Origin of the sequence: Roseibium hamelinense (genome assembly GCF_007830545.1) — a bacterium.
In the GTDB taxonomy this organism is placed as follows: Bacteria; Pseudomonadota; Alphaproteobacteria; order Rhizobiales; family Stappiaceae; genus Roseibium; species Roseibium hamelinense.
Genome location: NZ_VLLF01000003.1, coordinates 1 through 115343 on the forward strand (window position 1 = coordinate 1; position 115343 = coordinate 115343).

Below are 115343 nucleotides of genomic sequence, written 5' to 3' on the forward strand. Positions count from 1 at the left end.
CCTGACAGGTTTTGGCTGACATCAAAAAGCCGTCCCCGGGGCATGGGGACGGCTTTTCTGCCGGAGGTCTTAAGGGCGGGCCCCCGGCAGAAGGGGGAGATCCGGTTATGATGTAACCGGAGCGCGCCAGTCGTCGGAACCGGATGTGCCGGCTTTTTCGTGGGTCCACTCGGCTTTGCGGTAGCTGAAGAACCACTGGTCGAGATCGCCGCGGGAAGCGTTTTTGTCGTCGTTGACGTCCGGCAGCAGGTGCTTGCCTTCAACCAGAACCGCGTCGGTGTACTTGACGGTGAAGTAGTGCTCCTGCTGGCCTGCGGTCGAGGTGCGCCAGAAAGCGACTTCGATTTCCAGGTTTTCGCCGGTTGCCAGAGCCTGCCACAGCAGCGGGGAAGCCTTGTCGAGCGGCTTGATGAAAGAGCTCGGCTGGTGGCGGCGCGTGCCGATGGCGGTGCCGGAGTTCGGGTCACGCGGGACGATTGCGTTCATTTCAAAGTTGTAGACCAGGCACTCGTCTTCATGGCCTTCCTGCCAGGAGTTGCCGATGCTGTCCGCGGTTGTTGCGTCCTTGCTGATGTCGCCCTGTGTTGCGCCTGAGATTTTAGCGTATGCAACATTTGCCATTTTGCAGTCTCCTCTAAGATGTGTCGAGCGGTCTGCGCTCTGATGTCCGTCGTCTTCAGGTTTGAATTCCGTCAGCGGCGTTGCTGATGCCACCTACTTTGCACGGGGCGTGCCAGTTTTGGCATTGGTGATAAAAGACGCATGAAAACAATGGGATAGCCATCGTTCGAAGGGGGTGCGTCAGCAAGGCGCTGTGCAGAAACCTGCACAGTGCGCTGAAAGCCGCGCAAAACCCTGCGCAGTGGCCGTGTGACAGGGATCACAGTTTGACGAAACCGGTGCCCGGCCGGGAGCTGCGCAGGCCCGTCAGGGGCCGTCAGACCCCGGAGATCTCCCGTGTGCAGGCGCTTCACGCGGCGGATTTCGGATCCTTCCACCGGTTACGCGCAGCTTTTTGGCGGTTTGTTTCACGGTGGCTCCCCTCTCGGAGGCGGGCCTTCGCGGCAGCAAGGCCGAAGAGGGGGCGGTTGACTGGGAAGATGCTCAAAAGGGACGGGATGAACGCGCTCTTTTGCTTTCGCGGCTGCTGGCGCTGATTGATGAAAGACCGGGAAATACATCCGAAAGCGCACCTGGAAGAGTAACCCGAGCCTGCACCGGCGTACTCATACACTGGTCAGCATAATGATTGTCGGGCAATAGACTTGTGAAACGGACGCCAAGAGCAATTTTTCGAATAAATACTACACCCTCTGCAATGCAGGTATTGCGGCTCATAACTGAAATATATTCAGATATAACTCATTTCCGCGCCGAAACCTTGGTTTAATCACTCACTAGCAGACAGTCTATAGGAGTGAATAGATGGCATTTCAAAAACTAGGATCAACTCAAAACAACACTGCAAATAGGCCCGAGCCACAGATCGGGCAGCCAACCGTTTCCATTAGTGATATCAGTGCGGTTGCGGTGAACCGCAACCGCCGTTTGGTTCCGCCGCCGCCGCCGCGGCATTCTCCGCCGAGCGCTGCGGACATGCAGGCTAAGAAGGATGTTCATGCGAATACCGCTAAGGTCGAGTCAAAACTCAACCATTTTAGCAAGCCCGGAAACCAACCACAGATCGTAAGAGGCCGTTTTGGCAAGGACGATATGATCCTTGCAAGAACGGCAATGCAAGCCCTCGACGGGGTATTTGGCGACAGACTCCTAACAAACGGCAAATATGATGAGCGGAAAGTTGAATTGGCCGCAAATCTGATGTTTGGGAAACATGTTCTGACTGACAAAAAACAGATGAACCCTATGTCCTTTGCAACCGTATTATCGAAAACAGTTGCAAACAATAAGCCTCTCGACAAACCAGGTTTGGTCTCTCCCAAACACTTGAACTCATTCATCGATGCGCGGAGCGCAAATCAGCAGTTTTTCAAGCATGACAAAAACATGAAAGAGGCTTTCGGTCTTTTTCAGGGCATCGCAACAAATGACCGGCCCAAGATTATCGACCAAATGGACCGAAAGACAATCAATCTGTCCAAAATGCAGAAAGCGTCACTCAAGGACGGCGGCATGATGGCCGACAAAAATGCAGGAAAACTCGGGAGGAGCAAATGGGCCCTGACACCAAAGTACGTCAAAACTCAATTGGAAAAAATGAATAGTGACAGTCCAAACGCGTACTTTAAAAAGTCATTTTCATCCCATGACAATAACGGCGGATTCATATCGAAGACAACGGTCTCGATGAAGACACCTAGTTCATTTAGAACCGCGCCTTCAATCGCGAACAAAGTCTCCAAGCAAGCGCTCAATAATTATGACTCCAAACTGGGAGACCAGGTAAAGTCAATGCCTGTGAACTATCAAGCGATTGAGGTGAAGACGACAGTTGGGCAGAATCCGCCTAAGACCGTTGTTTACAATAACTATGGCGCGAATTTCAAAGGCAAGGATCCGCAATCAAGCGACGCGAAATGTGACAAAATCCTGGGTGAGTTGTTCCCGGTCCAGCCGCGCTCGAATATCCCGGTTTTGCTTGAGTCCAAGTCTATGGACGAGGATCAGTTCAACGATAGTCTTGGAAGCAATTCCAATGCGCCGAAAAAGCCGACAAAGAAACTCATCGATCTGCGCATCCTGATGCCTGCAAAAAGTGATGAAGTGGAGATGTACGGTGAACACTGCCAGAATATGGACAAAGCGGCGAAAAAGCGCGGCGATGTTAAGTTTCTGGGGGTGCATGGCATGGGTCATGGCACCAGTGTCGAGCATGCAGCTCAAAAGATCACAAAAAGTCTCGGCATCAGCAAGAAAACTCTGACTAGCAATGATCAGCTGACTGAAGTTCGCAAAGAAATGGACGAGAGCTTCAACACTATGCCGAGCAAAATCCGGGAAAAATACCAGCCTGTGTATGACGCATGGAAAGAGCTTTCGAAAGGCCTTGGAAACAAGAAGAACGTCATCCCGTTTGCAACCATGACTGCCATTTTGTCCGACGCTATCTCTGATCACTCGAAATCCGGGCACGAACTAAAATTTGCCTTTGGTTGCAAATCGGCAAAGGATCGGACAACTGCGGTTCTTCAAGGTGTCATGATGCTGCGCCCCGTCATTGAAGCCCGGCTTGAGCAAAATGGCTCTGCGGCTGTCGACGAATATGGAAACAATGTTAATGATCAAAGCAAAAAAGGCGGTGTAAACCCAAACTGCGTTTCTGAACTGTTTGATAAAAACGGCAAGGTGATTTTGAACAATATGTCACCTGACGAAGTCCAAGTCATGAAAGACAATTTCGACCTGACTTACCTTCAGATGGCGAATAAGAGAAACACAGGCATTGCTACAAACAACGCAGACTATAATCTGTATACTACCTTCGAAAAGGTTCCGTTTGTTGCTAAAACCCTCCAGGAAGCATACACGACCGGAACGGGCGGCTAAGCGTCTCGGCATTTCTTTATCGTGATTGTTGTTGGGCCGCGGTTTCCGCGGCCCTTTTTGCTTTTGTCGCCGGCCGGTCACACCGGATCCGCCAAGGGCATCCGGCGTGACAGCCGGTCCAATCAGCTGCCGGCTTTTGCCGTGTAGGGGTTGGACTGGTGAACCAAGGGCACGTTCTTGAAGGTGGAATCCTTCAACAGACAGGCGTTGATGTTGGTCGGTACGCCCACATTCCGGTCATTAGCGCCCTGCAGAAGCTCAAGATCGAAATTCTCGTCCAGCAATCTGCGCTCGAACGGGCTCAGGTTGCTGGCTGTGAAAAAGCCGTTGCGGTCAAACAGGCCGCTAAGCGGGTCCCGCGGGCCACCACCATCGGGATCTGGTGTGGTCAGCCGGTGCTGGATGATCGGCTCCAGCAGCATCATGCCCTGAAGCACGGATGTGGTGCGGTCCTTGGCCGACTTGCAGCCCAGGGCGAATTTGATGTCGACTGCGCCGTCCGTCTCCTGACGGATTACGTCTGTCAGTATCTTGGTATAGGTCGCAAATGGGATCACATGCCGTTCGTGGCCCAGCTCGCCGGCCAGCTCCTGCCATTTATTGAAAATCGGCAGGTAGTCGTCGGGAATCTTGTCCTCATGTTCGATCAGCTTGTTCTTCAGGGCCTCGATTTGTGGCTGCGGCGTGAGCTGCCAGGTGCCGAACCAGCTGCGCGGGTTGACGCGAGCCTTGTGGCTGTGCCCCTCGCCATGGATGCCGAGATAGGTGATCCCCCGTTCCGCGGCCGCTTGCCTCATGGCCGTTGTGTGCTCGGTGTAGATCGTTTCTTCGCTCCTGTGCGCCGAAAACAGCACCCGCAGGTCAATCAACACTTTTTCTGCTTCGGCCCGGTTGCACGCAGGCTCTTCGCTTTTTTGCTCCAGCACCGGACGGGCGCCGCGTGCCAACGGTTGCTCGGGGAACATCCGGTCGAGAATGGCCTTGCATTTTTCTGGCGGAACACTGGCGTCCTTGCCCGAGAAATTGCTGCCGAACGCAAAGACTGTCGAGGCCTTGCTGGCCTGCTCAGCGTTGCACCTGCGTGTAATGCCGACTTCGAAATAGTTCACGGGCAGGTTTTTGAGGGGCGCCGACCCCCCCAGTTTGCCGGAGGCAACCTTGTTGATGAGGGAGGCGGCGGTCATGATCGGTGAGGAAAGGGACACGTGTGTGTGTTGGCTCTGTCCGTTTGCACCGGCCGTTTCGATCCGGTTTGCGTAGAATTCGCCAGCAGGCTGGTTGAACCGCCCCTGCTCAAAGTCCTGCTCTGGCAAGGAGAGGGCGTGACCCAAGGTCCTGGGAGGCGGGTTCATCACTCCAAACTGGTGATCGACTGCCTGTTTGGATTTGGCGGGCAGGTGTGGAGTGATCGCAGTGAAGTGGTCGGTCTTGAAGATGAGGCTCCGGCAGGACGGCGGCATCTTTCGCCAGGTGCTGCTGTCCTGTTCCTTGGCATCAAACAGGTCCATCATCCGGGTCAGGTGATCGTGCCGCTGGAAGTAATGCTGGTCGATCCCCGTGTTGTTGACGAGCGGGGTTATGTCGCGAACGGGCGGGAGGGTCTTGTTCAGCCGGCCATTTTCCATTTGACCCCTTGGCTGAAACGCGCGCGCCGATACCGACTTGGACAGGGCGGTCGCAAGATCGACCGGGGACCGGCCGCTGCCATAGCGGATTTTGCCGAACACCAGCCGTGCGGCGATGCGCAGCTTGCCCTTGTCCAGCCGTCCCCGGTCATCGCACAGGCGGTCGCCGAAAATGTCCTGCAGGGTATTCAGGGCGTCGTTTGCGGCCTTCTCCTGAAGCCGTCCGGTCCGGCGCAGATAGGCACCGTCGCTGTAAAGAACGGTGCGGACCTGCTGGAGCTTTTGCATTTTTTCCGCTTGGATGGCAGCAGAGCTCGAAACGGGGGGGCGGCCGCTGAAACGGCCATTCGGCCGTTCGGCGTAAGGTTTTGTTCCGAAAGTTCTAGAGTTCTTAAATTCTCCTGCCTTTCTGTCGTCAGAACTTACTGAACTGCGAAGACTTCCGGAAACATTCCAAATCATAGACATAAGACATACTCCGTGGCTAGACATAGCCCGCGCCCCAGCCAAGTATTGGATGAAGAATGTCAGGTCATTTTTCAATTTATGAGGCTATAAAGGATAAGCGGATACTGGTTTTTTCCGTTCTGTGGCGCACGCCGAAACGGCCCGAACGCGCCATTCCAGTGTGAAGCGGGCACGTTGTGCGGGTAGAAAAAATTTTTGCCATCCGGTCAAAAATGAAACGGAATCATCCCTGTTCAGGTTCACCTGCGTCTAGTCCGGGGAGGTGCCGGCGTCCGGCGCAGCCGCCTTCACAGCTTCGCGGCGCTCGGCTTCCTTGGCAAAGGCGACGTAATACTTGTAGATGTTTCCGACATAGCGCACCGGTTCGCGGCTGATGCGCCGGGCGACGGTCCATTCCACATTGCCGAACCATTTGTCCGGGTCGTAGCCGCTTTTTGCGGCCTCCTTGCGCAGCCGGTCGAACCGGCTGGGCCCGGCATTATAGGCGGCAAGCGCAAAGAAGGTCTGGTTGGCCGGGTCGGACTTCAGGTCGTCAAAATAGGTGTCGGCGAGATACCGCAGATATTTGACGCCGGCCTCGACGTTTTTGTCCGGGTCGCTCTCCACGCCCTTGATGCCGATGGGCTGACCGGCTGCGGTGGACGGTTTGATCTGCATCAGCCCGACCGCGCCGGCGCTGCTGCGCGCGTCGATCTTGTACTGGCTTTCCTGATAGGCTTGAGCGGCCACCAGCAGCCAGTCGATGTCGTATTTGAGGCCGTATTTTTGAAACAGCCCGCTGAGCTTGTCGTATTGCGCCTGGCGGTCGCCACTTTCAAGTTTTTTCAGATAGTCCGCATCGGTCAGGTAGCGCTTCAAGATGATGTTGCCGAGCAGTGTGCCCTTTTCGACCGTCTTGGCAAAAGCGCTGACCTCCTTCAAAAGGTCCGGAGCGTCCTTGCGCACCGCAAACGCGATCTGGCCGTCCGTGCGGATCGGGGCGTCTTCATGCATTTTGAGCCCGTCAAGGATCTGCATCCAGAAAGCGCCCTTGTGCTGGTCGACGATAATGGTGCCGAGCGCACCGGCCTGGACCATGTCCATAAGGTCCTCGTCCTGCAGCACTTCACCGACATCGATGATGTTGACCGGAGCCTTGCCGTCCGCCTCCAGTTTTTCATTCAGCGCCAAAAGGCTGTCATAATAGGAAGACGATGGCCGCACATGAACGTCCATGCCCGACAGGGCGGCGGCAGAGGCAATGTCCTGCGCATCCGCGGCGGTCATCGGAACTTCCTTGACGTTGTTGTAAATCGGCACCGAAAACGCAACCAGGTCCTGGCGTTCCGGCGTGATCGTCAGATTGCCGAGCGCCATGTCGCCGCGGCCCTCGGCCAGGTCGGTAAACAGGTTCTCGCGCGGTGTGGGGATCATCACCAGCTGGTCGTCCAGCGCCTTTTTGCCGTGGTGCTTGTCCAGATGCTTGGCGAACGCGTCCATCATGTCGACCGTCGTGCCCCGCTGGACACCATTGTCGATGAAATAAAACGTCTTGGAAAACGGCACGAGAACCCTCAGGTAACCGCGCTCCAGGATGGCATCGAGATCGCCGTTGAACGGCTCGCGCAGTTTGTCTTCCAGGGCGTCTGCCAGGCCGGTCTTTATGGCAAGGGCCGAGCCGGCCGAAACGATCGAAACCGCTGCAAAGGTTACGACAGCAAAGCCGAGCAATCGGGCTGCAGACGCCAGCTGCGTGAGTGCCGCCGCGCTTTGGCGGGCCTTGGAAAATTTCGGAGCGCTGGGCATCGTCTCTCCCCCCAGGAGCGGTGCGGGCCGGGAATGCGGCCCTGCCACCTGACCATTAGGAAAACAAACCAGCCTTGCATGACGCTTTCAAGGCGCCAGCGCGCACACGGGTGCATTTGTGATCGCCGGTGGTGTCCGCCGCGCCGGGTTTGCCCGTCCTAGCGCGTGAAGGTCAGGTCGACCGTTCCGACCGGAAAACCGCCTTTCACCACCTTTGCGGTGTTTTTCACCGTGCGCCGGTCGATCTGGGTCAAGGTGTCGTTGAAACGCAAGAGGATTGAGCCGTTTTCCAGCGGTACTTCCGCAACATAGGAGAACTTGAGCGAGCCATCGTCCATGGTGCGCACGATCGCCGGACCGAGCACGTCGGCGCGCTGGCCGATATAGCGGTCTTCGGCGACCTTCTGGAAAAACCAGGTCTTGGTGTCGCGTTCGCCGTCATCATAAACAAAGTCTTCGCGCAGCCGGAGCGTGAAGGTCTTCGGGTTCCAGGTGCCGGTCAGATAGACCGTGAAGGGCCGGTTGACGCCGGCGATTTTGCTTTCAAACACACCCTTTCCGACGGTCTTTCCCTTAAAAAACTCTTCGAGCACCAACGCCTTGGCAACGGCGGTAGACGGCAGGGCGAAGGTTGCCGCGGCAACGCCGGCGAAAAAGGCGAGGGACAGGGCGGGACGGCAAAGGTGGGAGAACTTCATGACGGCAAACCTCTCAATTCCGTTCAAGTCGGCTTGCTGGCTTACGCTCCGGCGCTCAAGGCGGATTTGAAACATGGGATGAAACGGCCAAACCGGCCCACTGTCGGATGGCCTGCCCATTGGCGCAGTTCGCTGGGCGGGGAGGGGAACAAGCACCGTCTCCGGCTGCCCCGGCAGATCATGCCGGGGCACCTTGGATGGCGTTGCTGCATCGGGTTTTCACCAGGTGAAAACCGGCGGTTCCGTAAACTACTCTGAGGCGCTGCCGCGTTTCAGGACCACCTTGGGCGTCGGGAACCCGCCGTCAAACTCGTCCACCACGCTGGTGTTCGGGTCGTCGCTCCACTCGATTTTTGCATCGAGATTGGAGGCCAGTTCCTTGAGCTCCTTGTCAAACTCGCCATGGTCGAGCCACAGTTCAACGGTGCCGTTTTCGGCCAGTGTGCGGGTGATCTCGTTGACATTGTGACGGGTCAGGGGCGCGCCTTGCATGGTGTAGCGGTCGACTGTCTTTTTCTTGAACGGAAATGGCGGGTCGGTGTGCCAGGCTTCCAGTTGCACCAGATTGGGGATCTCCTTGTCCGGATACTGGGAATCGAATTTCTGAGCGTTGAGGTTGACCGCGCCCTTGAAACCGGAAACGACCCCACTTGCTTCGTGAAATCCCTCACCGCCGATATCGACATGGAACCGGTCGCTTTTTTCAAGGCCGAGGTCCTCGCGTGAGGCGAACTGGCTGCGTTTGCGGGTCGCAGGCGCGCCGAGTATTTCCTTGGCCGCATCTGCGATCTCCCCGGGTGAAATCACATCGCTGTCGGTCACCTCCTGTTCGGTGTCTGCCTCCGGTTCATATTTTGTGGATGTGCCGTCTTCGTTCTGGGCCAGGCCATACAAGTCGTCTCCGAACTGGTTCTGGTTGAGCTTGTTGACGTCCGCATAAAGGGAACTCAAATCATCGAAACCCGTGTTTTGGGAAAAGCTTGGCTTCGCCACGGGTGTTTGCATGAGCGATGCATGGCCGCCGGCACGCTGCGCGGCGACCGCAAATGCTGAAAGAAGCGTGCCAAGGGTCGTGTTGAGTCTCATCAATCTGGTCCTTTTGTTGTTGTGTTTTTTGGGAGAATGCCCAGACCCGAAAAATTTCAGCTCACCTTTCAAAGTGGCGTTTTGTTCGGTGTTCGCAGGGTGTAGTCGGCCAGGCGCACGGGATTAAATATTTTTCACTTATCAACCTATCGGCGAGTTGGGGTGGCCGCTGCCCAAACGGGCGGTTGCGGTAAAACCGGGAGCGGAGGCGCGTAGCTGCCTGCGATAGGGGGGCGCTGATCTTAGGTCAGCGGAAATCCGGCTCAAGCGCCACAGGTTCGGGTGGACAAGCCAACCGCACGCGCTCTGCGCCGGCGGCGTTCCAGAACATGGTGGCCGATTGCAGCGCGGGCGCTGCAGGCACTGATTTCGTTTGGGCCGGGTCCGCGCGCCTCCCGCGACATCCGGTTTCATCCGGACTGCCGGCTTGTCTGCGTTCCGGCGGCAGGTCAGGATCGGTTTCTTATGCGATTTTGACGAAGTGCTCCGACAGGCGGATCCTTAATGATGATGTTCCGGGTGCTGGTGGTGGCGTTCGGATTTTGCTTCGGCAACTGTAGCCTTCAGGGTAGGCTTGGAGGCTGCAGTCTGCCGCCGGCCGGCCGTTTCAAAAGGGCGGCCGCGGTGAAGACGGCAGCGTAGGCGGAGCCGTAAATGATCAGGCCCGCCGCGATCAGCACCGGCGGCTCTGCGGTCTTGAGAACGGACGAGGCGCCCAGTACCAAGGCATAGGTCCAGCTTGCGCCGGACAGGGCCACACAATTCGCGATCACGGCTGTCTTGGCCCAGGACAGATCCTGCAGGGCAGAGCCCCTGGCCTCAGCGATCACCGGTTTGACCAGCCATGCCATCAGCACGGCGTCCACGGTCAGCACCGTCACCACAACAAGCTTTGTGACAAGCTTTGGCGAGGCGGCGGACGGATCGAACCCGGTGCGGATCTGCACCAGCGCCAGGCCTGACACCCACAGCAGGGCGAGCGCCAGAACGATCCGCCCATGCGCCCGGTCGATGAGTTCCAGAACGGTGCGGGAGATCCCCTCGCGCAATATCCGCGGCGCCGACAGCGCCAGCTGAATGACGCTGCCAAGGCCGAGAACGATCGCGATCAGGTGCGCAAGGCGCACCGTGTCGACATAGACCACCATCCACGACAGATTCGCGGCTGCCGAGACCATGTCGGGCGGCAGGAATTCAATCCCGCCGCGCAGTTCGTTTTCCATGGAACCCTCCTGAAGAACGGGCGCTCCCGTGATCAGACAACCGCATCCAGCGACACCGTCTGGTCATTGAAGGCGATCTGCTCGTAGTCGTAGAGGATGTCGTGGCCGTCATTGCCCCAGACCACGACGCCTTCGCCGTCTTCGGTCGGGCCCCAGCCATAGTCGGTGCTCGTCCCGTCGATGGCGAAGGTGTCCACCCCGTCGGTCCCGGTCAGGTACTGCGTGACGGAGGCAATGTCGTTGGTGACGCCATCGGTTCCGTTGATTGGGACGGATCCGTCATTGAAGAGGATTTCCTCGAACCCGTAGAGGATATCGAACGTGTCCCCCTGCCAAACGACGGTGCCCGCGCCGTCTTCGGTCGGACCGAAGCCGTACTCGTTCATGTTGGCGTCGATCTGGAACCGGTCATTGTCGGTCGTCCCGGTCAGAAACTGCGAGACCTCCTTGATGTCCTGATAAAGACCATCCTCGTTGATCAGCTCGACCGTGCGGTCGTTGAACTGGATGTCCTTGAAATCGTACAGGATGTCGAACCCGTCCTTGTCCCAGATGACGACGCCCGCGCCGTCTTCCGTTGGGCCCCAGCCGTAGTCCTTGGAGGTGCCGTCCACGACGAAGGACTTCACGCCCTCGCCGTCGAGCAGGTACTGCGTTTGGCCGGCATCGTCGTAGACAAGGTTTTCATTGCCTGTGTCCGGATCAGTGGGGTCGGGATCGGTTGGGTCTGGATCAGTGGGGGCCGGGTCGACAGGGTCTGTCGGGTCCGGATCTGTTGGGTCTGGATCTGCCGGGTCAACCGGGTCCACCGGATCGGGCAGGTCAATCGGGTCTGTGCCGTCCGACTTCAGCACGACATTGTCGACAAGGCCGCCCAGCAAGGCATTGGTGCCTTCGGTTGCTTCAAGCGACAGCGTGTCCTGCCCGCCGGTTCCAACCACCTTGAACTCGTAGATCATGGCGTCGGTGCCGTTGGGCTTGATGATGTCGACCACCTCGCCGTTCCACATCACCTTCAGGCCGATGTTCCAGAAGTTGCCCGGCGCCATGTTCTCGGTGTCATAGGTGAAGGACAGGTCATAGGTCTGCCCGCGCACGGTGGGCACGTCCTGTGAAACGGTACCGCTGGAGCCATCCAGGCCCAGAGCGGTCTGGCCGTGGGTGGCGTTGGCGTCAATGTTCTTGTCGCCGTGTACCTCAAAGAGGCCGTTGCTGCTGGTCCAGCCGTCCATGCTGGCGAGCGAGGTTTGCCCGTCCACCGGATCGGTGATCTCGAAACTGCCGTTCACCAGCAAGTTCGCCGGGTCTTCGACCAGCGGGATGTTTGACGGCATAACGTTGATGTTCGCGGCAATCGAGGGAACGCCGTCCGCGTCCCAGATGAACATCATCCAGCTCCCCGACGACAGGCCTTCGGCCGTGGACGGGGCATAGACGACAAGGGTGTTGCTCCCCCCGACGGTTCCGAAATCCGCTTCCACGAAGCCCGTGCCCATGTTGAACGCGTGGGTGGATGCCCCGTTCTTGACCAGGGTCACGCGGGCCACGTCCGATGCGTCGTCGACCTGCACGGCATAGGCGTTGCCAGCATGAACTTCATCCGGGGCCTTAAGGATTTCCGGGCGCTCGCTCAGCGCGCCGTTTTCATCGAACAGGTAGCCGGGCTTGTAGATCTGCGCATCCAGGTAGTCGATCTCTGCCATCCCGGCCGCGCCCCCACCGGCCGACAGGATCGTGCCGTCGTTGAGCAGCACCGCTGTGGAGTGATACAGCCGCGAGCTGTCCTCGTCGACGAGGGTGGTGAGTGTGTTGTCTTCCGGGTTCCAGATGACCGCCGTGTGTTCCGCGGCCGCCTCCGTGTTGCCGCGCGCCGAGCCGCCATTGATCAGCACCGTGCCGTCGGGCAGGGTGGTCATGTTGGACCAGTTGCGCTCGCCGACCAGATTGCCGACATGCTCAAAACTGGCATCGTCGCCGGAGATGTCCATCACCCACAGGCCCGTGCCGGTGTCCTGGATCAGGATCTTGCCGGGAGCGAACTGGACGGCCGGATTGTCCCATCCCGCATTAAACGGCAGGACGCCGATTTCGGTGACCGATCCGGTTCCGCCATTTGCGTCCGGGTTCATGGACATGACTTCGATCTTGCCGTTGCCGCCCTTGCCGATCGCAAAATACACAATGTTGCCGTCGGTATCGAGGAACGCCCGCGGGTAGTGGCTGGATCTGCCCAGGTTCGGGTCGGTGGCGCCGCTCAGTTCCGTCCAGCCTTCGTCCGGCGTATAAACTTCAGGCGTTGCCTGGTGGCGGCCGTTTTCATCACTGCCGCCAAGCATGAGCATCCGGCCATCGTCCAGCGACACCATGGTCGGATACCAGCGGGCATTGACCATCTCGCCTTCCGGAGCCGGGGAAAGTTCACCGGTCTTCATGTTCAGGATGTTAACATCGGACACGCCGCGGTTCGTCCCGCCGTTCGGGCGGTTGTCGCCACCGGCAATCAGGACATAATCCGTGCCTGGGATGATCATCGCCGCGGAACAGAAGATATCCGTGCCGGTGGTGTTGTTCAGGGTTTCATGCGTGCCGGTGACCGGGTCGTAAATGTCGTAGATGAACTGGCCGCCCTGCATGCCGGTTTCATCCGTGCCGAAGGTCAAAACCCGCCCGTCGTCCATAACAACGGAGTGGATTCCGATAATCGGCCATGCTTGGAGGTCACCCCATTCGCCCGTAAATGTTGTCGCCATTTAGTATACTCTGAACTCGTTCAAGGACGTAAAATGTCCCATAATGATACTATTGCCTATCGGTCCAATGTGATTTGCAACAAGGGTGCCAATCCGTAAGGGCGGCGGTGTCTGCACCCCCCTGTTCCGTATCCTCCGCCGGCTTTAAACCGCTGGGCTCTGTTGCCAGCAGGCAAAGCCACATCTGAGTACCGGTCCTATCTTGACGGGTGGGCAGGCTGAGAGCGTGCGCGGGCTCAGGAAGGGGCGTTGCCCGTTGCGCGCAGGTGGACGTGCGGCCTCTCCCCGCTTGGCCGCCCTGTTTCCGGACAGGCAGCCAGCCCCGTCGCAGCTTCTCATGAAGCGCGGTCGTCACGTGTGGATTGCGCCTTAAACAACCCGTTTTGGGCACGTTTTCGCAAAGGTTTGCGCGGGCGCGTATCTATAAAGACTGACCGGCTGCGCTGCGGCCGCCGGTTTTGTCCGGACCGGGACAGACAGTGGCCCGTCCTGCCGGATCGCGCGGCTGGACCGCCGGCTTGTCCGCGTCCCGGCGGCAGGTCAGGATCGGTTTCTTATGCGATTTTGACGAAGTACTCCGACAGGCGGATCTTCAATGATGATGCTCCGGGTGCTCGTGATGGCGTTCGGACTTGGCTTCGGCAACCGAGATTTTCGGGTCGAAGCTGTTCGGGTCGGCCATCATCCAGTAGGTCGTGTAGCCGGGGATGTCGTGGCTGTCGGCCAAAAGCTCACCCGGTTTCAGCCACGTGAAAGCGGCACTGGCCGGCATGACCTGGCGTCCGCCCTCATGCAGGAAGAAGTGTTCCGGCCGGAACTGGTTGGGGTGGTCAAGGCCCGAGGCCGCTGTAAAGTCCGACAGGGATTTCAGGGTGTTGCGGTGAAAGTTATAGACCCGCTCGGCCTTGTCTGGCACCACCAGAGCTTCTTGCCGTTTCGGATCCTGGGTCGCGACCCCGGTCGGGCATTTGTTGGTGTGGCAGCTTTGCGACTGGATGCAGCCGACGGCGAACATGAAGCCGCGGGCCGAGTTGATCCAGTCCGCGCCGATGCACAAGGCAGAGGCCAGATCGAACGCGCTGATCAGCTTGCCGCTGGCGCCGATCTTAATGTCTTTCTTCAAATTGGTGCCGATCAGCACATTGTTGACGAAGGCAAGGCCCTGCCGCAGTGGCGTGCCCAGCCGGTTGGAAAACTCGATCGGCGCCGCTCCGGTGCCGCCTTCCGCGCCATCGACCACGATAAAATCGGGTTTGATGCCGGTTTCCAGCATCGCCTTGACGATGGCCATGAACTCCCAGCGGTGGCCGACGCACAGCTTGAAGCCGGCCGGTTTGCCACCGGACAATTCGCGCAGCTGCTTGACGAAGTGCAAGAGTTCCACCGGGGTTGAAAACGCCGAATGGGCGGCCGGCGAAACGCATTCCTGACCCGGTGTGATGCCGCGCGCCTCAGCGATTTCTTCCGTGACCTTCGGTCCGGGCAAGACCCCGCCATGGCCCGGTTTTGCGCCCTGGCTGAGTTTTATCTCGACCATTTTCACTTGCGGCGACTGGGCCTGTGCCGCGAATTTTTCCGGATCGAACTTGCCGTCCTTGGTGCGGCAGCCGAAATAGCCGCTCCCCAGCTCCCAGATCAGGTCGCCGCCACCCTCGCGGTGGTAGCGCGAGATGCTGCCTTCGCCGGTGTCATGGGCAAAGTTGCCGCGCTTTGCACCGGTGTTCAGAGCGAGAATTGCATTGCCGCTGAGCGAGCCGAAACTCATCGCCGAAATGTTGAACAGGGAGGCTGAGTAGGGCTGTTTGCAGTCCGGTCCGCCAATCGTGACCCGCATGTCGTTTGGATGCGGCGTATGCGGCACCATGGAATGGTTTACCCAGGCGTAGCTGTCGGCATAGACGTCGCGCTCCGTGCCGAAGGGCAGATTGTCTTCAATGTCCTTGGCCCGGTCGTAGACCATGGACCGCTGCTCACGCGAAAACGGCCGGCCGTCCTGGTTGCTCTCGAAGAAATACTGCCGCATTTCCGGCCGGATCGATTCGAACAGGAAGCGGAAATGGCCGGTCACCGGATAATTGCGCAAGACCGCGTGGCGGGTCTGCTGCATATCCAGAAGACCGACAATCGTCAGGGCGCCGGTGATCAGCAGCGGCCAGAAGAAGTGGATGCTGACTGCCAGCATGAGAATGAAGAACAGGGCGGTGAGCGCGCAAACGGCGAAAAAGACGAAATATCTGGGCTTGAAAGGCAAGGCGGGCTTCCTTTTTCAAGATCAAAGGGGCTGGCAGACCGAACTGTGTCAGGCGGGCGCCGCGATGGAAAGCGAAAACACGCATCCCAGGCCCGGATCAGCGCACAAAGCGCACCGGATGGTTTCTGCAAGGCTGTGCCCGCCACCCGGCCTTGCTATATTTTCCGGTAGAGCAGATGGTTCATGGTCGGAATTTCCAATGATTTCTTCTGGCCGGCAAATTCGAAGCCGTTCTGGCCCATCATCTCGCCGAAATACGCCTCGTCATAGCCAAGCTCCAGCCAGCCCTTTTGCGCAATCATGAAAATCGATGTGCCGTCGCAGCGCAGCCCCCAGGGCACATAGAAGTTGCCGTGGATCGGTTCGGCGGCCAGGAACACATGCCCTCCCGGCTTCAACAGCTTGTGGCAGCAGTCGAGCAGTTTTTGCGGATAAAGGCAGTGATGGAATGACTTGAAAAACAAAATGACATCAAACGGTTCGACGCCGTCAAGGGTGTCGAGCGTGTCTTCGAAGGCGCAGGCCTGAAACGTAATCAGGTCTTCAATCGCCAGCCGGGGCGCCCAATGGTTGATCAGGTCGCCGCAGCCCGGATCGATATCCGTTGCCGTAACATGATATCCGGCACGGGCGAGGGTCAGGCTGGTGTTTGCCCAGCCGCACCCCATGTCCAGCACCCGTGCGCCGGGGGGCGCCGGAATGTGTTTCAGGACGCCGCCGACCCCGATCAGGTTTTCGCCGATCTGGGTGTTGGAGCCGCTGTCAAAGGGAAACGGCCTGTCGAAATCGCGTGACCCGGCGGCTTCGGGTTCGAACTCCAGGCTGTAAGGCTGACCGTACACGGTTTCGTAAAGATCCATCACAGCGCCGCGATACATGTTGGACGCGGGGTCCATGTCCCAGAACGGCTCGAAGGGGGCCTGATAGAAGGTGCGCCGCATTTCGCCGATGCGTTCTTCCACAGGCAGTTTTGCGGTTTCTTCTGCCCAAGTGCGAACCTCTTCTGCCGTGGTGATCACGTTGGTGTAATGAGGCCCGAGGACAAAATTGGATGGCATGAGAAACTCCGGCGGCGGGAGGGGCGACAGTGCCTGCCGCAGCGTTCATGGTCAAGACGGGAGAGCATGTGCGCTGCCTTGATCGTTCTGTTCTCCTGCGCCATGGCACCGCCGTGCCATGATCGGGAAAACCCAGCGCAGCCTGTTGATTTAAGGGGAAGTATTGAAAATGCCGACTGCCGACTGCCTGCAAACCACGTTCGAGATCCGCACCTCCGGCCCGGGGCTTTACATGTTCACCGGCGAGGTTGCGCGCTGGCTGCGGGCAGGCGGTGCGCAGTCCGGTCTTCTGACCCTATTTGTGCGCCACACGTCCTGCTCGCTGCTGATTCAGGAAAACGCCGATCCCGACGTGCAAAAGGACCTGAAAGCCTATTTCGAACGGCTGGTGCCGCCGGCTGATCACCCGTCCATGTCCTATCTGGTGCACACGCTGGAGGGCCCGGACGACATGCCGGCCCACATCAAGGCCGCGCTCTTGCCGGTGTCTCTGCAAATCCCGGTTTCGAACAGCCAGATGCGGCTTGGCACCTGGCAGGGGATCTATCTGTTCGAGCATCGCACCCGACCGCATGCCCGCGAGGTTGCCGCGCTGTTTATGGGCGGGTGAGGGGAACGCAGGGGCAGGCCGCAAAAACACGCTATGCCGGACGGGCACGCTATGCCGGGGGGGCGCTTTTTCGAGTGCCGCCTAGAACCATCTGCTCAAGTGCCGTTTCAGCCAGACGGGCCGCCGCTGTCTGCCGATCAAGATGTTGTAGAGAAGTTCAAGATCGCGGTAGAGCTCCTTGCGTCCGGTGACGGAGCGAAGCTGAACGACGAAGGATTCGGCCTGTTCCCACTGGTGAATGAGGCCATTTTCATACCAGCGCTTGAAAATGCTGAAGTTCAGCGCCCCGGTGTGGACGCCAATGGCCAGCAGTTCCAGGTGATTGAGTGTCCTGCGGATTTGCTCTGACTGATTGCTCGCATGCTGGTGTGCCTCCGCATACTGGGCGATGTTGCCGGCCTTTGCGCAGGTGTTGAATGCCGCCTGCGCGTCCAGCAGCTCCTTGTCGGATTCAGCTGTGATAATCGTCTGGATGGTGAAGGTTTTCGTGGAGGCTGCACGGCTGACCGCAATGCCGATGAGCGTCACGATGATGGCCACAACGGCAACGGCGGTGCTGATCACAATGGCTTCAATGGTTGTGCTGATCGGCAGGACGCCGAACACGCTCTCACCTTTGATCACAGACATCAACCGCTCCCGAAACGCATTAGGCCATCCTTGTCAGGATGGCCTATATACAATTCTGGGTATCTGTATTCAATTTATATCGCGTTTTCACGCAAACGGGCGTATCCCCAGACCGCCCCAGCCTTCTTTCTTGATCATGTCAAGGTCTCCTGAAAATCGACACCGGCCTCATTATACCAGACCGCTTGAGTATGCCGGGTTGCCCGGGCCACAAGGCCAACCCGTTGGGCGTGTCAGGCCGCCGGACGACACAGTAGCCCGGCTCTGCTTGGCCCTGGTTAAGGCTATGCGGCGCCCGAGCTGCTTTCAAGACGGAATTTTACCGGGCTGCGGTCCAGCCAGCAGTCCGCGCAAAATGTGTCTTCACTTGCTTTCACCGGCAACTACAGCAGCGTCACACGCGCGCGGCTGCAAACGTCCTGCAAAAAGAACCCGTGTCTCTCTTTTTGGAAAGGTGTGTCATGCCCGCTTTGAATTTCGTGCCCCAGGGCGGTTGGGGACTGTTGAAGACCGGTGAGGAAAACGGCCTGTTCACCGATGGAATGACCACGTGTGCTCCGTTGATCATCTACAACAGCGACCCGACAACCCGCGTTGCGCTGATGCATTGCGATGCAGCCAGGGTGCGCCTGCCCAGCGTGTCGCAGGTGCTCAACTGGGTGTGTCAGGGCATTGCCACAAACTCCTACACTGTCCTTGGACTGAGCAAGGATCTCTACTGGCTGTTGACCTATGCCGGCGGGTACCGGGGATCTCTGGGCGGGTTTGTGTCCTTGCCGTCGGCGGGGTGGGTCGGCGCACGGATCAATGAGGGCGCGTTTCAGCTTGTCCCGCAGGAAAACAACACGGATTATACCGAAAACAACCCGGTCACGAAGGACGGTGAGACCGGCGGCATCTCCTGGTACAGCGATGATTTTCCGGGGATCAGCAACGTGCTCCAGACGGCGTTTGATCAGGAGCTCTTAAAGCAAGGGTTGATCGAACAGGGGCTCGATCGGCAAACCTATGCGGATGTGGTCAGCGATCAGGATTTGTCGGACCTTTCCAAGATCAGCACGGCCGTCACCACCACCGGAGACCAGTTCTATTCCGTGCGCGATGTTTTGGAAAATATCCAGCGGGACGAGCTGGATTTTGGGTGATGGCGAAATTATTAGGAAAATATTCTTGACAGCGTGACGGTGATTTGCTAGGGTTTGGTCATGGTCGAAGAAGTGCGGCTGGCGCCGGGGTGTTTGCCCTTAGGGCCCAGTGACGCGCCCCGGCCCTTCATGACACAGCAGACGGACAGTACACGCAGCCGGCGCCGCGTGGATCCGCATGTGTATGCGCGGCCTGTGCAGGGCGTTCCGAACTTGGATGTGACGGAACGTCCGGAGCACTCAGTTGTGTTCCCAGACCGCTTTCTGGCGGTTTTCTGGCCGTTTTCTGGCGGTCTCCAGGCCGCTTTCGGGGCAGGCGCGGTTTTGCTGCCTTTGGCCCTGCTGTTGGATAAAGCCTGCCGGAGCGGGCGGTGGTGATGTGCAGACCGGCCCTGGCCGGTCTTTTTTGTTTTCAGGCAAGAGGCTGCTGTGGACACTGAAAAATCGTCAGACGGGACGTCGTTCCTGAAGCCGAAAGCGCCGGGGCGCTTTTCCGGCAAGTGCCTTGCAGACGCGGTGAAGGCCGAGCGGGCCGAAGTAAAGGCCCGCAAGCGGGACGAAGGCCGCCTGAAAGCAGCGGCAAAGGCGGAAGCGGGACGGCCGCCGCCCGCCCCTGTCCGGGGCGGGGAGGAATGTCCCCCGTCCCGTGTGCAGATGGTGTCGCGTCTCTACCGGGCTTTCAGCGGCCAGATGGACCAGATGGAAGCGCGGCTGAAAAGCTTGGCTCTGGACCAGGCGGAGCTTGGCGACATCGACAAGACCGTGAAGGCGCTTGCCAGCCTGGCCCGCACGCTTGCCATGCTGATGGAGCTCGACCGCGAGGCGGCGGACAAGGAGGCCGACCAGAGTGACGACGATGACGCCGAAGCGCTCCGCCGAGACCTTGCGCAGCGCCTTGTTCGCCTGCGCGGACAAGGGCCAGCTTGAGGCACTGCTGGCAGCGCTTTCGGCGCGCGAAATCAGTTTTTTGCTGCATGAATGGCCGCTGTTTGCCCATGACCATCAGCTGCCTCCGGACGGTGCATGGACCCTGTGGATGCTGATGGGCGGGCGCGGGGCGGGCAAGACGCGGGCCGGCGCCGAGTGGGTGCGGGCTTGCGCAACGGCGGCGGATGGCAGCGCTTCGAAGGCGGGCCGCATCGCGCTGATCGGTGAGACCTATGCGGATGTCCGCGAGGTCATGGTCGAGGGCGTGTCGGGCCTGCTTGCGATCCATCCCAAGGCGCAGCGGCCCAGCTGGTCGCCCACGCGGCGGCGGCTGGAATGGCCCAATGGCGCGGTGGCGCAGGGGTTTTCCTCCGAAGATCCGGAGGCCCTGCGCGGTCCGCAATTCGATCTTGCCTGGTGCGATGAACTGGCGAAATGGCGATATGCCGAGGAGACATTTGACATGCTGCAATTCGGACTGCGCCTTGGGCAAAAGCCCCGGCAACTGGTCACGACCACCCCTCGGCCCGTGCCGCTGATCAAGCGGCTTTTGGGTCAGCCCGGCACGGCGGTGACCCACGCCCCGACAAGGGCGAATGCCTACAATCTGGCACCCGGCTTTCTGGAGCGCATTGTTGCCCGCTATGCCGGAACCCGGCTCGGACGGCAGGAGCTGGACGGCGAATTGATCGAGGACCGGCCGGATGCGCTGTGGTCCCGCGAGGGGCTGGAGGCCTGCCGGGTCGATGGAGCGCCGGAGGCCCTGCGCCGCATCGTGATTGCGGTCGATCCACCGGCAAGCTCCGGTGCGAAGTCGGACGCGTGCGGCATCATCGCCGCCGGGCTCGGCGCGGACGGAAAGGCCTACATTCTGGCCGACCGCAGCCGCAGGCGGGCCAAACCGGCCGACTGGGCGGCGGTTGCGACCGGGTTGTGGCACGGGCTTTCAGCCGATTGCCTGATCGCCGAAGTGAACCAGGGCGGCGAGATGGTGGCCGATGTGATCGCCGGTGCCGACCCGTCCGTGCCGGTCAAGATGGTGCGGGCGACACGCGGCAAGTTCTCCCGCGCCGAACCGGTCGCCATGCTGTACGATCAGGGCCGGATCCACCATGCCGGCCGTTTTCCCGAACTGGAGGACGAGATGGCGGATTTCGGGCCCAAGGGCCTCACCAACGGCCGCTCACCCGACCGGCTGGACGCGCTGGTGTGGGCGGTGTCGGACCTGATGCTGGGGCCACGGGCAGAGCCGCGTGTGCGCGGACTGTAAGGCGGATCGAGGCGGCAGATGTGAAGGCGGTGGCGGGAGACCCAGCCGTGGCTGCTCGGCCACAGGTTGTCACAGCCGCGCCCGGTTGCAGGCGGCGGCTTGACTCAATTTCTCAAGAAAACCAGAAAACTCGCGAGGTTTCATGCGGTTAGGAAAAGCCTTTGATGCAGTGTTTGCGCGCCGTGACTCTGCGGCAGAAGAGCACAAAGCCTCGCGTGTGGGGCCGCTTCTGGCGCTTCACGGCAAGGCGCAACCGGTGTGGAGCCCGCGCAATTATACTGCGCTGGCCCGCGAGGGCTTTGCCAAGAACCCGGTTGTCTACCGCGCCGTGCGCATGGTGTCGGAGGCAGCGGCCAGCGTGCAGCTGACACTGTTCGACGGAGCGCAGGAACTTGCCACCCATCCGCTTTTGGAGCTGATCGCCCTGCCCAATCCGGAAGAAACCCAGGCCGACTTTCTGGAGCGGCTTTACGGTCATCTGTTGACGTCCGGAAACGCCTATCTGGAACAGGTCAGCCTGAATGGGGAGCCGCGCGAATTGCATGCGCTCCGGCCGGACCGGGTCAAGGTGGTGCCGGGACCAGAGGGCTGGCCGGAAGCCTTCGACTACACGGTTGGCGGGCGGTCGATACGTCTTTCGGCGCTGCCGGAGGAGGGGGGCGGAAACGGCCCTGCACAAATGCGGCATCTGAAGCTGTTTCATCCGCTGAACGACCACTACGGCTTTGCCCCGATCGAAGCTGCGCAAATGAGCCTCGACATTCACAACGCTGCGGGCAGCTGGAACAAGGCGCTGCTCGACAATGCCGCCCGGCCGTCCGGCGCGCTGATCTACGGGGCGGGCGATGCGGTCAATCTGTCGGGCGACCAGTTCGACCGGCTGAAGGACGAGTTGGAGGCCGGGTATCAAGGCGCGCGCAATGCCGGCCGGCCGCTGTTGCTGGAAGGCGGGCTCGACTGGAAGCCAATGGGCCTGACGCCGAAGGACATGGATTTCATCGAGGCCAAGAACCAGGCCGCGCGCGAGATCGCGCTGGCCTTTGGGGTTCCGCCGATGCTGCTCGCGATCCCCGGCGACAACACCTATGCGAATTATCAGGAAGCCAACCGCGCGTTCTGGCGCAATGCGGTGCTGCCCCTGGTCCGGCGCGTCAGCGCCAGCCTGACCGCCTGGCTTTCGCCCGCATACGGGCAGGCGCTGACACTGGAGCCGGACCTTGATGCGATCGAGGCGCTGGCGCCCGAACGCGAGGCGCTATGGCGCCGGGTCGGGGCGGCAAACTACCTTGACGACGACGAAAAGCGGGCCGCTGTCGGCTACGGCGCCCGGCAGGACGGGCACGCACAACCGCCCTTGGACAAGGACCCCGCCGATGACTGAGGATATTGCCCGCTCCGTCATCGAACGTGGCGATCTGGCTCATCTGGCGCTGTTCCTGTGGGCCGTCTGCGCATCGGTGCTGACCCTCGCGCTGGTACGTGAACTCAGCCATTCCAACCGCCGGTTTTCGGATTTTGTCGAGGAGATCGCCCGCTTGAATCGGCGTTTGAACGTCTTTCGTTCACACTTGAGCAGTGATGGCCAAGTCTCTGATCCGACTCTGCAAAACCGCCGCTCTTAAAGTGGCCTAGGCACTTCAAACAATATTCTTCAGCAAGGATCTTTAAAAATGCTCCGGACTTTTGACGGGCTGCGGCGGCATCTGCCGGTGTGGCTGCAACGGCGCGTGTTCAGCGCCTTGTCGGGCGCTCAGCACGATGCCCGGGAGAGGGACCCGTACCAGAACGTTTTCCGAGACTTTTCCCACGAGGTTGAAACCTTGCGCAAGCAGGCAAGCCGATGACAGGGCGCAGCGCTTTGCCGCCCCCTGGCCAGACCCAGGCCCGGGAGATGGCCCCGGAGATGGCCCGTGAGCCGGCATGGACGACCGCCTGGGTGCGCGGATATGCCAGCCTGTTCGGTCACCGTGATGGGGCCGGCGACATCGTGCGGCCGGGTGCGTTCGCACGCAGCCTTGCCCGCCAGACCCCGCTGCCCATGCTGTGGCAGCATGATCCGTGCGAACCGATCGGCATGTGGACCGGCCTGTGTGAAGACCGCAGGGGCTTGCAGGTTCTGGGGCGTTTGAACCTGGGTGTCGCCCGCGCCCGTGAGGCCGCGGTTCTGATCGGCACGGGAGACCTGTCCGGCCTGTCGATCGGGTTCAAGGCCCGCAGAGCGCAGCGCGACCGCGCCGGACGGCAGCTGATTGACATCGACCTTTGGGAAATCTCGCTGGTCACCTTTCCGCAGGTGAACGGCGCACGGGCACAGCTTCTGGCCCCGCCTTCGGGCGGGCTGACGAACACTTCAAGGAGACCGGCATGACCACGGACCAGCAGAAAGACTTTGACAGCGTTGCGTTTCAAATCCCGGACTATCAGATACCAGAGGATCAGCGTCCAGGCGATCAGGGCCAGGCGTTTGAAACCAAAGCCGGTTTCCCGGCAGCAAGCGCCATGCCCGCAGCGGCACCAGCGCAGCCTGCTCAACAAACGGGGGACGGTGCGGAAGTCGCGCGCAGTTTCGATGCGTTTTTTCAGGCGTTCGAGGCCTATCGTGCGGTCAATGATGCCCGCCTTGCGGAAATCGAAAGCCGCGGAAGTGCCGATGTCGTCACCCTGGACAAGCTTGACCGGCTCGACCATGCGCTGGACGCGACCCAGCGGCGGCTTGATGAACTGACGCTCAAAAGCCGGCGCCCGGCGCAGGCCGGTCAATCCCGGCCCGGCGGCACGCCGCGGGACCTCGAGCGCAAGGCCGCATTCGAGACCTATTTGCGCTCGGGCCGCGAGCACCAGCTGGAGCGGCTGGAACTGAAGGACATGTCGGCAGGTTCCGGGCCGGATGGCGGCCATCTGGTGCCCGATCACACGGAAACCGAAATCCTGCGCCGCTTGTCCCTGGCTTCGCCGATCCGCGCGATAGCGGGAAACCGGCAGGTCTCTTCCACGGCCTACAAAAAGCCCTATGCCCGCACAGGCCCGGCCACCGGCTGGGTCGGAGAGGCGGCCGCCCGGCCGAAAACCGGCGCACCAACGCTCGAGGAACTGACATTTCCGGTGATGGAACTTTACGCCATGCCGGCCGCAACAGCGACGCTGCTGGATGATGCGGCCGTCGATATGGACCAATGGCTGGCCGAGGAGGTGGAAACCGCCTTTGCCGAACAGGAAGGGGCTGCGTTCATCAACGGTGACGGGGTCAACAAACCGACCGGGTTCCTGTCCGTGCCGCAGGTGCCCGAAGCAAGCTGGGCCTGGGGATCTCTCGGCAAGCTGAAGACGGGGGCGAATGGCGCATTCAAAAGCGCGGATCCGGCCGACTGCCTGATCGATCTGATTTACAGCCTGAAAAGCGGCTACCGGCAGAACGCACGCTTTGTCATGAACCGGCGCACGCAAGGCGCCGTGCGCAAGCTGAAGGACGGTGACGGCAATTATCTCTGGCAACCACCGGCGGGGGCAGGCGCGTCCGCGACCTTTTTCAACTTTCCGATCACCGAAGCTGAGGACATGCCCGACATTACCGCCGGGGCCATGGCGATGGCCTTTGGCGACTTCAGGCGCGGATATTTGATTGTTGACCGGATGGGCGTCCGAATCCTGCGCGATCCCTATTCGTCAAAGCCGTATGTGCTGTTCTACACCACCAAACGCGTTGGCGGCGGGGTGCAGGATTTTGACGCGATCAAGCTTCTGGAGTTTTCCGCATAGGTAACGGGTTTTGGGAACAGGCGGGTGTCCGCGGTCCGGCCTGCCTGTTCCGACGGGGACAATACGCGCGGTGAGCGGAGCTGTGGGTCCGCACCGGCGCTGCCACCCCACGCCGCCCCCCCCACGCCCGGAACTCCAACGCCCGGAACTCCAACGCCTGAAACCCCACGCCGGCCCTCACTTCTGGCACACCAGCAACTTTCCATCCTCCCCAACTGGCGCCGGATCTCTTCGTGGATCCGGCGCTTCTTTTTGGGGCAACAGCGGAGCTGAAACTCTCATGACAGCGCATGTGGTAACACCGCCGGCGATCGAGCCGGTCAGCCTGGCCGAGATGAAAGCGCATTTGCGGCTGACAACCGGAACCGAAGACGATGTTGTCTCCGGGCTGATCAAGGCGGCGCGGGAACATGTCGAGCAAACCACCCGGAGGGTGCTGATTTCGCAGATCTGGCGGCTTTATCTCGACGACTGGCCTCCGGGACGTATTGTGCAATTGCACTTATCGCCGGTTTCCGCCATTCAGCAGATCTTGCTCTATCGGCTGGATGGCACGCCGGTGATCCTGGATCCTGCGGACTACGCCTTGCAAAGAGGCGCGGAACCACCCCGCGTGAAGGTGTCACTCGGATCAGGAATTCCATCTGCCGAGCTTGCCGGGATCGAGGTCGATTTCACCGCGGGCTACGGTCCTGCTGCCAACGACGTCCCTGCGCCGCTCCGGCAGGCGGTAAAGCTTCTTGCCGCACACTGGTTTGAAAGCCGGGAGGCCGCTTCAGAGCAAGATTTTGCGAATGTCCCCTATGGCTTTGACCGGCTGGTGATGGCGAACCGGGTGCCGCTGTTATGAGGGCCGGGCGGTTGAATGTGCCTGTTGTCCTTCTGCGGCCGGTGCACAGTGTGGAGGCGGATGGTACGGCCAGCCTGACCTATGCCGAAGCCGGGGCGGATTTCGCGGCTGTTGCCCTCAAAAGCCAGGGCGAGGCACCGGTCGCAGGGCATCTGGACGGCGTTGCGACCCACGACATCCGGCTACGCTACCGCGCGGGACTAAAAGGCGGCTGGAAGCTTGTTTCCGGCACGCGTATCTTCCGGCTGTTGTCGGTCAACGATCCCGATGGCCGCTACCGCGAGCTTCGGTGTGCCGCCGAGGAGGAGGCAACTTGAGTCTCCAAAGCGCACAAGGGGCCCTGCGCAAAGGTCTGTTCGCCTGCCTTGCGGGGGATGCCACACTGGCCGGGATTCTGGGCGGCGGGCGCCTGTTCGATCAGGCTCCGCGGGGGCAGAGCTTTCCCTACCTGCTGCTGCAGCTGGTCGACAGCAAGCCGCTTCTGGCGCTGGCGGAGGAGGGGCTGGAGCACGGGCTTCGGCTGAGTGTTTTTTCGCGCAATCCAAACCGGGATCAGGCAGCGGAAGCCGCGGGGCGGGCAGCCGATGTGCTGATCCATGGACCGGTGCCGATCGATGGCCACAGGCTGGTCAATCTGACTATCGGCGCGGTTGTCTCCAGGGCCATGCGGGACGGGCGCGGCTTTCAGGCCGAGTGCATTTTGCGCGCCGTCACCGAACCTTTGACTTGAACCGAAGGAACCTCAGCCATGGGCGCACAACGCGGGCGTGACCTGCTTTTGAAACTGGATGCCGCGCAATCCGGCAGTTTTTTGAGTGTTGCCGGCCTGCGTGCCCGGCGCATCGCGCTCAGTGCCGGCACGGTGGATGTGACGACCGCCGACAGTCCCGGCCGCTGGCGGGAGCTCCTGGAGGGGGCGGCCAGCCGCTCGGCCAGCCTGTCCGGGTCCGGCCTGTTCCGGGATGCCGCCAGCGACGCCGCCGTCCGGCAGCTGTTCTTCGACGGCAGCATCCGGCCCTGGCAGGTGGTGATTCCGGATTTCGGCCAGCTGGACGGACTGTTTCAGGTCACGGCGCTGGAATATGCCGGCCGGCACGACGGCGAAATGACATTCGAACTGGCGCTGGAATCGGCCGGCGCCCTGAGTTTTACCGCAATCTGAGGAGACCTGAATGGCCAACCGGTTACGCGGAGAGATATCCGCCATGCTCGACGGGCGCCGCTGGACGCTCGTGCTCACCCTCGGCGCCCTTGCCGAACTGGAAAGCGCCTTTGCCTGCGAGGATCTGAATGCCCTCGTCGACCGTTTCGGCTCCGGCCGGCTGTCGGCCCGCGACATGATCAAGGTGCTGGGCGCGGGGCTGCGGGGCGCGGGCAACGCGGTCACCGATCAACAGGTGGCGGACATGACCGCCCCCGCAGGCGTTGCCGGATTTGCGGCGATCGTTGCCGATCTTATCCGCGTGACCTTTGGCGACCCGGAGCCGGAAGATGCAGGTGAGGACCCTAATTCGCAGGCCCCTCGGGAGAGCGCCGGATGGGACGAGACCCTCCCCAAATCGCTGGTGCCCGCATGACCGCTGCCCGCCCGTTTCCATGGGCGGTCCTGCAGCAGGCGGCTTTTGTGAGACTTGGCTGGACGCCGCAGACGTTTTGGGCGGCGACCCCGCGTGAGATCGGCGCTGCGCTCGGCCTGGGCACGCGTGCCGGACATAGCGGGCAGCCCATGACACGGGCGCATTTCAATGCGCTTGTCAGCGCGTATCCGGATGAGCCACCAAGGAGCTGCCATGAATGAACGTGACGGGGTTGATCTGCCGCTTGCGGACATGGACCGGTTCGCCCGGCAGATGGACGATATCCGGCAATCGGCGGAAGGGGTCTCACGGTCGCTGGCGTCTGGGCTGAAGGCCGCACTTGTCGATGGCAAGTCGCTGGATGCGGTGTTCCGGCAAATGGCGCTCAGCGTTTCGAACCGTCTGGTTGCTTCAGCGCTCAAGCCGCTGGACGGTTTGGCAAGTTCGCTTGCGGGCAATCTGGTGTCAGGCATTGGCACGACGGCCGGAAAAAGCCTGAGCGGCCTGTTGTCCGGCGCGACACCGTTTGCCAAGGGCGGTGTTGTGGCCGCGCCAACCTATTTCGGTATGGGGCAAGACGGCCTCGGGCTGATGGGCGAAGCAGGGGCTGAAGCGGTGTTGCCGCTTCAGCGCGGATCCGACGGGCGTCTTGGCGTCAAGATGGGTTCCGGCGCGGGCACCGCACCGGTTCAGATCAACGTGACGACGCAGGATGCGGAAAGTTTCCGGCGGTCGGAAGCTCAGGTTTCGGCGATGGTGGCCCGCGCCGTCGGACGGGGACGACGCGGGCTCTGACACCGGCCTGAAAAGGAGGGGCTCAGGAGCCGGTGTTTTCCAGCGCGGCCAGCATGGCGGCAATCTGGTCTTTCAGGTGAAGCCGTTTCTTCTTGAGATCTTCCAGCGCTTCGTCGGAAGCAGGTTCGATCTCGCTTTCGATCCGGTGAATCTCCTTGTTCACGACGTGGTACTCGTCGGAGAGCTTGGCGAAATGCGCATCGTTCAGCTTCAAGCTGTGCAGCGCCTCCGTTTTGTCCGGAAACTCTTCGTGCAGTTCGTGGGGTACATGGCTCATGGTTGTTGCCTCCTTTTCTGAGCGCACCATGGCGATGTGACCACGTGCACACCTTGAGCCAGATCAATCCCGGTCAACTTCGTTTTGGAGAAGTGAGCACATGACAGCGTTTTTGGATGAGCGCTTTCCGGCTGCCGTGGCGTTCGGCGCGCTGGGCGGACCGGAACGGCGTACCGAAATCGTCGATCTGGCAACCGGCCACGAAGCGCGCAATGCCCGCTGGGCCGACAGCCGCCGCCGCTATGACGCGGCAACCGGCATCCGCTCCTTGAACGATCTGCGGGACGTGTTGAGCCTGTTCGAAAAGGCGCGCGGGCGCTTGTCCGGGTTCCGGTTCCGCGATCCGTTCGATCATTCATCGGCGGTCCATGGCGGCCCGCCCACAGCTTTTGATCAGACGATCGGCACCGGGGATGGTGCGACCACACGTTTCACTCTGGTGAAGACCTATGGTGCGGGACCGAATGCCTATACCCGGGCGATCCGGCTGCCGGAGGCGGCCAGCCTCAAGGCGGCCGTTGGCGGCAGCGAACAGATCAACGGTGCCGGTTTCTCCGCCGATCCGGCGACGGGCGCGCTTGTGTTCTCAGAGCCCCCGCCTGCGGGGCAAACGGTGACGGCCGGGTTCCTGTTCGATGTGCCGGTCCGCTTCGACACCGACCGGCTGGACCTCAGCCTGACCCATTTCGAGGCCGGCGATATCGCCTCGATCCCGCTGATCGAGATTCGTCTGGACTGAATTCTACTGGTGGTTGTTTTTTGTGCGTGCTGCAGTAAAGTGTTCAAAGGTTTATTACTTGGCGGAGCTACAATGCCATTTGTTCAAATTGATAACCAAAGTCATAGCTGGGCAGAATTCAAAGCTGACTGGGCGGCTCAATGCGATCGTTTTGCAGAAGATATAGATGACTATGCGACAGCTACGCTTCCGGTTCTTGAAAAATTGGTCATAAACCCAGAGCCAAAGGCCGGTGTGTTTTCTTTGAAATCCGACAGTCAGTTTTTAAACGTATGCCAAGTTAATACGGCGGCGATTCCAGGTTATGACGGACCAGTCTTACGAGTTCGTAACTTGACAGTTGCACCGCTCCATGATTTTGGTGACATCAGCGACAATGACTATGGACAGGTGCTCATAAAAACGCTTGTTGGGGTCATGGAGATCTCCGACGAGGGAGATTTGAAGGCAGACCACGTAAAATTTCACTTACGAAGCCCTATTGAGCGCTCGTTTTTCCAAGCTCTGGGCGTAGGTCTTGATAATGCCGACGTGTACAAAGATGTTCGCATGGCCGGCGCATGGCTCTACATAACGAAATAATAACCATTGGGCATAATGATAAAGTGAGGAGCATTCATATGGTTAAAAAAGATCATGATAAAGCAATGACGTATGCTGTTATATATGCATTGTCAAAAGTGGATCTAGCGAAGTTGCGAAGCACTCCGATGTTTCCCTCCAGTGCTCGCGTTGAACGTCTAAAAGCTGCTTAGATTACCTCATAACGATTTCAATAAACCCGGCACTCTGCCGGGTTTTTTTTGGGGCGGTCTTTAAGACATGAAACAGATTTCCGCGCCCCTGGCGGCCCATTTGGCCGGCCGGGTGACGACCTTGTGTGCCTGCTGGATCCTGGAGCAGCGGGACGGCAGCACGTTCGGGTTCACCGATCATGACCGGGCGGTCACCGTCGAGACCATCGTCTGCGCACCGGGAAACGGTCTTGGCGCGAGCGCCATGACCGGCGGGCCGGGCCTTGCCACCGGCGGCGGCGAGGTGGCCGGTGCGCTGTCGGGCGCGGCGATTACGGAGCGGGATCTGGAAGCCGGCTTCTGGGACGGGGCCGAAATCCGAACCTATCTGGTCAACTGGGCCGACCCGTCGCAGGTTCTGCTGGAACGGCGTGCCAAGCTGGGTGAAGTGGTGCGCGAAGGCAATGCCTTCCGCGCCGAATTGCGCGGTCTTGCGCATTTGCTGGAAGCCAAGGCAGGGCGGGTGTTTTCAAGAACATGCGATGCGGATCTTGGTGATCCGCGCTGCGGTGTCGGGCTGGGGTCTGCTGCCTATACAGCTGAGGCTCTGGTGCAGCCTGGCTCGGATCTTGAAACGCTGCGCCTGTCCGGGCTGGACGCTTTCGCAACGCGCTGGTTTGCCGGTGGCCGGTTGCGCATTCTTGACGGTGGCCTGTCGGGCTTTGCGAGCGAAATCGCCGATCACAGGGCGGAGGAGGGCAGCGCCGAAATCCTGTTGTGGCAGACCCTGCCCGCGGCGCTGGCCGATGGCACACGCGTGACGGTCTCTGCAGGCTGCGACAAGCGGTTGGAAACCTGTGCCGCCAAGTTTGCGAACACGGAGAACTTTCGCGGTTTCCCCCACATGCCGGGTACCGATTTTGTCCTGTCCTATCCCAACCGCAACACCGGGGAAAACGATGGCGGCGCCCGTGTTTGAACAATACATTGCGGCTGCCGGGCCGCTTCGCCGGGAGGTCCTTCGGGAAGCCGAAACCTGGCTCGGCACGCCTTACCGTCATCAGGCAAGCTGCAAGGGGGCGGGCTGTGACTGTCTGGGGCTTGTCCGCGGGATCTGGCGGGCGTTGATCGGACCCGAACCGCAAAGCCTTCCCGCCTATTCGGCAGACTGGGCAGAAGCAGCCGGCGCGGAAACGCTGCTGGCTGCCGGGCGCCGATGGCTTGTGGAACAGGACCCGACCAAGGCCCTGCCGGGGGATGTGTTGGTGTTCCGCTGGCGGGCGGGCGCTCGGGCCAAACATGCCGGAATACTGGCGCCGGGCAACCGCCTTGTTCACGCATATGAGCGCGTCGGCGTGGTGCAAAGTCCTCTGGCTTCCGCCTGGCGCAGGCGCATCGCCGCTGCGTTTTCTTTTCCGGAGGTGCCCTCATGGCAACCTTGATCCTGACCGCAGCCGGACAGGCGCTAGGCGGCGCCCTTGGGCTTGGCGGCGCCGGCAGCCTTTTGGGCAAGGCGGCCGGTGCGCTGGCGGGCGGCGCGCTGGATCAGGCCCTGTTCGGCGCCTCCCGCACAGTGGAGACCGGCCGCATTGCGGACCTGTCCGTCCAGGCCTCCAATGAAGGGGTCTCCTTGCCGAGGGTCTATGGCCGGGCGCGCTTGTCCGGCCAGGTGATCTGGGCGACCAATTTCGAGGAAGTGGTCTCGGAAGACAGCCAGGGCGGCAAGGCAGGCGGCAGTTCGGTCACGGTGCGGTCCTACAGTTACTTTGCCAACTTCGCGGTTGCGTTGTGCGAAGGGTCGATTGCGCGGGTGGGCCGGATCTGGGCCGATGGCAAGCCGCTGGACACCAGCGGAATCAACCTGCGCATTTACAGCGGCACCGAAACCCAGGCACCGGACCCGTTGATCGCAGCGTTTCAAAGCCCGGCACCCGCCTATCGCGGTACGGCCTATGTGGTGTTCGAACGCATGGCGCTGGAACATTTCGGCAACCGCCTGCCGCAGCTCTCCTTTGAAGTCATCCGGCCCGTGGAGCCGCTGGAAGAGCAGATCCGGGCGGTGACGCTCATTCCCGGGGCCGGCGAGTTTGTCTATGCCCCGGATGAGGTGCGCGAAACCGAGCGGCCCGGGGTCACCCGCACAGTGAACCGGCATGTGCCCGGCACCGCATCGGACTGGGCAGCGTCACTCGATGAACTGACAGCGCTGTGTCCGAACCTTGAGAGCGTGGCGCTGGTGATTTCCTGGTTCGGAGATGATTTGCGCGCCGGGGTCTGCTCCATCCGGCCCAAAGTGGAGGTGCTTGAGAAAACCACAAGCGGCGCCGTTTGGTCGGTCTGCGGGGCAACGCGCGCTGTTGCGCTGGCGGTCAGCCGGATTGACGGGCGGCCGGCGCTGGGCGGAACGCCGTCGGACGACACGGTGATTGCTGCCATCAAGGATTTGAAGGCGCGCGGCCTGAAGGTGATGCTCTATCCGTTCCTTCTGATGGACATACCGCCGGACGCAGACTTGCCCGCCCCATCCGGCACCGGAACGCAGCCGCCTTACCCCTGGCGCGGGCGCATTGAAGGCGGGGCGGACGCAACAGCCGATGCAAACAGCTTCTTCGGCACTGTCACAGCTGCCGCATTCTCTGTCCAAGATGGAACTGTTGCCTATTCGGGTCCCGCGGAATGGCGTTACCGCCGGCATATCCTGCATCTGGCGCATCTTGCAAAGGCCGCGGGCGGTGTTGACGCTTTTCTCATCGGATCGGAACTGCGCGGACTGACCCGCTCGCGTGCTCCGGACGGCAGCTATCCGTTTGTCGCGAAGCTGGTGGAGCTTGCCGCCGATGCGCGCGCCGTCCTGGGGCCGGCGGTTGCGCTGTCTTATGCGGCGGACTGGTCCGAGTATGGCGCCCACCAGATGTCGGCAGACGAGCTGCGCTTTCCGCTCGACCCGCTCTGGGCATCGCCGCATATCGATTTCATCGGCATCGACAACTACCTGCCGCTGACCGATATGCGCGAGAACGGCACACCCGGCGGCAGCGCGGACGAGCCGTCTGCGGTTTATGATTTGGAGTTGCTGCGCTCAGGCGTCACCGGCGGCGAATATGCCGACTGGTACTATGCCAGCGATGCGGACCGGCAGGCCGGGCTTCGGGCGCCGATCACGGACGGCGCCTATGGAAAGCCGTGGGTCTACCGCGCCAAGGATCTGAAAAACTGGTGGGCCAATCCGCATGTGGAACGCAGTGGCGGTCAGGAGCTTTCCAGTCCCACGCCCTATCAGCCGCAGGCCAAGCCGATCTGGTTCACGGAGCTTGGCTTTCCCGCCGTCGACAAGGGCACAAACCAGCCAAATGTGTTTGTTGATCCGAAGTCGTCGGAAAGCGCGGTGCCGCATTTCTCGGATGGGACGCGCGATGACCTGATCCAGCGGCGCGCATTGGAGGCCTCGCTCAGCTGGTGGGATGATCTGCACCCGCGGTTGGGCATCGGCGACAATCCGGTGTCACCGGTCTATGGAGGGCCGATGGTGGCGCCCGGCGGCATCTTCCTTTGGTCCTGGGATGCGCGGCCGTATCCGGCTTTTCCGGCCTATACCGGCGTGTGGGCCGACGGTGCCAATTGGCAACTGGGCCATTGGCTGACAGGCCGGCTTGGCGCGGCCAGCCTCGACGCCATCGTCAATGCGGTTCTGGCGGATTTCGAAATCAGCCCGCAAGACTGCGCGGCCTCCGGGCTGGAGGGCCTGATTGAAGGCTTTGTCGTGACCGGGCCGTCTTCGGCCCGTCAGGCGCTTGAGCCGCTGATCGATGCTTTCGGCGGCCTTTCCCACGACAGGGGCACGCAGATCCTCATTACGGGAAGACGCAGCGCTTCGCGTGCCGGCATTCTGCCGTGCGCGCTGGCGCGTGACGGAGATGCGCCGCTGCTTTCGAAAACGAGGGCGCAGGCCAATGAATTGACCTCTGAAATGCGGCTATCGGCTGAGGAATCCGTCTCGGATTACCGCCGGCGGATTGCGGCCTCCCGCCGTCTGGAAGGCGGCAGCCGTCAGGTGGAGACCCGAGATCTGCCGGCTGCGGCAGCCATGGATGTTCTGCAACAAGCGGCGGACCGGCGTCTGCATGCGCTGTGGTCGGAGCGCGAGCGGGTGGAGTTTCGCCTGGGACCGGAGGCGGCCCGGTTTGAGCCGGGCGATGTGGTCACTCTGCTTGGCGAACCGGGCAAGGCCTACGAACCGCCGGTCAAGGTCCGCATCGAGGCGATTGAAACGGCCGGAAGCCGGCGGATTGAGGCGGCGCGTCTGGCCCATCCCAGACCGCCTGCCAGGCCCGCACCCGCCACACCGTCCCGGCCGTTTCCGGGCGGCGGTGTCGGCGCCGCACATGCCCTTTTTCTGGATCTGCCCATTTTGGCGGGCGATGATCCGGGCCACGGTCTGCGGCTAGCTGCTTTCGCCGATCCTTGGCCTGGCACCCTGTCCGTGCTCCGCGCCCCGGGCGAGACCGGTTTTGAGCCGCTTATGTCTGTTCAGGGGCCTGCGGTTATGGGGCGTCTTGCTGCACCTTTGGGGGCTGGCCCGCTTTGGGTGGTCGATGAAGGATCCGTGGTGGAGGTCGAGCTTTTCGGCGGGCATCTGCAAAGCAGGAGCAAAACCGAGGTGCTGTCCGGCCGCAATGCGCTTGCGGTGCGCAGCTCAAGCGGCGGCTTTGAGATCCTGCAATTTATCCAGGCTGAACTCGTGGCACCGCGCCGCTACCGTCTGTCAGGTTTGCTGCGCGGCCAGCGCGGCACGGAAGACGAGATGCGGACCGGGGCGGCGGCGGGATCTGATGTGGTGCTGCTGGATCCTGACCGGGTCCCTTCCGTTCCTTTGTTGCCCGATCAGATCGGACTTGCCCTGAATTACCGCATACTGCCGCAAGGCGCAGCGTTGAATGACCCGGCTGCCGTGGCCTTGACCCATACCGCAAGCGGGCGGGGGCGGGTGCCGTTTGCCCCTGTTCACCTGAAGGCCCGCCGGACAGCAAGTGGGATCGAGGTGAGCTGGATCCGGCAGACCCGCTCCGCTTCCGACAGCTGGGAGGGGATGGACGTTCCACTCGGCGAGGAGCGCGAGGCCTATGAACTGGATATTTTGGACGGCGGCGGCGTGACCAAACGCACCTTGAGCACCGGTACCCCCTCCGCGCTTTATCCGGCAGCCGATGAACATGCCGATTTCGGCGGCCCGGTCACCAGCCTGTCCGTTGCGGTCTGCCAGCTTTCGCAGACCGCCGGGCGCGGAACCTTGAGGAGACAAACACTCCATGTCGGTTAGTCCCAGACTAAACCTGCCGCTGATTGCAGCCGCGCAGGCGCAAAAACATGTCACCCACAATGAAGCGCTGATGCGCCTGGATGCCGCGATGAATGCCAGCATTCTCGCCACCCGTGCGGATCCGCCCGCCACGCCGCAGGAGGGAACAGCCTATCTTGTGTCGTCCAGTCCGTCGGGCGGGTGGTCGGCCCGGGCTGATCATGTGGCCGTTTTTCAAAACGCGGCCTGGGTCTTCATCGCCCCCTTTGACGGTTTGACCGTTTTTGACAGCCAGCTCGGGCTGCAGCGTGTCTATAGCGGCGGGGCATGGCAAACCCTGGGCGGCGCTGCCGGGGAGGCGGGCGCGGACAGTCTGCTTGCGCAATCGGCCTTCGGCGCCAAAAGCTGGCACAAGGTGATCGACGCTGAACTTTCCGGCCTGAGCGGAGCCTTTGGCGAGACGGCTGCCATCATCCCAAGCCGGGCAATCGTGTTGTGCGTCTCCAGCCGCACGGTCGACACCGTGACCGGCGCAGTTTCCTATGATTGCGGCATTGACGGAGAGCCAGCAAAATTCGGTGGTTCACTCGGCAGCGCCGCCGGGTCGAGCAATCTTGGCGTCATCGGCCCGACAGCATTTTACAGCCCGGCAGCCATACGGCTGACCGCCAATGGCGGCAGCTTCACAGGCGGCACTGTGCGCCTCGCCGTGCACTGTTTTCTGCCCGAAGCACCCGCTGCGCCCTGACGCGCGCCCTTGCCGGATCACGGGCGGAACACCCCAGCGTCCTTTATGAAAAAGATCCTGTGCTTCCAACCCGAAATCATTCCCCAAGCCGGAGGCAATCCATGAAAATCAGCGAACGGGGCCTTGCATTTATCGCCGCGCATGAGGGCTTCGTGTCCCGGGCCTATCTCGATCCCGCCGGCGTTTTGACCATTGGCTACGGCTTCACCATGCGCAGCCGCCTGTTTGCCGCATTCTGGCGCGCGCGCCATGGCCGGAGCCTTGTTCCGGGCGACCGGATCAGCCGCGAAGACGCCAACAAGGTGCTGTTGAAACTGATCGACGAGGAATATGCGCCTCCGGTGGCAGGTGTGCTGCCAGGTGTGTCGCAACCTGTTTTCGATGCATGTGTTTCGGTTGTCTACAATCTGGGGGCACGGGCGCTCTCCTGGCGCTGGGCGCGGGCGTTGATGGGGGGCGACAAAAAAAGCGCCGCCGGACTTTTGGCCAAAACCGGGACAACAGCGGCGGGCCGGCGCTTGCCAGGCCTTGTGCGCCGACGGCGCGAAGAAGCGCACCTGCTCAAGACGGGCGACTACGGTCTCGCATCGCCCTGGCGCTGGACGCCGAACGCGGAAACCCGCCGGATCCAGACAGTGCTTGCACGGCTCGGGTTCAAACCCGGCCCGATCGACGGCCTGCTCGGCAAGCGGACGCGGGCGGCGGTCCGGGCGTTTCAGCGCGCCAATCCGCCGCTTCTCGTCGATGGCGAACCCGGCCCGGCCACAATGGCTGCGCTTGAGCGGGCAGCGGACAAGCGCAAGTCCGCCGCGCTGACCGTTCTGTCGTCTGCGGCCACGGCGCTGGGTCTTTTCTGGCAAAAACACCCGGCAGGCTTCGTCGCCGCCGCAGCTGCCGGTGTGGTCGCGATTGGCGTCGCGGTTGCCCTGTGCTGGGCTTACCGGGGGCGGCTCTTGAAAGCCCTGTCTGCCTGACGGGTTTTCGCCTTCATCACAAGCAGAATCAAAAAGGAGACCGTGCATGCGCGGATGGAAAACGGCTGTCCTAAATGGCAGTGTTTTGGGGCTGATGGGCCTTGGCGAGGTGCTGGCGCATTTGGCCGGTGTCAATTGGCATCAGATCTTGCCCGACGGGATCGCGGGCCTGGTGGTGGTCGGCCTTGGGGCGGCGAACCTCGTGCTGCGCCATATGACCGACAGTCCAGCCGGATGGCGTCACTGATACGGAAAACTGCGTATACCCCTCCTGACAGAAGGCTGTCAGGAGGGGCCGGGTATCTTGGTCTTGTCACATAGATTCAAAGGGCCAAAACGATGACCTTCATACCCAAGGATTTCAATGTCTGGATGGAGCTGCCTGTCACCGACTTCGACAAGGCGGTCTTCTTTTACAACACTGTTTTTAAAACAGAATTGAAAGTAGATCGCGAAATGGGGCCAAATCCGATCGCACTGTTTCCAACGCAGGAGTCAAACGGCGTCGGCGGGCACCTTTACCCCGGCACCCCTCCTGCCAAAGGCTCCGGCCCGACCATTCATCTGGCCTGTCCCGACAGTCTGGAGGAAACCGCCGAACGTTTGAAAGCTGCAGGCGGCGAGGTTGTCACGGACGCCATCTCTATTCCGGCGGGCCGTTTCATGTATTGTCTCGACCCGGATGGAAACTCCATCAGTCTGTTTTCCAGTTAAGCGACCATGGCTCATGAGACGCGCCGACCGTTTGTTCCAAATTGTGCAGTATCTTCGCGGCGGCCGACTTGTGCGCGCAAAGCAGCTCGGAGACTGGCTGGAAGTCTCCGAGCGGACAATCTATCGCGACATAGCGGATCTCCAGGCCTCGGGCGTGCCGATCGATGGCGCTGCCGGGGTCGGCTATATCATGCGCGATGGCTACGACCTTCCGCCGCTGATGTTCTCGCGCGATGAAATCGTTGCCCTGGTCGCCGGGGCGCGTCTGATCCGGGCCTGGGGCGGGGCAGGGATGGCCCGGGCCGCAGAAGAAGCCCTAATAAAGATTGACGCCGTGCTGCCGAAGTCTGTCCGCGCCCGCAGCACACAAATCGAAGTGCACGCTATAGCCCCGGAAATGACCGAGGAGGTGCGCGAGCGGATCGATAAGCTTGAAGCCGCCGCTGATGCGCGTATCCGGGTCTCCATCACCTACAAGGATGGCGCGGCGAAACCGTCGGAACGCACGATCCGCCCGTTGGGCCTATGGTTTTGGGGCAAGGTCTGGACGCTGGTCGCCTGGTGCGAGCTGCGCGAGGCGTTCCGCATGTTCCGGCTCGACCGCATCTCGCGCATGGACATGCTGGAAGGCACATTCCGTCCGGAACCGGGCAAGACCTTGAAGGATTTCTACCGGCTGATGGAAGAAAGCGGCTATCACGGGCCGTAAGCGCGCGGTCCAGGCAGCGGGCCGTGCCGGTTTTTGGTTTCCCGGCGGCTACTGCGGAGTGCCCAGGCGCGAAAAATTGCCGGCTGTGATCTCCTTGATGAGCTTGCGCTTCATGGCACGCTCATAGTCTGAAAAACCGTCCGCAATCTCCAAAAACGCGCCCGGGCCGCGGATCACGCGTGTCCGGTAGTACCCGATCGGGTTCGGCACGCTGCCGGCAATCACCAGCCCATTCACGATGATCTGCTCCTGATCCAGCAAACCATGCACGGCGTCAGGACCCAGCCCTTCGTTGCTGACGCCGTCTCCTGCCAGGTCTATCACCCGTCGCAAGCAGTATTCCGGAGCGGCATTCAAGAGATCGACCCCAAAAACCAGCGCTTCTCCAAGGGCGGTGGTGCTTTGCCCGAACAGCCGCGGGCTCTTGAACAACCGGGCCGAGGCGGCGTCCGCACCGGCCTGATCTTCGATAAAAGTCCAGTCAAGTTGAAGCGCCTGCTGGGTGCGGCCGCTCCACTCGAAGCTGGAAAACCAGATCCCGCCAACCAGTTCGATCGCATCAACCACTTCCGGATCTTTGAGCGCATTTGCGAGACCGCCCAGCTGCAACGCATGTTCCTGCGGATCGACACTTGCAGAGCCGTCCATGGCGACAGTGAGGGAAAGGGAGCAGGCGGAGGCTGTGGCGACGGTCGCATACATTGCCGCTCCGAAAAACAAGCCGCCGCCATACCGGGTTGTCAGCGTCCGTCCGATCCCTGCGCAAAAGCCTGTCAGCATGCCCCAAGCCACCTTGACGGAGTTTTCTTCACGGCAGAGGGTAGCGGTGATTGCATGACAGCTCAATAAAGGGCATCCCGCGTGTCACGTTCATGTCGCGTTCAGCGATGGATTGCTAGTCATGCAGCATGACGTCCACACCTGCCTGGAAGCACCAAGTGAAACATTTTATTTCCACGCTGATTTTTGCTCTCATCCTGACCGTGCCAGCGCATGCGGCCTGTCTGTCGCAAGCCGAGGCGCGCCAGGCGGTTGCAAGCGGCCAGGCCAGGTCGCTGGGTTCCGTACAAGGCCAGGCCGGTGGAGAGATCGTGAAAGCACAGCTGTGCCTGGAAGGCGGGCGCTATGTCTACCGTCTGTCGGTTTTGGTCAACGGCAAGGTCACGACCAAGGTCGTGAACGCCAGCAATTAACCGGGGGCTGTCATGCGTATTCTTGTTGTAGAAGACGATGCGGATTTGAACAGGCAGCTGGCGACAGCGCTCGAGGAAGCGGGCTATGTGGTTGATTCGGCCGCCGACGGCGAAGAGGGACACTTTCTGGGCGATACCGAACCTTATGACGCCGTGGTTCTGGATCTGGGCCTGCCGAAACTCGACGGGTTGTCGGTGCTTGAAAACTGGCGGCGCGACGGGCGCACGATGCCGGTTCTGATCCTGACCGCCCGCGACCGGTGGTCGGACAAGGTGGCGGGCATTGACGCGGGCGCCGACGACTATGTCGCAAAGCCCTTCCACATGGAAGAAGTGCTCGCCCGGGTCCGCGCGCTTGTGCGCCGGGCGGCCGGGCATGCCTCCAACGACTTGACCTGCGGCGATGTGCGGCTGGATTTGCGCGCGGGGCGGGTAACGGTCGCCGGAGCGCCGATCAAGCTCACGTCGCATGAATACCGGCTGCTGTCCTATCTGCTGCACCATCAGGGCAAGGTGATCTCCCGCACCGAATTGACGGAACACTTGTACGATCAAGATTTTGACCGGGACTCCAACACGGTCGAAGTGTTTGTCGGACGGCTGCGCAAGAAGATCGGTTCGGACATGATCGAGACCATCCGCGGGCTCGGCTACCGGTTGGGAGCGTCCGTTGACCAGTGACACAGCTGAGGCTGCCGGCCAGCCAGACCAACCGGTGCGGCGGCAACGCTCGCTTGCCGGACGCCTGGTGCTGGTTGCCGCGCTGTGGTCGACACTGGCGCTTGCGGTTGGCGGTGTTTTTCTGGTGTCGCTGTACCGCGCGGCAGGCGAGCGCGCATTCGACGCCCAGCTTGATGTGCACCTGAAAACGATTCTGGCCGAAATGCTGCCCGATGCCGTGTCTCAGCTTCAGATGACCAAGGCTGCGGACATACAAACCCCGCGAAGCCTTGGGGAGCCTCGCTTCTCACTGCCGCTATCGGGCTGGTACTGGACCGTACGGCGCACGGGCGACAGCGACTTGCTGTTTGCGTCCCCCTCGCTGGTCGGGGATCCGCTGAACGTGCCGGACCTTGGCGAAAAGGACGCCATGGCGTCATTTGTCGAAGGTCCTGCCAATCAGGAAGTCCGTGTGCTTCAGCGCAGGATTGAGGTCGACGGACAATCGCTCGTGATTGCGGTGGCGGCGGCGACCGCAGACTTCCGCGCGGAACTGAACGAGTTTTCCCGGTCGGTCGCGATCACTTTGGTTGTGATTTGGATCGGACTGGTTGGAGCCATTTTTCTTCAAGTGAAGGTCGGTCTCCGGCCGCTTGCGCGTTTGCGCTCGTCACTTGCCGATGTGCGCGAGGGCAAGGCAGATCGGATCGATGAAGACCTTCCCAGCGAGCTCGCGCCGCTGGCGGTGGAGCTGAATGCCCTGATCGTTTCAAACAAGGAGATTGTCGAACGCTCGCGCACGCATGTGGGCAATCTAGCACATGGCCTGAAAACGCCCCTGAGCGTCATTGCCAACGAAGCCAGGTCAACGGAAGGGCCGTTTGCAAGCAAGGTTGCCGAGCAGGCACAGGTGATGTCGACCCAGATTCAGCATCACCTTGAACGGGCCCGCATGGCCGCGCAGCGACGGGTGATCGGAGTGTCGGCGGATGTCGAACCTGCACTGGCGCGGCTGGTTCGCGCGATGGCGAAAATCAATCGCGACCGGCTTGACGATATTGCGTTCAGTTGTCCTGACGGCCTGAAGTTCCGCGGCGAGCAGCAGGACCTTGAAGAGATGGCCGGGAATTTGATCGACAACGCCTGCAAATGGGCCGGAACACATGTGGCGGTGAGCGTCCAGAAAGTCGAAAGCGGCCATTCTGCCCGGGCGCTTTTCGAAGTGCTGGTCGAGGACGATGGGCCAGGGCTTTCCGAAGAGGAGCGTAAAGTGGCGGTCAAACGCGGCCGCCGGTTGGACGAGACCGTACCGGGAACAGGCTTGGGCCTGTCGATTGTCGCAGACCTTGCCGCGCTTTATGGCGGCGAGCTGGCTTTGGAGCGATCACAACTTGGCGGGCTAAAGGCACGACTGGTGTTGCCGCTTTTGTGACCGAAAATTCACTTTGGTTTTTCCGCAAGCTACGGGAAACTACACTCCTGCTTAATCGCAATGCCGTAATCTGTGACCAGCGTCACGGACCTGGTAAACAAATTGTTGGCGTAGTTCGGCCATAAAGACTGTGTACGGAATTGAAAGTGCCGCAACGCAAAGCGGTTTGCGGCAGGCATCTACGGGGTTATCGATGAAACTGCGTGCCTTTGCACCATTGATTCTGATTGCTGGCGGTTTGGCCGGGTGCAGCGCACTGAATGCGTCGTCCGATCCACAGCCTGCCTGGAACTCGTCCTTCGGCGCCGCCGGGTCAGCAATTTCGGACGCAGAAGCCAACACCGCGATTTCAGTTCTTGTCGACAATGAATTGGGCCAGGCCCTTGAGCCATCAGACCGCAAGGCGGCTGCTGAAGCTCAAAAACGTGCGCTCAGAGCGCGCGGTGTCGGTGTTTCCGTCGCTTGGCAAAATGATGCGACCGGCCGAAGCGGCCAGGTTCGCCCAGGCCCTCTTTATCAGGTCAACGAGACCGCATGCCGCGAGTTCACTCATGAGATGGTTCTCAATGGCAAGGTGCTGACCGCGCGCGGGACAGCCTGCCAGGAAGATAATGGCACCTGGGAAACCATCAGCTGACGGCTGGTGTATAAAACGGCTGTTCGTTCCTCTGGTTGCTTAACTGACGTTGACAACTATTCCTCTGGGGAAGACTGGGACCTTGCGGTTTTTTTGTCTTCAGTCGTGCTGTTGAGCGGAAAGCGAATCGCTCCGCTCCTCAGAAAAAGCCAGTTTCAATATTTGATTAAACCTTAACTGGTTATTGTCATTCTAATGCACTGATTCGTAATAATGACTTGAGCCAATGACACCGACGGATCTGGTCCTTTCGAAAATCCGTGACTACCTAAAGGACATCAGTCCGCAGGCGGTGCAAACGCTCGTCCGAAAGCTGGAAAAAGCGCAGGAAACCGGCCGCAAGGATCCTCATGCGGACGTTATCCTTGCCGTTGCCGTCGAACTGCTCAGGAAGCCGGATTTTCTCGAGCCGGACCTTCATGACGGCGTGGTGCGGCGCAATCAGGTGCAGCGTCATTTTTTTTCCACGCTCGATGAGTTTTTGATCAATGAACGGCTTCCCACACGCCAGGAAGGCCGGATTTACCGCCCCATTCTGGGCCGGGTCTGGCGCTGGCTGGGCCGCGACATTCTGCAAGGCGACATCAAGATGGTGCTCGGCGAAGCTGAAAAGCCATCGGTGAGCGACGAGCGGATTGATAATCTGGTGATTGGTCTCCGTCGGCGCAGTGTCGACGCGATCGGTTCCGCGCTGGACAAGATGCCTGACAGCGACCGGGACCGGCGCCGGATTGCAGCCGAAATGGGCGGAGAGCGTGGCCTGGCCGAATTGCGCGATCTCTATAAAATTTTTGCCGCGGAAAAATGGCTGGTGCCGCTGCTCAACACGATGCCGGACAGCCTCAATGAAAACCGCTTCAAACGGGACATGGACGTCTTGGGCCTGGTCAACAAGGTCGACGAGGTCTACCCGGATCACCTGCCCATTGTGGCCTCGGCGCTGCTTGAGCGATCGACCAGCCCGTCTGCGCTGTGCGCGTTCGCCGGACGGCTTGCCAAGTCCACCGATGCAAAGGCGATCGAGGCGTCGAAATATTCCACATTTGTCGACGCGGTGTTGAGCGAAGCCGAACGTCTCAACATCCTGGCCGTTGAACACCGTTCGCACAATCCGGACCCGGTCGCATTTTCCCAGGCGCTGTCAGAGTTTCACCGGCTTGTACAGGGGGTGGAGCGGGACATGGACATGTCTTCCGCAGCCAATTGGCGCGGCCGGCTGTCGACCACGAAACGCAGTATATCCGAGGTGGTGGAACAGGAGTTGCGCGGCGCGCACGGGGCGGTGCGCCGTGCGCTTCAGGTGCCCAAGGTTCTGCCGACTGGCGAGGTGGAACTTGATCAGCGCGCGGTAGATGATGCCGTGCGGGCGGTTAAGGTTGTCGTCTTGGCGCGCAATGCCACACAGACGCTTGCGGTCAATGATATTGGAAAACGCACCCGGCAAACGGTTGAACAAACACTCGAAATCGTGACACGAGGCCTGTTTTCCGACATCGCCAAAGTCAATGGTCCTCAGCTTGATGCACAATTTGCTGCGGTCGATGTCGCGGTGATGCTCTGCGAGATTTATTACGGCCCGGAATATGCGGCGCAGCTTCGCCGGCGCAGGCAAAGCGCAAAGCTTGCCAAAGAGCAGCAGCCAGAGCCGCCAAAACCAGCAAAAGGGCGGGGTTTGCCCCCGCATGTCCGCCGGATTTCTGCCTGATAACCTGACAAAATGACGCGCGCTCGAATGGCGCGACCGCTGGTCACATAAACCTGATCTTGCATTCGGCGTTGCGGCAGGTTCTATAGTGCATCCATGATACTCTGGATTTTGATCGCCGCGATGACCGCGGCCGCTGCCCTTTCGATTTTGGTCCCGCTGGCTCACACGCGCGCGGAAGAACCTGCTGAAGACGTGCAAACGGCGGATGAAGCCGTGTATCGTCAACAGCTTGAGGAAGTTGAGCGCGATCTGGACCGCGGCCTTATTGATCCTGCCGCAGCGGAGGCAGCGCGCACGGAAATCGCCCGCCGTCTTTTGGCAGCGCATGAGCGCGGGCAGAACGGCCGCAAAAGCGCCGAATCTAAGTCGTCCTTGCGCACGGCCCAAGTGATTGCAGTCGCCGTTCTTCCCATGTTTGCGCTCGGGCTCTATCTGTTTCTTGGCGCGCCGGGCATGCCGGACCAGCCCCTGTCTGCCCGCATGACCGCACCGGCGGAGGATCAGTCGGTCGACGTGCTTGTCGCCCGGGTGGAGAAGCATCTGGCCGAAAACCCCGAGGATGGACAGGGGTGGGTGGTGGTCGCGCCGGTCTATATGCAGCTCGGCAAACCCGAGCAGGCTGCCCAAGCCTATGCCAATGCGATTCGGCTGCTTGGCCGCCGCGACGATTGGGAGGCCAACCTGGGTGAAGCTTTGACAGTTGCCAATGACGGCATCGTCAATGTGGCGGCGCGCGAGGCGTTCGAACGCGCCATTGCGCTTGAACCAGAGGCGATCAAACCTCGCTTTTTCCTGGCGCTTGCTCTCGGTCAGGAGGGGAAAACCGAAGCGGCGATAGCGGCCTGGCAAGACCTCCTGGAAGGGGCCGATCCCCGCGAGGCTTGGGTTGCCTCTGCGGTGAGCTCGCTTGAGCGACTCGGCGGAACCGTGCCGGAGATGGGGGACGGATTGAGGGGGCCGGATCAGGAGCAAATGGCGGCCGCCTCCCAGATGATGCCGGAAGATCGACAGCAAATGATCGAAGGCATGGTTGCAGGTTTGGACGCGCGGCTTAAATCTGACGGCGGCAGCGCAGATGAGTGGGCGCAGTTGATGCGGGCGCAGGTGGTTCTTGGCAACGAGGACGCTGCGCGGGAAGCGTTTGAGCTGGCGCAGGCGGCCTTTGAGGGCGACGAAGAGGCTTTGGCCTCGATCAACGATGCCGCCCGGGAATTCGGCATAATCAAATCCAATTAGGCCGGTAGAGAGAACATGACCGTCAGGGGCGCGGGGTCCTTGCGGTGAGGGACGGATCCAATAAATGACGCGTAAACAACGGCGATTGACACTTATCGGCTCTGCTGGAGCCGTCTTGGCAGTTGCACTGGGCCTTATTCTGTTTGCCTTAAGCGATCAGATCGTTTTCTTCCAAAGCCCGACCGATATCGCGGAAAAAGGTGTGCCGGAGGGCCAGCGCATCCGGCTGGGCGGACTGGTCGAAGAGGGCACTGTTGTACGCTCTGACAATGCCCAGGTATCCTTCAAGGTCACAGACACGGTCAACGCCGTTGCCGTTACCTACCAGGGCATACTGCCGGACCTGTTCCGGGAGGGCCAAGGGATCGTCGCTGAAGGACAAATTGGCACGGATGGCGTATTTGTCGCAGATACGGTCCTTGCGAAACATGATGAAAACTACATCCCTAAGGAAGTCGCCGAAGCGTTGAAGGACAAGGGCCATTGGCAAGGCGAAGAGTGACGACCGGGTTATGCAGGCACAATAGGAAAGGGCGCGGGACACCCACATGATTGTTGAACTTGGACATTATGCGTTGGTACTGACGTTCGCACTGACCTTGATTCAGTCCACCGTTCCGCTGTGGGGCGCTGTACGCGAAGACGACCGGCTGATGGCGATTGCGCCACCGGTCTCTATCGCCATGTTTTTCCTGGTGCTGATCTCTTTCGCGGCCTTGACCATTGCCTATGTCACCTCCGACTTTTCGGTGGTGAATGTGTGGGAAAACTCCCACTCCGCGAAGCCGATGCTATTCAAGATCACCGGTGTGTGGGGCAACCACGAAGGCTCGTTGTTGCTTTGGGTATTGATCCTGGTGTTTTTCGGTGCGCTGGTCGCCTATTTCGGCTCCAACATGCCATCGCCCTTGCGCGCGGCCACGCTTGCAGTGCAGGGCTGGGTGACGGCCGGTTTTGTGCTTTTCATGCTGGCGACGTCTAATCCGTTCAACCGTATTCCGAGCGCACCGATCGAGGGCAATGACCTCAATCCCATCCTTCAGGACATCGGCCTGGCGATCCATCCACCGCTGCTTTACGTCGGCTATGTCGGCTTTTCGATCACGTTTTCTTTCGCTGTTGCGGCCCTGATCCTTGGCCGCATTGATGCGGCTTGGGCCCGCTGGGTGCGCCCCTGGACCCTGCTGGCCTGGGCTTTCCTGACGCTCGGCATCGCGATGGGGTCTTACTGGGCCTACTACGAGCTTGGCTGGGGCGGCTGGTGGTTCTGGGATCCGGTCGAGAACGCGTCCTTCATGCCTTGGCTTGCCGGGACCGCATTGCTGCACTCGGCCATCGTGATGGAGAAGCGGGATGCGCTGAAGGTCTGGACTGTGCTTCTAGCGATCTTCACGTTCTCGCTGTCGCTGCTGGGAACTTTCCTTGTCCGCTCCGGTGTCCTGACCAGTGTGCATGCCTTTGCGACGGATCCGGCGCGCGGTGTGTTTATTCTGGTGCTTCTGTGCCTGTTCATCGGCGGTTCGCTGTCGCTATACGCATGGCGGGCGCCTTTGCTCAAACAGGGTGGCCTGTTCTCGCCGATCAGCCGCGAAGGCGCATTGGTGCTCAACAACCTGTTCCTGTCGGCAGCGACGGCAGCTGTCTTGGTCGGAACGCTTTATCCGCTGGCGCTGGACGCGATCACGGGCGAGAAGATTTCGGTTGGCGAGCCCTTTTTCAATCTGACTTTCGGTCCGCTGATGGTGCCGCTCTTGATGGCGATCCCGTTCGGGCCTGTTCTCGCTTGGAAACGCGGTGACCTTCTGGCGGCTGCAGAGAGGCTCTATGCGGGCTTTGGCATCGCGATCCTTGCCGTCCTGTTCACTTTCTGGCTGTGGGGCATGGAGCGTGTGCTGGCCCCAATCGGTGTCGGCCTTGGCGTGTGGGTGATGGCCGGTGCGATTTGTGAGATCTGGACGCGGGTCAAGCCGCGCGAGGTTGGTCTCAAGCGGGCCTTCGAGCGGCTGAAGGGCCTGCCCGGCGCTGCCTGGGGAACGGCAACGGCCCATTTTGGCGTCGGTGTGACCGTGCTCGGCATTGTGACTGCGTCAGCCTTTCAGGACGAATATGTGCAGACCATGAAGCCCGGCGACACGGTCAACCTGTCCGGCTATGCGGTCACGTTTGATGGTGTTGCGCCGCGGCGCGGCGCCAATTTCATCGAGGATGTGGGGCATTTCACGGTACGCCAGAGCGGCGTTGTCATTGCGGAAATGGAGCCGTCCAAGCGGCTTTACACTGCCCGCCAGTTCCCCACGACAGAGGCCGGCATTCACACGGTCGGGTTCTCGCAGATTTATCTGTCCATGGGTGAAGGCCGGCCGAATGGAGCCATAGATGTACGCGTTTATTTCAAACCGCTCGTCACCCTCATCTGGATCGGCTGCGTGATCATGGCGATCGGCGCGGTATTTTCCATGGCCGACCGGCGCTTGCGGGTCGGGGCGCCCAAGCCGTCTGCGAAACGCTCGCCCCAGCCTTCGGCAACACCGGCGGAGTAACGCAATGACCCGTTTCCTTGCCTCGTTCTGGATCGCATTCACACTCTCACTGGCACCTGCTTTTTCGATCACACCGGATGAGATCCTGGATGATCCGGTTCTCGAGCAGCGGGCGAGGGATCTGTCCGCGAACTTGCGCTGCATGGTGTGTCAGAACCAGTCGATTGATGACAGCGATGCACCGCTGGCCAAGGACTTGCGGGTGCTGGTGCGCGAGCGCCTGGTTGACGGCGACAGCGACGATGAGGTGATCGACTACCTCGTCTCGCGGTATGGGGAATTTGTTCTCCTCAAACCGCGCATGGCTCCGCACACATTCTTTTTGTGGGCGTCCGCGCCACTGGCTCTTGTGCTCGGCCTGATCGCGATTTTCGTGACCTTGAGGCGCCGCAAACCCTCGGAACGCGATGCAATCGGCGGGACGGTTGCGTTGAGCGAGGACGAGAAGGCGAAGCTGGACGCGTTGTTGAACAAAAAGGCCGGCAGCTAAGCCTTGTGCAGCATTCTTCACGGCTGGCGCACCAAGCCGTGATTTGCATGACATGATTCCCAGCTTACCTCAGGATCTGCTTGGTGCTAAGGACCTGAAACGGCTGGGAGACTGAACATGGCGGCACGCCCCTTGAAAATCGAGTTTGAAGGCGCCCACGGCGCGCAACTGGCAGCACGGCTGGACCTGCCGGCCGGCCACATTCGGGCCTACGCACTGTTTGCTCATTGCTTCACCTGCTCCAAGGACATTGCCGCTGCCCGTCAGATCGCCTCCGCGTTAAGCGCGGGAGGCATCGCGGTCCTAAGGTTTGATTTCACCGGTCTTGGCGGCAGCGGCGGAGATTTTTCCTCGACCGACTTTTCCTCAAATGTCGAAGACCTTAAACGTGCGGCCGATTATCTGCGCCAGAATTTCGAAGCGCCCCAGCTGTTGATCGGCCATTCCCTCGGCGGAGCTGCAGTGCTTTCTGCTGCCGGCGACCTTTCCGAGGTCCGGGCTGTTGCAACAATAGGCGCGCCATCCGATGCGGACCATGTTATTCATAATTTTCATGGTGCGCTGGACGAAATCCGCGCCAATGGCGAGGGTGATGTCCAGCTCGCTGGCCGGACCTTCAAGATCCGCAAGGAATTCATCGACGATCTGGAAACTCAAACCGTGCGCCAGAAAGTGGCCGACTTGAAAAAGGCCCTGCTCGTCATGCATGCGCCTCTGGACGAGACGGTTGGCATCGACAACGCCTCAAACATCTTTGTGGCAGCAAAACACCCGAAGAGCTTCGTGACGCTCGACAAGGCTGACCATCTGCTCAGCCGCGAAGACGATGCCGCCTATGCCGCACGGGTGATCGCTGCTTGGGCAAGTGGATATCTGGACAGGGAAGATGCGGTCTCAAAGGGCGATGAATTCGAAGGGGTTGATGTTGCCGAAACGCGCCTTGGCAAGTTTCAGGCGACGGTTTCCACCGGGCATCATCGCCTGATTGCGGACGAACCGGAAAGCTATGGCGGCTTTGACAGCGGCCCGTCGCCCTACGACTACCTGTCCGCTGCGCTTGGTGCTTGCACGGTGATGACCCTGCGCATGTATGCCGACCGCAAGAGAATAGACATCGACCGGATTGGGACGCGTGTCTTGCACGGCAAAGTTCATGCGGCAGATTGCGCGGAGTGCTCCGATGAGCTGCGTGCGCGGCCCGGCAAGATCGACCGGTTCGAGCGCATCATTCAGCTGGAAGGCAATCTGGATGAGCCGACGCGCGCCCGCATGATCGAGATCGCCGACAAGTGTCCGGTGCACAAGACGCTCGAGGCAGGGGCGGCAATCGTCACCAAGGCAGCCGACTAAACCAAATCACGCACGTGCCTAGGCCGCATCCTCCTTCAAGGCGTTGAGGCGCAGGCGGATGAAGGTCAGGGCGCGCCGGGCATCGGCCTCATCGGTCACCGCGTAGTGGCTTTCCCAATTTTCGGCCGCCGATTTCGGCAATTTGAGATGCGCACATCGCGCCTGGCAAAGACCTGAAAACTCGATGTCTCCCACACCGAGCGCACGGCAAATGATGGCGATGCTGTCTATGTCGGGCCTCAGGATCGCATTGGTCACATATTTCTGCTCAAGATTGGAGAGCTCGGCCAGCACGTAGGCAAGATCAAGGATGTTATGGGACAGGGCAAAGCTGGAAAACACCTTGTTCAGCGCCCGTTGTCCGCTGCGGATTTCCCGCACAGAAGCCTTCGCATCAATGCGTGTGTTCCGTCTTTGCAGTTTGCTGGAAGCGACGATCTTGTCGGCCTCGCGGAACAGTTTTTCCACCAGCTCCTGATTTGTTTTATAAAGAAGTTTCAATCGCTTGCGTGTTTCTTCGGGAAGCTGGTCAGTCAGCTTGTCGAGTTCCCCCATGCTGATGTCGTCCCGGTTCAGCATGGTTTCCCTCAGCTCTGAGTCTTTTTCAGACTGCTTGACCAGCAGCTTCATGCCCCACTTCGAAAGTTCCGCACCTTCGTTCGAGGCAACCGACTGCTGAACCGGACGCTCGCCGCGTTCCAGAAGCACATCCGTCAACGCGGCCTCAAGCTGCGATCGTTTCGAAATCGCCAGCAGGTGTGCCTGGCTCTTCACTTTTGCCAGCCGCACGAGATCGTTTGTCGTCAGGACGGACGATGTCTCAAGCATAGGCTTGGCAACCGCAATCACGTCGCTCGCAAGGCTCATGGCCAGTTCCTTGGAGATGGTTGGCACCGGCGCGAGCCGTTCAGACAGTTTTACCCGGTCCTCGTGAGACACAGCTGCCAGCAATTTCTCCAGAACATCGTTAAAGAGGGCAAGTTCTTCGGTCTTGTACCGGTCCGCGCCGATTACGAACAGATCGGTCACATGAGACATGATCCGGCGTCGTTTTTCCGGGGTTGCTTCTTTTGCGAGTTCAATCAGGGTGTTAAGCATGGGAACCTTATTGCTGCGATCGAACGCAGCGTAAGGTCAAAACCTTGATACTTGGCTAAACACCAGAGACAATAACAAGACGCGCGGGAGTGGCTCTGCCGGTCACCGTCCGGCAGATCGTTCAGGCGGCGTCTTCCTTGGCCGTGCCGGGCTTATCAACCGCCCTCAATTTGATCCGCATGAGAGCAAGCAGACGCTCCGCATCATTCGCGTCAAGCGCATGATAGTTGGTCAGCCATTTGTTGGCAGTCGATTCTGGAAACTTCAGGTGCTTGGCTCTGGCCTTGCTGACGGAAGAATATTCCATGGCTCCCAGCCCTACGGCCCGGCACAAGGTGGCAATGCCTGTCGCGTCGAAGCGGATCATGAGATTGTGGACGTATTTCTCGTCCAGATCTGCAAGCTGAGACAAAACCACCATGACCCCGTGGAGGTTCTTGGCCATGGCCATCTGCGAGACGACATTGTTGACGCTGACCTTGCCCATTTTGATGCCGTACAGCCATTGCTCGACCGGTGTGCGCATTGGCTTCGGCACCAGGGGTTCACCGGTTGAGGCCTCGTCGTCGTTGAAAAGATCCTTGATCAGTTCCTCATTTGACTTGCGCAAGTGGCGCAAACGGTCGCCCAGCTGCTTGGGCATGTCCTTGACCACCCGCTCGAAGTCTTCCTTTGTAATCTCGGCGCCAAGGTTCATGGCTACCGATTGGCGCACTTCCGTATGGCCCCGCTCCAAGAGAAGTTTGGTCAGGTCCGGGTCGATATGCTTGCGCTTGGACAGGGCGAGCAGGTGCCCCTGGCCTTTGGTTTTGGCCAGCTCCATCAGGTCTTTTTGAGTTAGAGACTTTGAGTTTTCCAGCATCGACTGGGCGATCTGCAACTCATCTGCGGCCAGTGTTTTGGCAAGAATGGACGAGGTTTGGTCAACCTTGCACAGCTTTTCGGACATGGACTGCCGGGTGTCGACATCAACGCTGTCGACCATTCCTTCCAGGAGACCATTATAAAGGTTGATTTCCTTGGGCTGATTCTGCCCGGACCGCCGGACGAACAGATCCGTCACGTGGCTGACGACTTCCGTGCGCTTGTCAGCGGAACATTCCTTAGCTTTTTCGATAAGGTTATCGATCATTCTCAAACCAAGAGTAGGACGGGCCTTGGAGTTAACGCTAAAAGTCTTTAAATCCGGATAAAGAATGCCGGTTTTGGCGGAAAAGTCGAGCCTGGCAGATATCTGCGGGCCAGCTGCCCGCCCGCCGCCCGCCTCCACAGTCCGATGAAACTGCAAAATGTCTGATCTTCCCATACTTTATTCATTCCGCCGCTGTCCCTACGCCATGCGGGCGAGGCTTGCGATTTTGGCGTCCGGGCAAACAGTCGAATTGCGGGAGATCGTTTTGAGAGACAAAGCGCCCGAATTCCTGGAAGTTTCGCCATCAGCTACGGTGCCATGCCTGGTCCTGCCCGACGGCACGGTCATCGACGAAAGCCTCGACATCATGATCTGGGCTCTTGAAACGGCGGATCCTGAGAACTGGCTTGCACCGTCCGCGGGCGCGCGGCATGACATGCTTGCGCTGATCGCGGAAACCGACGGCCCCTTCAAACGGCATCTGGACAGGTACAAATACGACACGCGCTATGCCGATGCACATAAGGAAACCGAGAGGGCCAAGGCTGCCGAGTTTTTGCACCGGCTGGACCGGCAACTTACAGACACGGGCTGGCTGTATGGGCCTCGTCCAAGTCTTGCCGACTTTGCCATTCTGCCCTTTGTCCGCCAGTTCGCCAATGCCGACCGGGAGTGGTTCGACATCCAGCCCTGGCCGAATCTTCTGACGTGGTTGAGCCGGTTCGAGGCGTCTGCCGAATTCCGGTTGATCATGCCGAAATACAGCTGCTGGACGGCTGGAAGTCTTCCTGTTTTCTTCGGAAGCTGAGAGTTAATACTCATTACAAAAACGTAACCTTCAAGACAGGCGGCTGTAAGGCTCAGTTCATTACTTAACTGAATGACGCGCAGGCCCGGGGCGTAAAAACGGGTCTGCTGAGCGAACGAACAGTCTTGAAGGAAAACGGGATGCAAGACCAAGACACGCAATTTGGACCAAAGAAATCCGCCGCTCGGCGCAGGGCCGGTCTGATGGCCGGGGTAATGGCCCTTGGCCTTGCTGGCGCGCTGACCGCGCAGACTTTGGTACCAAGCCAAATGGCGCTGGCCGATCCGGTACGCGTGGATGCCCAAGCGCCTGCCGATTTCTCCAGCGTTGTGGAGGCGGTGCAGCCCGCCGTGGTATCGGTTCGGGTGAAGCAGGAAGTGCAGCCGCGCATGATGAATTTTGGCGGCGGCAGCCAGGGCGGCATGGAAGACTTCTTCAAGGGCATGCCCGAAGGCCATCCGCTGGAACGCTTCTTCCGCCAGTTCGGTGAGCGCGGCCAGCCCAACCGCGGGCCGCAGCAGGAACGCCCCCGCCAGTTCGGCATGTCTCAAGGCTCGGGCTTCTTTATCACTGAAGACGGATACCTGGTGACGAATCATCACGTGATCGACAAAGGCACCGAATTCACGGTCATCACTGACGATGGCAAGGAATACAACGCCAAGCTGATCGGCGCGGACCAGCGCACCGATCTGGCTCTGCTGAAGGTCGATGCGGATGAAGACTTCACCTATGTGAAATTCGCTGACGATGCCCCGTCGGTCGGCGAATGGGTCGTTGCCATTGGCAACCCGTTCGGTCTTGGCGGCAGCGTAACTGCGGGGATCGTCTCCGCCCGCGGCCGTGATATTGGCGCGGGTCCGTATGACGACTTCATCCAGATCGACGCACCGGTCAACCGCGGCAACTCCGGTGGTCCGGCGTTCAACATGAACGGCGAGGTCATCGGTGTGAACGCTGCGATTTTCTCACCGTCAGGCGGCAATGTCGGCATTGCCTTCGCAATTCCGGCCTCCACGGCAACGAATGTTATCGTTGACCTGAAAGACGGTGGCCAGGTCGTGCGTGGCTGGCTGGGTGTCCAGATCCAGGCCGTGACCGATGATATTGCCGAAAGCCTGGGTCTTGACGAAGCGCGCGGCGCGATCATCGCCGATCCTCAGGACGGCGGCCCTGCCGAGCAGGCAGGCCTTCAGGCCGGCGACACCATTCTGGCCGTCGGTGGCACACAGGTGGATGGCCCCCGCGACCTGTCGCGTCTGATCGCCGGCTACAGTCCGGACAGCAAGGTCGACCTGACCATCTGGCGGAATGGCAAGGAAGAGAGCATCGACGTCACGCTCGGCCGGCTCGAAGATCAACAGGCATCGGCTACGGTTCCAGCGGAAGCTCAAGAGACGGCTCTTGCTGATCTTGGACTGTCGCTCAGCACAGCCCGTCAGGCTGGAGTTGAGGGTGACGGTGTTGTGATCACCGAAGTCGACCCGTCCGGTCCGGCTGGTGCGAAGCGGCTTGTTGCCGGCGACCGTATCCTTGAGGTTGCAGGCCAGCAGGTGTCGACGCCGCAGGATGTCGAAAACGCAATCAGGAAAGCAGAGAAAGACGGCCGCAAGGCGGTTCTGCTGCGGATTGAAAGCAACCAGACCACGCGTTTTGTCGCTTTGCCGATGAACGTCGCCTGAACACCAACTCAACGTCTACAGGGCCGGTAACCCTCTGCCCCCCGTAATCCGGCTCTGTTGCGTCCGCTGGCGGTGAACACTCCTATCCAACCGTTTGTCGCCAGCGGCGCTTTTCAATTGGCCCGAAATATAGGTAAATGGCAGTCATGTTACGGATTCTTATCATCGAGGACGACGCCGGCGCCTCGGCCTATATGGCCAAGGGGTTGAGCGAGCTGGGCCACGTGGCCGACCAGGCAGCCGATGGCGAGCAGGGGCTTGAGCTTGCACAGTCCAGTTCCTACGACGTGCTAATCGTCGATCGCATGCTGCCAAAGCGCGATGGCCTTTCGGTCATCGAAACCCTGCGCCAAACCGGCAATCATACCCCGGTCCTGATTCTGTCGGCACTCGGCCAGGTTGACGACCGGGTGAAGGGCCTGAAAGCGGGCGGCGATGATTATCTGCCCAAGCCCTATGCATTTACCGAGCTGCAGGCGCGTGTTGAAGCACTTGCGCGCCGGCCGAAAAGCGGCGGCGATCTGGAAACTACCTACAAGGTCGGTGATCTTGTTTTGGACCGGCTTGCCCATAGCTGCCGGCGCGGCGATACCGATATTCCGCTGCAGCCGAGGGAATTCAAGCTTCTGGAATATCTGATGCAGCATGCGGGCCGCGTTGTGACCCGGACAATGCTTCTTGAGAATGTTTGGGAGTATCATTTCGACCCGCAGACGAACGTGATCGATGTCCACATCTCCCGCTTGCGCGGCAAGATCGACAAGGGGTTCGCGACACAGCTGCTGCACACCATTCGCGGCGCCGGGTACACGATCCGTGAACCGTCTAACTAGAGTAACGCGCACGACGGCGTTCAAGCTGTCGGCGCTGTATATTTCTGTTTTTACGCTGATTTCAGCGTTCCTGCTCGCTTATATCTACCAAAATACAAATCAGCTGATGTCGGCCCAGGTCACACAGACCGTGGATGCCGAGATCTCCGGACTTGCCGATGAGTATGTGCGCGGCGGTGTGCGCGCGCTGGTGGAGAGCATCGACCGCCGTGCCCGGCGGCCGGATGCCAGCCTTTATCTGCTCACGGACTTCGCCGGAAACGCGATCGCAGGCAACATCGCACGGCTTCCATCCATCATTCTTGATGAAACGGACGGCGGTATACGGCGCGTCCAGTATGCCCGGCTAGAAGCGGACGGCGAAGTTGAGCGCCAGGCGCTTGTACGCATTTTCGAACTGCGCGGCGGCTTCAAGCTGCTCGTCGGCCGTGACCTGGGCGACGAACAGCATTTCGCGGAGCTTTTGGGCGGCGCCATGCGGCTCTGGCTGGTCGTCATCGTCATCATGTCTGCGGTCACTTGGTTGTTTGTCAGCCGCCGGGTAATGAAACGGATCGACGGGATTGCAGAGACCAGCCGCCGGATCATGCACGGTGATTTGTCGGGACGGCTTCCGGTCGCGGGCAATCAGGACGAGTTCGACCGCCTTGCGACCAATCTGAATGACATGCTGGAGCGGATCGAGCTGTTGATGCGTGGCATGAAGGACGTCACCGACAATATCGCCCATGATCTGAAAACGCCATTGACACGCATGCGCAGTCAGGTGGAAACCGCCCTAAGCGAAGGCAAGACCGAGGCAGATTTGCGCGCCGCGCTCGACACGACCCTGCATGAGACCGACAGTCTGATCCGGATATTTGACGCATTGCTGCGGATCGCCCGGATCGAGGCAATGGCGCCCGAATCCGGCATGGAGCCGGTGAATATCTCCCGCCTGATCGAATCGGTCGCCGAACTATACAGCCCTTTGTTGGAAGACGAAGGTGGCGCGTTGACGGTCGATGCCGATCCGGATGTGCGGGCCATTTGCAATGGTGATCTGGTGACGCAGACACTGGTGAATCTCGTTGAAAACGCCCTCAAATATGGCCGCCTTGAAAATGAGCCGTTGCGGCTGGTGATGGCGTGCCATGTGGACGGCGACCGGGTCTGCGTGTCGGTGACCGACAATGGGCCTGGAATTCCGAAATCGCAGCAGGACCGCGTGAAGGCCCGTTTCGTGCGTTTGGATGAAAGCCGCAGTGAGCCCGGATATGGCCTTGGATTAAGCCTTGTAAATGCGGTTGCGCGCTTGCATGGCGGCCAGCTTCTGCTTCAGGATGCGGGCCCTGGATTGACGGCGCAGATGGATTTCAAGCTTGCGCCCGTCGAAGAAAACAACGAGGCGGAGGACAGCGGGAATGAAGGAGAGGCAGAGCGCAGCTGATGAGACGGCGCTTCCCGCAGGACCTCCACTTGCCGACCGACTGGCGGTCGTTCCGAAAACCATCGACCCGGCCCATGCCGACTTGTTCGTCGCAGACCTTTTTGATGGCACGTGCCGCGGTGGTCAAAAACTCGCTTCGCTTCAAGCCGCCCACCCGCGGCTGAAACCATTTCTAACCGGAATCTGCGGCAATTCTGCCTACCTTCGCGATCTGGCCTGCCGCGACCTCGATCGCGTGGCTGGCGTGTTTTCCGAAGCGCCGGAAGACCGTCTGGACCGTCTGATCGCCGAGGCACGGCAGCTGCGAAGCGAAACCGAAGCCGATCTCATGCGGGACTTGCGGGTGCTGAAGCAGGACCTTGCCCTGACGCTCGGTCTTGCTGACATTGCCGGTGCGGTTGATCTGAACCGCGTCACCGGTGCTCTTGCCGGGTTCGCCGATGCAGCGTTGATCGCGAGCATCCGGTTTTTGCTTTCCGACATGGCGAAGCGGGGCAAGTTTGCCCCAAAAAACCCCGAGGAGCCGGACCAGAACTCCGGATTCATTGTTCTGGCCATGGGCAAACACGGGGCGAACGAACTCAACTATTCATCCGATATCGACCTGATCATTCTCTATGATCCGGCCATCACGCCAATGGCCGGGAATGCTGAAGCTCCTGTCGAGTTCGTGCGCATGACCCGGCGGCTGGTCAAGATCATGCAGGAGCGCACTGCAGACGGCTACATCTTCAGAACCGATCTGCGCCTGCGCCCGGATCCCGGCGCAACCCCGCTTGCCATGTCGGTTCCAGCCGCGCTCGCCTATTATGAGTCGCTCGGCCAGAACTGGGAACGGGCGGCCATGATCAAGGCGCGGTCTTGCGCCGGCGACATTCCGGCGGGCGAGGCGTTTTTAAAGGAAATCCGGCCGTTTATCTGGCGCAAGTACCTGGATTTTGCGGCCATTTCCGATGTTCAGTCGATCAAACGGCAGATCCATCTGCACAAGGGCCATGGTGCGATCGGTGTCGCTGGCCACAATGTGAAGCTGGGGCGTGGCGGGATCCGCGAGGTGGAGTTCTTCGTGCAGACCCAGCAATTGATTGCCGGGGGGCGCAATCCGGAGCTCAGGGGGCGGCGCACGTTGGATATGTTGGACCGGCTACTGGAAAACGCCTGGATCCGCGAAAGCGTGCGCGATGAGCTGAGCGAAGCCTATGTTTTCTTGCGCAAGGTCGAGCACCGCATCCAAATGCTCAACGATGAACAGACACAATTGTTGCCCAAGGACCAAGAAGGGTTGACCCGAATTGCCTATCTTATGGGCTTTGACAGTCTGGCGGACTTCGAGACCGCGCTGGTCCAGCGTCTCAAAACCGTCCAGAGCCACTATGCGGAGCTGTTTGAGGACGAGCCCGGTTTGTCGTCCGACCTGGGAAATCTCGTTTTCACTGGCGATGATCACGACCCGGACACGCTCGAAACCCTGTCGCGGCTCGGCTACAAGCAACCGTCCGAAGCGGCCAATATAATCAAATCGTGGCATTTCGGCCGGTATCCTGCGATGCGGTCGACCAAGGCCCGTGAACGGCTGACCGAGCTGCATCCGGTTCTGGTCGGCGCATTGGCCGCCACAGACAACGCCGATGCCGCGCTGCGCAGCTTTGACAGTTTTCTGGCGAAATTGCCTGCCGGCGTGCCGCTGTTTTCGCTGCTGCGCTCAAACCCGCATCTTCTCAACCTGCTGGCAACTGTTATGGGGTCGGCGCCGCGCATGGCCGAAACCGTATCGCGCCGGGTGCATGTACTGGACAGTGTGCTCGACCCGGCATTTTTCGGTGCGATGCCGAGTGTTCAGGAATTTCGGGACGGGCTGGATCGAACGCTCAATCAGGCCCAATTTTATGAAGAGGCGCTCGACCGGGCCCGGATTTTCACCCAGGAACAGCAGTTCCTGATCGGTCTCAGGCTGATTTCGGACACGCTCAGCGCCGACAAGGTGGGCTTTGCTCTGGCACGGCTTGCCGAAGTGGTTGTCGACCGTCTGCTGTCGCGGGTCATCAAACATGTCGGTGAAAGTCATGGCGGTGTGCCGGGCGGCGAGGTCGCGGTTCTGGCCATGGGCAAACTGGGCGGGCGGGAGATGACCGTTTCGTCCGATCTCGACCTGATCCTGCTGTATGAGGCGCCGGAGGGAGCCAAACAATCTGACGGCAAGCGGCCGCTTGCGATTACCCAGTATTACACCCGTCTGACGCAGAGGCTGGTCACCGCCTTGTCGGCTCCGACCGCCGAGGGCAGTCTATACGAAGTGGATTTTCGTCTTCGTCCATCCGGTAACGCCGGGCCGCTCGCCACCAACCTGGACGGGTTTATTGCTTATCAAAAGACTGATGCCTGGACCTGGGAGCACATGGCGCTGACCCGCGCGCGGGTGATTGCCTGTTCGTCTGACGCATTCAAGGACAAGATCAACGCGACCCTGGCCGAGACCCTGTCAGAGCCGCGTGACCGTCAGCAACTCGCCGATGATGTGCGCTCCATGCGGGCGCGGATCGAGAAGGAGAAAGGCACGAAGGATATCTGGGATCTCAAACAGGTCGCGGGCGGTTTGGTCGATATCGAGTTCATTGCCCAGTGCTACCAGCTCGCCTATGCCCACAAACACCCGCAGATCCTGGCGCAATCCACTGAACAGGCGCTGCAAAACCTGCGCGATGCGGGCAAACTGGAGGCGGGCGACGCGGACCTTCTGCTCAAGGCTCTGGGGCTGTATCAGCGCCTGACACAGGTGTTGCGCATGGCGGTCTCGGGTAAGTTTAATCCGGCCGAAACCACGCGCGGCGTTCTGGATCTGCTGGTGCATGCCGGTGGCGCGCCGAACTTTCATCATCTGGAACTGGAGCTTGCCGACATCCAGGCCAGTGTCCGCGGCACATTCGTGAAGCTGATTGGACCGGTCGAGGCGATCGACCCTAAATAGCGCGGGCCTTGAGCGCGGCGGGGCGGTCCGGTAACAGACAGGTGCAGACGCCGTAAAGTGCTTCGTGAAGCCATTGAAATATTTGCAGAGTTTAAAGTGATAGCTCCTGACATGCCTGCGATCCTACCCCCGGTTCGCAGAGGAATAGTGACCCTTTCAAACGACCGCCGGCTAACCTGGTCGGAATGGGGACAGGCCGGCGCCATGCCAATCCTGTTTGTCACGGGGGCGGGGATGGACGGTTCGCTTGGTTTCGGTGAAGAGGTGCTCGACGACCTGGGTCTTAGGCTGATTGCACCGGACCGCCCGGGCCTGGGCGGGTCGGACAAGGATCCGGCCAAGACGCTGACAAGCGTTGCCGAAGACTTTGCCGGGCTCGCCGCGCAGCTTGAAACCGGCCCGATGCCCATCGTGGCTTTCTCCCAGGGTGCGCCATTTGCTCTTGCCATGGCTGCCCGTGGCGGGTTTGGCCCGGTTGCGCTGGTTTCCGGTCAAGATGATCTTGGTCATCAAGCATTCTCAGGACAGCTTCCGCCTGAAGTGGCCCATATGGTGCACCAGGCTGCAACGGATCCTAACGGATTTTTGGAGATGATGACCCGCATTGCCGAACCGGGCGGCTTGTTTGATCTGATCCTGTCCATGTCGTCGGCTGCGGACAAGGCGCGTTATGGTTCGGAGCCTTTTGCAAGTGCATACAGGAGGGCGCTCCAGGGCGGCTTCCGTCAGGGACCGGAAGGTTATGCCCGCGACACGTTAGCTGCATTTGGTGCCTGGCCGTTTGACTTGGAAGAGATTTCAGGCCGCGTCGCGCTCTGGTATGGCGCGCAGGACAAGAGCCCGGTTCATTCCCCCGATTTCGGCAAAACGCTTTCCTGCCGCTTGCCGAACGCAGTCCGTCACGTTTTGAGCCGTGAGGGCGGTGCCCTGTTGTGGACCCGGGCCCGCGATATCCTGTCAGATCTCAAGGCCGCTACTCAGGCCGTATCGGGCAGTGAGCCAAACGGTTGATTTAATGGTGCCTCACCAACGCTCCAGGCACAAAAAAGTGCGCCAGAAAGGCGCCCTTTCCTGTTTGTGAAGGGCGCTGCGTTAACGCGCGCCGCCTTCGTGTTCCTGGCCGAAGAACGTACCGCCCAGCTGTCCGCCGGTGCTCATATGATTGGCGACACGCTTGATGCGGGCGGCTTCTTGCTTGGCTTCCAGCTCGCGTTTTTCCTTGTTTGTCATGGCGATATCCTTTCGCGTTTGGTTGCGGGAAGGAAAACGCGAAAGCCTGCGCGGGGTTCCGAAACAGCCGTAAAAATTTCTCCAGCAATTCCGCAACGTGTCTCCCGGCTATTTGGTTGCCTGCGTTCAGGCGGAAGCTGACCGCCGTTCGGTGGCCGGCTTTGCAGAGGATACCGTGCGTACCGCAGAGCGGCCCGATGAGCGGACCAGCGATGTCCAGCCGCTAGCCCAACGCTGTCCGCCATCTCGGGGTCGTTGGGCGTTGCTCTGAATTGTGGACCCTGGCCTGCAAGATTCTATCGGCATCGAGGTGGATTGAACGGGCTATGTGCTCAAGATGGGGGAATTGGCTGTTTTCATTGGTGCTCGATTGAGCGTTCAATGCGCATTTGTGTCACGAAATGATGCTCTAACGAGCAGAAAACTGTCTCAAATTTCAGATAGATAGCAAATGTCAGGGCCGGGGCGGTCCTGTCGGAAAAGCGTCTGCCGGTCTGAGGGCACCTGCTTCTGGGGTTTCATGCGCATGGATCGCAAGGGTAGAATTTTGGAAATTGCTCAGCGTGACGGCCGGGTTGCGGTGGAACAGCTGGCCGGTGACCTCAGCGTTTCCGCGCACACGATCCGGCGCGATATCAATGCCCTGTGCCAAGAGGCCAAGCTGCGCAGGCTGCATGGGGGCGCAGAGTTCATCGAAAGCTCGAGAAACGTCGCGTACGAAGCGCGTGCTGTCCTGAACTATGAGGCCAAAAAGGCAATTAACTTGCCAAGGGTGCTGAATCTTAAAGCAGCTCGGGCTGTGTCTCAGTCGTTTTGTGGCCGGCCGGCAGGCTGAAGCTGACCGTCGTCCCGTGGCCGACTTCGGAGCGGATATCGAGCGTTCCGCCGTGAAGTTCGATCAGCGAGCGGGCGATGGCCAGTCCGAGGCCAGATCCCTTGTGGGTCTTGGTGAACTGGTTTTCCACCTGCACGAAGGGCTGCGCCAGCCGCTTGATATCGGCAGCGGCAATGCCAATGCCCGTGTCGGTGATGTCGAAATGCACCTGCTCGGCATCGGCCCACGCCGTCAGGCTGACTTCGCCGTCTTCCGGGGTGAATTTCACGGCGTTGGCCAAAAGGTTCAAGAAGACTTGTTTGAGCGAGCGCCGATCGGCCAGAACCGTGACGTCCTCGGCCACTTCGCAATTGACGGTGATGCGTTTCTCGATTGCTGCCGTGGTGATAATCCGGCTGGCGTCGCGTGCGGCATCGGCAACCGGGATCTGCTCCGGTTCGATCGACATACGGCCGGCTTCGATCTTTGACATGTCGAGAATGTCATTGATCACGTTCAGCAAATAGGTGCCGCTGTTGTGAATGTCATTGCAATATTCCGAATAGCGTCCGCTGCCGAGCGGGCCGAACATCTGCTGGTTCATAATGTCGGAAAAGCCGATGATGGCGTTGAGCGGTGTGCGCAGTTCGTGCGAGATGTTGGCGAGGAACTCCGATTTCGCCCGGTTGGCGTTCTCGGCGTTGGTTTTTTCCTGACCGTATTTTTCGGCCAGCTCAACCAGCTGCTGCGCTTGGACTTCAAGGGTTTGGCGGGACTTTTGCAGATCGGTGACCGTTGCCTTCAGCCGTTTTTCGCTGTCCATCAGCTTTTCTTCATGCTGCTTCAGCGCGGTAATGTCGGTGCCGACCGAAACGAAGCCGCCATCCTTGGTCCGGCGTTCTGAGATTTGCAGCCAGCGGCCGTCTTCCAGCTGCGCTTCATAGCTGCCTTCAGGGGCATCACCGCGCTGGCTGATTTTGACCGGGTGCGGGGCCAATTCGGTGTTTGTGGCTGCTGCCATGACGTCCTGATAGGGCGTGCCGGGCTTGATCGCGTCCTGAGGCAGCTTGTGCAGCGCCTGATAGTTCGAATTGCAGATCACCAGCTCGTTCTTGGCGTTCCACAAAACGAAGGCTTCCGAGATTGTCTCGATTGCATCGCGCAGGCGCAGGTCCGCGGTGCGGCTCAGTTCGGCAAGTTCGTGCTGCTCGGTGACGTCAATGCAGATGCCGATCAGGTGCGGTTCACTGCGGCCGGGATCCGACTGGATTTCGCCGCGGGCGCGCAACCAGATCCAGCGTCCGTCGGCATGGCGCATGCGGAACATCTGATCGACGGTACCTGCGCCGCTGTCCAGAAGATGTTCGGCCAGCGCAAACAGGTCGACGTCTTCCGGATGGGTCATCGCGGAGACTTCAGAGAAGCTGAGAATGTCGTCCTGGGGTGTGCGCCCCAAAAGCTCATACAGCGAAGAGGACCAGAAAACACGTCCGCGCGACAAGTCCCAATCGAACAGGCCGCAACGGCCATGGTTCAAAGCCGTGTCGATCCGGCTGCGGGTCGCAGCGTACATGTCGTCGGCCTGTTCGGCCCGGGTGGCCTGGGCAAAAAACGCATAGACCAGGACGAGGAGCACACTCGCGGTGCCGACAAACATGGTGACATTTGCCGAAACATCGGACCGCCAGCTGGCAAACGCCTCGCTCTCGGGCTGAAGAACCGCAACCATTCCAAGCCGGTCGTTTTGCAGATGTCGGGCGGCGGCATACGCGTTGATCGTGCCATCGCCTGGAGAAAGCTCCGTCTCAATCAGCATCACGCCTGCCCGGGCGCCAAAGACGGCAAGCGGCTGAGACGCGCCGAACAGATCATCTAGCGGACGGTTTTCCAGCCCCGGCTGCATCGGAGCACTGGCGATCACCATGCCATCCGCATCGCTGACCAGAACAATCCTGCCAAAGCGGGTCATGCCCGAAGGCAGGCTATCGGCAAGAGCACGCTGCAGGCCGGAGCGGAAGCCTTGTTCGGGAAGGTCCTGTGTTTCCAGCACAAGCTGTGCCGCAATCAGCGCGGAGGATAACTCAATTTCGCTGCGGACCTGCCGGTCGCGGGCGTCGTGCTCGTAGGACAGGTCAATGGTTCGGAAAACGGCAAGACTTGCGACAAAAATCAGACAAAGCGCCGGAATGATCCGGCGCATCAGGGGTTCAGAGCGCAGCAGGTGCTGATAGGTCGGTTCTGCGAGCAGGCGCAGATGTCCGGTCAAGGTCCGGTCGCTGGTCTGTTTTCTTTTGGGCCGGATATGGCGTCGCGTGGACGCGCTGCCGGCAGATGCCCGCGCCATCGGAAATGTGCCCCGATTACTTGAATTTACCGCCGGACGCCCGCCGCCCGAATCACCTTCATTTGAATCTAGGCGAGTCGGTTTGTCTAGGCCCCACTCAGAAAAAAATGGTTAACGGAACAAGCACTTGATCCTAGAAATATTAACACGGTCGAGTATTCGCAACTATTGAAGGCAACGATCGACGATATCTCTTGTATCTCTTGACAGGTCGTCTTCGGCAGAAATGCGTAATAATGCCTGTTTTGCAAGTGCGGCTCTGTTTTCCTCAAGCGCCCGCCAGGATCTGAAACTGGTCAAAAGACGGGAAGCGACCTGTGGATTTCGGTTATCAATTTCCAGAACCATGTCGGCCACAAAGTCAAATCCGCGACCGCTGGCGTGTGAAAATTGTGTCGGATTGCCCGTCGCAAAGGATTGTACCAGTGAGCGCAGCCGATTCGGGTTGGTCTTGTCGAACAAGGGATGCGCGGTTAGGGCGGTGATCCGGTCAAAGGCATCCTCCTTCGGTGCCGTGGCCTGCACCATGAACCACTTGTCCATGGCCAGCGAGGTGTCCTGGAACCGGTTAAGAAACGCGGCAAGAGCTGCCTCGGACCCGTGAAGGCCGTTATGCACCAGCATTAACAGCGCGGAGATGCGGTCCGTCATGTTGGTTGCCATGTCAAACCGCGTTTTAAGAAGTTCCGCCGTTCCCGGTTCGTCGGCGACCGCAAGAAGGGACAGGGCCCGGTTGGCAAAGGCGCGCTGTCCGGCTGCCGCCGCATCCGGCGAAAACGCTTCGCCATCAAGCTGTGCTGCGCCGATCAATGCCGAGTGATGCTGCAAACCGATGGCTTTGCGCAACGCCTGACGCGCCGCGTGGATCGCGTCCGGGTCGACATCCTTGCCGAGGTCGCGGGCAATGTCGGCTTCGCTTGGAAGGTCCAGGGTCTGGGCGCGGAAAGCAGGGTCCAGCGTAGTGTCTGAAATGGTTTCACCAAATGCGTCCACGAGTTTGACGTCCGGCAGCAGCGCCTTGTCCTGCCTTGCGTCGCCCGCCAGGCGGATCAGTTCCCGTGTGGCAAGAGTTTGGGTCGCTTGCCAACGGTTGAAGGGGTCGCTGTCCCTTTGAGCCAGGAACAAGAGATCCTGTTTGCTCTGGTCGAAGTCAAGCCGGACCGGCGCGGAAAACCTCCTTAGAAGCGACAGTACCGGACGCGCCTGAACGTTTTGAAGCGTGAAAGTCTGGGTGCGCTGTTTCAAGACCATCATGTCACCGCTCACATCGGAAGCGGGTGTCGGCACGAGGTCCATGTCCTTGCCATCTTCTCCCAACAGCCCGAAGCGGACGGGAATGACATTCGGATCGGTTTCGTCCTGCCCGGGCAGCGGCGGGATAGACTGGGACAAGGTCAGGCGCAGCTCCTGATTTTCTTCACTATACGTGCAGTCTACCTTGATCAGCGGCGTGCCGGCCTGTTCATACCAAAGCGCAAACTGGTCAAGGTCCGTGCCGGCCGCTTCGGCAAAACATGCCAGAAACGCTTCAATGGTTGTCGCCTCTCCGTCATGGCGCTGAAAATAAAGGTCCATGCCCGCCCGGAAGCTGTCCGGGCCAAGCAGGGTTTTCAGCATGCGAACGACCTCTGCACCCTTTTCATAGACGGTCGCTGTATAGAAGTTGTTGATCTCGCGGTAGGTGCGCGGACGGACCGGGTGGGCCAGAGGGCCGGCATCTTCGGGAAACTGGTGCGCTTTCAGCAGCCGGACATCCGATATGCGCTTGACGGGGCGGGAGCGCATGTCGGACGAGAACTCCTGATCGCGGAATACGGTCAGCCCCTCTTTCAGGCAGAGCTGAAACCAGTCACGGCAGGTGATCCGGTTGCCTGTCCAGTTGTGGAAATATTCGTGGGCTATCACCGCCTCGACATTGGCATAGTCCTGGTCCGTTGCCGTTTGCGGGTCGGCAAGAACATATTTGTCGTTGAAGATGTTTAGGCCCTTGTTCTCCATCGCACCCATGTTGAAGTCTGACACGGCTACGATATTGAAGACATCCAGGTCATATTCCAGCCCGAAGGTTTCTTCGTCCCAACGCATGGAACGCTTGAGCGAATCCATCGCCCAGTCGCACCAGTTTTCCCGGCCGTGCTCAACATAGATTGCCAGATCAACGGACCGGCCGGATGATGTGGTGAATGTGTCCCGCACGGCTGCCAGATCACCGCCGACCAGGGCGAACAGGTAGGATGGCTTGGGGAACGGGTCATGCCAGATCGCATAGTGGCGGTCGGTGCCGGGAATATCGCCGGCCTCTGACGGGTTGCCGTTGCCGAGCAATATTGGCGCATCGCTTTTGCGAGCCTCGATGCGGGTTGTGTAGACCGACAGGATGTCCGGCCGGTCCAGAAAGTAGGTGATGCGCCGGAAACCTTCCGCCTCGCACTGGGTGCAATAGGTGCCGGACGATCGGTAAAGACCCATAAGCTGGGTATTCGCTTCCGGGTTCACCCTGGTCCGGATCGTCAGCACAAAGGGGTCGGCGGGCGGGCTGTGCAGGACCAGTTTGTCGGGAGTAGCGGTGATTGCTGCGGGATCTGCCGGGAAGCCGTCGATTTGAACGCCCTCCAGCTCGAGACCGTCTCCGTCCAGCTCCAGCGGTGTGCCGGCTTTGGTGGCGTTTCCGCGCTCGATGTGAAGCTCTGCCGTCACAACGGTGGCCTGCGGTGCCAGCTTGACGTCCAGAAAGAGTTTCGAGATGCGGTACGGTGCGGGTGCGTAGTCCTCCAAACGAATGGCAACAGCCGTTTCCGATCGCATCAATATCTCCACATGGTTGTAAGTCTGCGCCTAACTCAATTGATCTTTTTTCAGGCGTCTTCAAGGTCGTTTTGGCAAAGTTGTTTGAGCCGGGTTACCAAGCCACTGTCTGGTTCGGCAAGAGGGTCGATGACCGTAAAATGATTCTGGCCGGCTTGAATGTCCAGCGTTCCATGAAGTTTTTCGGTCGTCCAGGTCTCGACCAGGTCCTTGCTTTGTTTATGAAATTCTTCGGATTCCTCGCCTCCGACCACGGCAATGAATTGACCGGTCTCCGGGATCGGGCCAAACAGCGGCGAAGCCTCCCGTGCGGTTCTGGCGTTGAGATGCAGGGCCTTGTTGATGCTCGTGTCGAGCAGCGGCTCAAGATCGAAAAGGCCGGAAATGGGCATGCCCCGGTCAGCGATCTCCGGAGGCAGATCAAATGTGCTCCAGTCGGTTGCCATAAGATCTGCCGTCAAATGCCCGCCCGCCGAGTGGCCGTAGACAAGCAGAGGCTTGCCCCATGTGCGCACGAGATGCGCCGCCAACAGGCGCATTTCCCGGCAAATGCCAGCAATATCGGTCCTGGGGCACAAGGTGTAGTTCGCAACGGCAACATCGAATCCGTGCAAACACAAGCCGCGGGCCATATGCGAGAACGAGCTCTTGTCGAGAGACTGCCAATAACCGCCATGAATGAACAGGGCGGTGCGGGACTGCGCCGGGGCATCATCGCTGGCGTAAAAGAAATCATAGGTCGTTCGCGGCTGGTCGGCATAGGGCATGTCGAGCAGGTTGCGCCAGCTGGTGCGGAAATCGGCGGCTCGGCGTGTCCAGTTCTCAAAGATTACAGGGTGCTCAGGAACCCTGGCCCGGTTGTTATACTGCGTCTCGTAGTCGGTATAGCCTTTGCTCGCCAAACCCGCCTCCCATTGTTGCGCTGATGATCGAAGCAGAAGACTGCTGCCTTCCGCAAGAGCGCCGGCCACGATTCCAAAAACACAGATCGAGGCGGTTCGGTGCAACCAGTGCTTTTGATTGTTGCATTTGGTGGCGGGCAGCGTTGTTATTGCACCTTAAGCTGAGGCTGGCAGGCAAATGGGCTCAGTTACATTTTCAATAAAGACATAGGCAGGGCGTGGATGACCGACGAAAAGGACAAGAACTCCAAACTCGACTCCATAATCGATTACAACACGAAGCACGCTTACGTTTACCTGCCGAAAATTCAATCCGAAAAGACTGATAAAGCGCCGGATGGCATTGACCTTGGCGCGATTGCCCGTCTTGGCGGGTACTCCGATCTCGAACAATCCGCTCACAAGGTCGAGACGGACCAGCTGCACTATTATCCGCAAAAGCACATCGACGACGCAGGCGGCAAAGACAGTGAGAATGTCTTCAAACAGGCAGCGGGTCCTGATTCCGATTCAAGTCATGGCATTCTGCTGGCATGCGATGGGCGCATGCTCGTAAAGGCTGGGGAGCGGCTTTATGTCGAGACAGGCGACCAGAGTTATCAGGTCAATGGAAACTATGAGCTGGATGCGACCGGAACGATCACGCTTTCAGCCGGTGGTGAAGTGACCGTCAAAAGCGGCAACGCCAAGTCCCTGACCATCAACGCGGGTGACAAGACCGGCGATGTCATTATCGACGCGAACAATCTCACTGAGAACATAGCGACGGACAAGACGACAAACATTCTGGGCAATCAGGTCGATCTGACCACCGGCTTTCACCAAAGCGCGATCCACGGCATGAGCCTGCAGTGGATTAAGGGGGCAAGTGTCCAGATGTTGCTCGGCGGGTCCGCCGTTGTCAGCATATCCCTTGGTTTTCAAACCTATACGTATCTCGTCAAACTCTATCAGATCGGGGATATGATCATTTCGACGAGCCGGGTAAAACTCGTCGGAAAAGATGTCAACGCGGTGCTTTCGGTCTCGAATTACGGTGCCTTGTCGATGGATAATTTTGTCGGCAAGGTCCGCACCGCGCTGACGCGCATGGACGCGATTGAACTGAAGACCGGAGAAGTGGCGGTAAACGCTTCCGCCGAACAACTGACCGCCCGGTCCAACGAAATTAAAGCCGAACTGGGCGATCTGGACGCGCGGACGAAGGTGATGACCGTGTTTGTCTAGCGGGACCGGTCCGGCGGCTTTCGCCGCCAAGGTTTTGACCAAAGCGGCCGGGGGGGCTATGCAGTGCAGCCGTGTTGCACAGCCAGGATATTTCCCATGAGTCGCCTCGACAGTTTCATCCGCCGCATGACGTCACAGAAAATCATTCTGGAGCATCTCGTCGATCAGGTGAATGAGATCGAGGGCCCGATTCTGGAACTGGGCCTTGGCAATGGCCGCACCTACGACCATTTGCGTGAGATTTATCCGGAAAAAGAGATTTTCGTATTCGATTTCGACATGACCTGCCATCCGAGCTCCGCGCCGGATGCGGAGCACATGATCCTCGGAGATATCCGCGAAACACTCGCGTTTTGCGGGCCGCGGGTCAAAGCAAAGGCCGCTTTCGCACACATTGATATCGGTTCCGCAGATCCGACCTACGATCTGGCGATTGCAAGCTGGTTGTCCCCCCTGATGGACGAGCGCATTGCGCCCGGTGGCTTTATTTTAACCGCGCTGGAACTGGACCTGCCGAATTTCGAGACCGTGGAAAAGCCGGAGGGCATTCACCCTGGCCGCTACCACATCTACCGGAAGGTCTCCGGCACCTGAGCCGGGGCACCTGAACCGGGGCACTTGAAGCTTCGCGAACTCTCAAAAGGATCATATGGAATGTCTGCGCCGCTTGAAGGCCTAAAGGTTGTTGAATTCGCTCGTATCCTGGCCGGACCCTGGATCGGCCAGACACTCGCGGATTTGGGCGCTGACGTGATCAAGGTGGAAAGCCCGGCCGGCGACGACACGCGCGGGTGGGGGCCGCCCTTTGTTGAGGGCGAAGATGGCAGCGCTTTGGATGCGGCGTATTTCCATTCCTGCAATCGCGGCAAACGGTCGATCACTGTCGACTTCAGAACGGAAGAAGGCCAGGGGACGGCCCGCAAACTGGCGGCGCAAGCCGATATCTTGATCGAGAACTTCAAGGTTGGCGGGCTTGCAAAATACGGCCTGGATTACGCCAGCCTGCACAAGATCAATCCGCGCCTGATTTATGCCTCCGTGACAGGCTTCGGGCAGGACGGGCCATATGCGCACCGCGCCGGCTACGATTTCATGATCCAGGGTATGGGCGGCATCATGGATCTGACCGGCGATCCGGAGGGCGAGCCGCAAAAGATCGGTGTTGCTTTTGCCGACATCTTCACCGGTCTTTACGGTGTGATCGGCATTCTGGCTGCCGTTCAAAAACGTCAGCGGACCGGCTTGGGGGAGCGTGTCGACCTGGCACTCATGGATGCCCAGGTCAGTGTCCTTGCCAATCAAGCGCTCAACTTTTTCGTGTCGGGCAAAGCTCCAAAACGCTTGGGAAATGCGCATCCGAACATTGTTCCCTATCAGGTGTTTGAGGTGCGCGACGGGCATTTGATCGTCGCCGTTGGCAATGACGGGCAGTTTGCCAAGCTCTGTGCCGTCCTGGGCATGCCTGAGCTTTCGGGTGATCCTGCCTATGCGACCAACGCCGCCCGTGTTGCCCACCGCGAGGTGCTTGTGCCGCTTCTTGCGGAAAAAATCAGGTTCTTTGGCCGCGATGCTCTGCTCGAAGCGCTTGAGGCGCAAGGTGTTCCGGCCGGGCCGATCAACTCGGTGGCTGACGTTTTTGCCGATCCGCAGGTGGCCCACCGCAACCTGAAGGTCGATTTGCCGGCGGCTGGGGCCAAAGGCGGGCACGTGCCTTCGGTGCGCACGCCGATAAGGTTTTCTGACAGCGAGCTGGTGTTGGACCGCGCTGCGCCACGGCTTGGCGAACACACAGGTGAAATCCTGAACGAGCTGGAACAGCTTGAACTGGATCTGTGACATCATCTGATATGCCGCCGGCCAGGAGTGCCGGGCGGCACGGCACCGTCACAGACCGCGATGCCACAACTTGATACCCTTTTTAAGGCCGCCTCAACTGTTCCTGCCATTTACAAAAGCAAACGAACACCATAGCGAGGCAGACAGGGCTCACCTGTGGTAACATTTCGGCCCATGCTTGTTGGCGTTGTGAACAGGATCCATGACGGAAAATAGTGGTAACAAGAGAAGAATTAAGCTGCCTCTGACGCGGATCATGGGGTTGGGATTCGGCGCTTTCGTCGCGTTAAGCCTTGCGCTTGTGCTGTTGTTGTCGGTCATCGCGAATTTTCAGAACACGTTTTCGCTGCTCAACGACAAGGCGATCCTCATCACGCAGTCGATGGAAACGCAGCTGCGCCGGCATTTTGAAGCCGTCAAACTTGCCGCCATCGGCTTGAAACCGTTTTTCGACGACGGCCCGCTTGATCCCGAAAACGTGGCCATGACAAAGCAGGAGCTGATGCTGGCCATCGTCGGCAATCCAACGGTGAGCGTCTTCGTCGTCACCTTGCCCAACGGCATGAATTACGGCGTTTACAAGGAACCGGGACAACGGCCGGAAGCTTTCGACGGCCAAGTCCCGAGCCAGGGAGGCAAGACCTATGAGCTGCCGGAGATCGCCGTTGACAGTCCGCCGTCCTGGGGTCCTCTGGTCCACAACGAATATGGCCAGTATGCAAATGTATCGGTTCCGATTGTCCGCGATGGCGAACTTGCCGGTATCCTGACGGCCGCAAGCTCGCTCGCGGATTTGAGCCGCAGCATCGCCAATCTGGATGAGGGGGCGGACGCGACCACCTTCATCATCGCCAATGGCGATGAGATCATCATGCATTCTGACACGGCATGGCTGCAGACCGGAGGAAAGCCCGCTCTTGCGCTGCCTGCACCTCGTTTGGAGTTTGGTGATCCGGTCCTGAAAGCGGTCGGCGAGCGCGAGATTTTGCCTGAATTCCAAAGAGCGGCGGAGATGGGCATTGAAGTGTCGATGATCCCGGCGGCAGATGATGAGTTCATCATGATGCGCGCGGTGATGCCCGGCTTCAGCGACGATCCCTGGGTGATCGGTCAGTATTTTCAAAGTGCGTCGATTTCGCGCGAGATCCAAAGGCTGGCCGGTTCCGCAGCTGTCGGGTTTGGCGCTTTGATCGTCGCTGTGGTGATCGCCGCATGGCTTGGGCGCCGGTTTGCGCGCCCTTTGCGCGAACTTGCGCGCCAGTCGGAAAAGGTCGGCACATTGTCCCTGGACGAGGTGGACCGTCTTCCGCGCAGCCGAGTTGCCGAGCTGGACCAGGTGGCTGTTGCTTTCAATGCCATGGTCGACGGTCTGAAGGCCATGAACACGTATGTCCCGAGATCCTTGTTCATCAAGCTGATGCGTTTGGGAGGACAGGACGCTGCTATAGCACGCGAGGCAGAGCTGACTGTGCTTTTCACTGATATCGTCGGATTTACCGCTATCTCGGAGCATATGAGCGCGACGGAATTGGCACAGAGCCTGAATTCGCATTTCGCCATACTTGTCGAGGCGGTCGAAAAGAACGGCGGCACGGTCGACAAGTTCATTGGCGACGGCATGCTCGCCTTCTGGGGCGCGCCCGATGCCCGGCCGGATCATGCCGAGGCGGCCGTTTCGACCGCGCGCCAGATCGCGATCGCGGTTCGCAAGGCGAATGATCGTGCCCGTGCCGAAGGCCGCGAGGGCATTCAGTTGCGGATTGGCATTCATACAGGTCTGGCTGTTGTCGGGAATGTCGGCGCACTTGACCGCTGGAACTACACTGTGGTGGGTGACACCGTGAACACGGCTGAACGGCTTCAGTCGCTCGGTCGGGAGGTTGCGATCTCCGACGAGGTCGTCATTCTGGCCAGCAGCGACACCATTGCCGCCCTTCCCAGCGAGGTGGCCAAAACCCATGCCGGTCTTTACAGCCTGCGCGGGCGATCCGAGTCTCTGGATGTCTGGAAGCTGGATCCATTTGTAGACGAAATCCGGCAGGCTGCCGATATCAAGTCCAGCGGCGCGGCATCGACCGCTGCGGAGTAAGCCGGCCGGACATGACCGCGCATAATATTTTTATGCGCGTGTGTTTGCCAATCGTAAACAGATCGGTGTTTTATTTGAGCGCGTGAGGCCAGCGAGAGTTCAAGCCGCACGCAGGTTTTTGATCGGAGGCTTGATCGATTAACAAGCTCTTTGTTTCGTTGGTTTGTGTTCTCGTGGCAGCGCTTGTGCCGATTTGCGCGGCCGCGGCTGAAGAGCGTGTGACGATCCTTGCGGTGCACTATCCGCCATTCGAAATGGAAGAGCCGATCGATGGCTTGCGCGGCTTTGACTATGAGGTGGTGCTGGAGGCGTTCAAACGTGCCGGTATCGAGGCTGAAATCCAGTTCGTACCGTGGAAACGGGCGATGAGCGATGTTGAGAACGGACAGGCCACCGGCGCCTTGTCTTGCGCGGACAGTCCGGAGCGCAGCGATCTGTTCTTTATCTCCGACAAAATCAGCGAGGAAAATTACGGCCTTTACACTCGAAAGGGGTTCAAAGGGCCGGTGCTGTCCAATATCGCAGATGTGGCGGGCGTTGCCGTCGCGGCCGTCTCCGGATACGCGATCTTCGATGAATTGAACAGCGCAGACGCGGTCGCGATCCCCCTGGCGGATGATCTTTCCGGGCTGAACATGCTGGACGTGGAGCGGTTCAACTATCTGTATGCCGGCCGCCGGAACAATGATTTTCTGATCAAGCAACACGGACTAAGCGGAAAGTTCGATTTCACAGAGTTTCGCTCGATCAATTATCACGTCTGCTTCTCAAAGGTTTATCCGGGCATAAACGACATCCTGCGGGCTTTTAATAAGGGTCTTGCAGAGGTACGGGCGGACGGAACCTATCAGGCGATTCATAGCAAGTACCGGTAGTTGGAACGCATGTGATTGTGAGACGTTGGACGACATGTGAGGGCGTTCGACTGTCGCTTGCCGTCGTGTCAGCGTCATGATGTTGTGTGATCTGGATCATGGCATGGCAATTGTTCAGCCACCATTGCTAAGTGACTGGCAAATGTGGTTGTCTTTACCTGGTTGAGCGGGTTTAAACACCCTGCCGGCGGACACTGTGAAGGAGGGGAACAACAGTGAACGTGCTGTCAATCGATGGTCTGACTGTCGATTTTAACACCGCGGAAGGCAAGGTCCGCGCGGTGGACGACGTGTCTTTTGCTGTGCCCGAGAACAAAACCGTTGCTTTGGTGGGGGAGTCCGGGTCCGGGAAGACCGTGATCTCACAAACCATCATGGGGCTGCTGCCGACAATGGCGGACATCACCGAAGGGCATGTTGTTCTCAGCGACCCGCATGGCAAAGTCCCCCCGGTGGACATTGCAACGCTGGACCGCAAGGGAAAGACCATGCGGAGCCTGCGCGGCAACCGGATATCGATTATCTTTCAGGAACCCATGACATCCTTGTCGCCGCTGCACACGATCGGCGACCAGATTGGCGAGGCCGCCGTCTTGCACCGGGACTGCAGCGCCGCCGAGGCGCGCGATCTAACCCAGGAGATGTTGCGGCTGGTCCAGTTTCCCGATCCCAAACGCGGACTGGACACCTATCCCTTTGAGCTGTCCGGCGGCCTTCGCCAGCGCGCCATGATCGCAATGGCAATGATATGCCATCCCGCATTGTTGATTGCCGATGAGCCGACAACAGCGCTCGATGTCACGATCCAGGCGGAAATCCTGAAGCTGATCAAGGATGTGCAGGCCGAATTAAAAATGTCGGTTCTGATGATCACGCACGATTTCGGGGTCGTCGCCAACATGGCAGACGAGGTCGTCGTGATCTATCACGGCCGCATCATGGAAAAGGGCACTGCGCAGGACCTTTTCTCCAACCCCAAACACGACTATCTCAAAGCGCTTCTCAACGCCGTGCCCAGCTTCAATATGGACCGGGACGAACGGCTGATGCCCATCCGGCCGATCGAGGTCAAGGCAGATTCGCTCAAACAGCGCGGAACCGCGAGCAAGGTGGCGCCGGGCCAGCCTCTTGTTGAGATGCACGATGTCGTTAAGGAATTCACCTTGCGCAAGGGTGGTCTGTTTTCGACCAAGCCTGCCAGTGTCCGCGCGCTCGACATGATCAATCTCACCATCAAGAAGGGCGAATGCCTCGGCCTTGTTGGCGAATCCGGCTCGGGCAAAACCACTGCGGCAAAAGCGATCTTGCGGGCGATTGAAATCGAAGAGGGAACCATCCGTTACAATCATGGCAGCGGCCTTGAGAATGTTCACAAACTCCGCGGCCCGGATCTTCTGGACTACCGGCGCCGTGTCCAGCTGATTTTCCAGGATCCGTTTTCCTCGCTTAATCCGCGCATGACCGTGAACGATATCCTGACCGAGCCGCTGCAGATCCACAATATCGGCACCGCGGCAGAGCAGGCGGAAAGGGCGCGGTCCCTGATGGATCTTGTCGGGCTGGATCCGCGCTTCCTGCGCCGGTATCCGCATTCGTTCTCGGGCGGGCAGCGTCAGCGGATCGGCATAGCGCGCGCACTCGCACTCAACCCGGAATTCATATTGTGCGATGAGCCTACTTCCGCACTGGATGTCTCCGTCCAGGCGCAGATCCTCAACCTGCTTCAGGATCTGAAACGGGATCTCAACCTGACCTACCTGTTTGTGAGTCACAACCTGGCCGTGGTCGACTACATTGCCGACCGCATAGCCGTGATGTGCCGGGGCAGGCTGGTTGAGGTTGGCGAGACCCGCGAAGTGGTCTCCAATCCGCTTCATCCATACACCCGGGCGCTGCTGTCGGCTGTGCCCGAACCGGATTTGAACACCCCGCTCGATTTTGCGGCGCTTGATGCCAATCGCGCCTCCGAGCCGGGTGAATGGCCTGAGCCGTTCCGTGTGGTGGACGGGATCGAGCCGGTACTCATTGAAATGGAACCAAACCATTTCGTTTGCGCACCCGGGATGAAAACCCGGGGCGCCCTTGAGGGGACTGCCGCATGAGCATACTGAAAACGGGAGGCCTTGCCGGCCTCGCGCTCGCCTTGGCCGGGATAGGGTCGGCCTGGGCGCTGGATTTGAAAGAAACACCGGATGTTGATCCGTCCCTGCCGCCGGTTGCGGAGCGGGTGCCTGATGAGCCGCTGGTTGTCGACATGGAAGGCAAGGGCCGGACCATCGGCACACCGGGAGGCACACTCAACACACTGATCGGCCGCTCAAAAGACGTTCGCCTGATCAACGTGTGGGGCTATGCCCGGCTGGTTGGCTACGACAGCGAGCTCAATCTCGTTCCCGATATCCTGGAGGATGTCGAAGTCGAAGAGGGCCGCATCTTCACGCTGGAAACCCGCGAAGGGCACAAATGGTCGGATGGCCATCCGTTCGGCGCGGAAGACATCCGCTACTGGTATGAAGATATCGCGCTGAATGAAAACCTGACGCCGTCCGGCCTGCCGCCGTTCATGTTGTCGGACGGGAAGCCGCCGAAATTCGAAGTTCTGGATGAAACGACGGTCCGTTTCACATGGGACACTCCGAACCCGCTATTTCTGCCCGAATTGGCCAAGTCGCGTCCGCCGTTCATTTACCGTCCTGCTCATTACCTGAAACAGTTCCACGAAAAATATGGCGACCCGGAAACGATTAAGGCCGAAGCCGCCAAGGTAAAGGCACGGTCCTGGGCACCGTTACACAACAAAAAAGACGACATGTACAACGCACTCAATCCAGACATGCCGTCTCTTCAACCCTGGATCCGCACTGATAACGGCAGCGACTTACGCTTTGTTCTAACGCGCAACCCCTACTACCACCGGTTGGACACTGCCGGTCAGCAGCTGCCCTATATCAGCGAAGTCATCATGACGGTCGCGGACAGCAAACTGATCCCGGCCAAGGCGCAGGCGGGCGAGACCGATCTCCAGGCCCGGAATCTGAGTTTTGCCGACATAACGGTCTTGAAGCAGGGCGAAGCCCAGCAAGGCTATACGACGGCGCTGTGGTCCAACTCCAAGGGAGCGGAAATCTCGATACTGCCAAACCTGACCGTTGCCGACCCGGACTGGCGCAAGCTGTTGCGCGACAAGCGGTTCCGCCACGCGCTGTCCTATGGGATCGACCGCGAAATGGTCAACCGTGTGCTGTTTTTCGGGCTAGGCAAGACGGGAAATGACACCGTGCTGCCCGCAAGTCCGCTGTTCAAGCCGGAATACCGGACGAAACATGCGGTTTACGATCCGGAAAAAGCCAATGATCTGCTGGATCAGATTGGACTGACCGAGCGCAACAATGACGGCGTCCGCTTGATGGAAAACGGCAAGCCGCTCGAAATCATCATTGAAACCTATGGCGAAAGCCAAACGGAAGCCGATGCGCTGGAGCTTGTGTCGGAAAACTGGAAAGACATTGGCGTTAAGCTCTACATTAAGCCCAGCCAGCGCGACATCGTCCGCGAACGGGCGATCACCGGCGATCTGGTGATGTCTGTCACACCCGGTCTGGAAAACGGCATCGCAACGTCGGAAATGCCGCCCACCGATCTGGCCCCCGCGCGTGGCGATCTGCTTCTTTGGCACGATTGGGGCGATTATTACGAGACCAAGGGCGAGGGCGGTGAAAAGCCGGACTGGGCGCCGGCCATCCGCCTCATGGAGCTCTACGCTGCGTGGAACAGTTCGGCATCACCGGAAGAGCGCACCGGGATCTGGCATGAAATGCTGGAAATCAACGCGGAAGAGACCATCCGCATCGGCCTCGTAGCTGAAGTGCCGCAGCCGGTCTTGATCAACGGCGTCAAGAATGTTCCCCAAACCGCGATCTACGGCTGGGATCCGGGGGCACATTTCGGTCTGCACCGGATGGATGAATTTTACCTCAGCGATACAAAGCGCTGATATCAACAAATGCCTGCCCGGCTGACAGGGCAGGCGAAACGGGGTTGAAAACGCCTTCCGGACAAGACGGGAGGTCAAGGGGCTGACGGGATGATCTATTATATGGTGCGCAGGATCCTGACGATGATCCCGACCCTGCTTGTCATTAGCTTCTTGATTTTCCTCATAATCGAACTTCCCGCCGGTGACTACATTTCCAACCAGATTGCAGCTCTGAGAACCAGCGGCGAAAGCGCGTCTATTGCCAAGCTGGAGTTCCTGCGCAAAGAATTCGCGCTCGACCGGCCGTTTTTCGAACGATACCTGATCTGGATCGGCGCATGGCCGGGTCCCAATGGCTTCGACGGGCTGTTGCAGGGCAATTGGGGCTGGTCGTTCGAGTTCGACAAGCCGGTGAACGAGGTCGTCGGCCCGACCCTGCCGCTGACCATCGTGCTGAACTTCGCCACCATCTTGTTCGTTTACATCGTGTCGTTTCCGATCGGCATGTATTCGGCCACCCGGCAGTACTCGTGGGGCGACTACGGGTTCACTTTTCTGGGCTATCTCGGCCTTGCAGTCCCGAACTTCCTGCTGGGCCTGATCCTGCTTTATCTGTTCAACCGCTGGTTCGGCCTGTCAGTCGGCGGTTTGATGGCACCTGAATACATCGACCAGCCTTTCAGCTTCGACAAGCTGATGTCGATCCTTGCCCATCTGATTGTTCCGACCATCGTCATCGGCACATCCGGAACGGCGGCGATGATCCGGCGTTTGCGCGCCAATCTGCTGGACGAATTGCACAAACAATATGTCACGACCGGCCGCGCAAAGGGCCTGACAGAGCGAAAACTCCTGACTAAGTACCCGTTGCGCATGGCTTTAAATCCGTTCATTTCCGACATTGGCAACCTGATCCCCTCGCTGGTGTCCGGGTCGGTCATCGTCTCGGTGGTCTTGAACCTGCCGACCGTTGGCCCCGTGCTCTTGTCGGCCCTTCAAAGTCAGGACCAGTTCCTGGCCGGATTCATTCTTCTGTTCGTTGCAGTGCTGACCCTGTTCGGCATGCTGGTGTCGGATATCTTGCTGGCGGTGCTTGATCCGAGAATCCGACTGGGCGGGAGGGCCGCCTCATGAGCGACGTCTTCGACCCGAAAAAGCCGGTGGACGAACACCGGGCCGAACATTATGTCGATCCGCGCCCCTTCAATCCCGAGACGGTCGAAGAGCTGTCGGAAGAGCAGGAGCGCTATTATCAGGCCTCGCAATGGCAAATCATGTGGTGGAAGTTCAAGCGCCACAAGCTCGCGGTCTGGTCGGGTGTCATTCTGATCCTGTTTTACCTGTGCGTGCCGTTTGCCGAGGTGATTGCGCCGTATACGCCGAACACGCGTGACAGCCAGCATCTTTATGCGCCGCCACAGCCGGTGCATCTGTTTCATGAAGGTGAGTTTGTCGGGCCGTTCGTCTACGGCATGAAATCCGAAATCGACATGACCAACTTGAAATGGGTGTTCACGCCGAATTATGACGACGTGCAACCGATCCGGTTTTTCTGCTCCGGCGATCCCTATGAGTTCTGGGGGCTGTTCGATGCCGACTTCCACCTGTTCTGCCCGGCAGAGGGCGGTTCGCTTTTTTTGCTTGGGACGGACCGCCTGGGCCGTGACCAGCTGTCGGGTCTGATCTATGGCGCGCGGCTGTCACTTACGGTCGGTCTGATCGGGGTCGCGATCTCGATCATACTCGGCCTGTTCTTCGGTGGATTGGCCGGCTATTTCGGCGGTTTTGTCGACAGCGCGATCCAGCGGCTGATCGAAATCATGCGCTCCCTGCCGGAATTGCCCTTGTGGATGGCGCTGTCGGCCGCCCTGCCGGTGACCTGGAACCCGGTCTGGATCTATTTCGGACTCACGGTCATCCTCGGGCTGCTGGATTGGCCGGGTCTTGCGCGCGCTGTGCGCTCCAAGCTGTTGTCCTTGCGCGAGGAAGAATACGCCAAGGCGGCGGTTTTGATGGGCGCCAAGCCCAAGCGCGTCATTACACGGCACCTGTTGCCGGGCTTTACCAGCCACATCATTGCCTCTGCGTCCTTGTCGATCCCGTCGATGATCCTGGGGGAAACCGCGCTGTCCTTCCTCAATCTGGGGCTCAGACGGCCCTCAGTCTCCTGGGGCGTCTTGTTGAACGAGGCGCAGAACATTTCGGTGGTGACCGTCTATCCATGGCTGATGGCGCCGGTCATCCCCATCATCATTGTGGTTCTGGCGTTCAATTTCCTGGGCGATGGTTTGCGCGACGCGGCTGATCCCTATAAGTGATCATTGAACAACAAGAGCATTTGACCGCCGCGCCCGACAGGGCGGCGGCGGCCGCAATTTGGAGCATCCATGTCGAAGAACGCGAGCACCGCTGAAGGTTGGGACGAGGAATATGAAGCCGGGCGCTGGGCGTTTTTGCGATCGCTGCCGGAAAGCGGCCGCTACGGCATCATCGGCATGTGGTTGAACCTGACGAATTCCAACAAGCATGTGCTGGATATCGGCTGCGGCGAGGGGCTTTTGTACGAGCGTCTGGCGCCGATGGGGCTGCAAAAATACGTCGGTATCGACCTGTCCCCGGCCTCGCTTGAAATCGCAAATGTCGATCCGGCTGCCGCGTCGCTGCGCGCGGCCGACATGCACACGTTTCAGCCTGAAGCGGGTGAAACCTTCTCCGCAATTGTCTTCAACGAAGTGCTGCATTTTGCAGAGAACCCGGGTGCGCTGGTGTCACGCTACGTGCCTTTCCTGAAGCCGGACGGGGTCATCGCACTGTCCATGTACGCGCCCAAACGCCCGGAAAGCGGGGCCAACAAGCTGATTGCCAGGCTGTGGGAGGCCACAGATGATACACATGCCTTCGAAGTCCTCGACGATTACCGGCTTGTTTCAGACAAGAAAGGTGTGACCTGGCGCATGCGGCTGGTCAAACCGGCCGGGTAACGGAGCCCAGCATCGTCAAACGGAATTTGAAAGCGGCCTCGGGGCCGCTTTTTTCATAACTTGGATTCGCATTTAATATCAGTTCAGAAAAACCACGGCTGAATACATAGAAATGAACTGAATACAGTTTGTAATCATCTATTTTTCCATGCTGTATCATTTTTAAATATATGTAATCTGCATATTTTGAAGAGATGTATTTAAAAAATCTATCGACTTATAAATTGAACAATATCATGACGCATGGGAAGACTGTCGCAAAGCGCAATCAATTTGAAAGCCAAAGCGAATGACCAGCCCCAAAATAGTGTCCGTCAGCCCGTCCGCTAAGAACGACGAAACGGCAAACGAGATGCCCGAGTTCAAGCTGCAAGACAGTGTGGAAAACAAAAAGGGCCTCAAGGTCAATTTCAAGAAACAGGAATTCGTGCGAAAGGAAATTGAAAAGCATACGCCTTTGTCCAGGAGCGAGCTTGAGGACATTTATGACCAGGCCGAATACCTAAAGGCTTGGGCAAAAACCGTCGACAAGCCCGAAGTGTCGAGACCGGATGCGCTGCTGAAAAGCATCAATGACGGTGCTCAGAAGTCTCCGCTTCACACCTTTAAGCCGAAGGGCGACGCTCAGAAAAGGTGCATAACGATCTCATTACACACGACAAAAAGCTGCAATCCGATTTTGCACATCTGCGTTCGGCGAGCCTTTCGTCCGGTTTTGATGCGGCCGCAGAGCATGGCGGGCTTGAAGACGAGAACGGTCACCTGGAAAAGCAAGCCTATAACAGCGCACATAAAGCGCTGGAGGATGGTTTGAACAAGATGAATGCCGCAAAAGACGGAAAGGCGTTCGAAGTGGGTCTCAAGCAGGCCCGGGATGCGGTCGGCAAGCTGGCAAAAATGACCGGTGCAGCGGCAAAGGAAAACGGTGAGCTAAAAGGTGCTGCGAATGACTTCGCGGGGCTTTCCGGAAGCCTGAAGGAAACCTCGCGTGCGTTTGCGAAAATGCGGACATTCAAGAACGTTACGCCGCAAGAGTCATTTGACGGTGTTTACGAACGTGACACGTTCGTCAAGAGCACCGGCCTGCAGCCCGAGATTGTGACGCATACATTTGCGGAAAACATCAATCATCAGTGGGCAGACCTCGATGACAAAACGCGAACGAAAATCGAGGATGACTGGAAGACGAACAATCCCAACGACGCTCAGGATGGCAACCTGTTTACACCGCTCAGTTATAACGCGTTCGAGTTGACTGACAGCAACGGTGTTACGACTGACTATAATAATTATGGCAAAAAAAACTACCTCTTGATGGATGGCGGGGGAGCATTCACCAATCTCTACTTGTCTTTCAACTCTGATGGCTGCTGTGACATAGATCACGCAGTCGTTCAGAAGGAGGCCCAAGGTGCGGGCCTGAACAAGGCTGCCATGCAAAGTATTTTGGATATGCGAGCTGATCAGCCGCCGCAAAAGAAACTGAAAGAAGTGACCCTCTCTGCAAACGTTAGTGTTGGCGGGTATGCTTGGGCAAAAGTTGGGTTTAAACCGGCAAATACAAATTCTTGCCGGGATATGCTTGGAACGATCAGTAAAACCTTGAAAGACGTATTGAATAACAAGACGCTTACGTCTCAGATGAATGATGGGCAAGCGCTTGCACTGCAGGAATACAAAAATGAGGTTGATCGCGCCTTGAAAGATCTGACGCAAAACGGATCTAAGAATGATCAACTGTTCAAAAAATACGCGCCACTCGTTACCAGTGCAGCTCAATTGAAACAGCCGGTTGCGCCAAAAGCTGCGGAGGAATACCTAAGAGATATCGGTGGCCGGGAGACGGACAAGTACACGCGAATGAACTTTGACAACTTCACGGTCGGCAAACTTTGCATGATGGGGACGGCTTGGGGCGGTGCGCTTGACCTCACACAGGATGCGGACCGGCAGGCTCTGAAAAAATATGCGCAGAAATGATTTCGCAACAAATCCAAACGATCTTCAGAAAGACGATGTCATGACCGAGAAAAAGAAGTCCCTGGCCTTTTGCGCAATCGACAGCAAAGGCTCCCGCGATGATGCGCTTATTCATGCAGAATTACTAAACGACGCAGACTTCGAAACTTTCGCGTCCATGCGGGCAATCAGCGACTATGTCGAGCGTGGTGGAAGCTTGCAGCACGCGCTTACCCTGTTTGCGACAGACGAAATACATGATGCAGCGCAGGGCGCACAGAGTCTTGCGACTCTGGAAGCGCGGATGAAGCACTGAACGCTGACGCCAGTGACGCTGACGCCATCACCGGACCTACCGCCGCGCCAGCACGATCGGTTCGCCGGTTGGGGTGGCTTTGGCGGCGCTATCCCATGCGGCACGCAGACCTTTGAGTGTGTCTTCTGACGCGATGTCCTTTGCGCCGAGAAGCCTCTCAAAGGCCGCAAGCCAGTGGTCATAGTACCCGGCCGTACCTGCCGGGTCTGTTGCAAGCTCTGCGCCGAGCGTCTCGGCCCATTCGCTCCAGGTAAACAGGCCCGCTTCATGTGCCGCCAGCGTCATGGCAAAGACCCGTGCTTGCCAGGGTTCTGCAAACACGGGTCCGCCGCCGTCTTTTGGGATGGCGGGCGAGGCGGCGAGAAGATCAGATGTGCTCAAGATAAGGCTCCCACAGGTCCAGCCGGAGGGTGACGGAGGGATCACTGTCCGCCCCCCATATGTCTGTTCCCTTGAAGACGACACCGTAAAGCCAGGTGGGCTGTTCGCCTCCGCCCGCCGCGTTCGCGTCCGGAAACACATGGACGCCGTGCACGGCCTCAATCACGCCGGCGCAGCCCCGCACATAACGCGGGATCCGGGTATGTCCGGTCGGGTTCATGCGCCTGGCCACCACCTGGTCGCCTTGTTTGAAAGCGGCAGGCGCTGTTGCGGGCCGGTCGGCGGGCCCCCCTTGGCCAGCGTTGCGGCGACCTTGCCGGCTGTCAGAATGTTTTTGACCGGTTTGGCCGGTTCCAACATTCGTCCGGCGCCGATTTCCGCGCGGCTGGCAAGCCCGTAGGCGACAACCAGCCGCTCAAGTCCCTTGAGCCAGATTTCGTAGTAGCTGGATGACAGATAGTCCACCGGATGCAGCGTCTCGCGCATATAGCGGGAGGTGTCGATCGACCAGGTTCCGGTCGCCCCCATGGCAAGGGTGAGCGCAAACGCGCGCTCTTCCCAAGGGGCATGAAAGTTCGGCTCATCAACCTCGATCTCGATCGGGCCGAAGCCCATCTGGCCGCCCAGATCTTGCGCCCCGTTCATGCCGCGCCCTTACGGTTTGACGGCAAGAGCGCAAGAGCGGTTCCGATCATCGAATCGCGGCATACCAGGTCCGCGAGCTTGTCTTCGCTCCAGCCTTCCGTGCCTTCGGGCCGCATGGGGATCACCAGATAGCGCACTTCTGCGGTTGAGTCCCAAACCTTGATTTGCGTGTCCTTCGGAAGCTCGACACCGAACTCCGCCAGCACTCCGCGCGGGTCGCGCACGGCGCGGGAGCGGTAGGGCGGAGACTTGTACCAGACCGGCGGCAGTCCGAGCACGGTCCAAGGATAACAGGAGCACAAGGTACACACGACCATGTTGTGGATGTGCGGTGAATTCTCCACCGCCACCATGTGCTCACCCTGCCGGCCGGTAAAGCCAAATTCGGCAATAGCCGCCGTGGCATCGGCAAGCAGCCTGCCGCGATAGGCGGGGTCTGCCCAGGCGCGTGCAACGACCCTTGCACCGTTGCGGGGCCCGATCTTTGTTTCATAGGTCTCGATCAACTCATCCAGCGCGGGCGGATCGATATAGCCTTTTTCGGTCAGCAGCGTTTCCAAAGCGCGCACCCGCAGCTCCGTTTCCGAAAGCTCCGAATGGTCGTGAGAATGATCATGGCCCGGCATGCGGCGTGTCTCCCGGTGGTTGACAGAAGGATATTGTCACTAATCCGGGTGTGCAATGGCCTTTGGCCGGACCTGCGCCGGTTTGAACGCGCCTGAAAACAGGTCCCGAATATTAGGCCACTCGGCGCCGTCATGATGCGCGGCAATTTTCAAAAACTCTTCGAGAAAAACAAAACAGCCTTTGTCATGGGCCAGATGATGCGACAGGAGGCCGAGCGGTTCGTCCGGGTTGGTCCGGCGGCGGCACAGTTGCAGGTCGAACCGCGCGCTGGCGCTGTCATAGCCGATGAACCGCCGGTCTTTCTTCCATTTGATGATGTCGATATGCGCTTGAATCTGGCCATCGCGCGGAAAATTGAACTGCGTGAAGGTGGACAACCCGGTGAGTCCGATGCCGGGAAGACGCCGCGAAATGTCCGGCGTGATTCGGTTCCATGGCGGCACCATGGCCGGAATGAACTTGCCCGGACCGAACAAGTCTTGAAGGCGTTGCTTTCCGGCCGCAAGCTCTGCCATCAGTGCATCCGGATCCCGCCGCGTTCCGAGCTCGGCCGCTTTTTCACCAAGATCTTTGCGCTGGAAATTTTTGTGCTGAAACCCGTGCTGCAGGACCATCGCGTGCGGCTCGTTGGAAAGGCGGTCGGCGAGTGCCGGTGTGGCGTATTTCGGAATGACCGCCAATGCCACATCAACGCCGTGGCGGTTGGCGATGTCCAGCATCCGGTCAAGTTCTGCGGTCGGCTCGATGGCATCGTCGTCACGCCACCAGAACCGGACCTTCCGCCCGCGCGCGGCGAACCAGTCCAGATGCGCGTTCAGGCTGCGTTGAAATTGGTCAAGATCGGCGTTCATGCCGTGCGCACTCCAATATCGTCCAAAAGAATTTCAGCACTTTTCCGGGCTCCGCCGAGCATGACACTGTGATGACTGCGGGGCAGGGCCAAGGCATCATCGACCGCTGCTGCAAGACGCTCGGCGGACAAGCCGGCTTCCGGGGCCACCACGGCCCGGCCGTGGGCGGCAAGCGCTTCGGCCCGCTGGGTCTGTTCGGTTTCCTGTTCCTGGGCAAAGGGCACAAAGACGGCTGGAACACCGGCAATCAAGATATCCAAAACAGTGTTGTATCCGGCTTGGCTGATTGACAGACGCGCCCGTTGCAAAAGGCCCGGAAAGTCCCGCCGCGCGCGTTCGACAATGATACCTTCTCCGGCACTGCGCTTGAAAATCGCAAATGCTTCCTCTGACACATCGTGCCCGACCAGGATCCGCCAGACCGTCTCGTCAGCCCGGCGGGACAGCGTGCGGGCATCCAGTGCGGCGGACAACAGGTCGTGGGCGACCGCCCCGCCGCCACAGGAGACAATCACCTCGTCCTCCCCGTCAGTGCCTGGCGGCTCGGGCCGTGGCCCGCCGCCGACATACCCGGTGTAGCGCACCAGCGGTGCAACACGGCCGGCAAACGGAAAGCTGTCGGAGAGCTGAACAAAATCCGGATCGGAATGCACCAGGATCCGGTCATAATGCGCCAGCGCCTGGTCGGCCATCCAGGCTTCTTTTTCGATTTCCGTCTTGCGCACCAGAATGTCGCGGATCGAGGTGGCAATCAGCGGCGGATTGGGCCTGTTTTTTGCCGCCTCAAGCAGCGGCGCGACCTCAAAGGCAAATTGACGCCGCCCAAACGGATAGGTCTCTGTCAGCAGCAAATCGGAGGAGTTCCGGGAAAACGCGCTCAGCGTGGCGGCGCGCCGCCCGGCCCTCCAGGTGTCATCGATCTCCGTGCCGTCCGGTGTCACCAAACGGGTGAACGCCGCATCCGGGCTTTTGACCGGTGGCAGTTCGACGATCTCCAGGCCACTGACGTCGAGCGTTGGCGGAATGCTGTTGCCGCTGGCAAGCGTGACCTCAACGCCCTCTCCGGCAAGGGCTTTGCCGATGGCGGCTGCACGGACAACATGGCCCGTGCCCAGTAGGTGCTGAACGTGAATAAAGGCGCGTGGCATGGGGGACTGCAGCTCCTCAGCGCGCTTGGTGATTGGTGATCGCGGAGGTTAAAAATGCGGCCAAACGTTGTGAACCGGCCTGCAGCCTGTGGTGTTGTGCGATGTGCAAACGCGCGGCGTGTCCAAGCTGTTCCGCGCGCGCAGGCGCATTCAAGACCGCGCGCAGGTTCTCGCCAAGCGCTGCCGCATCTCCTTCCGGCGACAAAAGCCCGGTCTCGCCGTCGCGGACAATGTCCGGAACGCCGAACGCGTCTCCAGCAACAACACCCAATCCAGCGGCTTGCGCTTCGAGAAAAACGAGGCCGAAAGCCTCGCGGATCGCGGGCCATACGAAAAGATCGTGTGTTGCGTAAAGTGCCGGCAATTCTTCAATCGGGCGCGCGCCGAGCCAAGTGATACGCTCAGGCGGGAACAGTTTCAAGATATCGGGCCGGTTGTCGCCGTCTCCGACGATGGTGAGTTGAAAGGGCAGGTCGGTCAGATCCTGCAAAGCCCTTGCCAGCACTTCATAGGAGCGGGTCTTGTCCCCAGGACGCATCATGCCGACCGTCAAGAGTTTGAGCGGCGGTGCGGCCAGTGGTTTGGGCTGAGAAGCCGCGACCTCAAAGGGCGCACTGTCGATGAAAGGCAATAAAACTCTCAGCCGCTCACCCTCAACCACCGCTTCAAGGCACTCTGCGTCGGCATTGTGAATGGCGGCCACCATGTCAGCCCGGGCAAGGGCCTTGTCCGCCTCGGCAAATCCGAATGCCCAGTCGCCGGCCTGCCGCTTCGGCGCGCGGCTTGCCTCGACGATCGCGTACGGAAGATTGAACCGGTCCGCAAGGGCGGGGCCGATCCAGTCCGGAGCCTTGTGATAAAGGTGATAGGTCAGGAAGACATCCGGGCGGTAGCCTTCGTTGTCCCAGATTTGGGAGATCCTGGCCGCTTCTGCAAGCGCCTGTTCGCGCAGCAGCGTTTGGGCCTCTTCGCCGCCGTCCATGCTCCAGGAGCGGAACGAGGAAGCGATCCGGACGTCATGCCCCGCCTCTTCCAGCGCTTTTACGATCAGGCGGCCCATGGTCCGGTCTCCCGAAGGGACGGGATGGTCCAGCGGCTTCATCGGCGCGGTGAATGCGATCTTCATCTGGGGCCTTTCAGGGCAGATGCGGCTCTCACAGGAATTTTCTGAATTTTCCGGCCAGGTAATCAAGCCCCGGTTCGGTTGAAAATGCGGCTCGGACATGCTCGGCGCCGGCGTGCCCCAGCCGGTCGCGTTCGGCCGGCCCCCGGATCAAGGCCTTAAGCGCTTCAGCAAGGGCGACCGGATCAGCCGGTGGCACCAAGCGCCCGGTCTTGCCGTCTTCAATCAGTTCCGGGATTGCGGACACGTTTGTCGACAGGCAGCACAGACCCATGGATTGTGCTTCCATCAACACATTCGGCAGACCGTCCCGGTCGCCGGATTTGGCGAGTTTTGACGGCAGCACAAACAGGTCCGAGAGGCGGCAGGCCTCAATCACGGCCTCACGCGGCTGGGCGCCGCGCCAGATGATCCGGCCGGACAATCCAAGCGCGTCCGCTTGCGCCTTGAGGGCATCTGACAATTCGCCGCCTCCCACATGGGTGAACTGCCAATTGAGCTCTTTCGGCAGGGCCGAAAGAGCTGCCAGCAAGTCATCATAGCCTTTCTTTTCGACAGCCCGGCCCACAGAAACCAGCCGGACCGGGTCCGCGGTTCCATCGCGGGTGGATGGGACGCCGGACGGTTCTGGGAAGCCGGTAAAATCCAGCCCGTGATAGACGAGTTCAACCTTTTCCGGGTCGTCACACAGCGATTTGAGATGCCGTGCATTGACGCCTGTGCAGGTCACACCCCAGGCGGTGTCGTCGAGTTTGGTCTTCAGGTCCCAGTCGGGACTGGTCCAGATGTCCTTGGCATGCGCCGAAAACGACCAGCCGCGTCCGGCCAGGTGGGCTGCGTACCGGGCCGCGGAGCAGGGCGTGTGCAGATAATGCGTGTGGATCCAGGTGATATCCTCCGGCAACTCATGCGCAAACACGCAGCCCTGCGCCCAGCGCCGCTGCCGGTCGGCGTTCGATTGCCGCGCCAAATCGGCCTCAAACAATGCCTTGGCTTTTTCATAGGTCGGCTGGTTTTCCGCCCAGCGTTTGGCCCGTGCGACCCTTGCGGGATCATCCTTGACGTATTCCGGCAAGTAGAGGATCTCCGCGGAAATCAGTCTGTGCAGCTCGTGGATATAGGGATCATAGGGTTTGCGCAGCGCCACAATCAGGATCGGAATGCCGCGCTGTTCAAGGCCTAGAATTTCCTGGGCAATGAAGGTTTCCGAAAGGCGCGGATAGCCTTTCAGCACGACGGCAATGCGGGACATGTTTTTTCTCTGGCTAAGACGGCAAAAAGGGGGGCGCTAGAAGTTGACCAGTTGCCCGGCTGGCCGGGATGCCCGGCTCTCATCGAAGATCTCACCGACGCGCATCTCGATCAGGTCGAGGCCGTCAAGAAGGTTTTGCACCCCGGCCGCAGAGGGCGCCGGCAAGTCCGGCAGCTCAGCAAGCGCGGTTTCCATGAGATCGGTATCGGGGTAGCTGTCAATCGGCAGGACTTTGAGTAAGCCGCTTTTTTCCGCCCGGTCGGCGCGGATAGCCTGTTCGCGGCGCGGAATGATGCGGGGGACCATCAAGGTTGGTTTGTCGAACGACAGGATCTCGCAGAACGTGTTGTAGCCGCCCATACCGACAATCGCGGTGGCATGGGCCAGATAAGGCTCAATCTGCGGCGTGAAGCGGATTACCTCCACATCGCGCAGCTGTTCGGCGCGTTCTGTGAAATCCTGAACCGCCGCTGCCGGCATGAACGGGCCTAAGATCACCAGAGCGGGGAACAAAGGCCTGTTGCGTGCCTCGTAGGCACGCATCACCCAGTCGACCATCTCCACACCGTCACCGCCGCCACCCGGCGTCACCAGAATGTACGGCTCTTCCCCGAACGGTGACGGCGCAGGCTGGTTTTTGGCGTTGTCCGGCAGGTCCCGTTTCAGATAACCGGTGAAGCGCAGCTTGTCGTGCGCCGCCTTGCTCAATGGAATGTCTTCAAGCGGATCACAGATTCCGTCGGGGCCGTAGACCCAGATTTCATCGTAAAGGGTTTCAAGCGCAGGATAGACGTTTTTCCGGTCCCACTCCTCGCGCAAGATTTCAGGATCATCCATCACATCGCGCAGGCCAAGCACCAGGCGGGTGTTGGTCTCCTTCAGCGCTTTCAGCGTCGGCACCACTTCGCCGCGCAAGCCGAGCGGCTCCTTGTCGACAATGAAAATATCAGGCTCAAAAACCTTTGCTGTGTGCTCGATGATCGAGGCCCGGATTTCAAGCGTGTGCTCAATGTTCAGATGCAGCGAAAGCGGAGTGTATTCCCCGTTGCGCAGTTTGATGACGCCCGGGATCCGCACAAAATCAACGCGCGAACGGAACTCAAAACTGCCGATGATCGGGGAGCCTGACAGGATCATGACCGACAGGGTGTCGAAGGCTCCGACCAGCGCATGCGCAATGGCGCGGCAACGGCGCAGATGACCCAAGCCAAAGGAATCGTGGCTGTAGATCAGAATTTTCGGTGAATCGGAACGCATACTTCCCCATAGTGCCCCGGCGTCGACGCCGACTTATGGCCCATTTGAGCGCCGGTTGTCACGCCCCGCGTTTATTTTACACCGGACAATGCCTGAATTCGAAGCCTCTGGCACATCCAGGCAGCTGTAAATTCACGCATGTATCTTCAAGGTCACAGTTGCTTGACAAACCTGGCTGGCGGATCCCAATTGAGGAAATAATATGCAAAGCTTGTTTTGAAACTATGGCGTTGAGCTGGGTCGCTCCGGAAATCGAATGCAAAAAAGCCTTTTCAGCTTCATTTGGCAGTTCAGTGCCCGCCAGCAGATCTTCATCCTGTGCGTCACGGTATTTTCTTATCCGATCACCTATATCCTGCTTGAACTGCCGAAGCTGATTGTCAATGACGCGGTTCAGGGCGATGGCTTTCCCCGCTCGTTTTTCGGGTTCGAGTTCGACCAGATCGCCTACCTCTTCGTGCTATGTATCTCGTTTCTCGGTCTGGTCGTCGTCTCCAACGGCTTGAAGCTTTTCATCAATATCTACAAGGGCCGGCTGGGCGAACGCATGTTGCGCCGGTTGCGGTTTGAGCTGTTCCAGCGTGTGCTGCGCTTTCGGCTGACGCATTTCCGTAAGGTCAGCTCCGGCGAGATCATTCCGATGATCACATCGGAAGTGGAGGATGTCGGCGGCTTCATCGGCGAGGCCTTCGCACTGCCTGCCTATCAGGGCGGGCTTTTGGTCGTCCAGCTCGGCTTTATCTTCATGCAGGATCCGTTGCTCGGTCTTGCTGCTGTCAGTTCCTATCCGATCCAGGGTTACATCATCCCGAAACTGCAGCGAAAAGTCGTCATACTCGCGCGCAAACGGGTGAAGAATGTGCGTGTGATCGCAGACAAGGTCGGCGAGAGCATCAACGGTATTCCCGAAATTCATGCAAACGATACGGCAGCCTGGCACTCCGCCGATGTGTCTGACCGGCTGTACGAGAACTTCAAGATCCGCTACCAGATCTTTAACTGGAAATATTTCATCAAGTTTCTCAACAACTTCATGAACCAGTTGACACCGTTCTTCTTCTACTTGATCGGCGGCTATCTGGTGATTGAAGGCGATCTGAGCATCGGCGCACTGCTGGCTGTCATCGCGGCCTACAAGGATCTTGCCGGCCCCTGGAAAGAGCTGCTGGCCTACTACCAGATGACGGCCGATGTCGGTGTCAAATATCAGACCGTGGTCGAAAACTTCGACCCGGCGGACATTTATCCGGTCGAACGCCTGACATCGGACGAGAAAGTTGCGCTGGACGGCGATCTGAAGTTGTCCAATGTCAGCTTTTCCGGCGGTGTTGCCGGGCAGGAAGTCTTTGACGTGTCCCTGTCCATACCAATGGGGCAAAGCTGTGCGGTCGTTGGGCCAGACGGCTCCGGGCGCGCCGAGGTTCTTCAGCTCGCGGCCGGTCTGCTCAGCCCGGTATCCGGCAAGGTAGAGATAGGCGGGCAGGATCTCGACAAACTTGCAGCGGCTTCCCTGGGGCGTGAAATCGCCTATGTCGGCGGCGCGGTGCACATCTGGACCGGAACAATCCGCGACAATCTCTATTACGGTCTGCGGCACCGGCCGGTGGTTCCTCTAGAGCGTGACGGGGACAGTTTGAAAGCCTTCAACCGCCGCTTGAAAGAGGCAGAGGAAACCCGCAACCCGACGTATGATGTCGAAGCGGTTTGGGAGGACTTTGAGGCTGCCGGCGTTTCGGACATGGACAAGCTCGACCGTCATGCGCTGGAGCTGCTGAAAGCGGTCGGACTGGAATCGGATATCTACCGGCTCGGTCTGCAGTCGCGTTTCGATCCAAAGATGGATGATGATTTCGCCGAGCGGATTTTGGGCGTGCGCAAGCAACTCGCGCATCGGATTGCCGAAGACAAAAATCTTGCCGGTCTGGTCGAGCTTTGGGACAGCGCGCAGTTCAACACCAGTGCGACGCTCGCGGAAAATCTGTTCTTTGCCGTACCGGCCGATCCTGAGATCACCATGGATCAGATGCCCGATTTGCCCGAGGTCAAGGCGTTTTTGAAAGTGACCGGCTTCGGGGAGAAACTCCAGGATATCGGCGTCAAGATTGCCGAGACCATGGTCGAACTTTTCGCCAACATTTCCGGTGACAGCGGGTTGCTCGGCACCTACTCCTTCATCACGCAGGAAGATTTGCCGGAATTCGAGCGGATCGTACGGATCGCTAAGTCGAACAGCCAGCGCCCAGGCCTGTCCGAAGCGGACCGGGCGCGGCTGATCGGGCTTGCCTTCAAACTGGTTCCGGCCAAGCACCGGTTGGGCGTCATGTCCGACGATTTAAAAGAGGAAATCATCGAGGCACGGGCCAAGTTCCAGGACATGGTTGTGGCCAAGAATGACAGTTTCGTCGCCATCGATCCTGAAGTTTATCTGCCGCCGCTTACCATCGAAGACAATCTCCTTTTCGGCCGCGCCCGTGTCGACCGCCGGGATGCGCGCAGGCGGATCGATGAGGTGATCCGCTCTGTTGTGGAAGAGACCGGTCTCAGAGAGCCGATTATTTTTGCAGGCTTTGGCTATCATGTCGGCGTGGCCGGATCACGTCTGTCGGCCAGCCAGCGCCGGCGCCTCGCCCTTGTCCGGGCCCTTCTGAAAAACGCCAAGGTGACCATTCTCGATGACATCGCAGGCGGCTTGACCGACGAAGACAAGCAGGCGCGGATAACATTGCGCAAGGTTCTGGCAGGAAAGTCGCTTATATTTGGTACAACCAATCCGTCGATAGCTGGGGAATTTGAACACCAAGTTGTTCTGGATCAAGGAAGAATTGTCTCCAATGAGCATCAGGACTCTTGAGGGTGTGCACATGAGGTGCTTTTCTGTGGCCGTGTCTCGGGCGCATGCATAGGTAAACAGGCCGGAGAGGTCTGGCTGGGAGGAATTGAGTGTCTCTGGAAACTGAAGTCGAGGTCCTGCGGAGGGTTCCGCTGTTTCGCGGAATTGAAGAAACCAAGCTCCGCCTGCTGGCTTTCATCAGCGACCGCATGCAGTACCGTGACGGCGAACGGCTGTGTACCCAGGGAGAAGAGGGCGATTGCGCCTTCATCCTCTTGTCCGGAGTTGCGGACGTCCTGGTCAAAACGCCCGATGGCGAGCGCAAGGTGGCCGAGGTCGGCGAACATTCGATCGTAGGCGAGATCGCAATTCTGTGTGACGTGCCGCGCACTGCGACACTGATCGCGTCCGGCGAGCTTGATGTTCTGACCGTTAACAAAGACGACTTCTTGAAGCTCTTGAAAGAATTTCCGGATATGTCCTTGGAGGTGATGCGGACCCTGGCTTTGAGACTGGAAGCGACAACCCAAGCGCTCGCGGCCGCCCGGTCCGCCAATGGCGACGAGTAAGGAGCTGGGCGTGTCTGACCAGTTTTATTTGAAATGCTGGGGTGCAAGGGGCTCGACGCCGACGCCGGGGGCAAGCACGTTGCGCTACGGCGGTGAGACGACATGCTTTGAAATCCGGGCGGGTGACTCGCTGGTCATGGTCGATTGCGGCTCGGGCGCCCGGAATCTCGGGTTTGAGATCTGCGATGCCACGCCGATCAAGTTCGACCTGTTGTTCACCCATACCCATCTCGATCACATTTGCGGCTTGCCATTTTTCAAGCCGGCCTTTCATCCGAACTACCAGGTGAATGCTTGGGCCGGACATTTTGAGGACAACAGCACCAGCCTGAGCGACATCGTGAGCCGCATTATGTCGCCACCGATTTTCCCGCTCGCAGCCAAGTCTCTGAAAGGCCTGTCATTCCTGACGTTTGAGGCAGGGCAGCCGCTGCCGCGTGATGACGGCCTTGTCATCCACACAATGCGGCTCAATCATCCGGGCGGCGCGTGCGGATACCGGCTCGAGTTCAACGGTAAATCCATTTGCATCATCACCGACCATGAGCACGGCAATCCGGAGGTCGATGCCGCCTTGCCGGACTTTGTGCGCAACGCCGACATCATGATCTACGATGCGATGTTCACCGACGACGAGTACGAAACCTACAAGGGCTGGGGGCACTCCACCTGGCAAAAGGCAGTGGAGCTGGCCGGTCAGGCGAATGTGAAGACACCGGTGCTGTTTCATCATGATCCGCGCCGGTCCGACGATGAGCTGGACGAGATCGGCATGGCCGCAAGCGCCGCCTATCCGGGAACGCTGGTCGCCAGCGAAGGAATGGTTTTGCGGCCGTGAGACCGGCCGAAGCGTGGTGAGCCGCGTGATCACGGGACTTCACAAAGCTGAACCGCACCTTGTGGCCGGCGGTCCCGCACGCCAGCTTACCGGGCAGGAGGCGTTTCTCTTTTCGGGCCAAGCGCCTGCGGGGTTTTGGATCCAGGTGGCGGATGGCGACTTTCAGTGAGACTGTAAGGTATATCGTGCGCGGTGGACCGCCGACCGACGGCATTCCCGAGAGGGTGCTGGCTGAAATCCGTGCGCGCGAAAACACGTCCGAGCGCCTGATCAGCTGGATTCAGCTCGCCATCGTGCTCTTCTTCACGAGCCTTTATGCCATCGCGCCCCGCGCGGAGGGCTCCGAAGGGTTCAACTTCGTGCCTGTTGCGCTCGGCCTGTATTTCACGTTCACCGTGCTGCGGCTGGCTCTGTCCTACCGCTACGAGCTGCCGGAATGGTTCCTGCTGCTTTCCATCGGCGCCGACATTGCGCTTTTGGTCGGTTTGATCTTCTCGTTCCACATCCAGTACGGCCAGCACCCGACATTTTACCTCAAGACGCCGACGCTGATGTATGTCTTCATCTTCATCGGGTTGCGCGCGCTGCGGTTTGACCCGCGCTTTGTCTTGACCACCGGTTTGGTAGCGGTCACCGGCTGGATCGGGCTTGTCGGCTACGCCGTGATTTCCGACATGGACCGCATGCGGGTGACCCGGAACTATGTGGAGTACCTGACCGGCAACAGCATCCTGATCGGCGCTGAGCTCGACAAGACCATGGTGATCCTGACGGTAACCATTCTGCTGTCGGTCGCGCTTTACCGGGGGCGGGCGATGCTGTTCGCCTCAATTCGGGACAATGCTGCCGCTGCTGATTTGAAACGGTTTTTTTCGCCCGAAGTCGCAGCTTCCATAACAAATGCCGAGAACAGTCTTCAAGCTGGGGAGGGAACTGTTCGGGATGCGGCGATCCTCTACATCGATGTGCGCGGCTTTACCAAAACATCCAGTTCGATCGCGCCGGAGGCGGTCATCGCAGTGCTTGCCGCCTATCAGGACCGGGCCGTCGAGGTGATTTCGGCTCACGGCGGCCGGGTCGACAAATTCCTTGGCGACGGCGTGCTGGCAACCTTCGGAGCCGTGGAGCCTTCGCAAACCTATGCCGCCGATGCAATCCGTGCTGCCCGCGCCCTGGCGGACACCTTCGCCGAGGATACAGGTGCCATGATCGAGGCAGGCTGGCCAGGTCCGTTCCGGATTGGCGTCGCCGTTGCAGCCGGGCCTGTCACTGTCGGCGTCGTCGGATCAAAGTCCCGGCTTGAGTTCACGGTGATCGGAGATGCTGTGAACCGGGCCGCCAAGCTGGAAGATGCCAACAAGGCCGAACACTCCACCGCTTTGACCGACTGCACAACGCTCGACCTGGCCCGGGCGCAGGGCTACCTGGGAGCCGATGTTGAAACCCGCCCCCAGCGGGAGGTCATCGGCATGAACCGTCCGCTGGACCTGGCTGTGCTTGCTTAAGCGAAACCGGCCGCAAGCTTCGTAAAAACAGCGATGATCCGTCATCTTCTCTTGATCTTTGCTTTCATTTAAGTAGTGTCGCGCCAGCATTGACGTTTTCGTCAAGCAGTATAGAAAAATTACAAAATTTCAGTGGTTTAATCTTTTGAGTGCTGGAGTGGCAAATGCAACTAGATCATACGGTATCGGCGGTGGTGACCGGTGGCGCGTCCGGACTTGGCGCAGCGACAGCGCGGATGCTTGCAGCACAAGGGGTCAAGGTCACGATTTTTGACCGCGATTCCGGACAGGGCTCGGATGTCGCGCAGGAGATCGGCGGCGCCTTTGCCGAAGTCGACGTAACCGATCAGAACAGCGTGCAAAACGGGTTCGAGACTGCGCGCGCAGCGTTCGGCCCCGAACGCATTCTCGTGAATTGCGCCGGCATTGCGCCGGTTGCAAAGACCACGTCGCGCGGTGAGGCGCACCCGATGGACATGTTCGAAAAGGTGATCGCCGTCAATCTCGTTGGCTCGTTCCGCTGCATTTCATTGTCCGCGACCGCCATGGCGGAGCTCGAGCCCATGAACGCCGACGGCGCACGCGGCGTCATGGTATCGACCGCATCCGTTGCAGCTTTTGACGGCCAGATCGGCCAGGTGGCCTATGCAGCATCAAAAGCCGGGATTGCGGGCATGACGTTGCCGGTTGCCCGGGATCTTTCAAAATCTGGCATCCGTGTCATGACAATCGCTCCCGGCATTTTCGAAACACCGATGCTGCTTGGTCTGTCCGATGAGGTGCAGCAGTCGCTCGGTCAGCAGGTGCCGTTCCCCTCGCGTCTCGGCAAGGCCACGGAATATGCCCAGCTGGTCAAGGCGATTTGCGAAAATGACATGCTGAATGGCGAAACCATTCGGCTGGATGGTGCCATCAGAATGGCACCGCGCTAACGGAGAGCGTTTGCCTCAAACAATTGCTTTTCTTTTCCCATCGCCGGGGCATGATTGCCCTGGCGGTTGTTTTTGAGTTGGCTTGAGTGTCCGGGAGCAGGGGTCGGTGGCTTCAGATGAACAGTCTATACCGGTGTTCGATGCGCATTTGCACATCATCCCGGCTGGTTTTCCGCTGGTAGAGAACCAGGGGTTCCGTCCGGAGCCGTTTGACGTCTCGGCCTACCGGAAAGTCGCAAAGCCTCTCGGCATTGTCGGCGGTACGGTTGTTTCCGGCTCGTTTCAGGGCACTGATCAAACCTATCTGCAGGCTGCCCTGGCAGCGCTGGGGGCGTCTTACGCTGGCGTTACCAATCTGCCGGCGGGGGCAACCGACAAAGAGATTCTTGAACTTGCCCGGCATGGCATCCGGGCTGCCCGGATCAATCTTTACAGGGGCAGTCCCGAAACAGCGAAAAACCTTCCGGAGTTTGCCGCGCGGCTGTGGGAACTGGCAGGCTGGCATATCGAGGTTTACGCGTCCGCCGGGGCGATCCTTGAGCTGGAGCCGGTATTTGCAGGTCTTCCAAAGCTGTCGCTTGACCACCTGGGCATGCAGGCAGCTGCGCTGCCAGCTCTCCTGCGGCTCGCCGGTGGCGGTGTAAAGGTAAAGGCGACCGGGTTCGGCCGGGTGGATCTCAATGTCGCTGACACGCTGAATGCGATTGCAAATGCCAACCCTGACGCGTTGATGTTTGGCACGGATCTGCCTTCCACACGCGCAAACAGGCCTTTCTCGCCCGCCGATATTGATCTGATCAATCAGACATTGACTGGCGAACAGGCCCGAAAGGCCCTGTTTGAAAATGCCGCCGAGTTCTATGGGCTTGAAGCGGGACCGCACTGACCCTGAATTGGTGCAAACCGGGCAGAAGGCCTGCCCGGTTTTGCCGGCTTGGTTTGCCTTACGTGCCTGCAGAGCGTTTCAGCGTTTCGCCCCGGCACCAAGGACCGCGCGGCGTCCCAGCGGGATGGGAAGGGGTGGTTCCCGATCCGGTGGAGCGCCGCCCGCTGTGTGCAAGATCCTGGACGGGATCCCCATTCGCTCGATCCAGCCGGAGAAAACTGCCAGAAACCGGCCGCTGCGGGTGCGTACATGCGTATGGTGGCTGCTCGGGGGCCCCCGAACTGGTCTTGCAAGGACCCGTCCGTCATTTGCAATGAGGCCATCGGCAAGCAGCGCCGCATGTGCATGTACGGACCCCCATGACGGGGCAATGGGCCTGTCGCGGAACCGGGTCCCGGACAGATGCGGGTTATGCATAGCTCACAACCTCGAACTCGATTCCGTCATCGTCATGAAAATAGAACCTGCGGCCTGGTTCATAATCGGCGTGATTGAGCGTTTTGTAGCCGCCCGCCTTGATGCGTTCCTCGGTCGCGTCGAGATCCTCGACGACAACGGCAATATGGTTGAGGCCCCCACGGACACCGTAGGTTTCTCCATTCAATGCGGTGGTGTCCTTTGCCGGCGCATAGGCCGCGATGTAGCTGGTCTCGTTGCCGATGTGGTAGCTGGTGCCACCATGGATACTGGCGCCGCTCCAGCGAACTTTCCAACCGAACCAGTCGTCCAGCCGCTTTGCTGTCGCAGCCGGATCGCTGACGGTGACATTGACGTGTTCCAAGAATGCGCTGGTCATATTCTGTCCCTTCATTGCTTCGAAATTTGGCCTTTTTCGGCCCGGGACATCTGATATAATTCCTAAACCTAACTTGAGATCAAGGTTTTTTTGAGGGTTTTATGAAACGAACCGATGTGCTGTCGATAGGCGATCTTGCGGACCGGACAGGCTTGAGCGTGTCTGCGATCCGATTCTATGAAACCAAAGGGCTTGTGACACCGATCCGAAACAAGGGCGGGCAGCGCCGCTTCCTGCGGGCGGACATTCGCCGCTTGTCATTTGTGCTGGTTGCTCAGGAATTCGGCTTCACCATCACTGAGATTTCCGAACAGTTGTCGCGGCTTCCGCAGGGAAGAGCGCCGAACAAGACCGACTGGACGCGGATCAGCGGCTCTTTTCGCAAGCATCTCGATGGCAAGATCGATCGGCTCACCAAACTCAGGGACAAGCTGGACAGCTGTATAGGCTGTGGCTGTTTGTCTTTGCAAAGCTGCGCCCTTTACAATGCCGGCGATGCCGCATCGAAAAAGGGTCGGGGGCCGAGATATCTCCTGGGCGACAAACCTGCTGCCGTCGAGACGAACCCGGAAGAAACCAGCGGATCAGGCTCAGGAACGGCAGAGGGGTGATTATCTGCCTGTGAAAAAATGTGACTGCCAAAGAGCTACCGTTTTTGCATGCTGTAGGTGACAGCTCACGTCGAGTGATTCGAAGATTTTGGGGAGTTTCATGGCCACTTCAATCAAACGCATGTCCGGTGTAGCAGCCCTTTGTCTTGCCTTGATCAGTCTGGGGGCCGGGCCCGTGATCTCTGCCGACAAGTCCCTGACACCGGACTCAAAACCGGGCCCCGCCGCACCGGACGCAAAGCCCGGTTCGCAATCTGCCAAGGCGGCAGAAGACGCGAAACAGACGCCTTATCAAACCGTTCGCGATGTGTTTGAAGGCAGTGAAACCGTGACCGGCGAAGTTTTGGCGTTTCCGGCCGGCAATCCATCGGTGAAGGCAATTGAAGTCACACTTGCGCCGGGCGAGGAAACCGCCTGGCATCAGCATGGAGCGCCCATGTTCGCCTATATTTTGCAAGGCGAATTGACCGTGACCTACGAGGAATTCGGCAAGAAAGTCTACCGCGCCGGCGACGGCCTGCTGGAAGCCATGCATGTAACGCATCGCGGCAAAAACACCGGAGCGGAACCGGTCAAGGTCTTGACTGTCTTCATGCTGGGAGAGGGCGATCAGGCCACCGTGTTGGAGAAAGACCCGGGGGACAGTCGCGAGAAGGTGGAGTGAGGAAGTGCATGTAATGCGTGTGTTTTTAGTGTTTACATACTTATAGGAAAAGGTAACCATACGGCATGTTTTATCGTGCTACGGTCACATCATCGGCGGCACTCAGAAGCTTTTTAATAAAGCTGACTTAAATATAGATCGCAAACGCACAGGAAAATACCGGCATGCAATGCAGATAGTTCGAACACATAACGAGCAGACCAGGCTGGAAGCGCTGCATGATCTGAAGATCATCGGTTCGGAGCGCTTGCCCGAATTCGACGCTGTCGTTCAACTGGCATCAGAGATCTTCTCGTGTCCGATTGCGCTTGTTTCGCTTGTTGATGAAAACGAGCAGTGGTTCAAGGCCCGTTGCGGCCTCGAGGCGGACGGGACGCCGCGCGACGTCTCGTTTTGCCAATATGCCATTCAGGAAAAAGATATCTTCATCATTGAAGACGCAGCGAAGGACCCGCGTTTCCGGGACAATCCGTTGGTCACCGGTGAGCCACGCATCCGGTTTTATGCCGGGTGCCCGCTCACGCTCGACGACGAGCATATGCTGGGCACTCTGTGTATCATCGACCGCAAGCCACGCAAGTTTTCTCAGGCGCAAATCGAACAGCTGCATCAACTGGGACGAATTGTTCAGGGATTGTTGCGCACGCATCACAACATGATCCGTCTTGAGGCCGCAACGGTTGAGATCAACCAAAAGAAAGCCGAAGCTGTCCGGGAACATGAGCTGTTAACCCAGATCACGCGTTTGTCCGGCGTTGGTGGCTGGGAAGTGGATATCGAAAAGGGGCAACCGTTCTGGATGCAGCAGACCCGCGACATCCACGAAGTCGACGACGATTATGTGCCGTCAATGGACACCGCCATAGAGTTCTACGCGCCTGAAGCGCGGCCGGTGATTGCCAAGATGGTCGAAGATGGTATTAAAAACGGCGAGAGCTGGGATGTGGAGCTGCCGTTCGTGACCGCAAAGGGCCGGTCCATTTGGGTGAGGGCCGCCGGAGAGCCAGTGATCGAGAACGGTAAGCTCGTCCGTCTTGTCGGCGCGTTTCAGGACATCACCGAGCGCAAGCACTTCGAACAGGCGATCCGGAAATCGGACGCCATCCAGAAATCGACGTTTGCCGCGCTCACCGAAGGTGTCCTGCTTGTCGATGATACTGGAACGATTCAGTCGGCAAATCCGGCCGCGGCGAAAAATCTCGGTTATGCGGATGGCGAACTGGCCGGCCGGAAGATTTCCGACCTTTACGTGCATGTGAAATGCGATGCAAATGGTGTTCTGGGGTGCTGTAACCCGTTGATGGACGCGGTCGAAAATCCATCCACCGTGCGGGACGTCATTGCCGGTGTTTCCCGCGAGGATGCCACGCTGACATGGCTAAAGATCAATGCGGTCGCGATTGAAGACGATGAAGCACATGACTTCAAAGGCGTCGTCGTATCGCTGACCGATATCACCGAAACCAAGTCTCATGCCGACACGCTTAAGGCGATTTTTGATAATTTCCCGGGCGGATTGATGCACTTCGGATCGGATTTTCGGCTTGAAACGGCCAACGCGGAAGTCAAACGGCTTTTACATCATACCGGCGGGCTTCTGGAGCCCGGCGTTCATATGTATGACCTGATCCGCTACAACGCAGAGCAGGGAGAGTATGGGCCGGGCGATCCGGAAACCTTGGCAAACAGCCGGTTCGAACGGATCGGCAGCGGCAGCCTGCATAATTACGAACGCACCACTGCTGATGGCCGGGTGTTGGAAGTGCGCGGCACGCCCTTGCCGGACGGCGGCATTATATCGGCCTTGTTCGATGTGACTGATCGCAAACAGATGGAGCAAAAGCTCGTCGAGAACGAACGCATCGCCCGCGAAAAGTCCGAGGAGATGCAAGTTATCGTGGCCAATATGCGCCAGGGTGTGAGCGTGTTCGACGGTGAGGGCCGGCTGACACTTTGGAACCAGCAATACATCGATATTTTCGGCAAGCCTGTCGATGAGGTCGTCGAGGGCGCTACCCTCCACGATCTGATCAAGGCGGAAAAGGATCGCGGCGAATTCCAGGGCGATGTCGATACGCATATCCGTGATCTAAAGCAGCGGCTCGGCCGTGGCGAGGTGGTCCGATCAAAGTTTCAGCACGCGACCGGCAGGGTGATTTCATCCGTGCATGCGCCACTTCCCGGCGGCGGCTGGATCGGCACCCACGAGGATGTGACGCTGCAGGAAAAAGCGGTCGAGAAAATCTCTTATGCGGCCCACCACGACACGCTGACCGGGCTGGCAAACCGCACCCTGTTCAATCACCGGCTTGACGAGGCAATCGCTTCGGCAAGGTCGGGCAAGACGTATCCGGTCTTGATGCTGCTGGATCTCGACAAATTCAAACCGGTCAACGACACGTATGGCCATGATGTCGGTGACGAGGTGCTGAAGCAGGTCTCCGCCCGCTTAAAGGACTGCGTGCGCGGCACCGATATCGTCTCGCGGCTCGGCGGAGACGAGTTCGCCATCATATTACCGGACACATCCGCCGACATCGACTATGTGTCGGAAATCGGCGAGCGGCTTGTCAAAGCCCTGCACACGCCTTTCAAGATCGGGCTCTGCCATATTGAGATCGGTGCGAGCATCGGGATTGCGTCACTAACGCCGGATGTGAGCGATCCAAGCATTTTCATCAAGCAGGCCGATATTGCGCTCTACAGCGTCAAACATGGCGGGCGGAACGGTTTTAGGTTCTACTCAGACCTTGAACCGGCAGACCTGCGCATGACCGGGACCCACGGTCCTTCTGCATAACAGGCCACTGCCGCACTGCCGTTTCCGACGGGCCAAATGCCGTCGGCTCTTTTCAAAGAAGCGTTATTGCTGCTCCCCTGGCTCCCAGAGAGGCCGGCGAAGAGATTTCATCGGCGTTCAAAGATTTATTAAAAGTATTTACTGATATGATTGCGCCTTCTCAAAGTATATTTATCTTAAATAAAGTGTATTTCGCGCTGCAGTAATGACGCAAGGTAATGATCGCAAAAAAATTGGCTGATTTATCGAGGTTATATATTGATTACTGGAACTCTTCAAAGAGCTTTGCAAGCCTATTTGTGTTTTAGATCTTGGAGGAAGCAATTATGGCTAGCTGGCTTAGACAGAAATTCAAACAGCACAAAACAGAGCAAATGCTCGATCGCGGTCGTCAGCATCGCAAGGAAATTGCCGAAAAATACGGATTCACTGACACCAAGCCCAAGCAGAAGATCTCTGCCGAGCACAAGATGAGCCAAGTTAAGCACCGGTTTCAGAGGTCAACTCCACAGGCTGGACCGTCGACGTCGGAATTTAAGAAAACAGATTATTCCACTCCACATGCAACACCTAGCAGAGTGTCTCTCAAACAGATCGACACGCAGGAGCTGGACAAGATGGCTGCAGAGATCGACAGCCTTCTGGGGCTCGACACGCATGAAAACCGCAATGCAGGGCCCAATAACCGGCCCACTCAAAAACCCAAACAGGACATCCAGCGCGGTGACATTCTCTTCCGTCCGAACGAGCCGGTTGACCGCGACGCTCTGCGTGAAAAGCTGAATAGAATTGATCCCAAGTTCGACAATGTCGAACTGCGGTTCAAAAAAGGCGAAGGGCTTGTCCTCAAAAAGTCCGGCAGGACCCTGGGATTTGGGCGTGATGAACGTGTTCAAAAGGAGCGCACAGGGGCCGCCAATTTTCTGACCATGATCAAATTACCCGAGGCATCGTCTCTCCGGCATGAGCTGGTGCTGAAACAGACCGGCATTGCACAGAGCCGGGGGTTCGAGCATGCCATGCGTTTGAACGCGTATCGCAACAACAACTGGACTGCGGATTTTTCAACCAAGGACCTGGAAAGGCTCGAACAGGAGGTGGCCGGTTTCGAAGCAGCAGCGCAAGCGGGGTTCCAAGACGAAGGTTTAACCGTTGGTTCCCTCAGGAAGCATGTGAGCAACATTGACGAGTTCCAGGCAAAAACCAACAACTGGGGCAACGTTGATGACTGGAAGCTGTCGCCCGTGAAACAGGCCGAGATCGAGGAAGACTTTGAAGAAGTGACCGACTACGGGCGTGCATATCCACCGAAGACAGCGCAAGGCCGCAACCCGTTCATCCAGGATACGGGCTCATCGTCAAACACAAACACCGGAACGGGCTTTCACACGGGACCGGGCACGGGCGCCTGGGACGACTGATTGAAAAACGGCAAACCGGGCCTGCTTCGAAAGCGCTGTCTTACAGCTTGCGAAGCAGGGTCGGTGTTGGCCAGGCATCCGCTGGAAAGCCCAGTTGTTTTTGAACATCCTGCACGGCTGCGCGGGTGCGCGCGCCCAAAATGCCGTCAACCTTGCCGACGTCATATCCCATGCCGACCAGCTTTTGCTGCAGCTGCTTCATCTGGCCTTCGCTCAGACCTGGATCAGGCGTCCGTTGGGCATAGACCGGAGCTCCGGCAAGTCGGGTTGCGAAGTAGGCGGCCGAGGTGGTGTAGACGAAGGACTGATTCCACTTCAGATACACATCGAAATTCGGGTAGGCCAGGAAGGCCGGCCCCTTGCGGCCTTGCGGCAGGATCAGCGAGGCGGGCAAGCTTGACGAAATCTGCCCGGATCGCGGGGCCACGCCCGCTGCCGCCCAGTCGCTGGCCCGCCTTGGTTTGCCGAGGCCGGTTTGGCTCCAGTCCAGGTTGGACGGAACGGTGACCTCCTGAAGCCACGGTTCGCCAGGACGCCAGCCGAGGCTTTGAATGAACGCAGCGCCCGTCAGGAGTGCGTCCGGTGAACTGGCCTTGACATTGACATGGCCATCGCCGTCTCCGTCCTGGCCGTACAGCAGGATGTCTTCCGGCAGCATCTGGACCTGGCCGATTTCCCCGGCCCAGGCGCCGGTGGTTCGGCGCGGATCGAGATCGCCTTTTTGAACCATCGCGATCGCGCCGATCAGTTGCGGGCGGAACAGGTCCGGCCGGCGGCAGTCATGCGACAGGGTGGCCAGTGCATTGACCGTATTGAAGTCTCCTTGAACTGCGCCAAAGTCTGTCTCGAGCGCCCAGAAAGCGGTAATCACGGGCGCCGGCACACCGAATTGCCGTTCCGCCTTTTGGAAGACGCTCGCGTATTTTTGCATGTTCGCCGCGCCATTGCGCATGCGGTAGCCGGAAATCACCTTTCTGGAAAAATCCAGGAAGGTCATGCGGAAAACGCCTTGCGAGCGATCGCGTGCAAGGACGGTCTGGTCGATCTGGGCCCCATTCAATGTCCTGTCGGCTGCGCTCGCGGAAAGTCCTCTGGCAACCGCTTCCTGCTTCACACCAGTCAGAAACTGACGGAAGTCGCCGCCGCATTGCTGGGCGGACGCGGAAGCTGGAAATGTCAGGGTGGAAAGAACAACAAGAGAGACTTTGGCAAGTTGGCGGGCAGGAGGGATCATTCAAGGGTCCAGTCGGTCGGCAGCGAAACGTTGCAACAGTTCACTCTGCCTGCCGCCGGAGGTCAACCGTTGACGCGCCCTGTGCTGCGATTGATCCACGCTGTATTTTTGCGTGGTCTGGAGCGCGAAGCTATTGGCAGCCCGTCCGGCTGGATCCGGCAGAAATGGTGCCGTCGGCCGAGCGCAAGGGGCGCCGGTCGACACTGGCGGACGATCCACAGCCCGGGCGCGGGGCACTGAGCGAGGGGACCGGATAGAGCGTGTCGGCGTTCACGCCCGCGTTTTGTTGAACGCACATCTGGTAGGCCATGTCGTAAAGCGATTGCCAGCCGCCGGGCACGGATCCAAGATTGTTCAAGACACCGAGTGCGCCGCCGGCTTCAGCGCCGCGCCGCGCTCCGCTTGGTCCGCGCCAGGCGCCGCCGACCACCGCGCCTGCCATGCCGCCCTGGACTGCGTCACCCACCACATCGCCGCTGCCGATATACTGATTGGCATAGTCGGTCGCGTAGACCACGCAGTCGGTTCCGGCCGGTGCAGGTGGCTGTGCACCGGCTTGGGTCACCGGGCCCGGAACCGCCATGAGCATCGAAAGAATGGGTAGGATGCCGAACCGGTTGATCATCGCGTAGTCTCCATCGCGTTGACCAGTTTACCGGCTTTTTCTGAAAGGTGCGAGTGCGCCCGGTTTTATCCCTGGCGGGACACGAAGCGCTTGCTGATGTAGCCGGTCTTGCCGTCATAGCTGACGGAGCACCACCAGCTGTCGCAGCTGCCGACACGCACCGTCGCCTGAGGCGGCAAGACGGCCAGGATTTTCGACTTGTTGCTTGCAGCAGCGCGCATGTTGACGGCAGCTGTGATCACGGCGTCAGACGCTTGGGCGCCAATGTCGGGCGTGTTGCCTGCCTGGTCCGCCTGCTCTGCGGCAGAAACGGAGGCTTCGTTTTCGGTCGCGGCAACGATGGCTGCGATACCGTCTTCCGATTCGCCCGAGGTTTGCGCATAGGCCAGCTCAGGCTGCGTTTCTTGTGCATCCAACCCGGCGCGCAAGTCCTCGTCCGTCTCCGGAGGCGCTGCGGCAGAACCTGTCACCTCGATTTGTGCGCCGGTTTGATCTGCCTGGAAGAAGGTCTGCGCAAGCCGCTGTTCCACCTGTATTTTCAGGTCCGAATTCTGGGCGCGCTCGACAAAACTGAAACGGTCCGCGATCGGCGGGATCGGTGATGCGTCGGCTGTGCTGCGGCTGGCGGCAATCAGTGTTTCGGGGATCTCAAATGGGGCTGGGGCCTGTTCGGACATGTCATGCGCTGCATAGAGCGCTGATCCGGTGACCGTAAGTGCGATCGCAGTCGCTGCGCCAACGATTTTGAGCGACACGCGTGCTGTTCTTGGGCTGGGTGCTGTTTTGGCAGTCGGGGCAGCGAGGTCGCTTTCCGAGAACGCGGGGCCAGTATCATCTGCCCATTTGATCCGTGGTTTTGCGCTTGCTTTCCACGTTTTCGGCTGGTGTCCGTGAGATTGCCTCGTCCAAAAGAAAGTCGCCGCCTTAGAAGTCAGCTTCTGCCGCAATTCGATTTCTCCGTTTGCCGATGACCGTGCATGAGACGTTTGCTGGGTCCATGCACTCCTACCCAATACGACAGCGTGATGCTCTTAAACCCGATAAGTTTACCAACTGTCAACCTTTGCCATGGTGCGGTGGTCCGCCTCACCATGCCGAGGACGGGGTATGGGTGCAGAAGAAGACGAGAATGGGGCAGCTTCGGGCCCAACTTGAAGAAACTTTGCCTGAAGTGGAAAATAGTTTGGGATGAAAGCCGAACCAAAGAATCCGCAAAGAATATTGATATTTCTTTCGCTCCGACATCTGCGTTGTTTTGAGCAGTCTGCGCGAAATTTGACGCAGGTGATTGTGTATCGGCGGCTCATTGCCTTAAATGGGGCAACGCTTCGGACGTGGATGGAAAGCAATAGAAAAAGCCGCGTCCGGTTTGGTGACATCTGAGGGGAGTAACCATGAAACGTATCCTGACTGCGCTGGCCGCGACGGCATTTGCAGGTTGCGCCGCATTGTCGGCGGGCGCTGTGCCTTCCAAAGCCGAAACCCTGAAAATCGGCCTGTTGGCAACGCTATCTGGTCCACCAGCGGTGCTTGGCCAGCATATGCGTGATGGCTTTTTGCTCGGCGTGAAAGAGGCTGACGGGCGTCTCGGCGGTCTGGAGACCGAGGTCATTGTCGTTGATGACGAGTTGAAGCCGGATGCAGCCATCACAAAGGTGCAGGGGCTTTTGGAGCGCGACAAGGTCGACATGATGGCCGGTGTTGTGTTCTCGAACGTCATGATGGCGGTCTACAGGCCTATCATCGAGTCGGAGACGATTTTCATCGGCGCCAATTCCGGTCCTTCGCCGATCGCCGGGCGCGGCTGCAGCCCCTATTTCTTTTCCACCTCCTGGCAGAATGACCAGAACCACGAAGTCATGGGCCGCTATGCCAGTGATCAGAACTACGGCAACGTGATTGTCATGGCGCCGAACTACCAGGCGGGCAAGGATGCCATTGCCGGCTTCAAGCGCCATTTTCGCGGCAACGTGGTCGACGAGATCTACACCAAACTGGGGCAACTCGATTTTTCCGCTGAAATCGCCCGTATTGCGGACGAACAGCCGGACGCGGTGTTCACGTTCATGCCTGGTGGCATGGGCGTCAATCTGGTGAAACAGTACTCGCAGGCGGGGCTGAATGGCCTGATCCCGTTCTTGTCGGCCTTCACGGTCGATGAAACGACATTGCCGGCCACACGGGATATGGCGGTCGGACTTTACGGCGGTGCGCAGTGGGCGGCGAACCTCGACAATGAGGCCAACAATAAATTCGTGCGCGACTTTGAAAACGAATATGGTTACGCACCGTCGCTGTATGCTGCCCAAGGCTATGACGCGGCGCGGCTGATCCACGAAGCGGTCAAGCTGAACAACGGCATTTCCGACAAGCAGGGGCTGCTCGCCACCTTGAATGCGGCGCCGTTCGAGAGCGTGCGCGGCGATTTCCGTTTCAATTCCAATCAGTTCCCGATCCAGGACTTCTACCTTGTCCAGGCGGTTCAGCGGTCGAAGGATGTCTACATCACTGAGGCGGTTGAGAAGGTCTTCGACGATGTGGGTGATTCTTATGCGGGCTCCTGCCGCATGTAAGATCTCGTGAATACAGACCGCCCGGCCCCTGACCTAAGTGTTCACGGCCGGGCGCTTTGTTTCAGACGGTCCTCCTGACTTTCAAGGGACATCCATTTGTCGACAACGCTGCTCGCTGTCCAAACGCTTAACGGTCTCCAACTTGGAATACTGCTGTTTTTGATCGCCGCCGGTCTCACCCTGGTTTTTGGGGTGATGGATTTCATCAACCTGGCCCATGGTGTGCAATACATGCTCGGAGCGTATCTGGCTGTTGCCGGATACCAGCTGACCGGCTCATTCTGGCTTGCACTGATCATCGGCCTTGCGCTGGCGTTATTCTGCGGGCTTGTTCTGGAGTTTCTGGTCTTTCGAAGATTGTATGACCGCGATCATCTGGACCAGGTGCTGGCAACCTTCGGCGTCATTTTGTTCTTGAACGAAGCGGTGAAGGTGATTTGGGGGGCTGCGCCGTTGTCGCTCCCGGCACCGAATCTGCTGGATGGCGCCATCCCGCTGGTCAATAATTTGCAGTACCCGGTATACCGCCTGGCGCTGATCGTCTCCGGTCTGGGTGTTGCGGCGTTGCTTTATGTGCTTGTGACCCGAACCCGGGTGGGCATGCTCGTGCGCGCCGGGGCGACAAACCCGGACATGGTCGCCGCCCTTGGGGTCAATATCCGGCGTCTGTTCATGATCGTGTTCGGATTCGGAACCATGCTCGCGGGATTTGCCGGCATCATGGCAGCTCCGATCCTGTCGGTCGAACCGGGTATGGGAGACAACCTCTTAATACTTGCATTTGTGGTCATTGTCGTGGGCGGCATCGGTTCCATTCGCGGTGCGTTCCTGGCTGCCCTGATTATCGGTCTTGTCGATACTCTGGGCCGCTCGTTCGCCACCGACATCGCCAAGCTGGCCTTGCCGCCGGCTGCAGCCAATGATGTCGGGCCGGCGCTGGCCTCCATGCTGATCTACATTTTGATGGCTGCCGTGCTGTTTTTCCGGCCAAGCGGCCTGTTTCCGGTGCGCAGCGCATGATGACCCGCCGTTTGACCGCGGTTGGGCTTCCGGCCGCGCTGTTTGTCGTTCTTGCCCTTGTGCCGCTTTATGCCGGGGTCTTCGACGACCGGTTTGTGCTGTTATTTGCAACCCGGATCCTGATCTTTGCGATCGTGGCCGTCAGCCTCGACTTTATTCTCGGGTATGGCGAGATGGTCAGCTTTGGCCATGCCGCCTATATCGGCCTGGGCGCCTATGCGGTCGGCATCCTGGCCGAACACGATGTCTGGGCGGCGTGGATTTCGTTTCCGCTGGCCATGGCGGTGTGCGCGTTGTTTGCGCTTGTCACCGGCGCCATCAGTTTGCGCACCCGCGGCGTCTATTTCATCATGATTACGCTCGCTTTCGGGCAGATGGCCTATTACACGACCACCTCCCTGTCGGCCTATGGCGGCGATGACGGCCTGACCATGTGGGGCAGGTCAGAGCTGTTCGGCACCGGGCTCTTTAATGGCGACACCAGCTTCTACTACATCGTTTTCGGAGTGCTTCTGGCCTCCTACCTGATTCTGAAGGTCATGACCCGCTCACGGTTCGGGCGGGTGCTGGAAGGGGCTAAACAAAATGAAGCGCGCATGGAAGCCATCGGGATCGACCCTTACCGGTACCGGCTGACGGCCTTTGTACTTGCCGGTACGATCGCCGGTCTTGCCGGCGCCTTGATGGCCAACCAGGCCGAGTTCGTGTCACCTGCCTACATGTCGTGGCACCGTTCCGGCGAACTTATCGTCATGGTGATTCTTGGCGGCATGGGGCATTTGCACGGCGCGATTCTTGGCGCCATTGCGTACATGGTTCTGGAAGAAACGCTGTCGGGCTACACGGAACACTGGCGGCTGATTTTCGGTCCGCTGCTGATCCTGATCGTGCTTTATGGTAAGGGCGGCCTTTTGGGAGCGATCAGGGGGAGGTAGGCATGACGGTGTCAGAAGCTGCGCCGATTCTGGAACTCCAGGGTCTCAACAAGTCCTATGGCGCGCTGCATGTGACCAAGGATGTGTCTTTGACTGTCCGGCGCGGTGAAATCCACGCGCTGATTGGCCCGAACGGTGCCGGCAAAACAACCTTGATCGGGCAAATATCCGGGTCAATTGCGCCAAACAGCGGGGCAATTGTATTTGCGGGCGAAGATGTGTCGTCCTTGGGGGTGGCCCAGCGGGCGAGGAAGGGGCTTGGCCGGTCGTTTCAGATTACCGCAATTCTTCCGGCTTTTTCGGTGCTGGAAAACGTTGCGCTGGCAGTCCAGGCCAAGGATGGCCATTCTTTCCGGTTCTTCAAACGCGCCTCATCCGATGCCGAGCTCAACAATCGGGCCAAGGTCTATCTTGAAATGGTGGGGATGACGGCGCGCGCGGGCTTGCGGGCAGGCGACCTCAGCCATGGCGAGAAGCGCGTGCTAGAGGTGGCCATCGCACTGGCGGGCGGACCAAAACTGATGCTTCTTGACGAACCGATGGCCGGCACCGGGCCGGAGGAGACCGAGCGGCTTGTGACGGTGCTGCACGGTTTGAAAGCCAAGATCCCGATGTTGTTGATCGAGCACGACATGAGCGCGGTGTTCCAGCTCGCCGACCGGATTTCGGTGCTGGTGTATGGCGAGATCATCGCAAGCGGCGCACCGGAGGATATTCGCCGCGATCCGGCCGTGCGGGAGGCTTATCTTGGCGGGGAGAGCGATCTATGAGCCGGCCTCTGCTGTCAGTGGACCATTTGCAATCGGGATATGATGGAACGCCTGTTCTGTTCGATGTTTCTTTGACCATCGGCGAAGGCGAAGTCGTCACCCTGATGGGCCGCAATGGCATGGGCAAGAGCACGACCATCAAGACGGTCATGGGTTTGGTTCCGGCAACCGGCGGCGAAGTGTACTTCGAAGGCCGCCGCGTCGATGGTGCTCCCGCCTATGATGTGGCAAGGCAAGGCCTTGGTCTGGTGCCGGAAGGCCGCCAGGTGTTTCCGACATTGAATGTCGAAGAGAACCTTGTGGCCACATCGGCAAACCGTGCGGGCGGCGCAGCGCGCTGGTCCTTGAAAACGGTCTATGCCCTGTTTCCGCGCCTTGCAGAGCGGCGCGCGCATTTCGGATCGCAACTGTCCGGCGGTGAACAGCAGATGCTGGCCATCGGGCGGGCACTCATGACCAATCCGAAACTGTTGATCCTCGACGAGGCGACCGAAGGACTTGCACCGCTGATCCGGAAAGAGATCTGGCAGGTGTTGGCCGACCTCAAGGACACAGGCCTTGCCATCCTTGTGGTCGACAAATCGGTCGCCGCCCTGGAGCGGTTGGCCGACCGGCATGTCGTCCTGGAAAAGGGGCGAACCGTTTGGACCGGCAGCCGGCAGGAACTGGCCGCCAACCCGGACGTCAAAGACCGCTATCTCGGCGCCTGACGGCGTGCTGCCGTTTCAGGTGATCAGGCCAGCGCCATATAGACATCTGTCAAAAGCGCCTCTTCGGGCACCTCGGCCGGGTCGTTCAGATACACCTCCCAGCACGGTGCACCCATCGTAAGGCTTTCCTTCTCCATGAAGGCCAGCATCGCTCCATAAGCGTCGCGCAATTTGCTGTAAGAGCCTTTGTGCTGAAAATAGACCGCTTTACCGGCAGGGATCTGGGCAAACTGGATGGCGCTTGAGGCCTCCGTTCCAGGATCCTTTTCGACGGAAAAACCGGCCTGGAAAGTGATCTCATCCGTTGGTGCGGTGTAGTAGACCGCCATGACTTTTCCGGCGCCTTGAATACGGTGTTGCTGCATGAACCCCAGGACGTTGCCGAAGGCTTTGCCCATTTCCGCGCCGATTGCCTGCGGATCCATTGGAGCTGTGCGTTCTTCAAAAAGATACGGAATGTCGTCCGTTTCAACGATCTGGAAATCCGGCATGATCAAGTGCCTTTCTCAAAGGAAAACGTGCAATTTGCACTCAAATTTATCTTTGCGTGTGTCGCCATGATTTTGATCAAGGACGGCCCGGAACAGTCCATTGCTCCAAGTGTCCGGTAGATCGGCAAGAGCAGACAGTCAGCCTGGTGACATGGAGGCGATCCTTCGATGGCAAAACGATCGGGTGCCCAGAAGCACAAGCCAGAGCAAATGCACCCGGCGCGTCTCCCGTTGAGGTCAGGTTTTGTCGACCTTTTTCAAGGTCGTCCGAACAGCAGGAAGCGTCATCAGCATACCAGGGACATTCAGCAATTCCTTGAATGTGCGCCTCAATATTGCAAACCGGCCCGGAGTGTAGGGAGAAGAAATGAACGACTTCAATCCCCAGCCGATGCCGCCAACCTTTGGCAATGCGCCGATCACCTTGGCAAAGCCCTTTCGTACAACGGGCCACCTGTGGTTCTTGAGGGCGTTCAGCAAGCTGATCCGCTCAATATCGCGCTGGAATTCCCGCGTCAGAACCGATGTTGCGCACTTTGTATAAGTCCAGTTGATGTTGATATTCACGTCTTCTTTGGCCACGGCCCGGTGATACCAATAGGGGGGCACGTACAGCAGATCCCCTTCTTCAAGGTCGAATTTACAGTAACGCTTGTTGCGCAGCAGTTTCTCTTCATCCTTCAGAAGCGTGAAATTGGTAAAAGGGTAGCAGGGCAACGGTGTATCTGGCGAGACAAGCACCCATTCTTTGCGTCCTTTGACCTGCACGGTGATCACGTTTTCCGCATTCGTATCATAGTGAAATTCGGTGCGGTTGTGTCTCCGGTTGACCCAGAAGCGCCACGCGATCGAATCACTCATGACCTGATCGGACTGAAGGATGCTCTTCAGGAAGTCAGGTATCACGATGTCGTCTTCAAGCACCGGTTTTCGGCTGACGAAAAAGACGCCTCTGTCCGCCACATCGGGATGGTCATGCAGCGCTGCCCGCAATTGATCGGGTCCCCATTTTTCGCGGGCAGGCCAGGTATTCGCCAGACCTTTGATGAGGACGGGTTGCTCCGGCTCACCATATTTTTCGAGAAATTCCTCAAGATCGGGAATTGTGCTGATGGTTGTAATGGCAAACATGCTGTTTCGCTTGCGCCTGTATCGCGACCAATTCAGGGTTATGCGTGCCGCACCCAAATGCCGGGAGCTCTTCTCGATTATACGTCAGCATTGAAAAAATAAAACAGCTTTATCCAATCGTTATTGTTCGGAAAAATCCGCGCTCCAGCCGGAATCGGCGCGGATTCCCGCCGCGCAGCCTCGTTGGTCCGTGAACCAAACAGGACGGTAGAGCGGACTGCGCACAGTCTTGGACCGGCAGTGTTTGCCGCGAGCAAGCATCATGCTCATCTCCGGAATAGGGTTTCGGAACGTCCGGTCCAGAAATATCTTGAGTGGCTCTTGTATTTTGGAATGTACAGTCCACATTGGGTCCATGACACAGGAAACCACCATCGATAGCGGGTCCAAGAAAGCCGCACAAAGCCCCGGACGGCCACGCGGTTTCGACGAGGCAAAGGCTTTGGAAGCAGCACTTCAGGTGTTCTGGAAACAGGGCTACGAAGCGACATCTCTTGATGATCTGACATCTGCGATGGGCATCAGCCGGTCAAGTTTTTACGGCGCTTTCGGATCAAAACAATCGGTTTTGACCGCTGCGTTGAAAACGTATTCTGACGCCAATCTGGCGCGCCTGAGGGAAATCGCGATCAAGGGCGGCACGGATCCCGTTGGCGCGATGCTTGTGGCACTGACCGGGCTTGAGGCCGGTCAAAAAGGCTGTCTTCTGGTGAACTGCATCACCGAGCTCGCCCCGCACCAAGAAGAGGTTGCGGCGCTTGGACGCCGTCATCTTGAACAGATTGAACGGATTCTGGCCGAGGCGGTAAACCCGCACGACCCGGAAGCTGCGCTGGACAAGGCCAGGGCCTTGTCAGCGCTTACGATTGGCACGCTGGCCATGCGCAAATCCGGTTTTCCGCCGGAGAAAATCGTCAACAGTCTAAAGGAAGCACGCGCGATAATAGCCCCCTCATAACCGCGTTCAGAACCGGAAAGGGTCCGGGAACGTTCGCACCTAAACAACCGCATCTATTTATGGACTGATTGGTCCGAAAATAAGCAAAGTACACCTCACCGACTGGGATCTTAGATATGTCGAGTACCGAAAAACTGTTTCAGCCAATAAAAATTGGAGCAATTGAGCTCAAGAACCGCATCGTGATGGCGCCGCTCACCCGCAACCGGGCACGTGCCGAAGACGATGCGCCCTACGAGATTCATGCAGAGTACTACGGCCAGCGGGCAGGCGCGGGTCTGATCATCACCGAAGCGGCTCAAATCTCGCCGCAAGGTAAGGGCTATGCCTGGACGCCGGGCATCTACTCAACGGCGCAAATTGCGGGCTGGAAGCAGGTGACCGATGCTGTTCACGCCAAGGGCGGCAAGATCGTTCTGCAGCTTTGGCATGTCGGCCGGATTTCACATCCCGTTCTTCAGCCGGGCGGCGCAGCGCCGGTTGCCCCGTCCGCGATTTCGGCCAAGTCCAAGAGCTTTGACGGCGAAAACTTCATCGAGACCACAGAGCCGCGCGCTTTGGAAACGGACGAGATCGCCAGCATTATCGAAGACTACCGCACGGCGGCCGAAAATGCGAAGGCGGCCGGATTTGACGGCGTGGAGATCCATGCCGCGAACGGTTATCTGATCGATCAGTTCATTCGCGACGGCTCGAACACACGCACCGACGCCTATGGCGGGTCGATTGAAAACCGGCTGCGGTTTTTGAAAGAGGTCACCGATGCTGTCACGGGTGTTTGGGGCGCTGACCGTGTCGGCGTGCGCTTGAGCCCGTTCTCAAACGCCAACAACATCGAAGACAGCAATCCGCAGGCAACTTTTGCTCTGGCGGTTGATCTGCTCAACAGCTATGGCCTGGCCTATCTGCATCTTGTGGAAGGACAGACCGGCGGTCCGCGCGATCTGCCGGAGGGTGCGGACTTGCAGGCGCTCTACGCCAGGTTTGGCGGAGCGAAATTGGGCAACAATG

General features: G+C 59.2%; 107 protein-coding genes and 1 pseudogene (1 of these 108 running past the window's edge). 73 read left to right on the forward strand and 35 right to left on the reverse strand.

Translation table 11 applies throughout. The features are described 5' to 3' along the window. Positions 1–105: 105 nt before the first annotated feature. A complete protein-coding gene (locus JM93_RS07555; RefSeq protein ID WP_145341926.1) occupies positions 106–621 on the reverse strand; it encodes an Hcp family type VI secretion system effector in 516 nt (171 codons plus the stop codon). Positions 622–1425: 804 nt separating this feature from the next. On the opposite strand from JM93_RS07555, the gene JM93_RS07560 reads away from it, so the two are divergent. Then, complete coding sequence (locus JM93_RS07560; protein WP_155197550.1) at positions 1426–3507, forward strand: hypothetical protein; 2082 nt, start codon at positions 1426–1428, stop codon at positions 3505–3507. Between the two features lie 122 nt (positions 3508–3629). On the opposite strand, the gene JM93_RS07565 is transcribed toward JM93_RS07560, so the two are convergent. The 8 genes from JM93_RS07565 to JM93_RS07600 all read right to left on the reverse strand — a co-directional run bounded on the left by JM93_RS07565 (position 3630) and on the right by JM93_RS07600 (position 16451). Continuing rightward, positions 3630–5420, reverse strand: coding sequence for a hypothetical protein (locus tag JM93_RS07565; protein WP_145341930.1), 1791 nt, complete (start codon positions 5418–5420; stop codon positions 3630–3632). A gap of 429 nt (positions 5421–5849) precedes the next feature. Continuing rightward, positions 5850–7385 (reverse strand): MltF family protein, encoded by a 1536-nt coding sequence (locus JM93_RS07570; RefSeq protein ID WP_145341933.1) that lies wholly within the window; start codon positions 7383–7385, stop codon positions 5850–5852. A 158-nt stretch (positions 7386–7543) separates the two neighbouring features. Continuing rightward, the gene (locus JM93_RS07575; RefSeq protein WP_208995016.1) at positions 7544–8158 is read right to left on the reverse strand and encodes a DUF3833 family protein; all 615 of its coding nucleotides are present in this window, start codon (positions 8156–8158) and stop codon (positions 7544–7546) included. A 174-nt stretch (positions 8159–8332) separates the two neighbouring features. Beyond that, positions 8333–9169: a hypothetical protein gene (locus JM93_RS07580; RefSeq protein WP_145341935.1), complete on the reverse strand. Its 837-nt coding sequence runs from the start codon at positions 9167–9169 to the stop codon at positions 8333–8335. A gap of 563 nt (positions 9170–9732) precedes the next feature. Continuing rightward, the gene (locus JM93_RS07585; protein ID WP_145341937.1) at positions 9733–10392 is read right to left on the reverse strand and encodes a hypothetical protein; all 660 of its coding nucleotides are present in this window, start codon (positions 10390–10392) and stop codon (positions 9733–9735) included. 32 nt (positions 10393–10424) lie between these two features. Then, positions 10425–13142, reverse strand: coding sequence for a galactose oxidase early set domain-containing protein (locus JM93_RS07590; RefSeq protein WP_145341939.1), 2718 nt, complete (start codon positions 13140–13142; stop codon positions 10425–10427). Positions 13143–13734: 592 nt separating this feature from the next. Beyond that, positions 13735–15324 carry an FMN-binding glutamate synthase family protein gene (locus tag JM93_RS07595; protein WP_145342590.1) on the reverse strand — a complete coding sequence of 530 codons (1590 nt, stop codon included), beginning with the start codon at positions 15322–15324 and terminating at the stop codon, positions 13735–13737. A gap of 224 nt (positions 15325–15548) precedes the next feature. Then, entirely contained in the window at positions 15549–16451 is a 903-nt protein-coding gene (locus JM93_RS07600; RefSeq protein ID WP_145341941.1) for a class I SAM-dependent methyltransferase, read from the reverse strand. Positions 16452–16620: 169 nt separating this feature from the next. Between JM93_RS07600 and JM93_RS07605 the strand changes: the two genes are divergently transcribed. Then, positions 16621–17061 (forward strand): secondary thiamine-phosphate synthase enzyme YjbQ, encoded by a 441-nt coding sequence (locus JM93_RS07605; protein ID WP_208995017.1) that lies wholly within the window; start codon positions 16621–16623, stop codon positions 17059–17061. A gap of 81 nt (positions 17062–17142) precedes the next feature. On the opposite strand, the gene JM93_RS07610 is transcribed toward JM93_RS07605, so the two are convergent. Continuing rightward, positions 17143–17691, reverse strand: a complete 549-nt coding sequence (locus JM93_RS07610; RefSeq protein ID WP_145341942.1) for a DUF4760 domain-containing protein — start codon at positions 17689–17691, stop codon at positions 17143–17145. 461 nt (positions 17692–18152) lie between these two features. Between JM93_RS07610 and JM93_RS07615 the strand changes: the two genes are divergently transcribed. From JM93_RS07615 to JM93_RS07680, 15 genes are all read left to right on the forward strand, one after another. Continuing rightward, positions 18153–18836: a hypothetical protein gene (locus tag JM93_RS07615; protein ID WP_145341944.1), complete on the forward strand. Its 684-nt coding sequence runs from the start codon at positions 18153–18155 to the stop codon at positions 18834–18836. Positions 18837–19265: 429 nt separating this feature from the next. Next, positions 19266–19763, forward strand: a complete 498-nt coding sequence (locus tag JM93_RS07620; RefSeq protein WP_145341946.1) for a hypothetical protein — start codon at positions 19266–19268, stop codon at positions 19761–19763. Continuing rightward, a complete protein-coding gene (locus JM93_RS07625) occupies positions 19693–21033 on the forward strand; it encodes a DNA-packaging protein (protein ID WP_145342594.1) in 1341 nt (446 codons plus the stop codon). Before JM93_RS07620 ends, JM93_RS07625 begins: the two co-directional genes overlap by 71 nt. Before the next feature lie 142 nt (positions 21034–21175). Continuing rightward, a complete protein-coding gene (locus JM93_RS07630; RefSeq protein WP_145341948.1) occupies positions 21176–22414 on the forward strand; it encodes a phage portal protein in 1239 nt (412 codons plus the stop codon). Then, positions 22407–22655, forward strand: a complete 249-nt coding sequence (locus tag JM93_RS07635) for a hypothetical protein (protein ID WP_145341950.1) — start codon at positions 22407–22409, stop codon at positions 22653–22655. Before JM93_RS07630 ends, JM93_RS07635 begins: the two co-directional genes overlap by 8 nt. Before the next feature lie 48 nt (positions 22656–22703). Beyond that, positions 22704–22877 carry a hypothetical protein gene (locus JM93_RS21690; RefSeq protein ID WP_155197551.1) on the forward strand — a complete coding sequence of 58 codons (174 nt, stop codon included), beginning with the start codon at positions 22704–22706 and terminating at the stop codon, positions 22875–22877. Positions 22878–22936: 59 nt separating this feature from the next. Continuing rightward, positions 22937–23401, forward strand: a complete 465-nt coding sequence (locus JM93_RS07640; protein ID WP_145342596.1) for an HK97 family phage prohead protease — start codon at positions 22937–22939, stop codon at positions 23399–23401. 131 nt (positions 23402–23532) lie between these two features. After that, positions 23533–24789, forward strand: coding sequence for a phage major capsid protein (locus JM93_RS07645; RefSeq protein WP_145342598.1), 1257 nt, complete (start codon positions 23533–23535; stop codon positions 24787–24789). Positions 24790–25069: 280 nt separating this feature from the next. Continuing rightward, positions 25070–25639 carry a head-tail connector protein gene (locus JM93_RS07650; RefSeq protein WP_145341952.1) on the forward strand — a complete coding sequence of 190 codons (570 nt, stop codon included), beginning with the start codon at positions 25070–25072 and terminating at the stop codon, positions 25637–25639. A 17-nt stretch (positions 25640–25656) separates the two neighbouring features. Next, the gene (locus JM93_RS07655) at positions 25657–25956 is read left to right on the forward strand and encodes a head-tail adaptor protein (protein ID WP_170230579.1); all 300 of its coding nucleotides are present in this window, start codon (positions 25657–25659) and stop codon (positions 25954–25956) included. Beyond that, positions 25953–26369, forward strand: coding sequence for a DUF3168 domain-containing protein (locus JM93_RS07660; protein ID WP_170230581.1), 417 nt, complete (start codon positions 25953–25955; stop codon positions 26367–26369). Before JM93_RS07655 ends, JM93_RS07660 begins: the two co-directional genes overlap by 4 nt. A gap of 18 nt (positions 26370–26387) precedes the next feature. Beyond that, on the forward strand, positions 26388–26801 hold the full coding sequence (locus tag JM93_RS07665) for a phage major tail protein, TP901-1 family (protein ID WP_145341958.1): 414 nt from the start codon (positions 26388–26390) through the stop codon (positions 26799–26801). 10 nt (positions 26802–26811) lie between these two features. Beyond that, positions 26812–27216: a gene transfer agent family protein gene (locus tag JM93_RS07670; protein WP_145341960.1), complete on the forward strand. Its 405-nt coding sequence runs from the start codon at positions 26812–26814 to the stop codon at positions 27214–27216. After that, positions 27213–27437 carry a phage tail assembly chaperone gene (locus JM93_RS07675; RefSeq protein WP_145341963.1) on the forward strand — a complete coding sequence of 75 codons (225 nt, stop codon included), beginning with the start codon at positions 27213–27215 and terminating at the stop codon, positions 27435–27437. Before JM93_RS07670 ends, JM93_RS07675 begins: the two co-directional genes overlap by 4 nt. Beyond that, a complete protein-coding gene (locus JM93_RS07680; RefSeq protein WP_145341965.1) occupies positions 27430–28011 on the forward strand; it encodes a phage tail tape measure protein in 582 nt (193 codons plus the stop codon). Before JM93_RS07675 ends, JM93_RS07680 begins: the two co-directional genes overlap by 8 nt. A 22-nt stretch (positions 28012–28033) precedes the next feature. Here JM93_RS07680 and JM93_RS07685 read toward each other — a convergent pair whose 3' ends face one another. Continuing rightward, the gene (locus tag JM93_RS07685; RefSeq protein ID WP_145341967.1) at positions 28034–28288 is read right to left on the reverse strand and encodes an HP1242/YdcH family protein; all 255 of its coding nucleotides are present in this window, start codon (positions 28286–28288) and stop codon (positions 28034–28036) included. Positions 28289–28388: 100 nt separating this feature from the next. Here JM93_RS07685 and JM93_RS07690 point away from each other — a divergent pair, with 100 nt between their 5' ends. The 10 genes from JM93_RS07690 to JM93_RS07735 all read left to right on the forward strand — a co-directional run bounded on the left by JM93_RS07690 (position 28389) and on the right by JM93_RS07735 (position 38202). Beyond that, positions 28389–29027, forward strand: coding sequence for a DUF2460 domain-containing protein (locus JM93_RS07690; protein WP_145341968.1), 639 nt, complete (start codon positions 28389–28391; stop codon positions 29025–29027). Between the two features lie 72 nt (positions 29028–29099). Further along, a complete protein-coding gene (locus JM93_RS07695; RefSeq protein WP_145341970.1) occupies positions 29100–29609 on the forward strand; it encodes a hypothetical protein in 510 nt (169 codons plus the stop codon). A 240-nt stretch (positions 29610–29849) separates the two neighbouring features. Then, positions 29850–30740, forward strand: a complete 891-nt coding sequence (locus tag JM93_RS07700) for a DUF2163 domain-containing protein (protein ID WP_145341972.1) — start codon at positions 29850–29852, stop codon at positions 30738–30740. Beyond that, positions 30721–31203 (forward strand): NlpC/P60 family protein, encoded by a 483-nt coding sequence (locus JM93_RS07705; RefSeq protein ID WP_145341974.1) that lies wholly within the window; start codon positions 30721–30723, stop codon positions 31201–31203. The genes JM93_RS07700 and JM93_RS07705 overlap by 20 nt, the downstream gene beginning before the upstream one ends. Then, positions 31191–35078 carry a baseplate multidomain protein megatron gene (locus JM93_RS07710; protein WP_145341976.1) on the forward strand — a complete coding sequence of 1296 codons (3888 nt, stop codon included), beginning with the start codon at positions 31191–31193 and terminating at the stop codon, positions 35076–35078. Before JM93_RS07705 ends, JM93_RS07710 begins: the two co-directional genes overlap by 13 nt. Then, positions 35068–35805: a DUF2793 domain-containing protein gene (locus JM93_RS07715; protein ID WP_145341978.1), complete on the forward strand. Its 738-nt coding sequence runs from the start codon at positions 35068–35070 to the stop codon at positions 35803–35805. Before JM93_RS07710 ends, JM93_RS07715 begins: the two co-directional genes overlap by 11 nt. 101 nt (positions 35806–35906) lie before the next feature. Continuing rightward, complete coding sequence (locus tag JM93_RS22100; protein ID WP_145341981.1) at positions 35907–36779, forward strand: glycoside hydrolase family protein; 873 nt, start codon at positions 35907–35909, stop codon at positions 36777–36779. A 46-nt stretch (positions 36780–36825) separates the two neighbouring features. Further along, complete coding sequence (locus JM93_RS07725; protein WP_145341983.1) at positions 36826–37026, forward strand: hypothetical protein; 201 nt, start codon at positions 36826–36828, stop codon at positions 37024–37026. 92 nt (positions 37027–37118) lie between these two features. Then, entirely contained in the window at positions 37119–37493 is a 375-nt protein-coding gene (locus tag JM93_RS07730; protein WP_145341985.1) for a VOC family protein, read from the forward strand. Positions 37494–37506: 13 nt separating this feature from the next. Then, a complete protein-coding gene (locus tag JM93_RS07735; RefSeq protein ID WP_145341986.1) occupies positions 37507–38202 on the forward strand; it encodes a helix-turn-helix transcriptional regulator in 696 nt (231 codons plus the stop codon). A 48-nt stretch (positions 38203–38250) separates the two neighbouring features. Here the strand turns inward: JM93_RS07735 and JM93_RS07740 are convergent, their stop codons facing one another. Continuing rightward, complete coding sequence (locus JM93_RS07740; protein WP_208995018.1) at positions 38251–38982, reverse strand: DUF1194 domain-containing protein; 732 nt, start codon at positions 38980–38982, stop codon at positions 38251–38253. 158 nt (positions 38983–39140) lie between these two features. On the opposite strand from JM93_RS07740, the gene JM93_RS07745 reads away from it, so the two are divergent. From JM93_RS07745 to JM93_RS07790, 10 genes are all read left to right on the forward strand, one after another. Continuing rightward, positions 39141–39395, forward strand: a complete 255-nt coding sequence (locus tag JM93_RS07745) for a PepSY domain-containing protein (protein WP_145341988.1) — start codon at positions 39141–39143, stop codon at positions 39393–39395. Positions 39396–39407: 12 nt separating this feature from the next. Continuing rightward, positions 39408–40076: a response regulator transcription factor gene (locus JM93_RS07750; protein WP_145341990.1), complete on the forward strand. Its 669-nt coding sequence runs from the start codon at positions 39408–39410 to the stop codon at positions 40074–40076. Further along, complete coding sequence (locus JM93_RS07755; RefSeq protein WP_155197553.1) at positions 40066–41487, forward strand: ATP-binding protein; 1422 nt, start codon at positions 40066–40068, stop codon at positions 41485–41487. The genes JM93_RS07750 and JM93_RS07755 overlap by 11 nt, the downstream gene beginning before the upstream one ends. 193 nt (positions 41488–41680) lie before the next feature. Then, positions 41681–42124, forward strand: a complete 444-nt coding sequence (locus tag JM93_RS07760) for an RT0821/Lpp0805 family surface protein (protein ID WP_145341992.1) — start codon at positions 41681–41683, stop codon at positions 42122–42124. 226 nt (positions 42125–42350) lie between these two features. Further along, positions 42351–43829, forward strand: a complete 1479-nt coding sequence (locus tag JM93_RS07765) for a hypothetical protein (protein WP_196220720.1) — start codon at positions 42351–42353, stop codon at positions 43827–43829. Between the two features lie 96 nt (positions 43830–43925). Then, entirely contained in the window at positions 43926–45068 is a 1143-nt protein-coding gene (ccmI, locus tag JM93_RS07770) for a c-type cytochrome biogenesis protein CcmI (protein ID WP_145341994.1), read from the forward strand. Between the two features lie 64 nt (positions 45069–45132). Then, positions 45133–45570 (forward strand): cytochrome c maturation protein CcmE, encoded by a 438-nt coding sequence (gene ccmE / locus JM93_RS07775; protein ID WP_145341996.1) that lies wholly within the window; start codon positions 45133–45135, stop codon positions 45568–45570. A 46-nt stretch (positions 45571–45616) separates the two neighbouring features. Continuing rightward, the gene (locus JM93_RS07780) at positions 45617–47608 is read left to right on the forward strand and encodes a heme lyase CcmF/NrfE family subunit (protein ID WP_145341998.1); all 1992 of its coding nucleotides are present in this window, start codon (positions 45617–45619) and stop codon (positions 47606–47608) included. Positions 47609–47612: 4 nt separating this feature from the next. Further along, complete coding sequence (locus tag JM93_RS07785; protein WP_145342000.1) at positions 47613–48098, forward strand: cytochrome c-type biogenesis protein; 486 nt, start codon at positions 47613–47615, stop codon at positions 48096–48098. Between the two features lie 117 nt (positions 48099–48215). Beyond that, complete coding sequence (locus JM93_RS07790) at positions 48216–49448, forward strand: bifunctional alpha/beta hydrolase/OsmC family protein (protein WP_145342002.1); 1233 nt, start codon at positions 48216–48218, stop codon at positions 49446–49448. Positions 49449–49466: 18 nt separating this feature from the next. Here the strand turns inward: JM93_RS07790 and JM93_RS07795 are convergent, their stop codons facing one another. Then, positions 49467–50546, reverse strand: coding sequence for a DUF2336 domain-containing protein (locus JM93_RS07795; RefSeq protein ID WP_145342004.1), 1080 nt, complete (start codon positions 50544–50546; stop codon positions 49467–49469). Positions 50547–50667: 121 nt separating this feature from the next. Beyond that, complete coding sequence (locus JM93_RS07800; RefSeq protein ID WP_145342006.1) at positions 50668–51678, reverse strand: DUF2336 domain-containing protein; 1011 nt, start codon at positions 51676–51678, stop codon at positions 50668–50670. A gap of 157 nt (positions 51679–51835) precedes the next feature. Here JM93_RS07800 and JM93_RS07805 point away from each other — a divergent pair, with 157 nt between their 5' ends. The 6 genes from JM93_RS07805 (at position 51836) to JM93_RS07830 (ending at position 60406) form a co-directional block, all read left to right on the forward strand. After that, complete coding sequence (locus tag JM93_RS07805; protein WP_145342008.1) at positions 51836–52486, forward strand: glutathione S-transferase; 651 nt, start codon at positions 51836–51838, stop codon at positions 52484–52486. Between the two features lie 140 nt (positions 52487–52626). Further along, on the forward strand, positions 52627–54168 hold the full coding sequence (locus JM93_RS07810; RefSeq protein WP_244300783.1) for a Do family serine endopeptidase: 1542 nt from the start codon (positions 52627–52629) through the stop codon (positions 54166–54168). 146 nt (positions 54169–54314) lie between these two features. Beyond that, positions 54315–55001, forward strand: coding sequence for a response regulator transcription factor (locus JM93_RS07815; protein ID WP_145342010.1), 687 nt, complete (start codon positions 54315–54317; stop codon positions 54999–55001). Next, the gene (locus JM93_RS07820; RefSeq protein WP_145342012.1) at positions 54985–56430 is read left to right on the forward strand and encodes a sensor histidine kinase; all 1446 of its coding nucleotides are present in this window, start codon (positions 54985–54987) and stop codon (positions 56428–56430) included. Before JM93_RS07815 ends, JM93_RS07820 begins: the two co-directional genes overlap by 17 nt. After that, positions 56405–59395: a bifunctional [glutamine synthetase] adenylyltransferase/[glutamine synthetase]-adenylyl-L-tyrosine phosphorylase gene (locus JM93_RS07825; protein ID WP_145342014.1), complete on the forward strand. Its 2991-nt coding sequence runs from the start codon at positions 56405–56407 to the stop codon at positions 59393–59395. Before JM93_RS07820 ends, JM93_RS07825 begins: the two co-directional genes overlap by 26 nt. A 147-nt stretch (positions 59396–59542) precedes the next feature. Beyond that, positions 59543–60406: an alpha/beta hydrolase gene (locus JM93_RS07830; RefSeq protein ID WP_145342016.1), complete on the forward strand. Its 864-nt coding sequence runs from the start codon at positions 59543–59545 to the stop codon at positions 60404–60406. An 81-nt stretch (positions 60407–60487) separates the two neighbouring features. On the opposite strand, the gene JM93_RS21695 is transcribed toward JM93_RS07830, so the two are convergent. Together JM93_RS21695 and JM93_RS22105 are read right to left on the reverse strand one after the other, a co-directional pair. Continuing rightward, the gene (locus tag JM93_RS21695; RefSeq protein ID WP_155197555.1) at positions 60488–60625 is read right to left on the reverse strand and encodes a hypothetical protein; all 138 of its coding nucleotides are present in this window, start codon (positions 60623–60625) and stop codon (positions 60488–60490) included. A 454-nt stretch (positions 60626–61079) separates the two neighbouring features. Then, the gene (locus JM93_RS22105; protein WP_244300784.1) at positions 61080–61301 is read right to left on the reverse strand and encodes a hypothetical protein; all 222 of its coding nucleotides are present in this window, start codon (positions 61299–61301) and stop codon (positions 61080–61082) included. Between JM93_RS22105 and JM93_RS22380 the strand changes: the two genes are divergently transcribed. Next, positions 61206–61460 carry a DeoR family transcriptional regulator gene (locus JM93_RS22380; RefSeq protein ID WP_425280817.1) on the forward strand — a complete coding sequence of 85 codons (255 nt, stop codon included), beginning with the start codon at positions 61206–61208 and terminating at the stop codon, positions 61458–61460. The two genes, JM93_RS22105 and JM93_RS22380, sit on opposite strands and share 96 nt — an antisense overlap. Here the strand turns inward: JM93_RS22380 and JM93_RS07840 are convergent. The 3 genes from JM93_RS07840 to JM93_RS07850 all read right to left on the reverse strand — a co-directional run bounded on the left by JM93_RS07840 (position 61408) and on the right by JM93_RS07850 (position 67490). Then, complete coding sequence (locus tag JM93_RS07840; RefSeq protein ID WP_145342019.1) at positions 61408–63783, reverse strand: ATP-binding protein; 2376 nt, start codon at positions 63781–63783, stop codon at positions 61408–61410. The genes JM93_RS22380 and JM93_RS07840 overlap by 53 nt on opposite strands. Before the next feature lie 165 nt (positions 63784–63948). Further along, positions 63949–66588, reverse strand: coding sequence for an aminopeptidase N (pepN, locus tag JM93_RS07845; RefSeq protein ID WP_145342021.1), 2640 nt, complete (start codon positions 66586–66588; stop codon positions 63949–63951). Positions 66589–66638: 50 nt separating this feature from the next. After that, positions 66639–67490 carry an alpha/beta hydrolase gene (locus JM93_RS07850; RefSeq protein ID WP_145342023.1) on the reverse strand — a complete coding sequence of 284 codons (852 nt, stop codon included), beginning with the start codon at positions 67488–67490 and terminating at the stop codon, positions 66639–66641. Between the two features lie 222 nt (positions 67491–67712). On the opposite strand from JM93_RS07850, the gene JM93_RS07855 reads away from it, so the two are divergent. The 12 genes from JM93_RS07855 to JM93_RS07910 all read left to right on the forward strand — a co-directional run bounded on the left by JM93_RS07855 (position 67713) and on the right by JM93_RS07910 (position 82749). Next, positions 67713–68717: a hypothetical protein gene (locus JM93_RS07855; RefSeq protein ID WP_145342025.1), complete on the forward strand. Its 1005-nt coding sequence runs from the start codon at positions 67713–67715 to the stop codon at positions 68715–68717. Positions 68718–68813: 96 nt separating this feature from the next. Continuing rightward, positions 68814–69311, forward strand: coding sequence for a class I SAM-dependent methyltransferase (locus JM93_RS07860; protein WP_145342027.1), 498 nt, complete (start codon positions 68814–68816; stop codon positions 69309–69311). 60 nt (positions 69312–69371) lie between these two features. Next, on the forward strand, positions 69372–70553 hold the full coding sequence (locus tag JM93_RS07865) for a CaiB/BaiF CoA transferase family protein (protein ID WP_145342029.1): 1182 nt from the start codon (positions 69372–69374) through the stop codon (positions 70551–70553). Positions 70554–70809: 256 nt separating this feature from the next. Beyond that, entirely contained in the window at positions 70810–72642 is a 1833-nt protein-coding gene (locus JM93_RS07870; RefSeq protein ID WP_208995019.1) for an adenylate/guanylate cyclase domain-containing protein, read from the forward strand. 173 nt (positions 72643–72815) lie between these two features. Beyond that, on the forward strand, positions 72816–73517 hold the full coding sequence (locus JM93_RS07875; RefSeq protein WP_145342033.1) for a substrate-binding periplasmic protein: 702 nt from the start codon (positions 72816–72818) through the stop codon (positions 73515–73517). 215 nt (positions 73518–73732) lie between these two features. Then, on the forward strand, positions 73733–75619 hold the full coding sequence (locus JM93_RS07880) for an ABC transporter ATP-binding protein (RefSeq protein ID WP_145342035.1): 1887 nt from the start codon (positions 73733–73735) through the stop codon (positions 75617–75619). Next, positions 75616–77511, forward strand: a complete 1896-nt coding sequence (locus JM93_RS07885; RefSeq protein WP_145342037.1) for an ABC transporter substrate-binding protein — start codon at positions 75616–75618, stop codon at positions 77509–77511. Before JM93_RS07880 ends, JM93_RS07885 begins: the two co-directional genes overlap by 4 nt. 90 nt (positions 77512–77601) lie before the next feature. Then, a complete protein-coding gene (locus tag JM93_RS07890) occupies positions 77602–78627 on the forward strand; it encodes an ABC transporter permease (protein ID WP_145342039.1) in 1026 nt (341 codons plus the stop codon). Further along, positions 78624–79811: an ABC transporter permease gene (locus tag JM93_RS07895; RefSeq protein ID WP_145342041.1), complete on the forward strand. Its 1188-nt coding sequence runs from the start codon at positions 78624–78626 to the stop codon at positions 79809–79811. The genes JM93_RS07890 and JM93_RS07895 overlap by 4 nt, the downstream gene beginning before the upstream one ends. Before the next feature lie 69 nt (positions 79812–79880). After that, a complete protein-coding gene (locus JM93_RS07900; RefSeq protein ID WP_145342043.1) occupies positions 79881–80474 on the forward strand; it encodes a class I SAM-dependent methyltransferase in 594 nt (197 codons plus the stop codon). 633 nt (positions 80475–81107) lie between these two features. Then, positions 81108–82454: a hypothetical protein gene (locus JM93_RS07905; RefSeq protein ID WP_145342045.1), complete on the forward strand. Its 1347-nt coding sequence runs from the start codon at positions 81108–81110 to the stop codon at positions 82452–82454. Between the two features lie 40 nt (positions 82455–82494). Next, a complete protein-coding gene (locus JM93_RS07910; RefSeq protein ID WP_145342047.1) occupies positions 82495–82749 on the forward strand; it encodes a hypothetical protein in 255 nt (84 codons plus the stop codon). Between the two features lie 36 nt (positions 82750–82785). Here JM93_RS07910 and JM93_RS07915 read toward each other — a convergent pair whose 3' ends face one another. The 8 genes and pseudogenes from JM93_RS07915 to JM93_RS07955 all read right to left on the reverse strand — a co-directional run bounded on the left by JM93_RS07915 (position 82786) and on the right by JM93_RS07955 (position 90033). Then, positions 82786–83130 (reverse strand): nitrile hydratase accessory protein, encoded by a 345-nt coding sequence (locus JM93_RS07915; protein ID WP_244300785.1) that lies wholly within the window; start codon positions 83128–83130, stop codon positions 82786–82788. After that, positions 83117–83775: pseudogene (gene nthB / locus JM93_RS07925) on the reverse strand (nitrile hydratase subunit beta). The gene JM93_RS07915 and the pseudogene nthB overlap by 14 nt, the downstream one beginning before the upstream one ends. Next, positions 83772–84401 (reverse strand): nitrile hydratase subunit alpha, encoded by a 630-nt coding sequence (gene nthA, locus JM93_RS07930; RefSeq protein ID WP_145342053.1) that lies wholly within the window; start codon positions 84399–84401, stop codon positions 83772–83774. The pseudogene nthB and the gene nthA overlap by 4 nt, the downstream one beginning before the upstream one ends. Before the next feature lie 39 nt (positions 84402–84440). After that, positions 84441–85253 (reverse strand): polysaccharide deacetylase family protein, encoded by an 813-nt coding sequence (locus tag JM93_RS07935; RefSeq protein ID WP_145342055.1) that lies wholly within the window; start codon positions 85251–85253, stop codon positions 84441–84443. Continuing rightward, positions 85250–86401: a glycosyltransferase family protein gene (locus JM93_RS07940; RefSeq protein WP_145342057.1), complete on the reverse strand. Its 1152-nt coding sequence runs from the start codon at positions 86399–86401 to the stop codon at positions 85250–85252. The genes JM93_RS07935 and JM93_RS07940 overlap by 4 nt, the downstream gene beginning before the upstream one ends. 16 nt (positions 86402–86417) lie before the next feature. After that, positions 86418–87527 carry a glycosyltransferase family 4 protein gene (locus tag JM93_RS07945; protein WP_145342059.1) on the reverse strand — a complete coding sequence of 370 codons (1110 nt, stop codon included), beginning with the start codon at positions 87525–87527 and terminating at the stop codon, positions 86418–86420. A gap of 28 nt (positions 87528–87555) precedes the next feature. Beyond that, positions 87556–88776, reverse strand: coding sequence for a glycosyltransferase family 4 protein (locus JM93_RS07950; RefSeq protein WP_145342061.1), 1221 nt, complete (start codon positions 88774–88776; stop codon positions 87556–87558). 36 nt (positions 88777–88812) lie between these two features. Next, complete coding sequence (locus JM93_RS07955) at positions 88813–90033, reverse strand: glycosyltransferase family protein (RefSeq protein WP_145342063.1); 1221 nt, start codon at positions 90031–90033, stop codon at positions 88813–88815. A gap of 256 nt (positions 90034–90289) precedes the next feature. On the opposite strand from JM93_RS07955, the gene JM93_RS07960 reads away from it, so the two are divergent. The 6 genes from JM93_RS07960 to JM93_RS07985 all read left to right on the forward strand — a co-directional run bounded on the left by JM93_RS07960 (position 90290) and on the right by JM93_RS07985 (position 97593). Continuing rightward, entirely contained in the window at positions 90290–92884 is a 2595-nt protein-coding gene (locus tag JM93_RS07960; protein ID WP_145342065.1) for an ABC transporter transmembrane domain-containing protein, read from the forward strand. Positions 92885–92973: 89 nt separating this feature from the next. After that, positions 92974–93432, forward strand: coding sequence for a cyclic nucleotide-binding domain-containing protein (locus tag JM93_RS07965; protein ID WP_145342067.1), 459 nt, complete (start codon positions 92974–92976; stop codon positions 93430–93432). Between the two features lie 10 nt (positions 93433–93442). Beyond that, on the forward strand, positions 93443–94270 hold the full coding sequence (locus JM93_RS07970) for an MBL fold metallo-hydrolase (RefSeq protein ID WP_244300786.1): 828 nt from the start codon (positions 93443–93445) through the stop codon (positions 94268–94270). Between the two features lie 152 nt (positions 94271–94422). Then, entirely contained in the window at positions 94423–95775 is a 1353-nt protein-coding gene (locus JM93_RS07975; RefSeq protein WP_145342071.1) for an adenylate/guanylate cyclase domain-containing protein, read from the forward strand. 164 nt (positions 95776–95939) lie between these two features. After that, positions 95940–96707, forward strand: coding sequence for an SDR family NAD(P)-dependent oxidoreductase (locus JM93_RS07980; protein ID WP_145342073.1), 768 nt, complete (start codon positions 95940–95942; stop codon positions 96705–96707). Between the two features lie 106 nt (positions 96708–96813). After that, positions 96814–97593, forward strand: a complete 780-nt coding sequence (locus JM93_RS07985) for an amidohydrolase family protein (protein WP_208995020.1) — start codon at positions 96814–96816, stop codon at positions 97591–97593. A gap of 78 nt (positions 97594–97671) precedes the next feature. On the opposite strand, the gene JM93_RS07990 is transcribed toward JM93_RS07985, so the two are convergent. Together JM93_RS07990 and JM93_RS07995 are read right to left on the reverse strand one after the other, a co-directional pair. Next, the gene (locus JM93_RS07990; protein WP_145342075.1) at positions 97672–98010 is read right to left on the reverse strand and encodes a hypothetical protein; all 339 of its coding nucleotides are present in this window, start codon (positions 98008–98010) and stop codon (positions 97672–97674) included. Beyond that, complete coding sequence (locus tag JM93_RS07995) at positions 98003–98389, reverse strand: VOC family protein (RefSeq protein ID WP_145342077.1); 387 nt, start codon at positions 98387–98389, stop codon at positions 98003–98005. The genes JM93_RS07990 and JM93_RS07995 overlap by 8 nt, the downstream gene beginning before the upstream one ends. 101 nt (positions 98390–98490) lie before the next feature. On the opposite strand from JM93_RS07995, the gene soxR reads away from it, so the two are divergent. The 4 genes from soxR to JM93_RS08015 all read left to right on the forward strand — a co-directional run bounded on the left by soxR (position 98491) and on the right by JM93_RS08015 (position 103885). Further along, complete coding sequence (gene soxR / locus JM93_RS08000) at positions 98491–99000, forward strand: redox-sensitive transcriptional activator SoxR (RefSeq protein WP_145342079.1); 510 nt, start codon at positions 98491–98493, stop codon at positions 98998–99000. A gap of 100 nt (positions 99001–99100) precedes the next feature. Further along, on the forward strand, positions 99101–99664 hold the full coding sequence (locus JM93_RS08005) for a cupin domain-containing protein (protein ID WP_208995022.1): 564 nt from the start codon (positions 99101–99103) through the stop codon (positions 99662–99664). A gap of 169 nt (positions 99665–99833) precedes the next feature. Next, the gene (locus JM93_RS08010; RefSeq protein WP_145342081.1) at positions 99834–102464 is read left to right on the forward strand and encodes a PAS-domain containing protein; all 2631 of its coding nucleotides are present in this window, start codon (positions 99834–99836) and stop codon (positions 102462–102464) included. Between the two features lie 326 nt (positions 102465–102790). Next, entirely contained in the window at positions 102791–103885 is a 1095-nt protein-coding gene (locus JM93_RS08015; protein WP_145342083.1) for a hypothetical protein, read from the forward strand. 40 nt (positions 103886–103925) lie between these two features. Here the strand turns inward: JM93_RS08015 and JM93_RS08020 are convergent, their stop codons facing one another. The 3 genes from JM93_RS08020 to JM93_RS08030 all read right to left on the reverse strand — a co-directional run bounded on the left by JM93_RS08020 (position 103926) and on the right by JM93_RS08030 (position 106499). Beyond that, a complete protein-coding gene (locus JM93_RS08020; RefSeq protein WP_145342085.1) occupies positions 103926–105119 on the reverse strand; it encodes a lytic murein transglycosylase in 1194 nt (397 codons plus the stop codon). Positions 105120–105249: 130 nt separating this feature from the next. Continuing rightward, positions 105250–105744 carry a hypothetical protein gene (locus JM93_RS08025; protein WP_208995024.1) on the reverse strand — a complete coding sequence of 165 codons (495 nt, stop codon included), beginning with the start codon at positions 105742–105744 and terminating at the stop codon, positions 105250–105252. Positions 105745–105809: 65 nt separating this feature from the next. Then, a complete protein-coding gene (locus JM93_RS08030) occupies positions 105810–106499 on the reverse strand; it encodes an SH3 domain-containing protein (RefSeq protein ID WP_145342087.1) in 690 nt (229 codons plus the stop codon). A 639-nt stretch (positions 106500–107138) separates the two neighbouring features. Between JM93_RS08030 and JM93_RS08035 the strand changes: the two genes are divergently transcribed. The 5 genes from JM93_RS08035 (at position 107139) to JM93_RS08055 (ending at position 111752) form a co-directional block, all read left to right on the forward strand. After that, positions 107139–108317, forward strand: coding sequence for an ABC transporter substrate-binding protein (locus JM93_RS08035; protein WP_145342089.1), 1179 nt, complete (start codon positions 107139–107141; stop codon positions 108315–108317). Positions 108318–108413: 96 nt separating this feature from the next. Further along, complete coding sequence (locus JM93_RS08040) at positions 108414–109337, forward strand: branched-chain amino acid ABC transporter permease (protein ID WP_145342091.1); 924 nt, start codon at positions 108414–108416, stop codon at positions 109335–109337. After that, entirely contained in the window at positions 109337–110272 is a 936-nt protein-coding gene (locus JM93_RS08045) for a branched-chain amino acid ABC transporter permease (protein WP_145342612.1), read from the forward strand. The genes JM93_RS08040 and JM93_RS08045 overlap by 1 nt, the downstream gene beginning before the upstream one ends. 2 nt (positions 110273–110274) lie before the next feature. Then, complete coding sequence (locus JM93_RS08050; protein WP_145342093.1) at positions 110275–111042, forward strand: ABC transporter ATP-binding protein; 768 nt, start codon at positions 110275–110277, stop codon at positions 111040–111042. Next, positions 111039–111752, forward strand: a complete 714-nt coding sequence (locus JM93_RS08055; protein WP_208995026.1) for an ABC transporter ATP-binding protein — start codon at positions 111039–111041, stop codon at positions 111750–111752. The genes JM93_RS08050 and JM93_RS08055 overlap by 4 nt, the downstream gene beginning before the upstream one ends. A gap of 23 nt (positions 111753–111775) precedes the next feature. Here JM93_RS08055 and JM93_RS08060 read toward each other — a convergent pair whose 3' ends face one another. The 3 genes from JM93_RS08060 to JM93_RS21945 form a co-directional block, all read right to left on the reverse strand. Beyond that, positions 111776–112243, reverse strand: a complete 468-nt coding sequence (locus JM93_RS08060) for a GyrI-like domain-containing protein (protein WP_145342095.1) — start codon at positions 112241–112243, stop codon at positions 111776–111778. A gap of 237 nt (positions 112244–112480) precedes the next feature. Next, positions 112481–113374: a cupin-like domain-containing protein gene (locus tag JM93_RS08065; protein ID WP_145342097.1), complete on the reverse strand. Its 894-nt coding sequence runs from the start codon at positions 113372–113374 to the stop codon at positions 112481–112483. Positions 113375–113494: 120 nt separating this feature from the next. After that, a complete protein-coding gene (locus JM93_RS21945) occupies positions 113495–113638 on the reverse strand; it encodes a hypothetical protein (protein WP_208995028.1) in 144 nt (47 codons plus the stop codon). Between the two features lie 91 nt (positions 113639–113729). Between JM93_RS21945 and JM93_RS08070 the strand changes: the two genes are divergently transcribed. Both JM93_RS08070 and JM93_RS08075 read left to right on the forward strand, forming a co-directional pair. Further along, positions 113730–114332, forward strand: a complete 603-nt coding sequence (locus JM93_RS08070) for a TetR/AcrR family transcriptional regulator (RefSeq protein ID WP_145342099.1) — start codon at positions 113730–113732, stop codon at positions 114330–114332. A 116-nt stretch (positions 114333–114448) separates the two neighbouring features. Continuing rightward, positions 114449–115343, forward strand: the 5' portion of a protein-coding gene (locus JM93_RS08075) for an alkene reductase (RefSeq protein ID WP_145342101.1). Its footprint extends 209 nt past the window's final position; 895 of the gene's 1104 nt are visible here — the first part of the coding sequence; it begins with the start codon at positions 114449–114451; its stop codon lies beyond the right edge, outside the window.

Excerpts from the sequence above, each read along its gene's own strand:
- JM93_RS07555 (WP_145341926.1), bottom strand. The coding sequence starts at position 621 with ATGGCAAATGTTGCATACGCTAAAATCTCAGGCGCAACACAGGGCGAC.
- JM93_RS07560 (WP_155197550.1), top strand. The coding sequence starts at position 1,426 with ATGGCATTTCAAAAACTAGGATCAACTCAAAACAACACTGCAAATAGG.
- JM93_RS07565 (WP_145341930.1), bottom strand. The coding sequence starts at position 5,420 with ATGCAAAAGCTCCAGCAGGTCCGCACCGTTCTTTACAGCGACGGTGCC.
- JM93_RS07570 (WP_145341933.1), bottom strand. The coding sequence starts at position 7,385 with ATGCCCAGCGCTCCGAAATTTTCCAAGGCCCGCCAAAGCGCGGCGGCA.
- JM93_RS07575 (WP_208995016.1), bottom strand. The coding sequence starts at position 8,158 with ATGTTTCAAATCCGCCTTGAGCGCCGGAGCGTAAGCCAGCAAGCCGAC.
- JM93_RS07580 (WP_145341935.1), bottom strand. The coding sequence starts at position 9,169 with ATGAGACTCAACACGACCCTTGGCACGCTTCTTTCAGCATTTGCGGTC.
- JM93_RS07585 (WP_145341937.1), bottom strand. The coding sequence starts at position 10,392 with ATGGAAAACGAACTGCGCGGCGGGATTGAATTCCTGCCGCCCGACATG.
- JM93_RS07590 (WP_145341939.1), bottom strand. The coding sequence starts at position 13,142 with ATGGCGACAACATTTACGGGCGAATGGGGTGACCTCCAAGCATGGCCG.
- JM93_RS07595 (WP_145342590.1), bottom strand. The coding sequence starts at position 15,324 with ATGCTGGCAGTCAGCATCCACTTCTTCTGGCCGCTGCTGATCACCGGC.
- JM93_RS07600 (WP_145341941.1), bottom strand. The coding sequence starts at position 16,451 with ATGCCATCCAATTTTGTCCTCGGGCCTCATTACACCAACGTGATCACC.
- JM93_RS07605 (WP_208995017.1), top strand. The coding sequence starts at position 16,621 with ATGCCGACTGCCGACTGCCTGCAAACCACGTTCGAGATCCGCACCTCC.
- JM93_RS07610 (WP_145341942.1), bottom strand. The coding sequence starts at position 17,691 with ATGTCTGTGATCAAAGGTGAGAGCGTGTTCGGCGTCCTGCCGATCAGC.
- JM93_RS07615 (WP_145341944.1), top strand. The coding sequence starts at position 18,153 with ATGCCCGCTTTGAATTTCGTGCCCCAGGGCGGTTGGGGACTGTTGAAG.
- JM93_RS07625 (WP_145342594.1), top strand. The coding sequence starts at position 19,693 with ATGACGCCGAAGCGCTCCGCCGAGACCTTGCGCAGCGCCTTGTTCGCC.
- JM93_RS07630 (WP_145341948.1), top strand. The coding sequence starts at position 21,176 with ATGCGGTTAGGAAAAGCCTTTGATGCAGTGTTTGCGCGCCGTGACTCT.
- JM93_RS07635 (WP_145341950.1), top strand. The coding sequence starts at position 22,407 with ATGACTGAGGATATTGCCCGCTCCGTCATCGAACGTGGCGATCTGGCT.
- JM93_RS21690 (WP_155197551.1), top strand. The coding sequence starts at position 22,704 with ATGCTCCGGACTTTTGACGGGCTGCGGCGGCATCTGCCGGTGTGGCTG.
- JM93_RS07640 (WP_145342596.1), top strand. The coding sequence starts at position 22,937 with ATGGCCCGTGAGCCGGCATGGACGACCGCCTGGGTGCGCGGATATGCC.
- JM93_RS07645 (WP_145342598.1), top strand. The coding sequence starts at position 23,533 with ATGCCCGCAGCGGCACCAGCGCAGCCTGCTCAACAAACGGGGGACGGT.
- JM93_RS07650 (WP_145341952.1), top strand. The coding sequence starts at position 25,070 with ATGACAGCGCATGTGGTAACACCGCCGGCGATCGAGCCGGTCAGCCTG.
- JM93_RS07665 (WP_145341958.1), top strand. The coding sequence starts at position 26,388 with ATGGGCGCACAACGCGGGCGTGACCTGCTTTTGAAACTGGATGCCGCG.
- JM93_RS07670 (WP_145341960.1), top strand. The coding sequence starts at position 26,812 with ATGGCCAACCGGTTACGCGGAGAGATATCCGCCATGCTCGACGGGCGC.
- JM93_RS07675 (WP_145341963.1), top strand. The coding sequence starts at position 27,213 with ATGACCGCTGCCCGCCCGTTTCCATGGGCGGTCCTGCAGCAGGCGGCT.
- JM93_RS07680 (WP_145341965.1), top strand. The coding sequence starts at position 27,430 with ATGAATGAACGTGACGGGGTTGATCTGCCGCTTGCGGACATGGACCGG.
- JM93_RS07685 (WP_145341967.1), bottom strand. The coding sequence starts at position 28,288 with ATGAGCCATGTACCCCACGAACTGCACGAAGAGTTTCCGGACAAAACG.
- JM93_RS07690 (WP_145341968.1), top strand. The coding sequence starts at position 28,389 with ATGACAGCGTTTTTGGATGAGCGCTTTCCGGCTGCCGTGGCGTTCGGC.
- JM93_RS07695 (WP_145341970.1), top strand. The coding sequence starts at position 29,100 with ATGCCATTTGTTCAAATTGATAACCAAAGTCATAGCTGGGCAGAATTC.
- JM93_RS07700 (WP_145341972.1), top strand. The coding sequence starts at position 29,850 with ATGAAACAGATTTCCGCGCCCCTGGCGGCCCATTTGGCCGGCCGGGTG.
- JM93_RS07705 (WP_145341974.1), top strand. The coding sequence starts at position 30,721 with ATGGCGGCGCCCGTGTTTGAACAATACATTGCGGCTGCCGGGCCGCTT.
- JM93_RS07710 (WP_145341976.1), top strand. The coding sequence starts at position 31,191 with ATGGCAACCTTGATCCTGACCGCAGCCGGACAGGCGCTAGGCGGCGCC.
- JM93_RS07715 (WP_145341978.1), top strand. The coding sequence starts at position 35,068 with ATGTCGGTTAGTCCCAGACTAAACCTGCCGCTGATTGCAGCCGCGCAG.
- JM93_RS22100 (WP_145341981.1), top strand. The coding sequence starts at position 35,907 with ATGAAAATCAGCGAACGGGGCCTTGCATTTATCGCCGCGCATGAGGGC.
- JM93_RS07725 (WP_145341983.1), top strand. The coding sequence starts at position 36,826 with ATGCGCGGATGGAAAACGGCTGTCCTAAATGGCAGTGTTTTGGGGCTG.
- JM93_RS07730 (WP_145341985.1), top strand. The coding sequence starts at position 37,119 with ATGACCTTCATACCCAAGGATTTCAATGTCTGGATGGAGCTGCCTGTC.
- JM93_RS07735 (WP_145341986.1), top strand. The coding sequence starts at position 37,507 with ATGAGACGCGCCGACCGTTTGTTCCAAATTGTGCAGTATCTTCGCGGC.
- JM93_RS07740 (WP_208995018.1), bottom strand. The coding sequence starts at position 38,982 with ATGCTGACAGGCTTTTGCGCAGGGATCGGACGGACGCTGACAACCCGG.
- JM93_RS07750 (WP_145341990.1), top strand. The coding sequence starts at position 39,408 with ATGCGTATTCTTGTTGTAGAAGACGATGCGGATTTGAACAGGCAGCTG.
- JM93_RS07760 (WP_145341992.1), top strand. The coding sequence starts at position 41,681 with ATGAAACTGCGTGCCTTTGCACCATTGATTCTGATTGCTGGCGGTTTG.
- JM93_RS07765 (WP_196220720.1), top strand. The coding sequence starts at position 42,351 with ATGACACCGACGGATCTGGTCCTTTCGAAAATCCGTGACTACCTAAAG.
- ccmI (WP_145341994.1), top strand. The coding sequence starts at position 43,926 with ATGATACTCTGGATTTTGATCGCCGCGATGACCGCGGCCGCTGCCCTT.
- ccmE (WP_145341996.1), top strand. The coding sequence starts at position 45,133 with ATGACGCGTAAACAACGGCGATTGACACTTATCGGCTCTGCTGGAGCC.
- JM93_RS07780 (WP_145341998.1), top strand. The coding sequence starts at position 45,617 with ATGATTGTTGAACTTGGACATTATGCGTTGGTACTGACGTTCGCACTG.
- JM93_RS07785 (WP_145342000.1), top strand. The coding sequence starts at position 47,613 with ATGACCCGTTTCCTTGCCTCGTTCTGGATCGCATTCACACTCTCACTG.
- JM93_RS07790 (WP_145342002.1), top strand. The coding sequence starts at position 48,216 with ATGGCGGCACGCCCCTTGAAAATCGAGTTTGAAGGCGCCCACGGCGCG.
- JM93_RS07795 (WP_145342004.1), bottom strand. The coding sequence starts at position 50,546 with ATGCTTAACACCCTGATTGAACTCGCAAAAGAAGCAACCCCGGAAAAA.
- JM93_RS07800 (WP_145342006.1), bottom strand. The coding sequence starts at position 51,678 with ATGATCGATAACCTTATCGAAAAAGCTAAGGAATGTTCCGCTGACAAG.
- JM93_RS07805 (WP_145342008.1), top strand. The coding sequence starts at position 51,836 with ATGTCTGATCTTCCCATACTTTATTCATTCCGCCGCTGTCCCTACGCC.
- JM93_RS07810 (WP_244300783.1), top strand. The coding sequence starts at position 52,627 with ATGCAAGACCAAGACACGCAATTTGGACCAAAGAAATCCGCCGCTCGG.
- JM93_RS07815 (WP_145342010.1), top strand. The coding sequence starts at position 54,315 with ATGTTACGGATTCTTATCATCGAGGACGACGCCGGCGCCTCGGCCTAT.
- JM93_RS07825 (WP_145342014.1), top strand. The coding sequence starts at position 56,405 with ATGAAGGAGAGGCAGAGCGCAGCTGATGAGACGGCGCTTCCCGCAGGA.
- JM93_RS21695 (WP_155197555.1), bottom strand. The coding sequence starts at position 60,625 with ATGACAAACAAGGAAAAACGCGAGCTGGAAGCCAAGCAAGAAGCCGCC.
- JM93_RS22105 (WP_244300784.1), bottom strand. The coding sequence starts at position 61,301 with ATGCAGCCTGCGCAGCTTGGCCTCTTGGCACAGGGCATTGATATCGCG.
- JM93_RS07840 (WP_145342019.1), bottom strand. The coding sequence starts at position 63,783 with ATGGCGCGGGCATCTGCCGGCAGCGCGTCCACGCGACGCCATATCCGG.
- pepN (WP_145342021.1), bottom strand. The coding sequence starts at position 66,588 with ATGCGATCGGAAACGGCTGTTGCCATTCGTTTGGAGGACTACGCACCC.
- JM93_RS07855 (WP_145342025.1), top strand. The coding sequence starts at position 67,713 with ATGACCGACGAAAAGGACAAGAACTCCAAACTCGACTCCATAATCGAT.
- JM93_RS07860 (WP_145342027.1), top strand. The coding sequence starts at position 68,814 with ATGAGTCGCCTCGACAGTTTCATCCGCCGCATGACGTCACAGAAAATC.
- JM93_RS07865 (WP_145342029.1), top strand. The coding sequence starts at position 69,372 with ATGTCTGCGCCGCTTGAAGGCCTAAAGGTTGTTGAATTCGCTCGTATC.
- JM93_RS07870 (WP_208995019.1), top strand. The coding sequence starts at position 70,810 with ATGGGGTTGGGATTCGGCGCTTTCGTCGCGTTAAGCCTTGCGCTTGTG.
- JM93_RS07885 (WP_145342037.1), top strand. The coding sequence starts at position 75,616 with ATGAGCATACTGAAAACGGGAGGCCTTGCCGGCCTCGCGCTCGCCTTG.
- JM93_RS07890 (WP_145342039.1), top strand. The coding sequence starts at position 77,602 with ATGATCTATTATATGGTGCGCAGGATCCTGACGATGATCCCGACCCTG.
- JM93_RS07895 (WP_145342041.1), top strand. The coding sequence starts at position 78,624 with ATGAGCGACGTCTTCGACCCGAAAAAGCCGGTGGACGAACACCGGGCC.
- JM93_RS07900 (WP_145342043.1), top strand. The coding sequence starts at position 79,881 with ATGTCGAAGAACGCGAGCACCGCTGAAGGTTGGGACGAGGAATATGAA.
- JM93_RS07910 (WP_145342047.1), top strand. The coding sequence starts at position 82,495 with ATGACCGAGAAAAAGAAGTCCCTGGCCTTTTGCGCAATCGACAGCAAA.
- nthA (WP_145342053.1), bottom strand. The coding sequence starts at position 84,401 with ATGCCGGGCCATGATCATTCTCACGACCATTCGGAGCTTTCGGAAACG.
- JM93_RS07935 (WP_145342055.1), bottom strand. The coding sequence starts at position 85,253 with ATGAACGCCGATCTTGACCAATTTCAACGCAGCCTGAACGCGCATCTG.
- JM93_RS07940 (WP_145342057.1), bottom strand. The coding sequence starts at position 86,401 with ATGCCACGCGCCTTTATTCACGTTCAGCACCTACTGGGCACGGGCCAT.
- JM93_RS07945 (WP_145342059.1), bottom strand. The coding sequence starts at position 87,527 with ATGAAGATCGCATTCACCGCGCCGATGAAGCCGCTGGACCATCCCGTC.
- JM93_RS07950 (WP_145342061.1), bottom strand. The coding sequence starts at position 88,776 with ATGTCCCGCATTGCCGTCGTGCTGAAAGGCTATCCGCGCCTTTCGGAA.
- JM93_RS07955 (WP_145342063.1), bottom strand. The coding sequence starts at position 90,033 with ATGCGTTCCGATTCACCGAAAATTCTGATCTACAGCCACGATTCCTTT.
- JM93_RS07960 (WP_145342065.1), top strand. The coding sequence starts at position 90,290 with ATGCAAAAAAGCCTTTTCAGCTTCATTTGGCAGTTCAGTGCCCGCCAG.
- JM93_RS07975 (WP_145342071.1), top strand. The coding sequence starts at position 94,423 with ATGGCGACTTTCAGTGAGACTGTAAGGTATATCGTGCGCGGTGGACCG.
- JM93_RS07980 (WP_145342073.1), top strand. The coding sequence starts at position 95,940 with ATGCAACTAGATCATACGGTATCGGCGGTGGTGACCGGTGGCGCGTCC.
- JM93_RS07990 (WP_145342075.1), bottom strand. The coding sequence starts at position 98,010 with ATGCATAACCCGCATCTGTCCGGGACCCGGTTCCGCGACAGGCCCATT.
- JM93_RS07995 (WP_145342077.1), bottom strand. The coding sequence starts at position 98,389 with ATGACCAGCGCATTCTTGGAACACGTCAATGTCACCGTCAGCGATCCG.
- soxR (WP_145342079.1), top strand. The coding sequence starts at position 98,491 with ATGAAACGAACCGATGTGCTGTCGATAGGCGATCTTGCGGACCGGACA.
- JM93_RS08005 (WP_208995022.1), top strand. The coding sequence starts at position 99,101 with ATGGCCACTTCAATCAAACGCATGTCCGGTGTAGCAGCCCTTTGTCTT.
- JM93_RS08010 (WP_145342081.1), top strand. The coding sequence starts at position 99,834 with ATGCAGATAGTTCGAACACATAACGAGCAGACCAGGCTGGAAGCGCTG.
- JM93_RS08015 (WP_145342083.1), top strand. The coding sequence starts at position 102,791 with ATGGCTAGCTGGCTTAGACAGAAATTCAAACAGCACAAAACAGAGCAA.
- JM93_RS08020 (WP_145342085.1), bottom strand. The coding sequence starts at position 105,119 with ATGATCCCTCCTGCCCGCCAACTTGCCAAAGTCTCTCTTGTTGTTCTT.
- JM93_RS08025 (WP_208995024.1), bottom strand. The coding sequence starts at position 105,744 with ATGATCAACCGGTTCGGCATCCTACCCATTCTTTCGATGCTCATGGCG.
- JM93_RS08035 (WP_145342089.1), top strand. The coding sequence starts at position 107,139 with ATGAAACGTATCCTGACTGCGCTGGCCGCGACGGCATTTGCAGGTTGC.
- JM93_RS08045 (WP_145342612.1), top strand. The coding sequence starts at position 109,337 with ATGACCCGCCGTTTGACCGCGGTTGGGCTTCCGGCCGCGCTGTTTGTC.
- JM93_RS08050 (WP_145342093.1), top strand. The coding sequence starts at position 110,275 with ATGACGGTGTCAGAAGCTGCGCCGATTCTGGAACTCCAGGGTCTCAAC.
- JM93_RS08055 (WP_208995026.1), top strand. The coding sequence starts at position 111,039 with ATGAGCCGGCCTCTGCTGTCAGTGGACCATTTGCAATCGGGATATGAT.
- JM93_RS08060 (WP_145342095.1), bottom strand. The coding sequence starts at position 112,243 with ATGCCGGATTTCCAGATCGTTGAAACGGACGACATTCCGTATCTTTTT.
- JM93_RS08065 (WP_145342097.1), bottom strand. The coding sequence starts at position 113,374 with ATGTTTGCCATTACAACCATCAGCACAATTCCCGATCTTGAGGAATTT.
- JM93_RS21945 (WP_208995028.1), bottom strand. The coding sequence starts at position 113,638 with ATGATGCTTGCTCGCGGCAAACACTGCCGGTCCAAGACTGTGCGCAGT.
- JM93_RS08070 (WP_145342099.1), top strand. The coding sequence starts at position 113,730 with ATGACACAGGAAACCACCATCGATAGCGGGTCCAAGAAAGCCGCACAA.